Annotated in this window: 106 protein-coding genes, 4 tRNA genes and 2 riboswitches (2 of these 112 only partly in view); of the genes, 38 read left to right on the top strand and 72 right to left on the bottom strand. The window is 61.2% G+C overall.

The window, feature by feature from the left end; translation table 11 throughout:
• From BLT00_RS11570 to BLT00_RS11555, 4 genes are all read right to left on the bottom strand, one after another.
• Positions 1 to 530, bottom strand: partial view of an MFS transporter gene (locus tag BLT00_RS11570; RefSeq protein ID WP_092145330.1) — the start only. Its footprint begins 1,345 nt before the window's first position; only the first 530 of its 1,875 coding nucleotides appear in the window; it begins with the start codon at positions 528 to 530; its stop codon lies beyond the left edge, outside the window.
• 82 nt (positions 531 to 612) lie between these two features.
• A complete protein-coding gene (locus tag BLT00_RS11565) occupies positions 613 to 1,761 on the bottom strand; it encodes a TDT family transporter (RefSeq protein WP_092145328.1) in 1,149 nt (382 codons plus the stop codon).
• Positions 1,762 to 1,865: 104 nt separating this feature from the next.
• Positions 1,866 to 2,177: a cupin domain-containing protein gene (locus BLT00_RS11560; RefSeq protein ID WP_175456223.1), complete on the bottom strand. Its 312-nt coding sequence runs from the start codon at positions 2,175 to 2,177 to the stop codon at positions 1,866 to 1,868.
• 77 nt (positions 2,178 to 2,254) lie between these two features.
• Positions 2,255 to 3,448, bottom strand: a complete 1,194-nt coding sequence (locus tag BLT00_RS11555; RefSeq protein ID WP_092145324.1) for an MFS transporter — start codon at positions 3,446 to 3,448, stop codon at positions 2,255 to 2,257.
• Positions 3,449 to 3,551: 103 nt separating this feature from the next.
• Between BLT00_RS11555 and BLT00_RS11550 the strand changes: the two genes are divergently transcribed.
• Together BLT00_RS11550 and BLT00_RS11545 are read left to right on the top strand one after the other, a co-directional pair.
• Positions 3,552 to 4,091 carry a TetR/AcrR family transcriptional regulator gene (locus BLT00_RS11550; protein WP_092145322.1) on the top strand — a complete coding sequence of 180 codons (540 nt, stop codon included), beginning with the start codon at positions 3,552 to 3,554 and terminating at the stop codon, positions 4,089 to 4,091.
• Between the two features lie 246 nt (positions 4,092 to 4,337).
• Positions 4,338 to 7,808, top strand: a complete 3,471-nt coding sequence (locus BLT00_RS11545; protein ID WP_092145320.1) for a hybrid sensor histidine kinase/response regulator — start codon at positions 4,338 to 4,340, stop codon at positions 7,806 to 7,808.
• Between the two features lie 147 nt (positions 7,809 to 7,955).
• On the opposite strand, the gene rmuC is transcribed toward BLT00_RS11545, so the two are convergent.
• Together rmuC and BLT00_RS11535 are read right to left on the bottom strand one after the other, a co-directional pair.
• Positions 7,956 to 9,341, bottom strand: coding sequence for a DNA recombination protein RmuC (gene rmuC, locus BLT00_RS11540; RefSeq protein ID WP_170846012.1), 1,386 nt, complete (start codon positions 9,339 to 9,341; stop codon positions 7,956 to 7,958).
• A 188-nt stretch (positions 9,342 to 9,529) separates the two neighbouring features.
• Positions 9,530 to 9,853: an SEL1-like repeat protein gene (locus BLT00_RS11535; RefSeq protein ID WP_072348674.1), complete on the bottom strand. Its 324-nt coding sequence runs from the start codon at positions 9,851 to 9,853 to the stop codon at positions 9,530 to 9,532.
• A gap of 996 nt (positions 9,854 to 10,849) precedes the next feature.
• Between BLT00_RS11535 and BLT00_RS11520 the strand changes: the two genes are divergently transcribed.
• The 3 genes from BLT00_RS11520 to BLT00_RS11510 all read left to right on the top strand — a co-directional run bounded on the left by BLT00_RS11520 (position 10,850) and on the right by BLT00_RS11510 (position 13,251).
• Positions 10,850 to 11,074 carry a hypothetical protein gene (locus BLT00_RS11520; RefSeq protein ID WP_003204606.1) on the top strand — a complete coding sequence of 75 codons (225 nt, stop codon included), beginning with the start codon at positions 10,850 to 10,852 and terminating at the stop codon, positions 11,072 to 11,074.
• Positions 11,075 to 11,349: 275 nt separating this feature from the next.
• Positions 11,350 to 11,832, top strand: a complete 483-nt coding sequence (locus BLT00_RS11515; protein ID WP_063324774.1) for a hypothetical protein — start codon at positions 11,350 to 11,352, stop codon at positions 11,830 to 11,832.
• A 144-nt stretch (positions 11,833 to 11,976) separates the two neighbouring features.
• Entirely contained in the window at positions 11,977 to 13,251 is a 1,275-nt protein-coding gene (locus BLT00_RS11510; RefSeq protein ID WP_063324773.1) for an OmpP1/FadL family transporter, read from the top strand.
• Positions 13,252 to 13,339: 88 nt separating this feature from the next.
• Here the strand turns inward: BLT00_RS11510 and BLT00_RS11505 are convergent, their stop codons facing one another.
• The 3 genes from BLT00_RS11505 to BLT00_RS11495 form a co-directional block, all read right to left on the bottom strand.
• A complete protein-coding gene (locus tag BLT00_RS11505) occupies positions 13,340 to 13,891 on the bottom strand; it encodes a glutathione peroxidase (protein WP_092145316.1) in 552 nt (183 codons plus the stop codon).
• 180 nt (positions 13,892 to 14,071) lie between these two features.
• Positions 14,072 to 15,280: an MFS transporter gene (locus BLT00_RS11500; RefSeq protein WP_092145314.1), complete on the bottom strand. Its 1,209-nt coding sequence runs from the start codon at positions 15,278 to 15,280 to the stop codon at positions 14,072 to 14,074.
• A 52-nt stretch (positions 15,281 to 15,332) separates the two neighbouring features.
• Positions 15,333 to 15,737, bottom strand: coding sequence for a MarR family winged helix-turn-helix transcriptional regulator (locus BLT00_RS11495; RefSeq protein ID WP_063324770.1), 405 nt, complete (start codon positions 15,735 to 15,737; stop codon positions 15,333 to 15,335).
• 372 nt (positions 15,738 to 16,109) lie between these two features.
• On the opposite strand from BLT00_RS11495, the gene BLT00_RS11490 reads away from it, so the two are divergent.
• Together BLT00_RS11490 and BLT00_RS11485 are read left to right on the top strand one after the other, a co-directional pair.
• On the top strand, positions 16,110 to 16,385 hold the full coding sequence (locus tag BLT00_RS11490; protein WP_063324769.1) for a response regulator transcription factor: 276 nt from the start codon (positions 16,110 to 16,112) through the stop codon (positions 16,383 to 16,385).
• Positions 16,386 to 16,443: 58 nt separating this feature from the next.
• Positions 16,444 to 17,178, top strand: a complete 735-nt coding sequence (locus tag BLT00_RS11485) for a response regulator (protein ID WP_256572769.1) — start codon at positions 16,444 to 16,446, stop codon at positions 17,176 to 17,178.
• A gap of 44 nt (positions 17,179 to 17,222) precedes the next feature.
• Here BLT00_RS11485 and BLT00_RS11480 read toward each other — a convergent pair whose 3' ends face one another.
• Genes BLT00_RS11480 through cobO form a run of 10 tightly spaced genes read right to left on the bottom strand, consistent with a single transcriptional unit; the run spans position 17,223 to position 26,066 of the window.
• Complete coding sequence (locus BLT00_RS11480; RefSeq protein WP_092145310.1) at positions 17,223 to 17,954, bottom strand: adenosylcobinamide-GDP ribazoletransferase; 732 nt, start codon at positions 17,952 to 17,954, stop codon at positions 17,223 to 17,225.
• Positions 17,955 to 17,956: 2 nt separating this feature from the next.
• Positions 17,957 to 18,532, bottom strand: coding sequence for an alpha-ribazole phosphatase family protein (gene cobC, locus BLT00_RS11475; protein ID WP_092145308.1), 576 nt, complete (start codon positions 18,530 to 18,532; stop codon positions 17,957 to 17,959).
• Positions 18,529 to 19,584, bottom strand: a complete 1,056-nt coding sequence (cobT, locus tag BLT00_RS11470) for a nicotinate-nucleotide--dimethylbenzimidazole phosphoribosyltransferase (RefSeq protein WP_092145306.1) — start codon at positions 19,582 to 19,584, stop codon at positions 18,529 to 18,531. Before cobT ends, cobC begins: the two co-directional genes overlap by 4 nt.
• The gene (gene cobU, locus BLT00_RS11465) at positions 19,581 to 20,102 is read right to left on the bottom strand and encodes a bifunctional adenosylcobinamide kinase/adenosylcobinamide-phosphate guanylyltransferase (protein WP_092145304.1); all 522 of its coding nucleotides are present in this window, start codon (positions 20,100 to 20,102) and stop codon (positions 19,581 to 19,583) included. The genes cobT and cobU overlap by 4 nt, the downstream gene beginning before the upstream one ends.
• A 15-nt stretch (positions 20,103 to 20,117) precedes the next feature.
• The gene (locus tag BLT00_RS11460) at positions 20,118 to 21,593 is read right to left on the bottom strand and encodes a cobyric acid synthase (RefSeq protein ID WP_092145302.1); all 1,476 of its coding nucleotides are present in this window, start codon (positions 21,591 to 21,593) and stop codon (positions 20,118 to 20,120) included.
• A complete protein-coding gene (gene cobD, locus BLT00_RS11455) occupies positions 21,590 to 22,582 on the bottom strand; it encodes a threonine-phosphate decarboxylase CobD (RefSeq protein WP_092145300.1) in 993 nt (330 codons plus the stop codon). The genes BLT00_RS11460 and cobD overlap by 4 nt, the downstream gene beginning before the upstream one ends.
• Positions 22,575 to 23,483, bottom strand: a complete 909-nt coding sequence (cbiB, locus tag BLT00_RS11450) for an adenosylcobinamide-phosphate synthase CbiB (protein ID WP_092145298.1) — start codon at positions 23,481 to 23,483, stop codon at positions 22,575 to 22,577. The genes cobD and cbiB overlap by 8 nt, the downstream gene beginning before the upstream one ends.
• Positions 23,480 to 24,130, bottom strand: coding sequence for a 5,6-dimethylbenzimidazole synthase (bluB, locus tag BLT00_RS11445; RefSeq protein ID WP_092145296.1), 651 nt, complete (start codon positions 24,128 to 24,130; stop codon positions 23,480 to 23,482). Before bluB ends, cbiB begins: the two co-directional genes overlap by 4 nt.
• Complete coding sequence (locus BLT00_RS11440) at positions 24,127 to 25,443, bottom strand: cobyrinic acid a,c-diamide synthase CobB (protein ID WP_092145340.1); 1,317 nt, start codon at positions 25,441 to 25,443, stop codon at positions 24,127 to 24,129. Before BLT00_RS11440 ends, bluB begins: the two co-directional genes overlap by 4 nt.
• Positions 25,444 to 25,454: 11 nt before the next feature.
• On the bottom strand, positions 25,455 to 26,066 hold the full coding sequence (cobO, locus tag BLT00_RS11435; RefSeq protein ID WP_072346504.1) for a cob(I)yrinic acid a,c-diamide adenosyltransferase: 612 nt from the start codon (positions 26,064 to 26,066) through the stop codon (positions 25,455 to 25,457).
• Positions 26,067 to 26,146: 80 nt separating this feature from the next.
• Positions 26,147 to 26,357, bottom strand: a riboswitch (cobalamin riboswitch).
• Between the two features lie 158 nt (positions 26,358 to 26,515).
• Here cobO and BLT00_RS11430 point away from each other — a divergent pair.
• Entirely contained in the window at positions 26,516 to 27,100 is a 585-nt protein-coding gene (locus BLT00_RS11430) for a hypothetical protein (protein WP_092145294.1), read from the top strand.
• Between the two features lie 178 nt (positions 27,101 to 27,278).
• Positions 27,279 to 28,589 (top strand): PQQ-dependent sugar dehydrogenase, encoded by a 1,311-nt coding sequence (locus BLT00_RS11425; protein WP_063324757.1) that lies wholly within the window; start codon positions 27,279 to 27,281, stop codon positions 28,587 to 28,589.
• Between the two features lie 180 nt (positions 28,590 to 28,769).
• On the opposite strand, the gene BLT00_RS11420 is transcribed toward BLT00_RS11425, so the two are convergent.
• The 5 genes from BLT00_RS11420 to BLT00_RS11400 all read right to left on the bottom strand — a co-directional run bounded on the left by BLT00_RS11420 (position 28,770) and on the right by BLT00_RS11400 (position 33,347).
• On the bottom strand, positions 28,770 to 29,303 hold the full coding sequence (locus BLT00_RS11420; protein WP_092145292.1) for a C40 family peptidase: 534 nt from the start codon (positions 29,301 to 29,303) through the stop codon (positions 28,770 to 28,772).
• Positions 29,304 to 29,467: 164 nt separating this feature from the next.
• Positions 29,468 to 30,094: a C40 family peptidase gene (locus BLT00_RS11415; protein ID WP_003204649.1), complete on the bottom strand. Its 627-nt coding sequence runs from the start codon at positions 30,092 to 30,094 to the stop codon at positions 29,468 to 29,470.
• 214 nt (positions 30,095 to 30,308) lie between these two features.
• Entirely contained in the window at positions 30,309 to 31,013 is a 705-nt protein-coding gene (gene hda / locus BLT00_RS11410) for a DnaA regulatory inactivator Hda (RefSeq protein ID WP_003178999.1), read from the bottom strand.
• Positions 31,014 to 31,182: 169 nt separating this feature from the next.
• Positions 31,183 to 32,256 (bottom strand): AI-2E family transporter, encoded by a 1,074-nt coding sequence (locus BLT00_RS11405; protein WP_072346498.1) that lies wholly within the window; start codon positions 32,254 to 32,256, stop codon positions 31,183 to 31,185.
• Positions 32,257 to 32,288: 32 nt separating this feature from the next.
• A complete protein-coding gene (locus BLT00_RS11400) occupies positions 32,289 to 33,347 on the bottom strand; it encodes a DUF2066 domain-containing protein (protein WP_092145290.1) in 1,059 nt (352 codons plus the stop codon).
• 364 nt (positions 33,348 to 33,711) lie between these two features.
• Here BLT00_RS11400 and purM point away from each other — a divergent pair, with 364 nt between their 5' ends.
• The 4 genes from purM to BLT00_RS11380 all read left to right on the top strand — a co-directional run bounded on the left by purM (position 33,712) and on the right by BLT00_RS11380 (position 36,613).
• Positions 33,712 to 34,770, top strand: a complete 1,059-nt coding sequence (gene purM, locus BLT00_RS11395) for a phosphoribosylformylglycinamidine cyclo-ligase (RefSeq protein WP_092145288.1) — start codon at positions 33,712 to 33,714, stop codon at positions 34,768 to 34,770.
• On the top strand, positions 34,770 to 35,420 hold the full coding sequence (gene purN / locus BLT00_RS11390) for a phosphoribosylglycinamide formyltransferase (protein ID WP_003204660.1): 651 nt from the start codon (positions 34,770 to 34,772) through the stop codon (positions 35,418 to 35,420). The genes purM and purN overlap by 1 nt, the downstream gene beginning before the upstream one ends.
• A gap of 8 nt (positions 35,421 to 35,428) precedes the next feature.
• Entirely contained in the window at positions 35,429 to 36,142 is a 714-nt protein-coding gene (locus BLT00_RS11385; protein ID WP_063324753.1) for a DUF3108 domain-containing protein, read from the top strand.
• A 276-nt stretch (positions 36,143 to 36,418) separates the two neighbouring features.
• Positions 36,419 to 36,613, top strand: coding sequence for a hypothetical protein (locus BLT00_RS11380; protein WP_092145286.1), 195 nt, complete (start codon positions 36,419 to 36,421; stop codon positions 36,611 to 36,613).
• 130 nt (positions 36,614 to 36,743) lie between these two features.
• Here BLT00_RS11380 and BLT00_RS11375 read toward each other — a convergent pair whose 3' ends face one another.
• The 6 genes from BLT00_RS11375 to BLT00_RS11350 form a co-directional block, all read right to left on the bottom strand.
• Positions 36,744 to 37,283: a DUF2058 domain-containing protein gene (locus BLT00_RS11375; RefSeq protein WP_053124301.1), complete on the bottom strand. Its 540-nt coding sequence runs from the start codon at positions 37,281 to 37,283 to the stop codon at positions 36,744 to 36,746.
• Between the two features lie 26 nt (positions 37,284 to 37,309).
• Positions 37,310 to 38,143, bottom strand: a complete 834-nt coding sequence (gene mazG / locus BLT00_RS11370; RefSeq protein WP_092145284.1) for a nucleoside triphosphate pyrophosphohydrolase — start codon at positions 38,141 to 38,143, stop codon at positions 37,310 to 37,312.
• 113 nt (positions 38,144 to 38,256) lie between these two features.
• Entirely contained in the window at positions 38,257 to 40,503 is a 2,247-nt protein-coding gene (relA, locus tag BLT00_RS11365; RefSeq protein WP_003204671.1) for a GTP diphosphokinase, read from the bottom strand.
• A gap of 100 nt (positions 40,504 to 40,603) precedes the next feature.
• Complete coding sequence (rlmD, locus tag BLT00_RS11360) at positions 40,604 to 41,974, bottom strand: 23S rRNA (uracil(1939)-C(5))-methyltransferase RlmD (RefSeq protein WP_092145282.1); 1,371 nt, start codon at positions 41,972 to 41,974, stop codon at positions 40,604 to 40,606.
• Positions 41,974 to 42,876, bottom strand: coding sequence for a cysteine synthase CysM (cysM, locus tag BLT00_RS11355; RefSeq protein WP_063324750.1), 903 nt, complete (start codon positions 42,874 to 42,876; stop codon positions 41,974 to 41,976). The genes rlmD and cysM overlap by 1 nt, the downstream gene beginning before the upstream one ends.
• A 295-nt stretch (positions 42,877 to 43,171) precedes the next feature.
• On the bottom strand, positions 43,172 to 43,564 hold the full coding sequence (locus BLT00_RS11350; protein ID WP_072346484.1) for a hypothetical protein: 393 nt from the start codon (positions 43,562 to 43,564) through the stop codon (positions 43,172 to 43,174).
• Positions 43,565 to 43,850: 286 nt separating this feature from the next.
• Here BLT00_RS11350 and BLT00_RS11345 point away from each other — a divergent pair, with 286 nt between their 5' ends.
• The 4 genes from BLT00_RS11345 to BLT00_RS11330 all read left to right on the top strand — a co-directional run bounded on the left by BLT00_RS11345 (position 43,851) and on the right by BLT00_RS11330 (position 48,833).
• Positions 43,851 to 46,601, top strand: a complete 2,751-nt coding sequence (locus BLT00_RS11345; protein ID WP_063325240.1) for a response regulator — start codon at positions 43,851 to 43,853, stop codon at positions 46,599 to 46,601.
• A gap of 66 nt (positions 46,602 to 46,667) precedes the next feature.
• Positions 46,668 to 47,657 carry a 2-hydroxyacid dehydrogenase gene (locus tag BLT00_RS11340; protein ID WP_063324748.1) on the top strand — a complete coding sequence of 330 codons (990 nt, stop codon included), beginning with the start codon at positions 46,668 to 46,670 and terminating at the stop codon, positions 47,655 to 47,657.
• Between the two features lie 337 nt (positions 47,658 to 47,994).
• A complete protein-coding gene (locus BLT00_RS11335) occupies positions 47,995 to 48,429 on the top strand; it encodes a hypothetical protein (protein ID WP_092145280.1) in 435 nt (144 codons plus the stop codon).
• The gene (locus BLT00_RS11330) at positions 48,429 to 48,833 is read left to right on the top strand and encodes an META domain-containing protein (RefSeq protein WP_003204689.1); all 405 of its coding nucleotides are present in this window, start codon (positions 48,429 to 48,431) and stop codon (positions 48,831 to 48,833) included. The genes BLT00_RS11335 and BLT00_RS11330 overlap by 1 nt, the downstream gene beginning before the upstream one ends.
• A 192-nt stretch (positions 48,834 to 49,025) precedes the next feature.
• Here BLT00_RS11330 and BLT00_RS11325 read toward each other — a convergent pair whose 3' ends face one another.
• Complete coding sequence (locus BLT00_RS11325; RefSeq protein ID WP_063324746.1) at positions 49,026 to 49,493, bottom strand: TlpA disulfide reductase family protein; 468 nt, start codon at positions 49,491 to 49,493, stop codon at positions 49,026 to 49,028.
• 114 nt (positions 49,494 to 49,607) lie between these two features.
• Between BLT00_RS11325 and arsC the strand changes: the two genes are divergently transcribed.
• The 3 genes from arsC to BLT00_RS11310 are packed head-to-tail and all read left to right on the top strand — an operon-like array spanning position 49,608 to position 50,981.
• Positions 49,608 to 49,961 (top strand): arsenate reductase (glutaredoxin), encoded by a 354-nt coding sequence (gene arsC / locus BLT00_RS11320; RefSeq protein ID WP_057448610.1) that lies wholly within the window; start codon positions 49,608 to 49,610, stop codon positions 49,959 to 49,961.
• Positions 49,958 to 50,563, top strand: a complete 606-nt coding sequence (gene wrbA, locus BLT00_RS11315; RefSeq protein WP_092145278.1) for an NAD(P)H:quinone oxidoreductase — start codon at positions 49,958 to 49,960, stop codon at positions 50,561 to 50,563. The genes arsC and wrbA overlap by 4 nt, the downstream gene beginning before the upstream one ends.
• On the top strand, positions 50,556 to 50,981 hold the full coding sequence (locus BLT00_RS11310) for a DUF2069 domain-containing protein (protein WP_092145276.1): 426 nt from the start codon (positions 50,556 to 50,558) through the stop codon (positions 50,979 to 50,981). Before wrbA ends, BLT00_RS11310 begins: the two co-directional genes overlap by 8 nt.
• A gap of 87 nt (positions 50,982 to 51,068) precedes the next feature.
• On the opposite strand, the gene BLT00_RS11305 is transcribed toward BLT00_RS11310, so the two are convergent.
• Complete coding sequence (locus BLT00_RS11305) at positions 51,069 to 51,743, bottom strand: DNA-3-methyladenine glycosylase I (protein ID WP_063324744.1); 675 nt, start codon at positions 51,741 to 51,743, stop codon at positions 51,069 to 51,071.
• Positions 51,744 to 51,824: 81 nt separating this feature from the next.
• Entirely contained in the window at positions 51,825 to 52,649 is an 825-nt protein-coding gene (gene ttcA / locus BLT00_RS11300; RefSeq protein WP_063324743.1) for a tRNA 2-thiocytidine(32) synthetase TtcA, read from the bottom strand.
• 416 nt (positions 52,650 to 53,065) lie between these two features.
• On the opposite strand from ttcA, the gene BLT00_RS11295 reads away from it, so the two are divergent.
• Together BLT00_RS11295 and BLT00_RS11290 are read left to right on the top strand one after the other, a co-directional pair.
• Positions 53,066 to 53,668 carry a Yip1 family protein gene (locus BLT00_RS11295; protein ID WP_058542562.1) on the top strand — a complete coding sequence of 201 codons (603 nt, stop codon included), beginning with the start codon at positions 53,066 to 53,068 and terminating at the stop codon, positions 53,666 to 53,668.
• Between the two features lie 172 nt (positions 53,669 to 53,840).
• Positions 53,841 to 54,335, top strand: coding sequence for a SprT family zinc-dependent metalloprotease (locus BLT00_RS11290; RefSeq protein ID WP_003204703.1), 495 nt, complete (start codon positions 53,841 to 53,843; stop codon positions 54,333 to 54,335).
• Positions 54,336 to 54,384: 49 nt separating this feature from the next.
• Here BLT00_RS11290 and BLT00_RS11285 read toward each other — a convergent pair whose 3' ends face one another.
• Both BLT00_RS11285 and BLT00_RS11280 read right to left on the bottom strand, forming a co-directional pair.
• Positions 54,385 to 55,566 (bottom strand): CaiB/BaiF CoA transferase family protein, encoded by a 1,182-nt coding sequence (locus tag BLT00_RS11285; RefSeq protein ID WP_092145274.1) that lies wholly within the window; start codon positions 55,564 to 55,566, stop codon positions 54,385 to 54,387.
• Between the two features lie 303 nt (positions 55,567 to 55,869).
• Positions 55,870 to 57,222, bottom strand: coding sequence for a dicarboxylate/amino acid:cation symporter (locus tag BLT00_RS11280; RefSeq protein ID WP_092145272.1), 1,353 nt, complete (start codon positions 57,220 to 57,222; stop codon positions 55,870 to 55,872).
• Between the two features lie 333 nt (positions 57,223 to 57,555).
• Here BLT00_RS11280 and BLT00_RS11275 point away from each other — a divergent pair, with 333 nt between their 5' ends.
• Positions 57,556 to 58,554 carry an AraC family transcriptional regulator gene (locus BLT00_RS11275; protein WP_092145270.1) on the top strand — a complete coding sequence of 333 codons (999 nt, stop codon included), beginning with the start codon at positions 57,556 to 57,558 and terminating at the stop codon, positions 58,552 to 58,554.
• A gap of 163 nt (positions 58,555 to 58,717) precedes the next feature.
• Here the strand turns inward: BLT00_RS11275 and BLT00_RS11265 are convergent, their stop codons facing one another.
• From BLT00_RS11265 to BLT00_RS11255, 3 genes are all read right to left on the bottom strand, one after another.
• Positions 58,718 to 60,064, bottom strand: a complete 1,347-nt coding sequence (locus tag BLT00_RS11265; RefSeq protein WP_063324739.1) for an ATP-binding protein — start codon at positions 60,062 to 60,064, stop codon at positions 58,718 to 58,720.
• Positions 60,061 to 60,738, bottom strand: coding sequence for a response regulator (locus tag BLT00_RS11260; protein WP_014339772.1), 678 nt, complete (start codon positions 60,736 to 60,738; stop codon positions 60,061 to 60,063). Before BLT00_RS11260 ends, BLT00_RS11265 begins: the two co-directional genes overlap by 4 nt.
• Positions 60,739 to 60,842: 104 nt before the next feature.
• Positions 60,843 to 61,442 carry a hypothetical protein gene (locus tag BLT00_RS11255; RefSeq protein WP_092145266.1) on the bottom strand — a complete coding sequence of 200 codons (600 nt, stop codon included), beginning with the start codon at positions 61,440 to 61,442 and terminating at the stop codon, positions 60,843 to 60,845.
• 147 nt (positions 61,443 to 61,589) lie between these two features.
• Here BLT00_RS11255 and BLT00_RS11250 point away from each other — a divergent pair, with 147 nt between their 5' ends.
• The gene (locus BLT00_RS11250; RefSeq protein WP_092145264.1) at positions 61,590 to 62,381 is read left to right on the top strand and encodes a dienelactone hydrolase family protein; all 792 of its coding nucleotides are present in this window, start codon (positions 61,590 to 61,592) and stop codon (positions 62,379 to 62,381) included.
• 197 nt (positions 62,382 to 62,578) lie between these two features.
• Positions 62,579 to 63,304, top strand: a complete 726-nt coding sequence (locus BLT00_RS11245; RefSeq protein ID WP_218189613.1) for a 4'-phosphopantetheinyl transferase family protein — start codon at positions 62,579 to 62,581, stop codon at positions 63,302 to 63,304.
• 114 nt (positions 63,305 to 63,418) lie between these two features.
• Here BLT00_RS11245 and BLT00_RS11240 read toward each other — a convergent pair whose 3' ends face one another.
• On the bottom strand, positions 63,419 to 65,029 hold the full coding sequence (locus tag BLT00_RS11240; RefSeq protein ID WP_063324735.1) for an ATP-binding protein: 1,611 nt from the start codon (positions 65,027 to 65,029) through the stop codon (positions 63,419 to 63,421).
• Positions 65,026 to 65,748 carry a response regulator gene (locus BLT00_RS11235; RefSeq protein WP_092145260.1) on the bottom strand — a complete coding sequence of 241 codons (723 nt, stop codon included), beginning with the start codon at positions 65,746 to 65,748 and terminating at the stop codon, positions 65,026 to 65,028. The genes BLT00_RS11240 and BLT00_RS11235 overlap by 4 nt, the downstream gene beginning before the upstream one ends.
• Before the next feature lie 875 nt (positions 65,749 to 66,623).
• Here BLT00_RS11235 and BLT00_RS11230 point away from each other — a divergent pair.
• Positions 66,624 to 69,515, top strand: a complete 2,892-nt coding sequence (locus tag BLT00_RS11230; RefSeq protein ID WP_063324733.1) for a ribonucleoside-diphosphate reductase subunit alpha — start codon at positions 66,624 to 66,626, stop codon at positions 69,513 to 69,515.
• Positions 69,516 to 69,877: 362 nt separating this feature from the next.
• Here the strand turns inward: BLT00_RS11230 and flgE are convergent, their stop codons facing one another.
• From flgE to BLT00_RS11200, 6 genes are all read right to left on the bottom strand, one after another.
• Positions 69,878 to 71,203: a flagellar hook protein FlgE gene (gene flgE / locus BLT00_RS11225; protein WP_092145258.1), complete on the bottom strand. Its 1,326-nt coding sequence runs from the start codon at positions 71,201 to 71,203 to the stop codon at positions 69,878 to 69,880.
• Between the two features lie 28 nt (positions 71,204 to 71,231).
• The gene (gene flgD, locus BLT00_RS11220) at positions 71,232 to 71,954 is read right to left on the bottom strand and encodes a flagellar hook assembly protein FlgD (RefSeq protein ID WP_072346450.1); all 723 of its coding nucleotides are present in this window, start codon (positions 71,952 to 71,954) and stop codon (positions 71,232 to 71,234) included.
• Positions 71,955 to 71,969: 15 nt separating this feature from the next.
• Positions 71,970 to 72,413: a flagellar basal body rod protein FlgC gene (gene flgC, locus BLT00_RS11215; protein ID WP_003204730.1), complete on the bottom strand. Its 444-nt coding sequence runs from the start codon at positions 72,411 to 72,413 to the stop codon at positions 71,970 to 71,972.
• Positions 72,414 to 72,416: 3 nt separating this feature from the next.
• Complete coding sequence (flgB, locus tag BLT00_RS11210) at positions 72,417 to 72,824, bottom strand: flagellar basal body rod protein FlgB (protein ID WP_003204732.1); 408 nt, start codon at positions 72,822 to 72,824, stop codon at positions 72,417 to 72,419.
• Positions 72,825 to 73,180: 356 nt separating this feature from the next.
• Complete coding sequence (cheR, locus tag BLT00_RS11205) at positions 73,181 to 74,008, bottom strand: protein-glutamate O-methyltransferase CheR (protein WP_063324730.1); 828 nt, start codon at positions 74,006 to 74,008, stop codon at positions 73,181 to 73,183.
• A gap of 58 nt (positions 74,009 to 74,066) precedes the next feature.
• On the bottom strand, positions 74,067 to 74,993 hold the full coding sequence (locus BLT00_RS11200) for a chemotaxis protein CheV (RefSeq protein WP_003204737.1): 927 nt from the start codon (positions 74,991 to 74,993) through the stop codon (positions 74,067 to 74,069).
• A gap of 78 nt (positions 74,994 to 75,071) precedes the next feature.
• Here BLT00_RS11200 and flgA point away from each other — a divergent pair, with 78 nt between their 5' ends.
• The 4 genes from flgA (at position 75,072) to BLT00_RS11180 (ending at position 77,680) form a co-directional block, all read left to right on the top strand.
• Complete coding sequence (gene flgA / locus BLT00_RS11195; RefSeq protein WP_063324729.1) at positions 75,072 to 75,836, top strand: flagellar basal body P-ring formation chaperone FlgA; 765 nt, start codon at positions 75,072 to 75,074, stop codon at positions 75,834 to 75,836.
• A 172-nt stretch (positions 75,837 to 76,008) separates the two neighbouring features.
• Positions 76,009 to 76,326: a flagellar biosynthesis anti-sigma factor FlgM gene (gene flgM / locus BLT00_RS11190; RefSeq protein ID WP_063324728.1), complete on the top strand. Its 318-nt coding sequence runs from the start codon at positions 76,009 to 76,011 to the stop codon at positions 76,324 to 76,326.
• Between the two features lie 47 nt (positions 76,327 to 76,373).
• Positions 76,374 to 76,841 carry a flagella synthesis protein FlgN gene (locus BLT00_RS11185; protein WP_072346436.1) on the top strand — a complete coding sequence of 156 codons (468 nt, stop codon included), beginning with the start codon at positions 76,374 to 76,376 and terminating at the stop codon, positions 76,839 to 76,841.
• A gap of 92 nt (positions 76,842 to 76,933) precedes the next feature.
• Positions 76,934 to 77,680, top strand: a complete 747-nt coding sequence (locus BLT00_RS11180) for a flagellar brake protein (protein WP_003204744.1) — start codon at positions 76,934 to 76,936, stop codon at positions 77,678 to 77,680.
• A 62-nt stretch (positions 77,681 to 77,742) separates the two neighbouring features.
• On the opposite strand, the gene BLT00_RS11175 is transcribed toward BLT00_RS11180, so the two are convergent.
• From BLT00_RS11175 to BLT00_RS11155, 5 genes are all read right to left on the bottom strand, one after another.
• Complete coding sequence (locus BLT00_RS11175; RefSeq protein WP_063324725.1) at positions 77,743 to 79,110, bottom strand: MFS transporter; 1,368 nt, start codon at positions 79,108 to 79,110, stop codon at positions 77,743 to 77,745.
• A 70-nt stretch (positions 79,111 to 79,180) separates the two neighbouring features.
• The gene (locus BLT00_RS11170) at positions 79,181 to 80,422 is read right to left on the bottom strand and encodes a glutamine synthetase family protein (RefSeq protein WP_175456226.1); all 1,242 of its coding nucleotides are present in this window, start codon (positions 80,420 to 80,422) and stop codon (positions 79,181 to 79,183) included.
• A 333-nt stretch (positions 80,423 to 80,755) separates the two neighbouring features.
• Positions 80,756 to 81,448: a sensor histidine kinase gene (locus tag BLT00_RS11165; RefSeq protein WP_063324723.1), complete on the bottom strand. Its 693-nt coding sequence runs from the start codon at positions 81,446 to 81,448 to the stop codon at positions 80,756 to 80,758.
• Positions 81,441 to 83,048 (bottom strand): tetratricopeptide repeat-containing response regulator, encoded by a 1,608-nt coding sequence (locus BLT00_RS11160; protein WP_063324722.1) that lies wholly within the window; start codon positions 83,046 to 83,048, stop codon positions 81,441 to 81,443. Before BLT00_RS11160 ends, BLT00_RS11165 begins: the two co-directional genes overlap by 8 nt.
• Positions 83,049 to 83,474: 426 nt before the next feature.
• Positions 83,475 to 83,551 (bottom strand) — tRNA-Arg (locus BLT00_RS11155).
• 526 nt (positions 83,552 to 84,077) lie between these two features.
• Here BLT00_RS11155 and BLT00_RS11145 point away from each other — a divergent pair.
• The 3 genes from BLT00_RS11145 to BLT00_RS11135 all read left to right on the top strand — a co-directional run bounded on the left by BLT00_RS11145 (position 84,078) and on the right by BLT00_RS11135 (position 86,070).
• On the top strand, positions 84,078 to 84,404 hold the full coding sequence (locus BLT00_RS11145) for an Arc family DNA-binding protein (protein ID WP_003204761.1): 327 nt from the start codon (positions 84,078 to 84,080) through the stop codon (positions 84,402 to 84,404).
• 210 nt (positions 84,405 to 84,614) lie between these two features.
• Positions 84,615 to 85,382 (top strand): AraC family transcriptional regulator, encoded by a 768-nt coding sequence (locus BLT00_RS11140; protein WP_256572768.1) that lies wholly within the window; start codon positions 84,615 to 84,617, stop codon positions 85,380 to 85,382.
• 79 nt (positions 85,383 to 85,461) lie between these two features.
• Entirely contained in the window at positions 85,462 to 86,070 is a 609-nt protein-coding gene (locus tag BLT00_RS11135) for a LysE family translocator (RefSeq protein ID WP_092145252.1), read from the top strand.
• Between the two features lie 250 nt (positions 86,071 to 86,320).
• Here BLT00_RS11135 and mgtE read toward each other — a convergent pair whose 3' ends face one another.
• Positions 86,321 to 87,763, bottom strand: a complete 1,443-nt coding sequence (gene mgtE / locus BLT00_RS11130; RefSeq protein ID WP_072346428.1) for a magnesium transporter — start codon at positions 87,761 to 87,763, stop codon at positions 86,321 to 86,323.
• 322 nt (positions 87,764 to 88,085) lie between these two features.
• Between mgtE and BLT00_RS11125 the strand changes: the two genes are divergently transcribed.
• Positions 88,086 to 88,592, top strand: a complete 507-nt coding sequence (locus BLT00_RS11125) for a cell envelope protein SmpA (RefSeq protein ID WP_092145250.1) — start codon at positions 88,086 to 88,088, stop codon at positions 88,590 to 88,592.
• A 40-nt stretch (positions 88,593 to 88,632) separates the two neighbouring features.
• On the opposite strand, the gene BLT00_RS11120 is transcribed toward BLT00_RS11125, so the two are convergent.
• The 7 genes from BLT00_RS11120 to ltaE form a co-directional block, all read right to left on the bottom strand.
• Positions 88,633 to 88,709: transfer RNA gene (locus BLT00_RS11120), tRNA-Arg, on the bottom strand.
• Positions 88,710 to 88,781: 72 nt separating this feature from the next.
• Positions 88,782 to 88,858: transfer RNA gene (locus BLT00_RS11115), tRNA-Arg, on the bottom strand.
• A 107-nt stretch (positions 88,859 to 88,965) separates the two neighbouring features.
• Positions 88,966 to 89,056: transfer RNA gene (locus tag BLT00_RS11110), tRNA-Ser, on the bottom strand.
• Positions 89,057 to 89,118: 62 nt separating this feature from the next.
• Entirely contained in the window at positions 89,119 to 89,307 is a 189-nt protein-coding gene (gene csrA, locus BLT00_RS11105) for a carbon storage regulator CsrA (protein ID WP_003178872.1), read from the bottom strand.
• A 186-nt stretch (positions 89,308 to 89,493) separates the two neighbouring features.
• The gene (locus tag BLT00_RS11100) at positions 89,494 to 90,735 is read right to left on the bottom strand and encodes an aspartate kinase (protein WP_014339802.1); all 1,242 of its coding nucleotides are present in this window, start codon (positions 90,733 to 90,735) and stop codon (positions 89,494 to 89,496) included.
• Positions 90,736 to 90,826: 91 nt separating this feature from the next.
• The gene (gene alaS / locus BLT00_RS11095; RefSeq protein ID WP_092145247.1) at positions 90,827 to 93,448 is read right to left on the bottom strand and encodes an alanine--tRNA ligase; all 2,622 of its coding nucleotides are present in this window, start codon (positions 93,446 to 93,448) and stop codon (positions 90,827 to 90,829) included.
• Positions 93,449 to 93,594: 146 nt separating this feature from the next.
• Complete coding sequence (gene ltaE, locus BLT00_RS11090; protein ID WP_092145245.1) at positions 93,595 to 94,599, bottom strand: low-specificity L-threonine aldolase; 1,005 nt, start codon at positions 94,597 to 94,599, stop codon at positions 93,595 to 93,597.
• 271 nt (positions 94,600 to 94,870) lie between these two features.
• Positions 94,871 to 95,039, top strand: a riboswitch (FMN riboswitch).
• A gap of 100 nt (positions 95,040 to 95,139) precedes the next feature.
• On the opposite strand from ltaE, the gene BLT00_RS11085 reads away from it, so the two are divergent.
• Entirely contained in the window at positions 95,140 to 95,649 is a 510-nt protein-coding gene (locus BLT00_RS11085; RefSeq protein ID WP_092145243.1) for a 6,7-dimethyl-8-ribityllumazine synthase, read from the top strand.
• 120 nt (positions 95,650 to 95,769) lie between these two features.
• On the opposite strand, the gene astE is transcribed toward BLT00_RS11085, so the two are convergent.
• The 13 genes from astE to acs all read right to left on the bottom strand — a co-directional run bounded on the left by astE (position 95,770) and on the right by acs (position 111,177).
• A complete protein-coding gene (gene astE / locus BLT00_RS11080; RefSeq protein WP_003204782.1) occupies positions 95,770 to 96,777 on the bottom strand; it encodes a succinylglutamate desuccinylase in 1,008 nt (335 codons plus the stop codon).
• Positions 96,778 to 96,789: 12 nt separating this feature from the next.
• Positions 96,790 to 97,077, bottom strand: coding sequence for a hypothetical protein (locus BLT00_RS11075; RefSeq protein WP_003178862.1), 288 nt, complete (start codon positions 97,075 to 97,077; stop codon positions 96,790 to 96,792).
• A gap of 69 nt (positions 97,078 to 97,146) precedes the next feature.
• On the bottom strand, positions 97,147 to 98,493 hold the full coding sequence (gene astB / locus BLT00_RS11070; RefSeq protein ID WP_092145240.1) for an N-succinylarginine dihydrolase: 1,347 nt from the start codon (positions 98,491 to 98,493) through the stop codon (positions 97,147 to 97,149).
• Positions 98,494 to 98,623: 130 nt separating this feature from the next.
• Positions 98,624 to 100,093 carry a succinylglutamate-semialdehyde dehydrogenase gene (astD, locus tag BLT00_RS11065; RefSeq protein WP_175456225.1) on the bottom strand — a complete coding sequence of 490 codons (1,470 nt, stop codon included), beginning with the start codon at positions 100,091 to 100,093 and terminating at the stop codon, positions 98,624 to 98,626.
• A complete protein-coding gene (astA, locus tag BLT00_RS11060) occupies positions 100,090 to 101,115 on the bottom strand; it encodes an arginine N-succinyltransferase (RefSeq protein ID WP_063324712.1) in 1,026 nt (341 codons plus the stop codon). The genes astD and astA overlap by 4 nt, the downstream gene beginning before the upstream one ends.
• A 54-nt stretch (positions 101,116 to 101,169) precedes the next feature.
• Positions 101,170 to 102,189 carry an arginine/ornithine succinyltransferase subunit alpha gene (gene aruF / locus BLT00_RS11055; RefSeq protein WP_092145236.1) on the bottom strand — a complete coding sequence of 340 codons (1,020 nt, stop codon included), beginning with the start codon at positions 102,187 to 102,189 and terminating at the stop codon, positions 101,170 to 101,172.
• 263 nt (positions 102,190 to 102,452) lie between these two features.
• The gene (locus tag BLT00_RS11050; protein WP_092145234.1) at positions 102,453 to 103,673 is read right to left on the bottom strand and encodes an aspartate aminotransferase family protein; all 1,221 of its coding nucleotides are present in this window, start codon (positions 103,671 to 103,673) and stop codon (positions 102,453 to 102,455) included.
• 407 nt (positions 103,674 to 104,080) lie between these two features.
• The gene (argR, locus tag BLT00_RS11045) at positions 104,081 to 105,061 is read right to left on the bottom strand and encodes a transcriptional regulator ArgR (RefSeq protein WP_092145232.1); all 981 of its coding nucleotides are present in this window, start codon (positions 105,059 to 105,061) and stop codon (positions 104,081 to 104,083) included.
• A gap of 113 nt (positions 105,062 to 105,174) precedes the next feature.
• Positions 105,175 to 105,939: an ABC transporter ATP-binding protein gene (locus BLT00_RS11040; RefSeq protein WP_063324708.1), complete on the bottom strand. Its 765-nt coding sequence runs from the start codon at positions 105,937 to 105,939 to the stop codon at positions 105,175 to 105,177.
• Positions 105,940 to 105,995: 56 nt separating this feature from the next.
• Positions 105,996 to 106,694: an ABC transporter permease gene (locus BLT00_RS11035; RefSeq protein WP_072346411.1), complete on the bottom strand. Its 699-nt coding sequence runs from the start codon at positions 106,692 to 106,694 to the stop codon at positions 105,996 to 105,998.
• A complete protein-coding gene (locus BLT00_RS11030; RefSeq protein ID WP_003204800.1) occupies positions 106,691 to 107,380 on the bottom strand; it encodes an ABC transporter permease in 690 nt (229 codons plus the stop codon). Before BLT00_RS11030 ends, BLT00_RS11035 begins: the two co-directional genes overlap by 4 nt.
• Positions 107,381 to 107,470: 90 nt before the next feature.
• Complete coding sequence (locus BLT00_RS11025) at positions 107,471 to 108,244, bottom strand: ABC transporter substrate-binding protein (RefSeq protein WP_047701101.1); 774 nt, start codon at positions 108,242 to 108,244, stop codon at positions 107,471 to 107,473.
• Between the two features lie 977 nt (positions 108,245 to 109,221).
• On the bottom strand, positions 109,222 to 111,177 hold the full coding sequence (acs, locus tag BLT00_RS11020; protein WP_092145230.1) for an acetate--CoA ligase: 1,956 nt from the start codon (positions 111,175 to 111,177) through the stop codon (positions 109,222 to 109,224).
• Positions 111,178 to 111,623: 446 nt separating this feature from the next.
• Between acs and BLT00_RS11015 the strand changes: the two genes are divergently transcribed.
• The 3 genes from BLT00_RS11015 to BLT00_RS11005 all read left to right on the top strand — a co-directional run.
• Entirely contained in the window at positions 111,624 to 111,887 is a 264-nt protein-coding gene (locus tag BLT00_RS11015; protein WP_003204807.1) for a DUF2790 domain-containing protein, read from the top strand.
• A gap of 31 nt (positions 111,888 to 111,918) precedes the next feature.
• Positions 111,919 to 112,134 carry a hypothetical protein gene (locus BLT00_RS11010; protein ID WP_063324704.1) on the top strand — a complete coding sequence of 72 codons (216 nt, stop codon included), beginning with the start codon at positions 111,919 to 111,921 and terminating at the stop codon, positions 112,132 to 112,134.
• A 490-nt stretch (positions 112,135 to 112,624) separates the two neighbouring features.
• Positions 112,625 to 112,821, top strand: the 5' end (the start) of a protein-coding gene (locus BLT00_RS11005) for a ribonucleotide-diphosphate reductase subunit beta (RefSeq protein ID WP_063324703.1). Its footprint extends 1,051 nt past the window's final position; only the first 197 of its 1,248 coding nucleotides appear in the window; the start codon lies at positions 112,625 to 112,627; its stop codon lies beyond the right edge, outside the window.

The raw sequence follows: 112,821 nt of genomic DNA, 5'->3' as shown, positions 1-112,821 counted from the left end.
ACCACGGGTGCGTAATGCGCCGAGGACATCATGATCCCGGCGCCTATGGTGCCGGCCAGGATCGCCAGGAAGGTGCCCATTTCCACCAGGCCATTGCCGCCGACCAACTCTTCCTCACGCAAGGCCTGGGGCAGGATCGAGTACTTCACCGGGCCGAACAACGCCGAATGCGTGCCCATGGCGAATAACGCCACCAGCATCAGCGATAAGTGATCGAACAGAAACCCTACTGCACCCACCGCCATGATGACGATTTCGCCGAGCTTGATCAGACGAATCAACGCGTCCTTGGCGAATTTTTCCCCGAACTGCCCCGCCAGCGCCGAGAACAGAAAGAACGGCAGGATAAACAGCAGCGCGCAGAGGTTGACCCAAATCGAGCGGTCCCCCTCGATGGTCAATTTGTAGAGGATGGCGAGGATCAGCGACTGCTTGAAAATGTTGTCGTTGAACGCGCCCAAGGACTGCGTGATGAAGAACGGCAGGAAACGCCGCGTGCGAAGCAAGGTGAACTGCGAAGGGTGACTCATCTTCCATGTTCCTACAGTGGCGTGGACGCTTATTGGAATGAACGTTTTTCGATCCAGGCCACACATTACCTGTCTTTAGCGATTATTTCGCCAGCCCTGCAATGCAGGGCGACACAAACAACTCACCGTGCCAGGCGCCCTGCACCGTACGCCGTCCGACGATCAGCCACATCACCACCAGCATCGCCACCAGCACAGCCCCGAACACGCTGAAAAAACCCAGGCTCAGCAGCTCCGAAAGCTTCAACGTGGTCAACGCGTACACGCCCAGGGGAAAGGTAAAGCCCCACCAGCCGAGGTTGAAGGGAATGCCTGCGCGCAAGTAGCGCGCGGTGATCAGCAGCGCCATCAACATCCACCACAACCCCAGCCCCCACAGCGTGATACCGGCTATCAGGCCCAACCCGGCGGCGATTTCGCCCACGCCGGACAGGCCATTGGCGGCAAAAATCAGTGGGGCATCGTTGCCCAACAGCAACATGCCCAGGGCGCCAGTGCCGATCGGGCCGAGGGCCAGCCAGCTCGAGGCGGCCATGTTTTCGTGAGGCAGTTTGTGCAGCGCCATGCGCAACAGCAAAATCGTCAGGATGCTGAACGCCACCGGCAGGGAAAAGGCCCAGAGCACGTAGCTGGTCACCAGCATGACCAGTTGCCCATGAGCGTCGGCCAGATGCGGCGCCATCAGCCCGCCACTGGCCGCCGCGACTTCGGCGGCCACCACCGGCAAGAGCCACACGGCGGTCATCTGGTCGATGCGGTGTTCCTGGCGGGTGAACATCAAGAATGGGATCAGCACACCACAGGCCAGCGACATGGCCACGTCGATCCACCATAACGCTTCGGCCAACGGCACCACACCGTTGCCCCAGCGCGGCAGCCCGAATACCAAAAAGCCGTTGATGATGGTCGCCAGCCCCATGGGAATGGTGCCGAAGAACATCGAAACCGTGGAGTGGCCGAAGATCCGCCGCGCCTCGTCGAAGAACAACAGCCAACGAGCCGTGTACAAGCCGGCGAACACCACGAACAACAGGATGTTGAACAACCACAACCCTTCACCGAGTAAGCGCAGGCCCGGTACGTTTCCGGGCCATTGCGCCAAAGCCAACGCCAGCACACCGGTGCCCATCACCACGGCAAACCAGTTAGGCGTGAATTGGCGAACAGCCTCCAGCGGCCTGGGCAAATGGCTCAATGGACGCAAGCGGTTTTTTGCAGCGCAGCATGTCATGGCGAACTCCTGTCCTCGGATGAGGGTGGAGCCATGCTAGAGCCGGATCGAATATCTATATAACGGGTAATTTCTCTATCCGTTATCGGTTTCACAGATAACTATCAGACACTGCCCTCGGTCTCGATCACCAGGATTCTCGCTTCGCCCAACGGCCTGGCCACATGTTCAGTGCCCACCGAGGCGTAGAAAATGTCCCCGGCCTCCAGCAAGGTCTCCTTTTCGACACCCTCTTCCCGATAGCACATCCGCACTTGCCCATCGAGCACCACAAAGACTTCCTCGCCGTCATTGACGTGCCATTTATACGGTTGATCGGTCCAGTGCAGGCGCGTGGTGATGCCATTCATGTTGGCGATATCCAGCGCCGCCCAGGCGCGGTCCCCGATGAAGGATTTGCTGCGGATAATTTTCAAAAGCAATCGACCAAAATAAATGCAGAGGCGTCCAGGCTAGCGCAAAACCGCCAAGGCGGCGCTTGCATTCAACACTTTCAAGGTCGAACCCCGTCGCCCAATGGTTTTACAGATTGACGCAGCAGCCCCAGCAAGGCGCCCGCCGACAACACGATCAGCACCGCGCCATAGCCATCGGTGGTCGGAATCAACCCGAACACCCGTGTCAGGTTCCCGGCCAACAGCGATGGAAGACTGAAGGCCAGGTAACTGAGGACATAGAACGCCGACATCAAGCCGGCCCGCTCGTGGGGCAAGGCCAGCGGCATGATGCTGCGCAGTGCCCCCAGGAACCCGGCGCCGAAACCACTGCCAGTGACCAATGTGCCGACAAAGAACAACGGCAAGCTGGCGCCGTGCACCGCGAGCAACACCAGCGCCAGGCCAATCACCAACAAGCTGGCGGCCAGACGCAGCATCTTGTCTGCCCCCTGGTTGCGCAGCGTATAAATGGACAGCGCGCCGGTAAGCGTCAACACCGCCACCAGCGCGCCGCCAATCAGGTTGGACGTCGATCCCGTCGCGGCCCGCACCAGCGAAGGTGCCAGGGACAGATAAAAGCCGCCCACCGCCCAGGCCGCCAGGTTCAGCGGCAGGATCAACCACAAGGCGCGCCGCGCCTGGATTGGCACATGCAAGGTCGGACGCAGTGACTGCCAGGCGCCAGGCTGCGGACTGACGCTCTCCGCCAGGCGCCAGATATAAACAGCCTGGAGCAGGAACAACCCGAGCAGGATCCAGTACGTCAGTTGCAAAGGCCGCGGCGCGAATTCCGCCAGCAGGCCGCAACCGAGCGCCCCGCACGCCATGCCCAACAGCGGTGCGACACTGGTGATCAATGGGCCTTGGCGACGGTCGAAATCCAGCAAGGCAGCCCCCAGCACGCTGGTGGCCATGCCGGTGGCAAATCCCTGGATCAATCGGGCACTGATCAACCAGGCAACGTTGTCGGCGCTGATGAACAGCAGCATCGCCAGCATATTGAGCAACAGCGCCACGAAAATCACCGGTTTGCGGCCCAAGTAATCCGACAACGAACCCACCGTCAGCAAAGCCGCCAGCAGACTGAAGGCGTACACACCGAAAATCAGCGTCAGGACGGCCGGGGAAAATTGCAATTGTTCCTGGTAGAGGTGGTACAACGGCGTCGGCGCACTGGACGCGGCGAGAAAACCGAGCAAGGTGAGCGCCAGGAATATCAGGCTGGCGCGGGTCGAAGCTGGACGGGACATGGGCACGCTCCACAGGAGTATTCGCAAAAGCTAATTTTTTGCTTTTGCGGAGTGTGCTACCCGCATGCGCTTAAAGCAAATTCTTTGTGTTAAGGTCTGACGCATGGCGATTAAAGAAGGTTTACGCCCAGGCGGTAGAAGCGCCCGGGTCCAAGAGTCGATTCATTCGGCGGTCCGCGACCTGCTGCAAGAGCAGGACCGCGCGACCCTGACCGTGCCGCAAATCGCTGCGCGCGCTGGCGTGACGCCGTCCACCATCTACCGGCGCTGGGGTGATCTGCCGGCGCTGCTGGCCGACGTCGCCATCGCTCGTTTGCGCCCCGACAGCGACCCCGCCAACACCGGCAGCCTGCGCGGCGACCTGCTCGCCTGGGCCGAACAGTACCTGGACGAAATGAGTTCCGAGCCCGGTCGCAACATGATGCGCGACATCCAGGCCTGCGCCACTGCGGGGTATTGCGTGGGGATCATCAGCCGTCAGTTGCAGATCATTCTGGATCGCTATCCCGATGAGCCCAATCCAGGCGTCGAACGGCTGATCAATGTGATCGTGGCGCCGACGGTGTTTCGCATCCTCTTTGCTAGCGCGCCGCTGGGGGTCGAGGAGTTGCATCGGTTGGTGAATATTGCGTTGGGTCAGTAAGGCCGCCTTCGCGAGCAGGCTCGCTCATTTGATCTGGGTGAACCATGGATTTGTATTCACCCCAGGTCCCTTGTGGGAGCGAGCCTGCCCGCGATGAGGCCCGTCCAAACACCTCATCGCCCCGTGTTTACCGCAACCCGCGACACCCCACCACGCCTCGACCTTGGTCGACACTGACGAACCCGAGCGGGCATGCGAGACTGTCCTGCCGGGCTCAAGTCCCGGTGTCTTTGTTGGGGAGTTTCCATGTCGTTGTCCAGCGGGCTGATCGCCGTTGTCGCCCTGGCCTATATGGCCATCATGTTCGCCATCGCCTTCTACGGCGACCGGCGCAGCACGCCGCTGCCGCCACGGGTGCGCGCCTGGGTCTACAGCCTGTCGCTGGCGGTGTACTGCACCAGTTGGACGTTCTTCGGCGCCGTGGGCCAGGCTGCTGAGCAGCTTTGGTCGTTCCTGCCGATCTACCTCGGGCCGATCCTGCTGCTGGTGCTGGCGCCGTGGGTTCTGCAGAAAATGGTGATGATCAGCAAACAGGAGAACATCACCTCCATCGCCGACTTCATCGCCGCTCGCTACGGCAAGTCCCAATCCCTGGCAGTGGTGGTCGCACTGATCTGCCTGGTGGGCGTGTTGCCGTACATCGCCTTGCAGCTCAAGGGCATCGTGCTCGGGGTGAACCTGTTGATCGGTGCCGGCGCCGATGCCATGGGCACCCGCGCCCAGGACACCGCGCTGATCGTCTCGCTGATCCTGGCGCTGTTTACCATCGTATTCGGTACGCGCAACCTGGACGCTACCGAACACCACCGTGGCATGGTGCTGGCGATTGCCTTCGAATCCCTGGTCAAGCTGTTCGCCTTCCTGGCGGTAGGCGCGTTCGTGACATACGGCCTGTACGACGGCTTCGACGACCTGTTCAACCAGGCCATGCTCGCCCCACGGCTGGAGCAATACTGGAAAGAAACCATCAACTGGCCGTCCATGGTGGTGCAGACCGGGGTGGCGATGATGGCGATCATCTGTTTGCCGCGGCAGTTTCACGTGACCGTGGTGGAGAACATCGAGCCCCAGGATTTGCGCCTGGCCAAGTGGGTATTCCCCGCCTACCTGGCCCTGGCCGCGCTGTTCGTGGTGCCCATCGCCCTCGCCGGGCAAATGATGCTGCCCAGTTCGGTACTGCCGGATTCGTTCGTCATCAGCCTGCCACTGGCCCAGGCCCACCCGGCTCTGGCGGTGCTGGCCTTCATTGGCGGCGCCTCGGCGGCTACCGGCATGGTGATCGTGGCCAGCGTGGCGTTGTCCACCATGGTTTCCAACGACATGTTGTTACCGTGGCTGCTGCGCCGCAACAACGCCGAGCGGCCCTTCGAAGTGTTCCGCCAGTGGATGCTCTCGGTGCGGCGGGTGAGCATCGTCGTGATCCTGCTGCTGGCCTACGTCAGCTACCGGCTGCTGGGTTCGACGGCGAGCCTGGCGACTATCGGCCAGATCGCCTTCGCCGCCGTGACCCAACTGGCCCCGGCCATGCTCGGCGCGCTGTACTGGAAACAGGCGAACCGCCGCGGTGTGTTCGCCGGCCTCGCCATGGGGATTTTCCTGTGGTTCTACACCCTGGTGATGCCGATCGCCGCTCACAGCCTTGGTTGGTCGCTCACTAGCTTCCCCGGCCTGGCCTGGTTGCACGGCAATCCATTGAACCTGCCGATTACCCCTCTGACTCAAGGGGTGGTCCTGTCCCTGGCCGGTAACTTCACGCTGTTTGCCTGGGTGTCCGTGCTGTCGCGCACACGCGTGTCGGAACACTGGCAGGCCGGACGTTTCATCGGCCAGGAAATCAGCGCCCGCCCCAACCCCCGCTCAATGCTGGCGGTGCACATCGAAGACCTGTTGCAGCTGGCCGCGCGCTTCGTCGGCGAGGAACGGGCGCGGCAGAGTTTCATTCGCTTTGCCTACCGCCAGGGCAAAGGCTTCAACCCGACCCAGAATGCCGACAGCGAATGGATCGCCCACACCGAACGCCTGCTGGCCGGTGTACTCGGGGCCTCTTCGACAAGGGCTGTGGTAAAGGCCGCCATTGAAGGTCGGGAGATGCAGCTCGAAGACGTCGTCCGGATCGCAGACGAAGCCTCGGAAGTGCTGCAGTTCAACCGCGCGCTGTTGCAAGGCGCCATCGAGAACATCAGCCAGGGCATCAGCGTGGTCGACCAGTCCCTCAGGCTGGTGGCCTGGAATCGTCGCTACCTGGAACTGTTCAAGTATCCGGACGGCTTGATCAGCGTTGGCCGGCCCATTGCCGATATCATCCGCTACAACGCCGAACGTGGCCTCTGTGGCCCAGGCGAAGCCGAAGTGCACGTTGCCCGACGCCTGCACTGGATGCGCCAGGGCCGCGCCCATACCTCTGAACGACTGTTTCCCAACGGTCGGGTGATCGAGCTGATCGGCAACCCGATGCCCGGTGGCGGTTTCGTCATGAGTTTCACCGACATCACCGCCTTCCGTGAGGCCGCACAAGCGCTGACCGAAGCCAACGAGGGGTTGGAGCAACGGGTGGCCGAACGCACCCGAGAATTGTCACAGCTGAACCTGGCCCTGACCGAAGCCAAGAGCACCGCCGAAGCGGCCTATCAATCCAAGACCCGGTTCCTGGCGGCGGTCAGCCACGACCTGATGCAACCGCTCAACGCCGCGCGACTGTTCTCTGCCGCGCTGTCCCACCAACACGAAGGCTTGCCGGAGGAAGCCCGACAACTGGTGCATCACCTGGACAGCTCACTGCGCTCGGCCGAAGACCTGATCACCGACCTGCTGGACATCTCCCGCCTGGAAAACGGCAAGATCAACCCCGAGCGCAAGCCATTCGTCCTCAACGAACTGTTCGATACCCTTGGCGCCGAGTTCACCGCGCTGGCCCAGGAACAAGGCCTGAAATTCAGGGTGCGCGGTTCGCGGTTACGGGTCGACAGTGACATCAAGTTGCTGCGCCGGGTTTTGCAGAACTTCCTGACCAATGCCTTCCGCTACGCCAAGGGGCCGGTGCTGCTGGGCGTGCGACGGCGCAATGGGGAGTTGTGCCTGGAAGTCTGGGACCGTGGACCCGGCATCGCCGAAGACAAACAGCAGGTCATCTTCGAAGAATTCAAACGCCTGGACAGCCACCAGACCCGCGCCGAAAAAGGCCTCGGCCTGGGCCTGGCGATCGCCGACGGCTTGTGCCGCGTGCTCGGCCATACCTTGCGCGTGCGTTCCTGGCCGGGGCGCGGCAGTGTGTTCAGCGTCAGCGTACCGCTGGCCAGCACCCAGGCCGTCGCCCCCAGCCCGGTGGCCGAACTCAACGGTCACTTACCCAGCGGCGCGCAAGTGCTGTGTGTCGATAACGAAGACAGCATCCTGATCGGCATGGACAGCCTGCTGACCCGTTGGGGTTGCCAGGTCTGGACCGCGCGTAACCGGGAAGAATGCGAGCGCTGGCTTGCCCAGGGCGGACGACCGCAACTGGCCTTGGTGGACTTTCACCTGGACGATGGCGAGACCGGCACCGAGCTGATGGCCTGGCTGCGCACGCGCATGGGCGAACCGATCCCGGGCGTGGTGATCAGCGCCGACGGCCGGCCCGAAATGATTGCCCAGGTGCATGCGGCGGGCCTGGATTACCTGGCCAAACCGGTGAAGCCGGCGGCACTACGGGCGTTGTTGAGTCGGCATTTGCCGTTGTAGGGAACTCGGGGGATATAGGTGGCCCCTGTGGCGAGGGAGCTTGCTCCCGCTTGAGTGCGCAGCACTCACAAAAAGGGGGGCTGCTGCGCAGCCCAGCGGGAGCAAGCTCCCTCGCCACAGGGGTTTGCATCAAGCTTAAGGGTTTCATTAATCCTGGGTTTTTGCCGTTTCTTCAGGCAACTCAGGCAGCCCATCCGCATCGGTCATCGCCCGTTCGAGCAAATCGGCGGGCAAACTCTTGCTCGCCCGGGCACCGAGGAGCTTGAGCTGTTCACTGCGACTGATCAGGTTGCCGCGCCCTTCGGTCAGTTTGTTGCGTGCTGCGCTGTAGGCCTTGTCCAGTTGCTGCAGGCGACTGCCGATCTCGTCCAGGTCCTGGATGAACAGCACGAACTTGTCATACAGCCACCCCGCTCGCTCGGCGATTTCCCGAGCGTTCTGGCTCTGGCGTTCCTGCTTCCACAAGCTGTCGATCACCCGCAATGTCGCCAGCAGCGTGGTCGGGCTGACAATCACGATATTGCGATCGAAGGCTTCCTGGAACAGGTTCGGCTCGGCTTGCAGGGCGGCGGAAAACGCCGCTTCGATCGGCACGAACAGCAACACGAAATCCAGGCTGTGCAGACCGTCCAGGCGTTTGTAATCCTTGCCGGCCAAGCCTTTGACGTGGGCGCGCAACGACGCCACATGTTGCTTGAGGGCGTGTTGGCCAATGGCGTCGTCCTCGGCGGCCACGTACTGCTGATAGGCCGTGAGGCTGACCTTGGAATCGACCACCACTTGCTTGTCGCCGGGCAGGTAAATCAACACGTCTGGTTGGAAACGCTCGCCGTCCGGGCCCTTGAGGCTGACTTGGGTCTGATATTCACGGCCCTTCTCCAGGCCGGCATGTTCGAGTACCCGCTCCAGGATCAACTCGCCCCAGTTACCCTGGGTTTTCTGGCCTTTGAGGGCACGGGTGAGGTTGGTGGCTTCATCGCTCAGGCGCAGGTTCAACTGCTGCAGCCGCTCCAGCTCCTTGCCCAGGGAGAAACGTTCCCGGGCCTCGGCCTGATAACTTTCTTCGACACGTTTTTCGAAGGACTGGATGCGCTCCTTCAGCGGATCGAGCAACTGGCCCAGGCGCTGTTGGCTGGTTTCGGCGAAACGCTGCTCACGCTCATCGAAGATTTTTCCGGCGAGCTCGGCGAACTGTGCCCGCAACTCGTCGCGCGAACCTTGCAGATCATCCAGACGTTGCTGATGGCTTTCCTGCTGCTCGCGCAGTTCGGCATGCAACGACGCCGCCTGGGCATCGAGCCGCCGCAGTTCCGCTTCCTTGTTGGCGCGCTCAAGGTTCCAGGCGTGGGCCGCATCCCGGGCGTTGTCGCGCTCGATCTGCAACAACTCCACTTCACGACAGGCTGCGGCAAGCTCGGCTTGCTTGGCGGCGTTCGCCTGGCTCAGGTCGCTGATCTCATCGCGGCAGGCATCAAGCTGGGCATTGAGGCCATCGTGGGCCATGTGAGCCGTGGCCAGGCGCTCTTCCAGCAGGGCCAGTTCGGTCTGCGCCGCGGCGGCCTGGCGTTGCAGGTGCCAGGCCAGTGCCAGCAACGGCACCGCAGCGCCCGCCAGGCCAAACAACAGGCTGGTCAAATCCATAGCCATGACAATTCCTGCCGATCAAATAAAGCCCGAAGGTTAACCAAGCGGCCGGGGGTTGCCCAGCTCGGTCTTCGTTTTCAGCCTTCGATTTCACCGAGGGCCCGGCGGGCTCGATCATCGCCGGCACGCGCAGCTTGGCGCAGCAGGTCCTGGCCGATACGGCGATCCCGGGCGTTGCCGCATTCACGGCACATCAATTGACCGAGGCGACTTTGCGCGGCCACCACGCCTTCACGGGCCGGTTGCTTGAGTAACCGGCCGGCCAAGTGCTTGACGCTGGGGCTATCTCCCAGTCGTGGGCTATCGAGCAGCCACTCAGCCACCCGCATCGAAATACGCTTGGGTGGGGTAACACCAGGGGGTGTGGAGGTAACAGGATTTGATACGGAGCGAAACTTCATAAAACACTGTGGGATAGATCGGAAGGCGCGCCACTCTACTCCTTTTTTCGTACGGGTAAAGCCGAAAAAAACCGGCACGCCCGTGCTAGAGCAAGCGCTTGGGACAATCCACAGAAGCTGTGGATAACTCAGTGGACAACCCCCCCTGAACTCGCGCAAAGCCCTGTGGAACGGGGCCTGCGCTCAAACTGACGATTTTTTCACCAGTAAAAAAAAGCGATGTTTTTCATTGACTTAAATTTTGGATGCAGGCACCCACCCCGGATTGTTTCGACATGACAGTACAGTGACAAGTGGTGCAGCGAGTGTGCACAAGTAACAGCCGAATGGGTTATAACGCTGCGCTTTTTTTGTATGTTTGGCAGCAGAACCTGGGGATAACCTTGATGCCCTACCCAGCGCAACAGTGGCTTGGATGCACCGCAGTCCTCGGGATCCTGTGCTATGTCGGTGGCGAGGGAGCCGTGTCCATCCTGTCCCCGGTACAGACAGCATGGTTTGGCCTTTCTCTTATGGCCCATTTGAATATTTTTTAGCCAACGCCCTTCCCTTCACGAGTTCGATCCGTTAGTATCCGCGGCGTTAGTACCAAGCTGAAAGTCAATTCCGGGTCGAACACATCTCCAAGGTCAGCCATCCTTCAAAGGACGCCTCACCGAAAAAAGGAGACCGGCCCCCTCGATGGTTTCCAGGTAAACCTTGCGTCAACACAGCCTTTGATCGAATGCAAAGGGTGTTGCCAGGCTCCTTACTCTGACCGAACCAACCTGCAAAATTGATCAGGATCTTCACCCCGGGCCCAGAACCTTTGCCCTCGATGTGTTGCCTGCCCTCCTAAGTACCTACCTGCCAGCCCAAGCGCGCACTTCATATAGCGCTCAAACTGGCTGCTTTGTTCCAGTCGGGTTCTTCGTTCGACCAATGGTGGTCGACGTTACTGGAACGTTTTAACGTTGCACGGTTCTTAACCGTGTCATTTGCAGGAACACCCATAACATGTCCACTCAAATCCACGCACAGGATGCTATCCGCACCCTAACCAACGCTTTTGCCCCGATGAACTGCCTGATCATGGCCGCTCGCAAAGGCTGCTTCAGCTTCACCCTGGTCAACGAACACGGCATCGCCCGTCACAGCGAACGCCTGTACCCCGATCAGTACTCCAGCGCCGAGCCGCTGCAGGCCGTGATCGAGCGTACTCGTCAGGCACTGGTTGCCTGAGACGCCAGAAAGGCTGAAACCCCAAAGGCCCCGCCCAAAAGCGGGGTTTTTTATTGCCCGGAATTCCTCGATTAAGCGAAACGGCGTAAGTACCAAGGGATATAACAGTTATAACCGTTCGTTGAAGATGTTTTAAAAACAGTCCTTTACAACGCAAATATGACACTAAACTTCAAGTCAAGCGGCATGATCCGCTTCCGGCGGGGCCTGGACCGATCCACCGCTGCCAAGCCCACACTCTTCAGGCTCCGCCCATTTCACACTTCGAGGGTTTTATGGGTATCGCTGCCAGCGAACTGTGTCGATATGTGATCCGCCCGACGCTCCTCTACCTTGAGCGTCACAGTGCAACGGCGGAATCCTTGTTGTTGGGTATTGCCGCCAGCCAGTCCGCCCTGGGTTCAGCCCTGCATGATCGCCGCGGGCATGGCCTGTATCGCATTACCGAGCCCCGACACCAGGCACTCTGGGACCATTACCTGGCGCTGGACCCAGAACGTGCCAGCCTGGTACGCGGCCTGGCCAGCCAGCACGCCTTTCTCAGCGGTCCGCACCTGGAATTGACCGTCAACCTGCGCTATGCCACTGCCATTGCCTGGCTGCTGGTGGAGGAACAGAACACTCCGCTTCCCGAAGCCGATGACCTGCTTGGCATGGCCCGCATCTGGCGACAAACCTTCCACCCCCAAGGGCGCCTGCGAGATTTCACCTGCGCCTGGCGAAGCTGTGTTTCATCACTGAATCAGGTCGCTTGCTGATGGGAAATTTGGAAACTTCCTGCAACGGTCGCGAATCTGGTCGGATTGTCCTACAAAACCCCTCTAAATCAAGCGATACGGGCTATAGCGCTTGCACGAAAATGTTGGTAATTTTCGCCCCGGTGATCATCAGGAGTTCTAACAATGAAAAAAATCATGCTCAAAACCACCCTCGGCCTTGCCGTCACCTTGGCATCCACCCAACTTTTCGCCAGTGGCTTTGCCTTGAACGAACAAAGCATCAGTGGCATGGGCACTGGTTTCGCAGGTCGTTCTTCCATTGCCGATGACGCCAGCACCGTTTTTGGCAACCCTGCCGGCATGTCGCGCCTCAAGCGCCAGCAAGTCACCGGTGGCTTCGCCGCCATTGATGCCTCCACCGATATCAACGATGCCAGCGGCACCCAGTCCGGCACCAACAAGGGTGACATGGTCCCGCTGACCGGCGTTCCGATGGGCTATTACGTCAAGCCTATCGATGATCAGTGGGCTTTCGGCCTGGGTGTCTACGCACCGTTTGGCTTGATCACCGATTATGAAAACGGCTTCCAGGGTCGGAGTTTCGGCAGCAAGAGCGAAGTGAAAGTCGTCACTTTCCAGCCAACCGTCAGCTATGCCTTCAACGACAAGGTATCGATCGGTTTCGGCCCGACCATCAACCGTATTTCCGGCTCCCTGGAATCGCAGTTGGGCGTACCGGGCCTGCCCGAGGCCGGCGTAGAGATCAAGGGTGACGACATTGGCTACGGCTATAATGTCGGCGTGCTGGTCCAGGCAACCGACACCACTCGTGTCGGCTTGACCTACCATTCCAAGGTCAAGTACAAGCTTGAAGGCCACACTGAAGTGAACCCGGGCGCCGGGATGCCTGCCTTCCTGCTTACCGACGGTCGCTACGACGCTTCGCTGGACATCACCACGCCTGAGTCGGTGGACTTTTCGGTCACTCAACAAATCAATGATGCCTGGACCGTCTATGCCGGTAGCACTTGGACTCGTTGGAGCCGCCTGAAAGAAATCACGGTGGAAAACGAAGGCACCAGCAGCGGCGGTGGTTTACTGAACCCGTCTCTCGGCACCATCACCGAAGAACAAAACTGGCACGACACCTGGGCCTACGCCATCGGGACTTCCTACCAGTTGAACAAACAGTGGGTACTGCGTACCGGCCTGTCTTTCGACCAGGCGCCCACCAACAACGCCGACCGCTCGCCACGCATCCCTACTGGCGACCGGACCATCTTCAGCCTCGGTGCCGGCTGGAGCCCAACCGACGATCTGACCATTGACGTGGCGTATTCCTACCTCAAGGAAGAAAAAGTCAAAGTCAGTGGCAGCAATGCTCTCAACCAATCCTACAACGCTGAATACGAAAACAGCGCCAACGGGTTTGGTGTCGGTGCAACCTACCGCTTCTGATGGTGCACGGCGAAGCTGAACGCCTCGCCGCTGAAACGAAAAAAGCCCCGCACTCTGCAAAGAGCCGGGGCTTTTTCGCGGCTGGCGGTCAGGGTTTCGAAGCGATGGCAGCTTCTACAGCCTTGATCAACTCAGGATCATCGGGCTTGGTCCGGCTGGAAAAACTGGCGATGACCTTGCCCTGTCGGTCCACGACGTATTTGTAGAAATTCCACTTCGGCGCACCGGACTGTTCGGCCAAGTGCCTGAACAACGGGATGGCATCCGCGCCGCGCACCGGTTGTGGTTCGGTCATGGTGAAGGTCACGCCGTAATTGACGTAGCAGACCTTGGCGGTTTCAGCGCCGTCCTTGGACTCCTGCTTGAAGTCATTGGACGGCACACCCAGCACTTGCAGCCCTTGGTCCTTGTAGCGCTGGTTGAGCGCCTCAAGACCTTTGAATTGCGGGGCGAACCCACAGAAGCTGGCAGTGTTGACCACCACCAGCGGCTTGCCGGCGAAGCGCTGGCACAGATCGATGGTTTCCTTGGCCCGTAGCTTGGGCAACGAACCCTCCAGCAACGGTGGGCAACCAGCGGCCCAGACTTGCCCGGTCACAGCCAGCAACAGGGTGGGAACAGCAAACCAGCGCATCAACATGTCGATTTTCCTTAAAAGCACGTCAGACCAAGACGTTACTCGCAGCGTCCGACGCCGTCCATTGTCAGCAGTTGCCCATGCCCAACTGCATCAAGGCCAATCCGCCCTGATGCCAGCCCCACCAGGCGAACGCCAGCAGCAGGCCGGCACCGGCAGCGATCAACCACGGACCGATGCGACTCATGCTGCGCCTGCCTGGACTTGCAGGCGCGCCACCGGACGTTCACGTACTGGCCAGTTCAACGCCGCCGCCAACAGGCTGAGCAGGATCGACACCTGCCAGATCAAGTCGTAGCTGCCGGTGCGGTCGTACACCACCCCGCCCAACCAACCACCGAGGAACGAACCCAATTGGTGGAACAGGAACACGATCCCACCCAACATCGAGAGATTTCGTACACCAAACAAGGTCGCTACCGTGCCGTTGGTCAACGGTACCGTCGACAGCCACAGCAAGCCCATCGCCATGCCGAACAGGTACGCCGTGGTGGTGGTCACGGGCAGCCACAGGAACAAGCCGATCACCACCGCCCGCACCAGGTACAACCCGGTCAGCAGGCGTGGCTTGGACATGCGCCCGCCCAGCCAGCCGGCCGTGTAGGTGCCGAAGATATTGAACAACCCGACCAGGGCCAGCACGGTGGTGCCGACGCTGGCTGGCAGATGTTGGTCCACCAGATACGCCGGCAAATGCACGCCGATGAACACCACCTGGAAACCGCAAACGAAAAAACCAATCGCCAGCAGCCAGAACCCCGAATGGCTGCACGCCTCACGCAAGGCTTCGCCCAGGGTTTGCTCATGGCCGGCGACCGGCAACGGCGCGTCCTTGAGCATGCTCACCAGCGGCACGATCAACGCCACCAGCAACCCCAGCGCCAACAACGCCGCCGACCAACCGAGCCAGCCGATCAGCCCCAGCGTACCGGGCAGCATGGCGAACTGGCCGAAGGAACCGGCGGCACTGGCGATACCCATGCCCATGCTGCGTTTTTCCGGCGGCACGGCCCGCCCGACCACACCCAGAATCACCGAGAACGACGTGCCCGACAGGCCGATACCAATCAAAAGACCCGCGCTCAACGACAAGGACCATGGCGAATCAGCCATGCCCATGAACACCAGGCCCAGCGCGTACAGCACACCGCCGATCAGCACCACTTTCGCCGCACCGAAGCGGTCGGCCAGCGCCCCGGTGAACGGCTGCGCCAAGCCCCAGATCAGGTTCTGCAAGGCAATGGCAAAGGCGAACACCTCACGGCCCCAGCCGAACTCGGCACTCATGGGCGCCAGGAACAGGCCGAAGCCATGCCGTACGCCCAGGGACAACGCCAGGATCAGCGCGCTGCCCACCAGGACCCAACCACAGGTACGCCACATCGATGTCATTCTTGTTCTCCGGTCGCGGGTATATACCCACTTATCATCGAACGAACCGGCTTCACGCCAGTTCATCCAGCAAGGCCAGCAAGGTCGCACGCTTTTCGGCGCCCAGCTTATCAATCAGTTTCTGCTGCGCCGCTTCCCAGGCCGGCAACGCCGCCGCCAACCGGGCCTGCCCCGTCTCAGTGAGCACGACGATGCGGTTACGCAGGTCTTCCCCCTCGGCCAGCGCCACCAGCCCTTCGCCTTCCAGCACACGCAGATTACGACCCAGAGTGCTGCGGTCCAGGCCCATGGCTTCGGCCAGGGAAGAAATACTCGGCTGGTCCAGGCGCGCCAGGTTACTCAACAAAGAATACTGGGCAACGTTGATCCCGAAGCCGTCGAGGGCGCCGTCGTAATACCTGCTGACGCCACGCGCGGCGCGACGCAGGTTGATGCACAAGCATTGGGAAGGAAGCATGGTGCGTGTATATACCCGGGGTTGATTGAATGCAAATTTAAATGGCGATTTTCACTTATGCCATGTTCCCTAGCCTCGCTTTCTCCTGGTTTTTTGCTTGGTCAGGACAAACGGAATCGTCAACCAGACGGAAATAAATCCCACAAAATCAGGCGCTTTGGCTGACAGCCTTTTCAACCATTACTCATTAGAGTCCCCCACCTGTAATGTCTGACAGGTTTCAGGTGCTTTGAATCAAGCTATAAACGAAACCGTGCTTTCAGCCCTGCCTGCAGGCTTGAAGACGGGTTGTGCGAACCATGCCATCAAGAAGTGGGAAGATTCCGCCACCCCCACGCCATCAAATAATGATGATGAATGGGAGTTTCAGTCATGTACCACAGCACCGCGATTTCTGGACGTTCGGCGCCATACCAGGACCATTACCACTCCACGGAAAAAAAACCTGCTCAAGCGATCCGACTCACCAATCGGGAGAAGGAATTCCTGCAGTGGAGCGAGGCTGGCAAATCTTCTTGGGAGATTGCCGTCATCGTTGATTGCAGCGAGGCCAACGTCAATTATCACTTCAACAACATTCGCCGAAAATTCGGCGTCAGTTCGCGTCATCTCGCGGGAAAAATCGCGCGCGAACGAGGCTTGATCTGAGCGCTCCGACGGCTTGTCAGCAGCGGTCGGGATGTACTTGACCCCTGTAGAGGCAGCAATGAATCTGAACCACACGCCCGAATGCCGCGACATTTTCGGCCTCAGCACCTGTGACGATACGCGAGTGTCGCACAGGCCTTCTTCGGACAACCCTATACGCATCATCCTTGCCGATGATCACCCCGTCGTGCTGACGGGTATCGAAATGGTCCTGGCGGGGGCTGGGTTTTCAGTGGTTGCCAAGGCTCGCAACGCCGATGAACTGCTCCAGCACTTGGAGCGCACCCCCTGCGACCTGGTCATCTGCGACTATTCGATGCCCGATGGGCAGTTCCCGGACGGCCTGGCCCTGATGGGCTATTTGAAACGCCACTACCGCGCCTGCCCCCTGATCGTGATCACCATGCTACGCAATCCGTCCGTGTTGCAGGCCTTGCTCAATACCGGCGTGAACGGCTTGTTCGATAAACGCAGTCCTTTGATGGAACTGAAACAGGCCATCCTCGGTGTCACTCAGGGGCGGCAGTATGCATGCCCGGCTTTTCTTGAGCTTCTGCGAGGGCAAACCTTGGCCGCCACGCACTCGGACGCCAACCGGGTGAGCCTTTCCGAACGGGAGCTGGAGGTGGTGAGGCTGTTCGTGCACGGGATGTCGGGCAGACAGATTGCAGCCCAGCTCAATCGCAGTGAAAAAACTATCAGCCGACAAAAACGCACCGCCATGGACAAGTTGGGGCTTGGGCATGACGGTGGATTGATGGAGTTTGCTCGGGTGAGTGGGTTAAAGGGTTGACCCCTCAAATCCCGAAACGGCCCACCATCGCGTTTCCCGTCAACTCAGACCCACCCCAACCCCACCAACACCGCTATTTCAAGCAACTCCAGCAACGCCCCGGCTGTATCCCCGGTGCAGCCCCCGAGCCTGCGCAGCATCATCCGCCGCAAGCCAACGAACACCGCGAAAGCAACGGCCAATGCCCAAACGCCGGGCCACCCCGCCACCAGCACACAGCCCAACGCACACACCAACAACACCCATCCACCCGCGCGCCGGGGCAGATGATCGGCAAGCGCTTGACCCAACCCGCCGGCGCGCACGTAAGGTGTGCTGAGAAACAGGCCAAGCAACGCCGCACGCCCCAGCACCGGCACGATGATCAAGGCCAACGCTTGCCCCTGCTCGATCAACGCCAGCAGCGCGGCGAACTTGAGCAGCAGCACCAACACCAAGGTGATCACCGCAATGGGTCCGCTGCGCGGATCCTTCATGATCAGCAGCGTGCGTTCGCGGTCACCAAAACCGCCCAGCCAGGCGTCGGCGCTGTCGGCCAGGCCGTCGAGGTGCAGGCCTGCGCTGAGCAACACCCAGGCCGTCAGCAACAGCGCGGCGTGGAGTAGCGACGGTGCACCCAGCAGCAGTGCATTGAGCAGCCACAGCAAAGCACCGAACACCAGCCCCACCAATGGATAGAACAGCAGCGAACGCCCCAGTTGTTCGGGCTCGGGCATGCCAGGCAGGCGCACCGGCAGGCTGCTGAGAAATTGCAGGGCGATCCAGAAAGGCAACATGGTCAATCCGCCTCTTCGAGCACTGGACCTGCCGACACGGTCAGGGAGAACAGTGCGCCATGGGCGACTTCGACGTTGAGCAATTGCTCCCTTGGCAAGCCGCGGGCCTGGGCCAGCAGCAGGCGCATCACGCCGCCGTGGCTGACCAGCAAGACCCGCTGACCGGCATAAGCCGCGTGCAAGCGTTTGACCGCTGCCAGGACGCGGCTGGAAAACGCCAGCACCGGCTCGCCTTCGGGGGGCGTAAAGGCATAGGGATCGGCCCAGAACTGGCCCAGTGCTTCGGCGTCGGCGTCCATCAACGCCGCTGCGCTACGACCTTCCCAAGCGCCGAAATGCAGCTCTTGCAGGTCCTTGTCCAAGTGCACCGGCACGCCGAGTCGGGCGCCGAGTTGTTCGGCGAAACGGGCGCAACGCTGCAACGGCGAACTGACCAGCCGATCCCAGGGCCCGCCGTCTATGACTGCCGCGTACATTTGTTCCCAGCCCTTGGCAGTCAAGGCATCATCGAGGCTGCCGCGCAAGCCGCCACCCAATTCGGTTTCGCCGTGGCGCAGCAGGTCCAGGCGCAAGGTCATGCCGGGCGATCCGCCACGGCCGCTTCGGCAAACGTCGCCATCTGCCCGTGCAAGTCACAGGCCAGGCGCAACAGTGGCACCGCCAACGCCGCGCCACTGCCCTCGCCCAGGCGCAGGCCAAGGTCCAGCAGCGGTTCGGCGCCGAGGGTTTCCAGCACGTGGCGATGGCCCGGCTCGGCGCCGCGATGGCCGAACAGCAACCATGGCCGGCATCCGGGATTGACGCGTACCGCCACCAGAGCCGCGACACTGCAGATGAACCCGTCCACCAGCACGGCGACGCCTTGCTGGGCACAGGCCAGGTACGCGCCGGCCAACGCGGCGATTTCAAAACCGCCGAGGTTGAACAGGGTCTGCAACGGGTCGTCGCGTTGGGCTGCGTGCAGCGCCTGGGCCCGTTCGATCACTTGGGCCTTGTGGCTGACACCCGCCGCGTCCAGCCCGGTGCCCGGGCCGACCAGATGCGCCACCGGGCAATCGAGCAAGGCACAGGCCAGGGCGCTGGCTGCCGTGGTGTTGCCGATGCCCATCTCGCCGCCGATGAACAAGTGCGTCCCGGCCGCAACGGCACGCAGCACACTGTCGCGGCCGGCTTGCAGGGCTTGCTCACCCTGGGCCACGGTCATCGCCGGGCCATGGAGGAAATTCGCCGTGCCAGGGCCGACGCGCAGATGCCGCACGCCGGGCAGGTCCAGCGCAGGCGTCACGGTGCCCAGGTCCACCACTTCCAGCGAAGCGCCCAGTTGCCGCGCCAGGACGCTGATGGCCGCGCCGCCGCTGACGAAGTTGAGCAGCATCTGCCCGGTCACCTCCTGGGGAAAGGCTGAGACGCCCTCCGCCACCACGCCATGATCGCCGGCAAAAATCGCGATCCAGACGTGATCCAGGCTCGGCTTGACCTGCCCTTGCAGCCCCGCCAGTTGCACCGCCACCGACTCCAGCCGCCCGAGGGAGCCAGCCGGTTTGGTCAGTTGTTGCTGACGGGCCGTGGCCTGTTCCAGGGCCTGGGTATCGAAGGGCTTGCACGGGTCCAGCCACCAGCGGTGATTCATAACGCAGTACCTTTGAGAGTCAGGGGCAGGCCGGCGACGGTCAGCACGACGCGCTGACACCGTTCGGCCAAGGCTTGATGCAGCCAACCGGCTTCATCGACATAACGGCGAGTCAACTCGCCCAGGGGCACGACACCCATGCCGGTCTCGTTGCTGACAAAAATGATCTCCCCGGGCAGCGCGGCGAGGCAGTCCAGCAGCGCTTCCCGCTCGGTGTTCAGCCGCTCGGGGTCGTCGAGCATCAGCAGGTTGGTCAGCCACAGGGTCAGGCAATCCACCAGCAGGCATTGTCCGGGGGCGGCGTTTTCTTGCAGCACCCGGGCCAGGGCCAAGGGTTCTTCCACCAGCGCCCATTCGGCCGGGCGACGGGCTCGGTGTTGGGCGACCCGTGCGTTCATCTCGCCGTCCAGGGGTTGGCTGGTGGCGATGTAGGTCACTGGCCAGCCTGTTTCGACCGCGAGTTTTTCCGCCAGGCGGCTTTTGCCGGAGCGGGCGCCGCCGAGGATGAGTTGGAGCATGATGTTTTTTACCTTTCAGATGGCGGTGTTGCTGCCGGCCTCAAATCCACAGAGTTCACGCAACAACCCAGTGTCCAAATGCCGCTCCACCAGATCCGCCAGCCGCTCGATGTCCCGTTCGCGCAAGCCGTGGTAATCCACCGTCTGCACATCCTGCAACCCGGCCCAACGCAACAACGCGCTGCAGGCCTGGGGAGACTCGAACAGCCCATGCAGGTAGGTGCCGAAAATCTGCCCATCGAGACTTTGCGCGCCGTCGCAACGACCGTCTTCCAAGTACACCGCTGCGTGTTCCAGTGCCGGGCCGGTGGTTACCCCGGCGTGAATCTCATAGCCGCTGACTTCAGCCTCTTCCAAGGCCAATCGCCCGCGGACATTGCGCAATTGTTTCTCATGTTCCAGCGTCGTTTCGAGATCCAGCAAACCCAACCCGGCACTGGAGCCCGCCGCGCCTTCCAGCCCCAGCGGGTCGTGGACCTGCTGGCCGAGCATCTGCAAGCCGCCGCAAATGCCCAACAGCTTGCCGCCATAGCGCAGGTGCCGTTGGAGCGCGCTTTCCCAGCCGTTGGCACGCAGGTAGGCCAGGTCGCTGCGCACGCTTTTCGAACCGGGCAGGATGATCAGGTCGGCCGGCGGGATGGGCTGGCCCGGGCCGATGAATTGCAGGTCGACCTGTGGGTGCAGGCGCAACGGATCGAAATCGGTGTGGTTGCTGATGCGCGGCAACACCGGCACCACCACCTTGAGCAGCTGTTCGACCTTATTGGCCTGGCGCTGGTCGAGGCCGTCCTCGGCTTCCAGGTGCAGGTCCATCACGTAGGGCAGCACGCCCACCACCGGTTTACCAGTGCGCGCCTCCAGCCAATCCAGACCCGGTTGCAACAAGGCGATGTCGCCGCGAAAACGGTTGATGACGAAACCCTTGACCCGCGCCTGCTCACTGGGCGACAGCAATTCCAGGGTGCCGACGAGATGGGCGAACACCCCGCCGCGATTGATGTCGGCGATCAGCAGCACCGGGCAGTCCACCGCTTCGGCAAAGCCCATGTTGGCAATGTCGCCAGCACGCAGGTTGATCTCCGCTGGCGAGCCCGCGCCCTCCACCATCACTACCGGATAGGTCGCGCTCAAGCGCGCGTGGGAGGCCAGCACCGCTTGCATCGCGATGGCTTTGTAATCGTGATAGGCCACGGCATTCATGGTGGTCACGGCGCGACCGTGGATGATCACCTGGGCGCCGGTGTCGCTGTTGGGCTTGAGCAGCACCGGGTTCATGTCGGTGTGCGGTTCGAGGCCGGCGGCCTGGGCCTGCACCGCCTGGGCGCGGCCGATTTCACCGCCGTCAGCGGTCACGGCGCTGTTGAGCGCCATGTTCTGCGGCTTGAACGGCACCACGCTGACACCCTGGCGGCGGACCCAGCGGCACAACGCCGTGACCAAGGTACTTTTGCCGGCATCGGACGTGGTGCCTTGCACCATCACAGTGGTCATCGAATGTCCTTGGTGTAGGCCTCGAAGGCCTGTTCGAGGCGCAGGAATTCGCTGTCGTCGGCTGGCAGTCCGAAGCGCAGGCTGCTGGTGTTGGTAAACAAGCGCAGGAGAATGCCGCGATGGGCCATGAAATCATGAAGCCCCAGGGCGTGTTCGGTGACCAGCCATTGGAACAACCCGCAGCCGCCCTGCGGCTTGAAGCCGTGGCGTTCGAGCATCAGCGCCAGGCGTTGGCTGGTGGCTTCGCAGCGTTGGCGCTGGTAGGCGTGGGCATCAGTGTCCAGCAAGCACGCCTGCCCCAGCACGCGGGTCGGCCCGCTGACCACCCACGGCCCGACCTGTTCGGCGAGCAACTTGAGCAAGCGGCGCTCGGCCAGTACAAACCCCAGGCGAACCCCGGCCAGGCCAAAGAACTTGCCAAACGAGCGCAGCACGATCAACCCGACCAGATGGGTGTGCGCCGCCAGGCTCAGCGCCGGCGTGACGTCCATGAAGGCTTCATCCACCACCAGCCAGCCACCGCGCTGGGCCAGGCGCCCATGCCAGTCCAGCAAGCGCTCGGGTGCAAGGCTCAGGCCCGTGGGATTGTTCGGATTGACCACCACCAGCACGTCGAGGCTGTCGAGAAAAAAATCCACCTCCGACTCCAGCACTTCGCGCACGATGTAGCCGCTGCGGCGCCAGGCTTCGGCGTGCTCGGCGTAACACGGCGACAAGACACCGACCTTGCCGGCCCGGCGCAGGCGCGGCAACAGCTGGATGGCCATTTGCGAACCGGCCACCGGCAACACATCCAACGCACCGTAGTAGTCGCAGGCGGCCTGTTCCAGGCCGTCATCGGTTTCCGGCAGGCGCGCCCAGGCCCGCAGGGGAATCGCCGGAACCTCGAACGGCCAAGGCGCCAGGCCGCTGGACAAATCCAGCCAGTCAGCCTCGGCGATGCCGTATTGCCGGGCTGCGTTACGCAGGCGTCCACCGTGCTCAAGCATAAAACTCAGCTCCCAGGCAGAGAATCAGCAGCCATAACCATACGCCGCGCTGGACCAATTGCCAGCCGCGATCGATGGAATCCGCGCTCGCCGGCACGCCTTCGCCGAGCGGCGGACGTTGGTGCAGTTCACCGTGATAAATCGCCGCCCCGCCCAACTCCACACCCAGCGCACCGGCACCGGCGGCCATGACCGGCCCGGCGTTGGGGCTGTCCCAGGTCGGGCCCTGGCTGCGCCAGCACTTGAGCGCCAGGCGGGTCTTGCCGAGCAGCGCGTAGGTCAACGCCACCAGGCGCGCCGGAATGTAGTTGAGCACATCGTCAATCTTTGCCGCCGCCCAGCCGAAGCGCTCGAAACGCTCGTTGCGATAGCCCCACATGGCATCGAGGGTATTGCTCAGGCGGTACAACACCACACCGGGCGCGCCGGCCACGGCGAACCAGAACAGCGCGGCGAACACCGCGTCGCTGCCGTTCTCCAGCACCGACTCGGTGGCGGCGCGGGCCACGGCGGTTTCGTCCAGCTCGCGGGTTTCGCGGCTGACCAGGTAGCCGACACGCAGGCGCGCTTCGTCCAGATCGCCACTGCGCAGCGCCTGGGCCACCGGTTCGACATGTTCGCCGAGGCTGCGCAGGCCGAGGGCGCAGTACAGCGCGAGGATCTCCACCAGCCAGCCAACCATGGGCGCCCAAGACAGGGCCGTGGCGAGCAAGGTCAACGGCACCACGGCGATGATCCACGCCGTCACCCCATGGCTGCGCCAGCCGCGCCCACCGGAGTTGAAACGTTGTTCGATCCGCGAGGCAAAACCGCCGAACGCCACCAGCGGATGCCCGCGCCGGGGCTCGCCCAGCAGCGCGTCCAGCGCCACCGCGGCGACCGTGAGCAAGGCCACACTCATGGGCGCACGCCCCACTGGTTTTCATAGAGCAGTTCATTCAGCGAACGCGGTTGCGCCCAGCCTTCCAGGGCGAGCATCGGCGCCGGGTAAAAAGCCTCGACCGGACCCAGGCAGAGTATCGCCAACGGCTTGGCGCCCGCTGGCAGGCCCAGCAGATCGGCCAGGGCCTGGGGATCGAACAACGACACCCAGCCCATCCCCAAGCCTTCGGCGCGGGCCGCCAGCCACAGGTTCTGGATCGCGCAGGACAGCGAGGCCAGGTCCATTTCCGGCAAGGTCCGGCGACCGAAGATGTGCCGCTCGCGATCCTCCATCAACGCCGCCACCAGCACCTCGGCGCAGTCGTTGATGCCTTCGACCTTGAGCTTCATGAATTCATCGCTGCGCTCGCCGAGGGCCTCGGCGGTGCGGATGCGTTCTTCTTCCACCAACTGCTGGATGTTCCCGCGCAAGGCGCGGTCACTGATGCGGATAAACCGCCAAGGTTGCATCAGGCCGACGCTGGGCGCCTGGTGCGCGGCTTCCAGCAGCCGGCGCAGCAAGGCCGGTTCAACCGTGCCACCGCTGAAGTGGCGCATGTCACGGCGCTCGGCGATGGCGCGGTAGATTGCGTCGCGTTCAGCCTGGGAGAAAGCGTTGTCGGTCATGGCCTTTTCGCGGCCTCAAGGTCAGGCGCAAACAGCGCGGCAATCGCCCTCGGATTCGACGGAAAATAAAAATGAACATAGGAAGCCGTCATCCGCCCTTGCCGAAACACCGCTTCTGCTCCACGCCCGCCGTTGGGGCTATGGCCACGGGCAATCGGTTCAAGTTCGGTGCTGGTCAGCGAATGATGATAGGTATGCCCACGCAAGATGCCTTCCGGCAAGTCCACCGATTGCAGCGCCAGGGCCGCCAGACGCTTTTGCATCTGCGCATCCCCCGCCAGCAAACCCAGTAGTTCGGCGGACACGCCTTCAACGTCGGTCAATGAGTCCAGCAAATACAACATGCCGCCGCATTCGGCGAGCAACGGTTTGCCGGCTGCATGGTGGGCACGGATCGCCGCCAGCATCGGCGTGTTCCGGGCCAACGCAACGTGGTGCAGCTCTGGATAACCGCCGGGCAGATACAGGCTGTCCGCCTCGGGCAGTTCGGTGTCATGGATCGGCGAAAAGAAGCTCAACTGCGCGCCCATGGCCCGCAACAGATCCAGGCTCGCGCCATAGGTGAAGGCAAACGCTTCGTCCCGGGCCACGGCGATGCGCACACCGTCGAGCCATGGCTGCGGGTCGATCACCTCAGGCGCGGCGAACTCCACCGCCGGCGGCAGCGCCACTTCGCAACTGCCGGCCAAGGCCTCTGCTGCCGCGTCGAGGCGCAGGTCGAGGTCATTCAACTCGCTGGCCTGGACCAGCCCGAGGTGGCGGCTGGGCAACTCGATGCCGGTTTCCCGGGACAGCGCGCCGTACCAGCGCAGGCCTTCGGTCAGGCTGCCTTCGAGCAACTGCGCGTGGCGCAAGGTGCCAACGCGGTTGGCCAAGACCCCGGCGAACGGCAAGTCCGGCTGATACCGGGCCAGGCCCAGGGCCAGGGCGCCGAAGGTCTGGGCCATGGCCGTGCCATCGATCACCGCCAGCACCGGTACACCAAAATGTCGCGCCAGGTCGGCGCTGGACGGGGTGCCGTCGAACAACCCCATCACCCCTTCGATCAGGATCAGGTCTGCTTCGGCGGCGGCTTCCCACAACAACCGACGACTTTCCTGCTCGCCGACCATCCACATGTCCAACTGATAGACCGGCGCGCCGCTGGCCCGCTCGAGAATCATCGGATCGAGAAAGTCCGGGCCACACTTGAAGACGCGCACCTTGCGCCCCTGGTTGCGATGCAAACGGGCCAGGGCGGCGGTGACGGTGGTCTTGCCTTGCCCCGAAGCCGGAGCGGCGATCAGCACCGCCGGGCAATGGCGACTCGTCATGGACGTGTCACTCACAGCTCGACGCCTTTCTGCGCCTTGATGCCGGCCTGGAACGCGTGCTTGACCATGCCCATCTCGGTGACGGTGTCGGCCAGCTCGATCATTTCCGGCTTGGCGCCACGACCGGTCACCACCACGTGTTGCATCGGCGGGCGGGCCTGGAGATCGCTGAGGACCTGATCGAGGTCGAGGTAACCGTGCTTGAGGGCGATATTGAGTTCATCGAGCACCACCAGGCCAACGGAAGGATCGCCGAGCAACTGGCGCGATACCGCCCAGGCCGCTTCGGCGGCGGCGATGTCGCGCTGGCGGTCCTGGGTTTCCCAGGTGAAGCCTTCGCCCATGACATGAAAACGCACCTGCTCCGGGAAGCGGCGGAAAAACAATTCTTCGCCCGTGCTGTTGCGCCCCTTGATGAACTGCACCACACCACACTGCATGCCGTGGCCCATGGCCCGGGCGAGCATGCCGAACGCCGAACTGCTCTTGCCCTTGCCGTTGCCGGTCAGCACCAGCAGCAGGCCACACTCGTTCGGCGAGTTGGCGATGCGCTCGTCGATCACGGCTTTCTTGCGCAGCATGCGCGCCAGGTGGCGTTCGTCGCGATCCGGGGTGTCGGTCATGGGGGAGCTCTCCGTTGGGCTTGGATAACGGCGGGCGGGCACAAAAAAAGACGGCAACAAGCCTGGCATCGCCCACCGTGATGCCGTTGGATGAATCAGGCCGGTCTCCGGGCTCATGAGCGGCGTGATGCCGGGCTGCGCGCCTTCCCATGTCCATGGACACAGTGGCCTGTAGGCAACCTTGACTCATTTACCGTTGCGGGGGCAGCGCCGGGTTCGTGTGCACTCACCGGCTTCCCTGTTTCACTCTGTCGGCCACGGCCACAGAGCACCTGAAACAAGCGGCGAAGGTTAGAGGGTTGGGGGTGGAGCGTCAATTAAAGCCGCCACGGGTCCAGCGCTGTTTATTGGCCGGGATCAATGGAATGACGTCAATCTTGTGTCACGCTGAGGGAAGTGATATCAAAGCGGCATCACGACCCGATATCACAAGAACAAGAGGGCAATGTATGCAAGGCATGATCATCAGCAATCCAAAACTGGAATTCCTGCGTCCGGTGCTGGAACGTTGGTTTGACTGTATCGACCGCTACAACGCCGTGCGCGGCGATAACGACACGCCTTACTGGTTCGATGAACGGGCCAACCTGGGCCTGCTGTCGGCCGCGGCCTGGATGGCCGAGATGGTCACGCTGCAGGATGCCCCGACCCGCAAACAGAATGAAGAAGGCGAACGCAATGTCAGCGCCGATCTGTTTATCGCCAGTACCGAGGAGCGCACCTTCATCCAGGCCACCCAACGCTGGCCCAAGGTCAGCAACCTGAACCTGACCCAGCCCCTGCAGGAAGCCGCCAGCGATGCCAAGCGCATCAGCTATGCCAGCGACCTGAAGCTGGGTTGCCTGTTCGTCTCGCCGCAAAAAGCCCAGCAGAGCGCCACGCCCGAAGAACTGCAGGACATGATCGACGACCTGCAAAAGGAAAACACCTGCGCCGTGGCCTGGTATTTCCCCTACGCCTACCGCAAGTTGCGCAATGAAGCCGGCTTCTATCACCCCGGCATCGCCGTCCTGTTCAAACAGGCCCACGGCTGACTCATTCAAGAACTGTGGGAGCTTGCTCGCGATAGCGGTACGCCTGGCAACATCTATCTTGACTGTCACGCCGTCATCGCGAGCAAGCTCGCTCCCACAGGGTTTCGCGTGCAGTTTGAACCATCCGTGCGTCTACGCTTCTCTATGAATAACTCCATGCATTCATAGGGAAGCCAGCATGCTCAAGCCACCCCATCTCCTGATCGTCGCCCTTGCCGCCGGGCTTGTCGCTTGTGGCGAGTCGTCCACCCTGCAAGTGTCCGACGGCACCGGTCCCGCGCCGAAGCTGCCTGAACCGAACAAGACCCTGGTGCCTACCGTCAACATCGCCGAAGCCGTCGGCTGGGCCAGCGGCGCCAAACCCACCCCGGCCCCAGGCCTGCAAGTGGTCGCCTTCGCCGAAGGGCTGGACCATCCGCGCTGGCTCTATGTGTTGCCCAATGGCGATGTGCTGGTGGCCGAAACCAACGCCCCACCCAAACCGGACGATTCCAAGGGCATCCGCGGCTGGGTGATGAAAAAGGTCATGGGCCGCGCCGGTGCCGGCGTGCCCAGCCCCAATCGCATCACGCTGCTGCGCGACGCCAATCATGACGGCGTCGCCGAAACCCGCACGGTGTTCCTGGAAAATCTCAACTCGCCGTTCGGCATGACCCTGGTGGGCAATGACCTGTACGTGGCCGACACCGACCGGCTGATCCGCTTCCCCTATAAGGACGGTGACACGCAGATCAAGGCGCAACCGACCAAGGTCGTCGATTTGCCGGGCGGCACGCTCAATCATCACTGGACCAAAAACGTCATCGCCAGCCGGGACGGCAGCAAGCTGTACGTCACCACCGGTTCGAACAGCAACGTCGCGGAAAACGGCATGGAGGCCGAAGAAGGTCGCGCCGCCATCTGGGAAGTGGACCGAGCCAGCGGCAATCACCGCATATTTGCCTCGGGCCTGCGCAACCCCAACGGCCTGGCCTGGGAACCCCGCAGCGGTGCCCTGTGGACGGCCGTGAACGAGCGGGATGAAATCGGCAGCGACCTGGTGCCGGACTACATCACTTCGGTCAAGGACGGCGCGTTCTATGGCTGGCCCTACAGCTACTATGGGCAGCACGTCGATGTGCGGGTCGAACCGCAGAATCCGGCCCTGGTGGCCAAGGCCATCGCCCCGGATTACGCCGTCGGCCCTCACACCGCATCGCTAGGCCTGACCTTCGCCGAAGGCAGCCGCTTGCCTGCACCCTTCACCGAAGGGGCGTTCATCGGGCAGCACGGGTCCTGGAACCGTAAGCCCCACAGTGGTTATAAAGTGATTTTTGTACCGTTCACTGGCGGCAAGCCCGTGGGACAACCCGTGGATGTGCTCACCGGTTTCCTGAACGCCGACGAAAAAGCCCAGGGCCGGCCGGTGGGCGTGGTGATCGATCAACAGGGTGGGTTGCTGGTGGCTGATGATGTGGGGAACAAGGTTTGGCGGGTGTCGGGTAAATAACCCACCACCAAGACTTGTGAAGGAACCCTGTTTGGTCCGGGGACATGGTGAACCCCGTGGCGAGGGAGCTTGCTCCCGCTGGGCTGCGAAGCAGCCCCTGCTTCTGGCGGTTGCTGCGCAACCGAGCGGGAGCAAGCTCCCTCGCCACAAAAGCTTTCTAGCACTGCAAACGTTGAAGGGTCAGGGATTGCGCGCCAAATGCTCCGGCTGCAGCACCCGCTTGGCGCCCAGGTAAGCCTTCTGCCAATAGGCCTTGGACAAGCTGTCGAGCTTGACCGTGCCACCGGTGGCCGGTGCATGGACGAAACGGCCCTCCCCCACATAGATCCCGGCATGGCTGACCTGGGAGCCGCCGTTGGTGGCGAAGAAAATCAAATCACCTGTCTGCAACGCCTCCTTGCCCACATCCGGGGCGCGCATGCCGATCATTTCCCGCGTGGAACGTGGCAGGGAAATACCCGCCGCATCGCGGTAGACGTAACCAATCAAGCCGCTGCAATCGAAACCCGAATCCGGCGTATTACCGCCCCAGCGATACGGCGTCCCCACCAAACCCAATGCCCGGAACAGCACATCTTCGGCGGCAGGGGAAAAGGTTTGTGAGGGGGCAAAGACCACCGGAGCCCGCACGGGAGCTGGCGGTGGAGTGCGGCTGGCGCAAGCGCTGAGCAGCGCGGCGAGGAACATGAGAGCGAGACGGGCCGACGTCGACATATGCAGAACAATCCTGATCTGGATGCGGCTTTTCTGCCGTGGGCATGAAAACAAATCCGCCTGCGGAGTACGCAGGCGGATTGCCATCAAACAATGATCAGGATTCTAGCGGCTATACGACAAACTTCAAGTAAGACTTTAAGTTTGCCTTACAAACTGTGTGCTTACTTGCGGGCAGTGACCACAGTCGGCGCCATGGCGAGGGCGCGCTTGGCTTCGATGAAGGTCTTGCTCCAGTAGCTGTCGCCCAGGCTGTCGATCCGCACGCCACCGCTGCGGCGGCTGCTGGAATGGATGAACTGGTTGTCGCCCAGGTAGATACCGGCATGGCTGACGCGACCGCGACGACCGTTGGTGCTGAAGAACAGCAGGTCACCGGGCTCCAGTTGGTTGCGAGCCACCAGTGGGGCGTTCACGTTGATCATTTCGCGGGTGGAGCGCGGCAGGTTCATGCCGGCCTCTTCGCGGAACAGATAACCGATGAAACCGCTGCAATCGAAGCCAGCTTCAGAGGTGCCGCCAAAACGGTAGCGGGTACCGATCAACGACATCCCACGTTCCAGGATGCTGTCAGCCAATACTGGAAGCTGGTAAGGCTTGCTGCCGGCGAAGGCTGCGAGCTCTTTGTCGGAGGCCATTTCTTCCTGGAACGCAACGGAGGAAGACTGGGCGGTAACAGAGTTCTTGACCTGTGGTTGTTGCTCTTGCTGGGACACTGGGGAGTGGGCAGCGCAACCAAACAACAGGGTAACGAGTGCGAGAGGCACGAGGGGTGCGAAGCGATTTAGCATGGGCACGACCGTGGCTGAAGTAGTAAAGATGGCGAGACTATGCCTTCTATCAACCTCATTTGCAAATTCAATCGATGCAAATGTGACTTCTCGGTTTTACACTTACATCTAAGCGCTTAAGCCCGACCTGAGCGGGTTACAGCCCTACAGCCCAGTAAAACCGCGGGCTTCACCGGGTCCAGAAGAGGCTTTAAGCCATCATCGGGCGACAGCTTTACCAGCCCAAAGTTTCTTTCAAAAAAGGAATGGTCAGCTTGCGCTGGGCCTGAAGGGAGGCCTGGTCGAGGCGTTCGAGCAGTTCGAACAACGCGCTCATGCTGCGGGTGCCACGGGTGAGGATGAAATGCCCGACTTCGTCGGTCAGGTGCAGGCCACGCCGGGACGCGCGCAGCTGCAAGGCACGAAGTTTGTCTTCGTCGGAAAGCGGACGCATCTGGAAAATCAGCGCCAGGGTGAGACGGGACTTGAGGTCCGCCAGCTTCACCGGCAGCTCCCGTGGCGATGTCGACGCGGCGATCAACAAGCGCCGACCGCTGTCGCGCAACCGATTGAACAGATGAAACAGCGCCTCCTCCCAATCAGCCTTGCCGGCCACGGCCTGGAGATCGTCCAGGCAGACCAGTTCGTACTGCTCAAGGTTGTCGAGGATCTCAACACCGCGGTCAAGCAATTCGGCCAACGGCAGGTACACCGCAGGTTCGCCCAATTGTTCGAACCGCAGGCACGCGGCCTGCAACAGATGCGTGCGCCCTACCCCGTCCTTGCCCCACAGGTAGATCAGGCTTTCGGTCCAGCCGGCGTCGGCTTCGCAAAGCCGCTCGACATAGCCGAGTGCAGCGGCATTGGCGCCTGGGTAGTAATTGATAAAGGTGGCGTCATCACGCAGACGCACACCTAGGGGCAGCTGAATCGGTTTCATGCTGACTGAACAGTTCCAAAGGAACCGTTAGTGGCCTCTGTGTAAAGTTCGCAAAGTTTATACCCGTGACACGGACCGCACAATGCGCCGGACCACGAGCAAAATCAAAGGTTTGCAGCGGCAAGAGGACAGAGCGTCGGTTTCCCTGACGCTCCGCCAACGATTTGCCCTACAGGTCGGGGTCTTCAGCGCCGCTATAAATGTCCGAATCCTTGTACAAATCATGCATATGGCGCACCAGCACCATGATCACCGCCGCCACCGGCAGCGCCAACAGAATCCCGGTGAAGCCGAACAACTCTCCCCCAGCCAGGATCGCGAAGATCACCGCTACCGGATGCAGGCCAATACGATCGCCCACCAGCAGCGGCGTCAGCACCATGCCCTCCAGCGCCTGACCGACCATGAACACCGCGACGATGCCCACCATCGGGTACAGGTCGCCGCCGAACTGGAACAATCCGGCGATCAATGCCGCGCCAATACCAATCACAAAACCCATGTACGGCACGATGGCGGCCAGGCCGGCGATCAGGCCGATCAACAGGCCCAGTTCCAGCCCTACCAGCATCAGCCCTGCGGCATAGATGAAACCCAGGGCCACCATCACCAGCAGTTGCCCGCGCACGAACGCCCCCAGCACTTCGTGGCATTCGAAGGTCAAGGTCATGATGCGTTCTTCACGGTGACGCGGCAGCAGGCTGCGGATCTTGGCCATCATCAAGTCCCAATCCCGCAACAGATAAAAGGCCACCACCGGAATCAGCACCAGGTTCGCCAGCCAGCCGATCAACGCCAGGCCCGAGGCCGTGGCCTGGCTCAACACCACGCCAACGATGTCGGTGGTCTGGCCCATGTGCTCGCTGATGGCCGCCTTGACCTTGTCGAACTTCCAGAAACCGTCCGCCAACCCCAGCTTCGATTGCACCCACGGCATCGCGCTGTGCTGCAACCAATCGAGCATCTGCGGCGCCAACTCGTACAGGCGCAACAGTTGCTTGGCGAGCATCGGTATCAGCACCAGCAACAACGCGCTCACAATCAAGGTGAACAGTGCAAATACCGCCACCACGCCCCATGTGCGCGACAGGCCGAGTTTTTCCAGGCGATCCACCACCGGATCGAACAGATAGGCCAGCAGCAGCGCAACCAGGAACGGCGTCAGGATCGGATGCAGCAAATAGATAAGGGCGAACAGCAGGGCAACCCCACCCAACCAGAACCAACGCCGCGTATCGCCCATGAACCACTCCTAGCTATATAAAGAAAGAAAACCTACCAGCGGAACCGCAGATTGGCTGCCGGCGCCGGCACAGGTGCTGCAACCGGGGCCGAGCCATCGGCGGCGGGAGGCGCCACTGGCGCTGGCGCGACGGCCTCGCCGGGCGGAATTTCCTGAAGTTTCGCCAGGGCCAGTTGCGCCTTCAACTGCTCGGCGCTGCCGTTGACTCGATAGACGATCCGATCACCCTCGACCTGCTGCAACTGCCCACCAAATGGTTCGAGCAAACGCCCAAGCGCCGCATACCGCTCAAGGTTCATGCCCTGCACCTCCAGCAACTGTTCAGTCGCCACGCCCGGCTTGGCGACGAAGCGCGGCGCCAGGCGCTGGTTCACCGCCAACATCACCGCGTCAGCCAATGCGGCCGGATCGGCGCCCTGGGCCGTACCCTGCTCACGCTGATCGCCCAGCCACAGGCGCCAGGCCCCATTCCACTGCCCGCCCTCCTCCTTGGCGTGGACCGCCAGCAAGGCGTCTGTCGCGTAGCGCTCCGAGGCATCGCGCAAAGGCGCCGGGTCGCTGCCTTCCAGGTTTGGTGCGGTGGCAACGATCTGCTCGCTCAAGTCCGCCAGCGGCAGGTGCAACGCCAGCCCCCGATGCTGGGCGGCACGCCGCAATGGCGTGGCGCTGGCCTGGCCATCGCCCACCAGGCTGGAGCCCTCGGCTGAGTCGTTCAGCCACCAACTCAGGATCGATGGCCGGTTCGCACTCCACAGTGACAAGCCTGCCGAGCGCAATGCCCGGTCGGTACTCGCCGGGTCGAAGTCCACCTTGAGGCTTTCCGGCGGGCCGGCGTCGTAGCCATATTGAAGAATGATCTGTTGCGGGTCCTTGCGGATCGCCGCCAGGCCAGGATTCTGGGCAGCCTTGGCGTCGCCGGTCAGGCGCAGCACCAACGTGTCCAGCGCACGCAGAGTCGCCTGGTTACGCTCTTCCGGGGTCTGGCTGCTGACCGGCTCGAGCACTTGATACAGGCCATTGACGGTTTCGGCATGGCTCGCCAGGCTGATCAGCGCCAGGCAGCCCATAGACAAGAATTTGAACAAACGCATGGAAGATTCCCGGACATAACGGCTGGAACAGGCCGTGTAAAGAAGATTGAGCATGGCTGTGACCACAACACCCGGCAAAACATTCACACGCCCGATGGAAGTTTCGCATGGTCATCACCATAGCCGGTTACCGCTACACCTTATACAGACGCGCTACGCAGTACCAATATAAGAAATATCGGTTTTTTTCCGTGGATATGTCCCTGCCCGTCGGCGCGAGGATGGCCGCTGCCCCTCAAGCCTGATAAAATCGCGCGCCTTCGCAGACCGGCAATGGCTGGGCTCCCGGAATAATTCGTACAACGGTTATTCAATGGTCCCGGCGTCGGTCGTTACCCAGAAATCCCCCCTAAAGGCCTGGATCATGAGCAAGCAACCCTCCCTGAGCTACAAGGACGCCGGTGTAGACATCGACGCCGGTGAAGCATTGGTCGAACGCATCAAGAGCGTCGCCAAGCGCACTGCGCGTCCGGAAGTCATGGGCGGCCTGGGCGGTTTCGGCGCCCTCTGCGAGATCCCGGCCGGCTACAAGCAACCGGTCCTGGTCTCGGGCACCGACGGTGTCGGCACCAAGCTGCGCCTGGCCCTGAACCTGAACAAGCACGACAGCATCGGCATCGACCTGGTGGCCATGTGCGTGAACGACCTGGTGGTCTGCGGCGCCGAGCCGCTGTTCTTCCTCGACTACTACGCCACCGGCAAACTGAACGTCGACACCGCCGCCCAGGTGGTGACCGGCATCGGCGCCGGCTGTGAATTGGCCGGCTGCTCCCTGGTCGGCGGCGAAACCGCTGAAATGCCTGGCATGTATGAAGGCGAAGACTACGATCTGGCCGGCTTCTGCGTCGGCGTCGTGGAAAAGGCCGAGATCATCGACGGCTCGAAAGTCGCCGCTGGCGATGCCCTGCTCGCCCTGCCGTCCTCCGGCCCGCACTCCAACGGCTACTCGCTGATCCGCAAGATCATCGAAGTCTCGGGTGCCGACATCGAAAACACCCAGCTCGCCGGCAAGCCACTGGCCGACCTGCTGATGGCCCCGACCCGCATCTACGTCAAGCCGCTGCTCAAGCTGATCAAGGACACCGGCGCCGTCAAGGCCATGGCCCACATCACCGGTGGTGGCCTGCTGGACAACATCCCGCGCGTGCTGCCAAAAGGCGCCCAGGCCGTGGTCGACGTGGCGAGCTGGACCCGCCCGGCGGTGTTCGACTGGCTGCAAGAGAAAGGCAATGTCGATGAAACCGAAATGCACCGCGTGCTGAACTGCGGCGTGGGCATGGTCATCTGCGTGGCCCAGGAGCACGTCGAGACCGCCCTGAACGTATTGCGTGAAGCTGGCGAGCAGCCTTGGGTCATCGGCCAGATCGCTACCGCGGCCGAAGGCGCTGCACAGGTCGAGCTGAAAAACCTTAAGGCGCATTGATGTCCGCAACCTGTGACGTGGTGGTGCTGCTGTCCGGCACCGGCAGTAATTTGCAGGCCCTGATCGACAGCACCCGGACCGGCGACAGCCCGGTCCGTATCCGCGCGGTAATCTCCAACCGCGCCGATGCCTATGGCCTGCAACGCGCCAAGGACGCGGGGATCGACACCCGCGTCCTGGATCACAAGGCGTTCGAGGGCCGCGAAGCCTTCGACGCCGCGTTGATCGAACAGATCGACACCTTCAATCCGCAACTGGTGGTCCTCGCTGGCTTCATGCGCATCCTCAGCGCCGGCTTCGTGCGTCACTACCAGGGCCGCCTGTTCAATATCCATCCTTCGCTGCTACCCAAATACAAAGGGTTACACACTCACCAGCGGGCGCTGGAGGCCGGAGACACGGAGCATGGCTGCTCGGTGCACTTTGTCACCGAGGAACTCGATGGCGGACCACTGGTCGTACAGGCAGTAATACCGGTAGAGTTGCACGACACGCCGCAAAGCCTGGCGCAACGGGTTCACGCCCGCGAGCACCAGATCTACCCGATGGCCGTGCGTTGGTTTGCCGAAGGAAGGCTGACCCTCGACGATCGCGGAGCCTCACTGGACGGCCAGTTGCTCGCCGCCAGCGGCCATTTGATTCGATACTAGGAGATTTTATGCGTCGCGCCCTGCTCTTCGCTTGCGCTCTGCTTGCCCTGCCCCTGGCACAGGCTGCGGAACTACAACCGTTCTCCGCCAGCTATACCGCCGACTGGAAACAATTGCCCATGAGCGGCACCGCCGAGCGCAGCCTGACCAAGGAAGCCAACGGCACCTGGAAGCTGAGCTTCAAGGCTTCGATGATGATCGCCAGCCTGACCGAAGAAAGCACCCTGACCCTGGACAAGGACACGCTGCTGCCACAGTCCTACCACTTCGAACGCGGTGGCCTGGGCAAAGCCAAGAAGGCCGACCTGGACTTCGATTGGAACACCAAGATGGTCACCGGCACCGATCGCGGCGACGCGGTCAAGCTGCCGCTCAACCGTGGCATGGTCGATAAATCCACCTATCAACTGGCCCTGCAGCACGACGTGGCGGCCGGCAAGAAAAGCATGAGCTATCAGGTCGTCGATGATGGCGAGATCGATACTTATGACTTCCGCGTGCTGGGCTCGGAAAAAGTCGACACCAAGGCCGGCCAGATCGACGCGATCAAGGTCGAGCGCGTGCGCGACCCGACACAAAGCAAGCGCATCACCGTGCTCTGGTTCGCCAAGGACTGGGACTACCTGCTGGTGCGCCTGCAACAGGTCGAGACCGACGGCAAGGAGTACAACATCATGCTCCTGGACGGCACGGTCAACGGCAAGGCTGTGAAAGGCAGCTGATCGACGCAAACATCAGGAAGCCCCGCCATGCGGGGCTTTTTATTGCCTGGATTTCAAGCTCCCACAGGATTTGTATTCATGGAGGATTGCGACATGAAATCTTCTTCATGAAAAACACCTGCGACCGAATGCCGCGCACCACTTGGCCTGCAGGATTATGGCGCTTTCCATGAAAACTTCTTAACGAACCGGGGCATTTACTTAGCACGCTATCCAAATCTATAACAAAGTCCTGCACACGCCTTGCTGCAGATAACAGAGATTGGAGCTTGCAAGATGACTGTGAAAGTAACTGAACGCGATGACGCCCATATGTCCCACGAAGGCATTGCCGCCGGTATCCGGATCTGGGATGTGCATCAACAGGATTTGCTGGTGGGGATGTTCCACTCGGAGACGGATGCCCATAGCTACAAGGCTGAGCTGGAGCGCGAGGAACGGCTGCGCTCGCGAGAAATGACGGAATCCTGAACGACACGGGGACCCTGTGGCGAGGGAGCTTGCTCCCGCTGGGCTGCATAGCAGCCCTTTCTTGTGAGCGCCTCGCACTCAAGCGGGAGCAAGCTCCCTCGCCACGGATCGTTTTTTCAGGTTGCCGGCGTTACCACATCAAATCATCCGGAATCTGATACGCCGCGTACGGATCATCGGCATCCACTTCTTCGGTCTGGGTGTTGAGCTGGACGATGCGCTTGGGATCGCGTTCCTGGATCTTCAGGGCCGCCTCGCGCGGGATCACTTCGTAACCGCCGGCATGGTGGACGATCGCCAACGAGCCGCTGCTCAGCTTGTTGCGCATCAGGGTGTTGACCGAGATGCGCTTGACCTTCTTGTCGTCGACGAAGTTGTAGTAATCCTCGGTGGTCAGCTTCGGCAGGCGCGAGACTTCGATCAATTGCTTGATCTGCGCGGCCCGGGCCTTCTGCTCGACCTTTTCCTGCTGCTGCCGGTTGAGTTCCTGGTCGCGCTTGACCTTCTCGGCCATGGCCTCTTGGGCCGCACGCTGCTGGGAATCATCCAGTTCGATCTGGCCTTTGTGGGCCAGGCGCTGCTGCTTCTGTTTCTCTTTGCCGACCTGCTTGGCCTGCTTTTGGTTGACCAGCCCTGCTTTGAGCAACTGGTCGCGAAGGGAAAGGCTCATGGTGCTTACTCACTTAGGCAACGGCCTCAGCCACAGCTGGGCAAATTCTTTTCCTGACGTTTGGCTTCGCCCCACAAGGCGTCCAACTCTTCGAGGGTGCAATCTTCCATGGGACGGTGGGTGTCGCGCAATGCCTGTTCGATAAATCGGAACCGTCGTTCGAACTTCCCGTTGGCGCCACGCAGGGCGGTTTCCGGGTCGACCTTGAGGTGGCGAGCCAGGTTCACCACGCTGAACAGCAAGTCACCGATCTCGTCGCTGATAGCCACCGGATCGTTGCCGGCCATGGCTTCAAGCACTTCGTCCAGCTCCTCCCGGACCTTGTCGAGCACCGGCAACGGGCCTGGCCAGTCGAAACCGACCTGCGCCGCACGCTTTTGCAACTTCGCCGAACGGGACAACGCTGGCAAGGCCGTTGGCACATCGTCGAGCAACGACAACTGCTCGGGCGCGGCGGCTTTCTCGGCCCGCTCCTCTGCCTTGATCTCTTCCCAGCGCTGCTTGACCTGCTCTTCACTCAGGCGCGGGATGTCCACTGGCGCGTAAAGGTCACTGGTAGGAAACACATGGGGATGACGACGGATCAGCTTGCGGGTGATGCTGTCGACCACCCCGGCGAATTCGAAACGGTTTTCTTCCCGGGCCAGTTGGCTGTAATACACCACTTGGAACAACAAGTCGCCCAACTCGCCCTGCAAATGATCGAAGTCGCCGCGCTCGATGGCATCGGCCACTTCGTAGGCTTCTTCAAGCGTATGAGGAACGATGGTCGCGTAGGTTTGCTGGATGTCCCACGGGCAGCCGTACTGCGGGTCCCGCAGGCGATTCATCAGGTGGAGCAGGTCTTCGAGGCTATACATCAATCCATCTCATCACAAAATAACCCTGTGGGAGCGGGCTTGCTCGCGATGGCGGCCGGTCAGTGATGGACCGCTATCGCGAGCAAGCTCGCTCCCACATGTTTGGACTGCGCTTAACCTGGCGTCCGGTTACGCCGGGTCTCGATGATGTTCGGCAACTGGGAAATCCGCCCCAGCAACCGCCCCAGCGCATCCAGCCCTGGGATCTCGATGGTCAGCGACATCAGCGCGGTGTTGTCTTCCTTGTTCGAACGGGTGTTGACCGCCAGCACGTTGATCCGCTCGTTCAGCAACACCTGGGACACGTCACGCAGCAGGCCGGAGCGGTCGTAGGCGCGGATGACGATGTCCACCGGGTAGGTGAGCACCGGTACCGGGCCCCAACTGACCTGGATGATCCGCTCCGGCTCGCGACCGGCCAGTTGCAGCACCGAGGCACAGTCCTGGCGGTGAATGCTCACGCCACGGCCCTGGGTGATGTAGCCGACGATCGCGTCCCCCGGCAACGGCTGGCAGCAGCCGGCCATCTGGGTCATCAGGTTGCCCACGCCCTGGATCTGAATATCGCCGCGCTTGCCTGGCTTGTAACCGGTGGCCTTGCGTGGGATCAGTTCCAGTTGCTCGTTGCCGCGTTCCGGCTCCACCAGTTGCTGGGCCAGGTTGACCAGTTGCGCCAGGCGCAGATCGCCGGCGCCGAGGGCGGCGAACATGTCTTCGGCGGTTTTCATGTTGGCTTTTTCGGCCAGCTTGTCGAAATCCACCTGCGGCAGGCCCAGGCGACCGAGTTCGCGCTCGAGCAGGGTCTTGCCAGCGGCGACGTTCTGGTCGCGGGCCTGCAACTTGAACCAGTGGACGATTTTCGCCCGCGCCCGCGACGTGGTGATGTAGCCCAGGTTCGGGTTCAGCCAGTCGCGGCTCGGCGTACCGTGCTTGCTGGTGATGATCTCGACCTGTTCACCGGTCTGCAGACTGTAGTTGAGCGGTACGATCCGCCCGTTGATCTTGGCGCCACGGCAGTTGTGGCCGATCTCGGTGTGGACCCGGTAGGCAAAGTCCAGCGGCGTCGCGCCCTTGGGCAGGTCGATGGCATGGCCGTCGGGGGTGAAGATATAGACCCGGTCCGGCTCGATATCGACCCGCAGCTGTTCGGCCAGGCCGCCGATGTCACCCAATTCCTCGTGCCACTCCAGCACCTGACGCAGCCAGGAGATCTTCTCTTCGTAGTGATTGGAGCCGGACTTGACGTCGGTGCCCTTGTATTTCCAGTGGGCGCAGACGCCCAGCTCGGCCTCTTCGTGCATGGCGTGGGTGCGGATCTGCACTTCCAGCACCTTGCCTTCGGGGCCGATCACTGCGGTGTGCAGCGAGCGATAGCCGTTTTCCTTGGGGTTGGCGATGTAGTCGTCGAACTCCTTCGGAATGTGCCGCCACAAGGTATGGACGATCCCCAGCGCGGTGTAGCAGTCGCGCATTTCCGGGACCAGGACGCGAACGGCGCGAACGTCGTAGATCTGGCTGAATTCCAGGCCCTTGCGCTGCATTTTTCGCCAGATCGAGTAGATGTGCTTGGCCCGGCCACTGATGTCGGCTACCACGCCGGTTGCCTGCAACTCTTCGCGCAACTGGGTCATCACATCGGTGATGAAACGCTCGCGATCCAGGCGCCGCTCATGCAACAGCTTGGCGATCTGTTTGTATTGATCCGGCTCCAGGTAGCGGAAGGACAGGTCCTCCAGCTCCCACTTGATGTGACCGATGCCGAGACGGTGGGCCAGGGGGGCATAGATGTCGAACACCTCCCGGGCGACGCGATTGCGTTTTTCGTCATCGGCAGACTTCACGGCGCGGATGGCGCAGGTACGTTCGGCCAGCTTGATCAGCGCGACGCGCACGTCGTCAACCATCGCCACCAGCATCTTGCGCAGGTTTTCCACCTGGCCCTGGGTGCCCAGCACCATGGACTGGCGCGGGCTGAGGCTGGCGCTGATGGCGGCCATGCGCAGCACGCCATCGATCAGCTTGGCGACCACCGTGCCGAAGCGCTGGCTGACCACCGGTAGCTGGATCTGGCCTTCGCGCACGCCGCGGTACAACACCGCCGCCACCAGGGAGTCCTGGTCGAGCTTGAGGTCAGCAAGAATTTCGGCGATCTCCAGGCCCGTCTGGAAACTCGAGGTGCCTTCGGACCACAGGTTCTTCGCTGCGTTATGTTGCTGCTCCGCCTCACGAGCGAACTCGCAGGCGGCCTTCAAGGCTTCGCGATCCAGAGCCATGTCGACGCTGACCGCATGATCGAGCCAAGCCTCGAGATTGATACTGCCGTCGGTGTTGATCGGCTGGTGTGCTCTCACCTGTACCATCTTTACTTACCTTCCCTACGACGCAGATTCAATGCGTCAACTTCGCTGACCTTCATGCCCGTGTTTACGCCCAGGGCTGTGGCGAGTTGGCACGAACGGGTCAGTCGGACAAGCCATCCTGGCTCGCTTCAAATAACGCCATGGCCTCGACATGCGCCGTTTGAGGAAACATATCGAGAATCCCGGCACGTTTTAACCGGTAGCCCTGCTTGATCAGTTCGACCGTATCCCGGGCCAAAGTTGCCGGGTTGCACGATACATAGACCAACCGTTTGGCACCCAGGGACGACAGTTTGCGCACCACCTCGAAAGCACCGTCACGGGGTGGGTCCAAGAGTACCGCAGAAAAGCCTTCGCCGATCCATTGGGCATCAGCCAGAGGCTGGGATAAATCGGCCTGAAAAAAGGCCGTGTTATTCAAATTGTTACTGACGGCATTGGCCGCCGCACGATCCACCATGGTCTGCACGCCTTCGACAGCCACCACCTGGCGCACGCTTTGGGCCAGCGGCAAGGCAAAGTTGCCCAGGCCGCAGAACAGATCCAGCACCCGTTCCTCGGCTCGCGGTGCCAGCCATTGCAGGGCCTGGGCGATCATCGCCTCGTTGACCCCGGCGTTCACCTGGATGAAATCCCCCGGTCGGTAAGCCAGCTCAAGGTCCCAGGCATCCAGGCGAAACCCGAGAGCTTGCCCGGGCTCGACCGGTTGCGGCTCACCTTCACCGTGCAACCACAACTGGGCTTCATGGAACGCGCAGAAGTCCTTGAGGATCGTCAGGTCGGCCTCCGACAGCGGCGCCATGTGGCGCAGCAATACCGCGAGGGACGAACCGGCGAACAATTCCACATGCCCCAACGCCTGGGGTTTGCTCAAGCGACGCAGCATCTCCGGCAGGCGGCTCATGATCGGCTGCAAGGGCTGTACCAGCACCGGGCAATCACCGATGGCGACGATGTCCTGGCTGCCGACGGCGCGGAAACCGACTTCGAGTTTTTTCGCCTTCTGGTCCCAACGCACCGCCACGCGGGCGCGACGCCGGTAACCGAATTCCGGCCCGCTCAAGGGCGCGGCCCATTCCTCTGGCACCACCCCGGCCACCCGCGACAACTGCTCGGCGAGCATGCGCTGTTTCAGGGCGAGTTGTTCGTCATGGGGCAAATGTTGGACGCTGCAACCGCCGCAGCGACCAGCATGGACGCACGGCGCCGCACGTCGCAGTTCACTGGGCAGGAACACGCGCTCGGTACGGGCCTCGACCACTTTGCCATGGGCACCGAGCACCCGCGCCTCGACTTCTTCGCCGGCCAGGGCGCCTATGACAAACCAGGTGCGCCCTTCAATAAAGGCGATGCCCCGACCGTCGTTGGCCAGGCGCTCGATGGTCAGGCGCTGCTTCTTGCCGGTGGGCACTTGCGGGGCCCGGCTTCCGCCGCTGGGCTGGAAGCGCAGGCCTCTCTCTTGCTTGGCCATCAGTTGGGCGCGTCGAAAATGCCGGTCGACAGGTAACGGTCGCCACGGTCGCAGATGATCGCGACGATCACCGCATTTTCAACTTCCTTGGACAGGCGCAGCATCCCCGCCACGGCACCGCCCGAAGACACGCCGCAGAAGATGCCCTCCTCGCGCGCCAGGCGACGGGTGGTGTCCTCGGCTTCGCTCTGGGCCATGTCGATGATGCGATCCACGCGGTCGGCCTGGTAGATCTTCGGCAGATATTCCTCGGGCCAGCGACGAATGCCGGGGATGGCCGAGCCTTCCATCGGTTGCAGGCCAATGATCTGCACGTTCGGGTTCTGTTCTTTCAGGTAGCGCGAGGTGCCCATGATGGTGCCGGTGGTGCCCATCGAGCTGACGAAATGGGTGATGGTGCCGTCGGTCTGGCGCCAGATCTCAGGGCCGGTGGAGGTGTAGTGGGCCTCTGGATTGTCGCCGTTGGCGAACTGGTCCAGCACTTTGCCACGCCCCTCGGCCTGCATGCGCTCGGCCAGGTCCCGGGCGCCTTCCATGCCCTGCTCCTGAGTCACCAGGATCAATTCGGCACCGTAGGCTGTCATCGCTGCCTTGCGCTCGGCGCTGGAATTGTCGGGCATGATCAGGATCATCTTGTAGCCCTTGATCGCCGCCGCCATCGCCAGGGCAATACCGGTGTTGCCGGAGGTCGCCTCGATCAGCGTGTCGCCAGGCCGGATCTGCCCGCGCAATTCGCCACGGGTGATCATCGACAGCGCCGGCCGGTCCTTGACCGAACCCGCCGGGTTATTCCCTTCGAGCTTGAGCAAAAGCGTATTAGTGGTCACGCCGGGCAAGCGTTGCAAACGGACCAGCGGAGTGTTGCCGACGCAATCGGCGATGGTTGGGTACTGCAGAGTCATGGCGTATTCGCAATCCGGACTGCGGGGGCGCCTATCATACCGGCAAACCTGGCGCGGCCATATCACGCAAAGTAAGGGGGTTATGGCTTATGGGAATAAGCGAGCCAAGATGTGACGAGTGAGCTTGCTTCCGCCTGCCGGCGTAGCGGCCTCAAGCTATTTTCTGAGTGGCAGGGGCGAGGAGGCTGCACATCGGCTGAAACTCATCGCTAACGTCGCGGACATGAACAGTGAACGAAGTCTGATGGGGGGACCTTACACATGGAGGCGCCCCCCCTACCCTCAACATCCAAACCTATACCCTCTGGACGTCAAATATCCCATCGACTTTTTGGTGATCCGAGGTCTTCACATCAAAATGACCTCTGTACTTGCTTTTCGTCTCGATGGTGTCAAGGGTCAAGGCTCCGGTTGCCGCCTCCCCCTGGAAACCGTAGAACGACATATATATCCAGATACCATGTTCCTTGATCTCATAGGTACCAGGTGCTGTCAGTGAGCTGAACTGCACGATGACAATACCCTCCCCTATGAGCCCCACAATGGAGTGACCGGGTTGATCCAGGATATGAACATCCTCGGTTTTCGTAACCTGTCCATTAAGCGAGATAGTTATTGAGCCTTTCGCATCAAGTCGGGGTGCAATCTTTACAGCTTTCAATCTTTCTTCTGCATGCTTGGTATTCATGTTGTTCTCCCGTTGTTTCTATGCAGTTCAACGAGACCGAGCTTAAACAGAAGAACAAAAACAACACCTGTTAACGTTGACAGGCCCGACCGAAGGTCCGATGGGCGAGTCTGAGCGGACACAGGCCCGGAGGTTGCTTGCCAGGTCATTACAGGACTGGCAGTACGGATGCGCGGGCAGGCATGATTTTTACGAAGATCGCCCGCCCGCAAATCGCTACACTGCGCAGGTATTGCGTGCTGGATGCGCGCACCGCTCAATCAGACGCTGGATGCAGGAGACAAGTGTGCTCAAGAAACTGGGAATCAAAGGCCGCGTGCTGTTGCTGACCCTGTTGCCAACCAGCCTGATGGCGCTGGTCCTGGGCGGCTATTTCACCTGGATGCAGCAATCGGAGCTGCATGCCCAGTTGTTGCAACGCGGTGAAATGATCGCCGAACAACTTGCGCCGCTGGTCGCCCCAGCCATGAGCCGCCAGGACATCGATCTACTGGAGCGCATCGCCACCCAGTCCCTCGAACAGGCGGACGTGCGCGCCGTCACCTTCCTCGCCCCCGACCGCGTACCACTGGCCCACGCCGGCCCGACCATGCTCAACCGGGCGCCGGAGGGCAACAGCACGCAGCTACTGCAACGCACTGGCAACGACGCCACGCGCTACTTGCTGCCGGTATTCGGCAAGCACCGCAACCTGGCGGGGGAACTGATTCCCGAAGAAGCCGACCGCCTGTTGGGCTGGGTCGAGTTGGAGTTGTCCCACAGCGGTATGTTGCTGCGCGGCTATCGCAGCCTGTTCGCCAGCCTGCTGCTGATCGCCGCTGGCCTGTGCCTGACCGGCTTGCTGGCCCTGCGCATGGGCCGCACGATTAACCGCCCACTGAGCCAGATCAAGCAGGCCGTGGCACAACTCAAGGACGGTCACCTGGAAACCCGCCTGCCGCCGCTGGGCAGCCAGGAGCTGGACGAATTGGCCTCGGGCATCAACCGCATGGCCAGTACCTTGCAGAACGCCCAGGAAGAATTGCAGCACAGCATCGACCAGGCCACCGAGGACGTGCGCCAGAACCTGGAAACCATCGAGATCCAGAACATCGAGCTGGACCTGGCTCGCAAGGAAGCCCTGGAAGCGAGCCGGATCAAATCCGAGTTCCTGGCGAACATGAGCCATGAAATCCGCACGCCGCTCAACGGTATCCTCGGCTTTACCCACCTGTTGCAGAAAAGCGAACTGACCCCACGCCAGCTCGACTACCTGGGTACCATTGAAAAATCCGCCGACAGCCTGCTGGGGATCATCAACGAGATCCTCGACTTTTCGAAGATCGAGGCCGGCAAGCTGGTACTCGACAGCATTCCGTTCAACTTGCGCGACCTGCTGCAGGACACCCTGACCATCCTCGCCCCGGCCGCCCACGCCAAGCAGTTGGAACTGGTGAGCCTAGTCTACCGGGACACACCGCTGTCGCTGGTGGGCGATCCACTGCGCCTCAAGCAGATCCTCACCAACCTGGTGAGCAACGCCATCAAGTTCACCCGCGAGGGCACCATCGTCGCCCGGGCCATGCTCGAAGACGAGCACGAAGACAGCGTGCAGTTGCGCATCAGCATCCAGGACACCGGCATCGGCCTGTCCAACCAGGATGTGCGGGCGCTGTTCCAGGCGTTCAGCCAGGCTGACAACTCGCTGTCGCGGCAACCGGGGGGCACCGGCTTGGGCCTGGTGATTTCCAAGCGCCTGGTGGAACAGATGGGCGGGGAAATCGGCGTCGACAGCACACCGGGCGAAGGCTCGGAGTTCTGGATCAGCCTGCGCCTGCCCAAGACCCGTGACGATGCCGAGGACCTGCCCGGCCCACCGTTGCTGGGCCGGCGTGTAGCGGTGCTGGAGAATCACGAACTGGCCCGCCAGGCCTTGCAGCACCAGCTTGAAGACTGTGGCCTGCAAGTGACGCCGTTCAACACCCTGGAAAGCTTGACCAACGGTATCACCATCGCCCATCAGACCGATCAGGCGATCGACCTGGCCGTGCTGGGCATCACCAGCAACGACATGCCACCGGAGCGCCTCAACCAACACATCTGGGACCTTGAGCACCTGGGCTGCAAAGTACTCGTGCTGTGCCCCACCACCGAACAGACCCTGTATCACCTCTCGGTGCCCAACCCTCACAGCCAGCTCCAGGCCAAGCCGGCCTGCACCCGCAAGTTGCGCCGCGCGCTTTCCGACCTGGTCAACCCGCGCCCGACCCGCAGCGACCCCCACGAACCGGTTTCCAGCCGCGCCCCGAAAGTGCTGTGCGTGGACGACAACCCGGCCAACCTGCTGCTGGTGCAGACCCTGCTCGAAGACATGGGCGCCAAGGTGCTGGCTGTGGAAAGCGGTTATGCGGCGGTCAAGGCCGTGCAGAAGGAAACCTTCGACCTGGTCTTGATGGACGTGCAGATGCCCGGCATGGACGGTCGCCAGAGCACCGAGGCGGTCCGCCAGTGGGAAAGCGAGCGGCACTGCACACCGCTGCCGATCGTCGCCCTCACCGCCCACGCCATGGCCAACGAAAAGCGCGCCCTGCTGCAAAGTGGCATGGATGATTACCTGACCAAACCCATCAGCGAGCGGCAACTGGCCCAGGTGGTGCTCAAATGGACTGGCCTGGCCCTGCGCAACCAGTCACCGGAGCGCAGCGGCGATGCCCCGGGCGGCAGCGAACTGTTGGTGCTCGATCACGAAGAAGGCCTTCGCCTGGCCGCCGGCAAGGCTGACCTGGCGGCGGACATGCTGGCGATGCTGCTGGCCTCCCTGGAAGCCGACCGCGAAGCGATCCGCCAGGCCATCGAGGCCAACGATCACAACGCACTGATCGAACGCGTCCACCGCCTGCACGGCGCCACCCGCTACTGCGGCGTACCGCAATTGCGGGCGGCCTGCCAGCGCAGCGAAACCCTGCTCAAGCAACAGGATCCCAAGGCCGCCGACGCCCTGGAAGAATTGGAGCGGGCCATCAACCGCCTGGCCAGCGAGGCGCGTATCAGCGCCTGATCCAGGGCAATGGCGACCGGAGCGATGGCGGTTAAGCTGGGTCTATTCCAATGCCAGGAGGCCGCCATGCGCGTGATTTTTTTCAGCAGCCAGACCTACGACCGCGACAGTTTCACCAAGGCCCCGACGCCCGCAGGCCTTCAATTGCAATTCCAGCCCGCCCGCCTGAACCTCGACACCGTGGCCCTGGCCGAACGGCATGAAGTGGTGTGTGCCTTCATCAACGATGACCTCAGCGCCCCGGTGCTGGAGCAACTGGCCGAAGGCGGCACGCGGCTGATTGCCCTGCGCTCGGCCGGCTACAACCACGTCGACCTGCTCGCCGCCCAGCGCCTGGGCTTGAGCATCGTCCGGGTGCCGGCCTACTCGCCCCATGCCGTGGCCGAACATGCCGTGGCATTGATCATGGCCCTCAATCGCTGCCTGCACCGCGCTTACAACCGCACCCGGGACGGCAATTTCAGCCTTCATGGGCTGACCGGGTTCGATCTGGTGGGCAAGACCGTTGGCGTGATCGGCACCGGGCAGATCGGCGCGACGTTCGCACGGATCATGGCAGGCTTCGGCTGCCAGTTGCTGGCCTATGACCCCTACCCCAACCCGCAGGTCGAAGCCTTGGGCGCCCGCTACCTGCCCTTGGCCGAGCTGCTCGCGCAGGCGCAGATCATCAGCCTGCATTGCCCGCTCAATGAACAAAGCCGACACCTGATCAATGCCCAATCGCTTGCTGCGATGCAACGCGGCGCCATGCTGATCAATACCGGGCGTGGCGGCCTGGTGGACACACCGGCCTTGATCGAGGCGTTGAAAAGCGGCCAGCTGGGCTATCTGGGCCTGGATGTCTACGAGGAAGAAGCCCAGCTGTTTTTCAAGGACCGCTCCGACCTGCCCTTGCAGGACGACGTGCTGGCCCGGCTGTTGACCTTCCCCAACGTGATCGTCACCGCTCACCAGGCGTTCCTGACCCATGAAGCCTTGGCGGCGATTGCCATGACCACCCTGGACAACATCGCCGCCTGGGCAGCCGGCACGCCGCAAAACCTGGTGGATGGCTGATCCGCTCTAGCCAGCCCCCCCCTGTAGGAGCTCGCTCACACAGGGACTTTGGTCGAGCTCCAATTTCGGCTTCACACAAACCCAATGTGGCGAGGGAGCTTGCTCCCGCTGGCCTGCGAAGCAGGCCTCTGCATTTTTTCAGCCGGACCGCATGATCCGGTTGGCGACTGCTGCGCAGCCGAGCGGGAGCAAGCTCCCTCGCCACGGGTTGTGGGTTGTCTGGGCTGACGCCATCGCGAGCTTGCTCCCACAGGGATGGAGTTTCGTCGGTCAGATCCCTTATGGAGCATCCAAAGCCATGCCCCGTGCTAGCATGTCGCGCCTATTTGGAGGACCCATGGCCGAACACGATTTCCGCTACACCCTGATGAACCCGCAGCACACCTTGACCGAAGTCCGCGCACTGGCGCCGGGCCGCTACCAGGTCACCGGCAATGGCGGTTCGATCCAGGCCAATGATGTGTTGCTCGTCACGCTCAAGGGCAGCAAGGACTTGTCCATGCGCCTGACCGTGGACACCGTGCGGCACCTGCTCAAGCCCATGGGCCAATGGACCGCCATGACCACCGGCCCGGTGTTCGGTGAACTGGCGATCCACACCTGGCAGGTCAACTGCGACAGCTGCGCCAAGGAACTGAGCTTCGAATTCGCCGTCGATGCCAAGCTCGGCGTCAAGGCCGAAAAACCGGCCGCCTCCGCACGGATCGCCGAACTGGGCTGGATCACAGTGGGTGAAAAACACCTGTGCCCGAAATGCCAGGAAACCGCCTGATGAAACGTTTGGCCCTGTCCGCGTTGATCGGCATGAGCCTGATGGGCTGTGCCGCTGAACCTGTACAGCTGCAACATAACCGCAGCTACATCCTGGAGTGGATCGGTGAACGGCCATTGATGGACTACAGCCACCTGACCATCACCCTTGGGGATGACGGTCGCGCCTATGGCAATGGCGGCTGCAACCACTGGTTCGCGCCCTATACCCTGGAAGGCCACCGTTTGAGCTTCGGCAAGATCGGCAGCACGCGCAAACTCTGCGCCCCGGCGGTGATGGAGCAAGAAACGCGCTTCTTGCAGGCCTTGGAAAAGGTCGAGCGCTGGGACATCTCGCCCATCGAGCAAATACGCTTCTGGCCGGCCCAGGGCAAGCCGCTGCGGTGGTGGTTGGAAGAGGGCTGAGGCCTCCAGACACACCCGGTTGGACCAGGGACATGGTTAACCCTGTGGCGAGGGAGCTTGCTCCCGCTGGGCTGCGAAGCGGCCCCCGGATGCACCTGTCACTTTGACGTTTCAGGCGGAATGCAGGGGCCTGCTGCGCAGTCCAGCGGGAGCAAGCTCCCTCGCCACACAAGCCCTCAGCCATGACAGGGGTTATTTGAACGCCTGCAACGCTTCAAGCTTGGCCATCACCCCCGCCGCCGTCTGCTCCCCCAGCAACTGCTCGCGCACCTTGCCCTTGTTGTCGATGATGTACGTCACCGGTAGCCCTTCGCTGCGAGGAAGGTCGAAGATCTCGGCCGGATCCCGGGCCAGCACCGTGAAGCGAATCCCCATCTTGTCGCTGGCGCTCTTGAGTTCTTCGCCCTGCACCTGGTCGAAGTTGACCCCGAATACACCGACGTTGCGCCCCTTGAGCTGTTCGGCCAAGGCATTGAATTCCGGGATTTCGGTACGGCATGGCGCGCACCATTCGGCCCAGTAGTTGAGCACCACCCATTGTTTGTCCAGCCGCTGCGAGGCAATTGCCTGGCCGTTCTGGTCCACGCCGTAGTCGTTCCCGCAGCCGGCGAGCAACAAAATGCCGATAAATGTCAGTGCCGCCGTCAATCGCCTTGCCATGTGCCAATCCTTGTCTGAATGTGAACGCTGCTGCGACCCGTCGCCTCTCTCAGGTGCTAGGGGCTTCGCGGCACAGTAGAATAGCCGCCACCTTACGCAAGATGCGACCCACTCATGACCGATCTGACGCTTTATCACAACCCGCGCTGCTCGAAATCCCGCGGTGCGCTGGAACTGTTGGAGGCCCGTGGCCTGACGCCCACCGTGGTCCGCTACCTGGAAACCCCGCTCGACGCCGCGCACCTGGAGCGTCTGCTGGGCAAGCTCGGCATCACCGCCCGGCAATTGCTGCGCACCGGCGAGGACGAGTACAAAGACTTGAACCTGGCCGACGAAAGCCTGAGCCAGGCCCAGTTGATCGCAGCCATCGCCGCCCACCCGAAACTCATGGAACGGCCGATTCTGGAAGCCGGAGAAAAGGCCGTGATCGGCCGTCCGCCGGAGAAGATCCTGGAGATCCTGCCGTGACCACGCCGTACATCCTGGTGTTGTATTACAGCCGCAGTGGCGCCACCAACGAAATGGCCCGGCAGATCGCCCGTGGTGTCGAGCAGGCCGGGCTGGAAGCCAGGTTGCGTACGGTGCCGGCCATTTCCGCCGAGTGCGAAGCGGTTTCGCCAGACATCCCAGAACAAGGCCCGCTCTACGCCAGCCTCGATGACCTGAAGAACTGCGCTGGCCTGGCCTTGGGCAGCCCGACCCGTTTCGGCAACATGGCCGCGCCGCTCAAGTACTTTCTCGACGGCACCAGCAACCTGTGGCTGACCGGCGCGCTGGTGGGCAAACCGGCCGGGGTGTTCACCTCCACCGCGAGCCTGCACGGTGGTCAGGAAACCACCCTGCTGTCGATGATGCTGCCACTGCTGCACCACGGCATGCTGATCACCGGCCTGCCCTACAGCGAATCGGCCCTGATCGACACCCTGGGCGGTGGCACGCCCTACGGCCCGAGCCATCACGCCGGGGCCGACGGTAAAAGCGGCTTGAACGAACATGAGGTTGCCCTGTGCCGCGCCTTGGGTTTGCGCCTGGCGAAAACCGCCCTGTTGCTGGAGAACGGCCGTGGCTAAGAAGCCGAAGATCCTGCCTTCGATCCAATGGCTGGAACCGCGCGTACGCATCGCCCGCGCCCTCAGCCTGCTGTGTTTTTTCGTCCTGGTGGGGCTGCTCAGCGCCTATTACCTGCTGATCGCCGACCTGCACGGCGCGCGGCCCTGGGTGATTCTGCTGATCGAACTGGTGCCGCTGCTGATACTCGCGCCCGGCATGCTCAGCGGCAGCGCCCGCGGACACTCGTGGATGTGCTTCGTGGTGAACCTGTATTTCATCAAGGGCGCACTGGCAGCCTATGACCCGAACCGGCAACTGTTCGGCGTGCTGGAAATGGCGGCGAGCGTGGCGGTGTTCTGCTCGGCGTTGTTGTATGTGCGGTGGCGGTTTCAGTTGAATCGACGGTTGGCGGGCGAGGGAGATGTCTCCGTCGCCTGATACACCGCTATCGCGAGCAAGCTCGCACACAGGGTGCCATCGAGTCCCTGTGGGAGCGAGCTTGCTCGCGATGGCCGCAACGCGGTCTCAATGATTCACGGTATACGCCAGCATCATCGATATCTGGCTCATGGGCCTTCCCCCGCTCTCTTCATGCCACTGGTTGAAGGCATTCTGCACCGTCGCCAGGTCCCGCTGGCTGGTGGGGACTTTGTCGATGATGTCCTGGGCATTGAGCGCGGCCACCACGTCATAACTGGGCACGAAGGTGTCCTTGCCCATCATCCGCAAAAAGCGCGGCGCCGACAGGCCGCCCAGTTGATGGCCGCGTTTTTTCAGGTACGTCCACAGGCCGACGATGTCGGTCACTGGCCAGTCGGCGACCAGTGCGGCGAAGCTGCCCTTTTCGTGGGCCACGTCCAATATCAGTTGCGCGTTGCGCGGTACGCTCTTGAGCTTGCCCAGATGGCGGATGATCCGCGCGTCCTGCATCAACCGCTCCAGGTGCTCGGCGCTCATCAGCACGACTTTCTCCGGATCGAACTTGAAGAACACCTCTTCGAACGCCGGCCACTTGGCGTCCACCAGGCTGTGCTTGAGCCCGGCGCGGAACACCCGCAGCGCCATGGTCGAAAGGTAGCGGTCGTCGCCGATCTTGCGCAGTTGCGCCGGGGTCTTGGGAACCGGCAGGTGGGCTTCCAGTTCAGCCGCCGAACCGAAGCGGTTCAGACAATACTCGTGCAGCCACTTGTAATCGCGCATGCCCTCTCCTGGGGTCGGAAATGAAAACGGCGCCAGTGGCCCTTATAGCCATTGGCGCCGTGAATAGAGCGGTTGGCGCCGTCAGAGGTTCACCACGTTGACGAACCGCGGCGTGGCGTTTTCGTCGATGCGCAGGTTGGTGAAGTCGAACAGGTTGCGGTCCGCCAGTTGCGACGGAATGACGTTCTGCAAGCCGCGGAAAATGCTCTCGGTACGGCCCGGCGTCTTGCGCTCCCACTCCTGGAGCATTTCCTTGACCACCTGACGTTGCAGGTTTTCCTGGGAGCCGCACAGGTTGCAGGGGATGATCGGGAATTGCTTGAAATCCGAATAGGCCTGGATGTCTTTCTCGCTGCAATAGGCCAATGGCCGGATCACCACGTTGCGCCCGTCATCGGCTCGCAGCTTGGGCGGCATGGCCTTGAGCGAGCCGTTGTAGAACATGTTCAGGAAAAAGGTCTCGACGATGTCGTCGCGATGGTGCCCCAGGGCCATCTTGGTTGCGCCGATCTCGTCGGCGAAGGTGTAGAGCGTTCCGCGCCGCAGGCGTGAGCACAGCGAACAGGTGGTCTTGCCTTCGGGAATCAGTTCCTTGACCACCGAATAGGTGTCTTTCTCGACGATGTGATATTCCACACCCAGCGATTCAAGGTAGGCCGGCAGCACATGCTCGGGGAACCCGGGCTGCTTCTGGTCCATGTTTACCGCGACGATGTCGAACTTGATCGGCGCAACCTTCTGCAGATGCATCAGCACATCGAGCAAGGTGTAGCTGTCCTTGCCGCCGGACAGGCAGACCATGACCTTGTCACCGTCCTCGATCATGTTGAAATCGGCGACCGCCTCACCGGCCAGGCGGCGCAGGCGCTTTTGCAGTTTGTTCTGGTTGACCGTAAGAGTGCCCATGACGCGAAATCCGTGAGGTGTGACGAAAGGGCGGCATTTTACGCAAAAAACCTCCCGTATGGCACCGCCCCCCTGTGGCGAGGGAGCTTGCTCCCGCTGGGGTGCGAAGCAGCCCCGAAAATGTATGTATCACCGCGGTGCCGGACAGAACGCAGGGGCCTGCTGCGCAGTCCAGCGGGAGCAAGCTCCCTCGCCACATGAATCTCTTCGCCTGAGAATTACGCACACAGATCAAGCCGCGATTAACCGGCTCCTTTACAGCGCGATTTGCTCTAAGCCCCCCATCCCCCTTGGGGTGACTCCTTTCTATACTGCGACATAAGGTCGCACACACTTACAGACCTTTACTTACCCGGCCATTTGGCCCGTAGGCGCTCCGTTGGGGGGCGATGGCAATAACAAAGGAGTGACTGACTATGATCCATCATGTCGTGGGGCTCTTTACCCACCCTGATCAAGAATGGAAAGAAATCCGTGGCGATCAGGAGGAAAGCATCAGCCACATGTACCTCACCCATACGCTGATCCTGGCGGCCATTCCCGCGGTATCGGCGTTCATCGGCACCACGCAGGTGGGATGGGTCATCGGCAATCGTGCACCGGTCATGCTTACCCAGGAAAGTGCGCTGTGGATGACCGTCATGTCGTACCTGGCCATGTTGGGCGGTGTGGCAGTGATGGGCGCCTTCATCCACTGGATGGCCCGAACCTATGACGCCAACCCGAGCCTGGCCCGTTGCGTCGCGTTCGCCACCTACACCGCGACACCGTTGTTCATCGGCGGCCTGGCGGCGCTCTACCCGCACATGTGGCTGGGGATGATCGTCGGCACGGCGGCGATCTGCTACACGGTCTACCTGCTGTATGTGGGCTTGCCGACGTTCATGAACATTCCCCAGGACGAAGGTTTTCTGTTTTCCAGTTCGGTGCTTGCCGTAGGCCTGGTGGTGCTGGTAGCCATCATGGCGTTCACGGTGATTGTCTGGGGGCTCGGCGTCGGCCCGGTCTATACCAATTGAAGGATTGAAACGGTCCCGATAGTACCCTCCAATAAAAACAGGATCTGCCGACACAGGCCGCCGCAAGGCGGCCTTCCTGTGTTTGAGCCGCTCGACACGACCGCTGGGCGCCTGGACGATTCGCAACGGCCGACGCTTGCGGCATACTCGGGCTTCTGGAGACCCGTAAAGCATGCTCGAGCAACTCAATACCCGCGTCGAAGAGTGTTACCAACAAGCCGAATCCTTTTTCAAACGTCCTTTCAAACGCCCAGTGGTCAGCTTCAAATTGCGTGGCCAGAAGGCCGGCGTTGCACACCTGCATGAGAATCTGCTGCGCTTCAATCCACAGTTGTACCGGGAAAACGCCGAAGACTTCCTCAAGCAGACCGTCGCCCATGAAGTCGCGCACCTGATCGCCCATCAACTGTTTGGCGAACGCATCCAGCCCCATGGCGAAGAATGGCAACTGATCATGCGTGGGGTGTACGAACTGCCGCCCAACCGCTGCCACACCTACGAAATCAAACGCCGCAGCGTGACCCGCTACATCTACAAATGCCCCTGCGACGGCAGCGACTTCCCGTTCTCGGCCCAGCGCCACAGCCTGGTGCGCCAGGGGCGGCGGTATTTGTGCCGAAGCTGTCGCAATACCTTGGTGTTCAGTGGAGAAACCCGGGTGGAATAGCAGGCTTTTGTGGTGTCTGGGCTGGCCCGCGAAGAGGCCCTAAAGGGCACTACAAAATCACCTTGGCATCCCGCAATTGAGCGATCCGCTGCGCACTGAACCCCAACTCCCCCAACACCTGATCCGTATGCGCCCCCAATCCCGCGCCAATATGCCGAGGCTCAGGCAACCCTCCGGAAAATCTCAACGGACAAGCCATCTGCGCCTGGCTTGAACCATCGCCCCGGGGCACCTGTGTCACCAGCGCCCGAGCCTGTAACTGCGGATGCCGAACAGCTTCCTCCAGGCTCAGGACCGGCTCGACGCAGGCATCGATCCCGGCAAACAGGCTGCACAGCTCGGCAAAATCGCGTTTTTCAAACTCGGCTTGCAGCGCCTGCTTAAGAGCGTGCTGTTGTTCAGGCTTGGGCGACAACCCGAGGGCCGCCAGTTCCGGCCGTCCCAAGGCCTCGCACAACGCCTGCATGAACACCGGTTCCAGGCTACCCACCGACATCCAGCGACCATCGCGGGTGCGGTAATAGTCATAGAAGCTGCCGCCGTTGAGCATCTGTTTTTCCCGCCCCGGCTCGACACCGCAGGCCAGGTAACCGGCACCGGCCATGGCGTTGAGGCTGAACACACAGTCGGTCATGCTCACGTCAAGATGCTGCCCCTGACCGGTTTGCTGGCGGGCGATGACCGCCGCCAACAGCCCGATCACCCCATGCAACGAACCTCCGGCGATGTCCGCCGCCTGGATCCCCAGCGGCAACGGACCGCTGTCGGCGCGGCCGGTGTGGCTGGCCAGCCCCGCCAGGGCCAGGTAATTGATGTCGTGACCGGCGCGGTCCTTGTAGGGCCCGGTCTGGCCGTAGCCGGTGATCGACACATAGATCAGCCGCGGATTGATGGCTTTCAAGGCTTCGTATCCCAGGCCCAACCGCTCCATCACGCCGGGGCGGAACTGTTCCAGCAGGATGTCGTAGTCCTCCAGCAATTGCGTGACCACCGCTAACGCTTCCGGTTGTTTGAGGTCCAGGGCCAGGCTGCGTTTGTTACGGTTGAGGTAGGCGTGGCTGGCCGAGGTGCCCTGATCATGGGGCGGCAGCACCCGCAGCAGGTCCTGGCGGGTCGGCGACTCGATGCGCAACACCTCGGCCCCCATGTCTGCCAGCAACAGCGAGGCAAACGGGCCGGGCAGCAGGGTCGAGAAATCCAGAACCTTGAGCGATGCCAGTGGGCCTTGCATAGCGATCTCCGGTGGGTGATGGCTAAAGACTAGGCAGGGGTTGGTGGTAGGGCAATCACCGCAGGTGCCAGTCTGGATGACCATTGCGCTCAGCGTGAGAGCTCTTGTGGCGAGGGAGCTTGCTCCCGCTGGGCTGCGCAGCAGCCCCCCGCCATTTGTCTGAAGCACCGCGGTGGCAGATACATCTTAGGGTCGCTTCGCAACCCAGCGGGAGCAAGCTCCCTCGCCACAGAAGCCTCCTCGACGGAAGAGTTCTTCCAATAAAAAACCCGCCGAAGCGGGTTTTTCATTACAGCCTGAAGATTACTTCACAGTGCCTGGAGCAGAGGACTCAGCCGCTGCAATCTGCGCCGCCGCGATCTGCTCGTCATCTTCACGGACATCGGCGATACCACGACCACCGGAAGCCAGCTCGGTCTGCAACTGGTCTTCGTCCAGTTCCTTGACCCACTTGGCAACCACGATCGTGGCAACGGCGTTGCCCACCAGGTTGGTCAGGGCGCGAGCTTCGGACATGAAGCGGTCGATACCCAGAATCAGTGCCAGACCGGCCACCGGCAAGGTGCCCACGGCCGACAGGGTGGCCGCCAGCACGATGAAGCCGCTACCGGTTACGCCAGCCGCACCTTTGGACGACAACAGCAGCACCAACAGCAGGGTGATCTGGTGAGTCAGGTCCATCGGGGTATCGGTGGCCTGGGCGATGAACACCGCGGCCATGGTCAGGTAGATCGACGTACCGTCGAGGTTGAACGAGTAGCCAGTCGGGATCACCAGGCCTACGACCGACTTCTTGGCACCCAGGCGCTCCATCTTGATCAGCATGCGTGGCAGGGCCGATTCCGACGAGGAAGTGCCCAGCACGATCAGCAGTTCTTCACGGATGTAGCGGATCAGCTTGACGACGCTGAAGCCGTGGGCGCGGCAGATGGCGCCCAGTACTACCAGCACGAACACCACGCAGGTGATATAGAAGCAGATCATCAGCTGGCCCAGTTGCACCAGCGAACCGACACCGTAGGCGCCGATGGTGAAGGCCATGGCACCGAACGCACCGATCGGCGCCAGCTTCATGATCATGTTGATGATGATGAACATCACATGGGCGAAGCGATCGATGAAGTCCAGTACCGGCTTGCCGTAGGCACCCAGGCGATGCAGGGCGAAGCCGAAGAGCACCGAGAACATCAGTACTTGCAGGATGTCGCCGTTGGCGAACGCGCCGACGATGGTGTTCGGGATCACGTTGAGAATGAAGGCAATGATGCTCTGGTCTTTACTGGCGCTGATGAAACCGGCGATCTTGCTGGTGTCCAGAGTCGATACGTCAATGTGCATGCCGGCGCCCGGCTGCACGACGTTGACCACCACCAGACCGATCAGCAGGGCGATGGTGGAGACAATTTCAAAGTACAGCAGCGCATAGCCGCCGGTCTTGCCGACCGATTTCATGTTCTGCATACCGCCGATGCCGCTGACGACGGTACAGAAAATGATGGGGGCGATGACCATTTTGATCAGTTTGATGAACCCGTCACCGAACGGCTTGAGGGCAACACCAGTCTGCGGGTAGAAGTGGCCGAGCAAAATGCCGATGGCAATGGCTACGATCACTTGGAAATACAAGGATTTGTACAGTGGCTGACGAGTCGTCATGGCAAACCTTCCTCAAGAGTCCCGTTTGACGACTTCCACCTGTCGTCCACGGCACCTCAATTGCGAACCCTCCTGCACTGGAGGGATTTGTTTTTTGTCGGCTGCACGCGGCAGACCTGTGTGCTGTATCGCAAGGCTCGTGCCATTTTTCAGAAAACCCCTACAAACGCTGTCGCAGAAGGGTTCTGGAATTATTCACGAGTTAAACACGGCCGTGGAATGTGGCGGATTTCCGCCCACGGGGTGTTTATCACTCCGGGATTTGGCGGATATCCGCCTTGTCGGGCCGCAGTGCCCTGCTACCATCGCCCGCTTAACGGACGGATTCCAGCCATGCGCCAACGCACGATCGCCAGCCACTTCGCCCGCGCAGCCTTGGGCGGCGCGCGCCGGCAAGGCTTCGACTATGTTCCTGTGCTGCAACAGCTGGGCATCAGCCCAGAGCTGTTGGATGAGCCGCGCGCGCGGATTGCGCCCGAGCAGTTCGCGCGCCTGTTGCAGGCGCTGTGGCTGGCATTGGGGGACGAATACCTGGGATTCGGTAGGGCTGCGAGTAAACCCGGGACGTTTGCCATGATGTGTCACGCGTTGATCCACTGTCGGACCCTGGGCAAGGCCCTTCAACGCGGCTTGCTGTTCTACAGCCTGTTCCCCGACGCGCCGAGCCTGACCCTGGAAGCCGAAGGCGAGCGAGTGCGGCTGGTGCTGGACGATTCGACGCTGTGGGACCCGGATCATTTTCTGACTGAAAGCTTGCTGGTAGTCTGGCATCGCCTGGCCAGTTGGCTGATCGGCCAGCGTATCGGCCTGGAACAGGCGACTTTCGGCTACACCAAACCCGCCCACGGTGCCGAATACGACTTACTTTTTTCCTGTCCACTGGTGTTCGAAGCGCGCAGCAGCAGCCTGTTGTTCCACAGCCGTTACCTGGACATGCCACTGCTGCAGGACGAACGCACCCTCAAGCATTTCCTCGAACGCTCCCCCGCCGACCTGCTGTCGCGCCCGGACGATGGCCATAGCCTGAGCAGCCAACTGCGCCGCCTGCTCAGCCGCGACACCGCCCGCTGGCCCGACCTGGACACCGTCGCCGGCCATCTGCACATCAGCCCGCAGACCTTGCGCCGGCATTTGCGTGAAGAAGGCACCAGCTTCCAGGAACTCAAGGATCAGCTGCGGCGGGATATCGCCATCTACCACTTGGGGCGGGCGGACCTGTCGTTGCAGCAGATTGCCGAGCAGTTGGGTTTCTCAGAGCCATCGGCGTTTCACCGGGCGTTCAAGAAGTGGACGGGGCTGACGCCGGGGGCTTATCGGGAGCAGGAGAATTGAGTGGTGACATCCAAATCCTGTGGGGAGCCCGCCGGCCCCTGTGGCGAGGGAGCTTGCTCCCGCTCGAGTGCGCAGCGCTCGCAAGTTCTTGGGGCCGCTTCGCAGCCCAGCGGGAGCAAGCTCCCTCGCCACAAAGGCCGGCAACCCCACCGAAGTATTCCAGTCAAACCACCGGAAAATGAATCCGGAACGCCGCCCCGCCCAGCTCTGAATCCCCCAGGGTCAACTTGGCGCCGTAGCTCTCGATGATGTCTTCCACCACCGCCAGTCCGATCCCCTGCCCCGGATGCTGGCGATCCAGTCGCTCGCCCCGCTGGAGAATCCGCGCACGTTGATCCGGTGGCACACCCGGCCCGTCGTCCTCGACACTCAACTCCGTACCGCCAAGGGTCTGGTGCACGCTGACGCGCACCTCGCCCAGGCACAGCCGATAGGCGTTTTCCAGCAGGTTGCCGAGCATCTCCAGCAAGGCGCCCTGTTCGATCGGCACCTGGCAGTGCTCCGGCAGATCGAAACTGACATTGACTCGTTTGTCGCGATAGACCTTGTCCAGGGTGTCACACAGGCTTTGCAACACCGGGCGCAAGCGCACCTGATGGCGCACCAGCCCGCTTTTGCGCAGGCTGGCGCGCTGCAACTGGTAGCCGATCTGCTGGCTCATGCGCTCGATCTGGGTTTGCAGCACCCAAGCCTGTCCACGGTCCTCCGGGCGTCGGGCCATGTCCTCGCTGACGCCCTGCAACACCGCCAACGGGGTCTTCAAGCTGTGGGCCAGGTCATCGAGGGAATCGCGATAACGGCTGCGTTGCTCCCGCTCGCTGTACAGCAGGCGGTTGAGGGAGCCGGTCAGGCGCAACAGTTCCCGGGGATGCTCGGTACTGAGGCTTTCCCGGGCCCCGCTTTCGATTTCGTCCAGTTCCTGGCTCAGGCGCCGCAGCGCCCGCAGGCCCCAGGTCAGGCCGATCCACAACAGCGCCAGCAACACCAACAGGGCCGCGCCAAAGCCCAAGTACAGATTGTCCCGCAGGCCCTGCAGGGTCACCTCATAGTCGCGCACCGGTTGCAAGGTAACGATGCTGAACGCCGCGCTCTGGCCGCCGAGCAGCTTGATCTCGACGTCATAGACAAAAAACTCCTGGCCGTCGTTCTCGCGAATGCGCGCGAACTGGTTGCCCTGGCCGTCATAGCGTGGCGTGTAATTGATGTTTTCTTCCTGGGTCGCCTTCGAGCGCCAGACCAACCGCCCCTCGCGATCGTAGATGTAGCCCAGCAGGCGGGCATCGGCGAGGTTGAAGCGCTCATCGGGCAACTGCGCCGGCATCCTCAAGCGGTTGTTTTCCACTCGGGCGGCGGAAATCAGCGTGGTCACGTCCGAAGCCAGGCGTTGCTCGATGGATTCCTGCAGCGCCAGGCTGAACGCGCCTTGCATGGCCGGCAACAAGGCCAGCATGAACAGCACCGCCAGGGTCATGGCGGCCAGCATCAACCGCAGGCGAAGCGAACGAATCACTGGCAGCGCTCGTTGAACAGGTAGCCCAGGCCGCGCACGGTATCGATCGGCTTGAAGCCCGCCGGCGCTTCCAGCTTACGGCGCAGGCGCCCGACCAGCACTTCGATGACATTGGGATCACGCTCGTCGTCATCGGGGTAAAGCTGCTCCATCAAGCGGTCCTTGGCCACCACCTGCTGGTGATGGCGCATGAGGTATTCGAGGATGCGGTACTCGTAGGCAGTCAACGCCAGCGGCTCCTCATCGAGGGACGCCTGCTTGCGGTTAAGGTCGAGCAGCAACGGACCGGCGACGATGGTCGATTGGGTAAAACCACTGGAGCGGCGCAACAGGGCGTTCAGCCGGGCCTCCAGCTCTTCGAACTGAAACGGCTTGACCACGTAGTCGTCGGCGCCGGCGGCCAGGCCTTCGACCTTGTCCTGCCAGTTGCCGCGGGCGGTGAGGATCAGGATCGGAAACGTCTTGTCCTGCGAGCGCAGCCGGCGGATCAGCTCCAGCCCGCTGATGCCCGGCAAGCCCAGGTCGATCACCGCCAGGTCATGGTTGAATTCCCGAACCTGGTACAAGGCCTCTTCGGCATTGGCCACGGCCTGCACCACATGGCCGCTGTCGGTGAGACGGGTTTGCAGGTGGTGACGCAACAGCGCTTCGTCTTCGACGACCAGTAATTTCATGGAGCCTCTCCCAGGCAAATCAAACAATCCAGTGCGGCGCACTTCAACGAAAGGCGCCGGATCGTCTTCGACCGATCCGGCTGGATACGCTCACCATCAACCGCTTAGAACGTGTAGTTGGCGGACAGGTAGGTCTGGGCGCTGCTGGTCAGGTCCAACGAGCCAACCTTATCGCCACCGTGCGGGCTCATCTCGGTGCTGGCGTTGCTGCGCAGGTAACGGTAACCCAGTTCAACCGAGGTGTTCTGCGAAATTTGTTGCAGCACGCCCCCTTGCAAGCCCACTGCGTAGCCAATGTCGCTGTCGCGGCTGAAGCCGGGAGAATCCTGGGTCAGCTTGGTCAGGCCCGCCGTGCCGCCACCGAACAGCTTGGTGCTGCTGGTGACCGGATAGAACACATCGTAGCTGCCCAGCAGGTTTTCCTGGCGCAGCTTGATGCCGTTGTGGGTGCCCGAGACGTTGTCGTAGGTGGCGTAGTAGCGGCCCTGGTCGTTTTGCTTGCCCAGTCGCAGGCCATACGTGGTGTCCTTGCCGATGACGCCGTCGGCGTTCGGGTTGTTCAGGGCGCTGTCCAAGGCGCTGGATTTCTTCACCTTGTCGCTGGTCTGGCCGAGGGTCAGGCTGGCGAAGTTGTCATCGGCGTGGGCCAGGGCGCTGGCGCCCAGCACGGTGAAAGCCAACAGCAGTTTTTTCATAGCAGTCATGATCAAGTTCCTTTGCAACGTGGGTGAACTGTGAAGTCGCCGTCACCTTAACCAGCGATACCTGAACCCCCCTTGAACGTTCTCTGAACCTTCGCTGAATGAATCGGCTAGAGTGTCCTGTCTCAGCACTTTTTAAGGAGATCCATCATGCGCAGGCTGCTTGCTGTTGTACTTCTGGCCATTAGCGGCGTGAGCCAAGCCGCCATCCAGACCCAGGAGCTCCCCTACACCAGTGCCGACGGCACCAAGCTGATCGGCTATTACGCGTATGACGACACCGTCAAGGGCCCGCGCCCGGGCGTGGTGGTGGTGCATGAATGGTGGGGGTTGAACGACTACGCCAAGCGCCGTGCCCGTGACCTCGCCGGCCTGGGCTATAGCGCCCTGGCCATCGACATGTACGGCGACGGCAAGAACACCGAGCACCCCAAGGACGCCATGGCCTTCATGCAGGCGGCGCTCAAGGACGGCAAGGCCGCCAGCGCACGCTTCCAGGCGGGGTTGGACCTGCTGAAAAAACAACCCCAGACCGATCCGGATAAACTCGCTGCCATCGGCTACTGCTTCGGCGGCAAGGTGGTACTCGATGCGGCGCGCCAGGGTGTGCCGCTGGCCGGCGTGGTGAGCTTCCACGGTGCGCTGGTGACCAACACCCCGGCAACACCTGGCAGCGTCAAGGCCAAGGTGCTGGTCGAGCATGGCGCCCTGGACAGCATGGTCACCCAGGACAACGTCACCGCGTTCAAGAGCGAGATGGACAAGGCCGGCGCCGACTATAAATTCGTCAGCCTCGAAGGCGCCAAGCACGGCTTCAGCAACCCCGATGCCGACCGTTTGAGCCACGGCGAACATGGCGGGCCGGACATTGGCTACAACAAGGAAGCCGATGAGAAATCGTGGGCGGATATGCAGAAGTTCTTCAAGAAAGTTTTTGACTGAGAGCATTTCTTCCAGCTGAAAAAATGATGCTTCTGTGGCGAGGGAGCTTGCTCCCGCTCGGTTGCGCAGCGACCGCAGAATCTTAGGGCTGCTTCGCAGCCCAGCGGGAGCAAGCTCCCTCGCCACAAAAGCCTGTCCCTGCGCCATACGCACGCCCCCACTACCCAGCCTCCCGTCAACCCGGCAAAATGCCGGGCATGAAGACACTCCCCACCCTGCCCGCCTGTTGCTCGCCTCTGGATGAACACTGGCTTTTGCCTGATGCGCTGCCCGATACGGTGCTGCTGAGCACCCGCTTCGACCCGTTGCTGCTGGTAGGCACCGACTTCCCCGACAGCGCCATCGAACCACCGGCGAGCATCCAGCGATCGGTGGCCAAGCGTCAGGCTGAATTCCTGGCCGGGCGGATCTGCGCCCGGGCGGCATTGCAGCGACTCGACGGCCTGGCCTGCGTGCCGGCTATCGGTGAAGACCGCGCCCCCGTGTGGCCGGCCCATGTCAGCGGCTCGATCACCCACAGCACGGGCCGGGCCGCGGCCATCGTCGCGAAAAAAGACCACTGGCAAGGCTTGGGCATGGACGTGGAAAACCTGCTCGACCCCGAGCGCGCCGAGCGCCTGGCCGGTGAAATCCTCACCTCGCCGGAGCTGCTGCGCATGGCAACGCTTGCGCATGACGACCGCGCCTTGCTGGTCACCCTGACCTTTTCAGTGAAGGAAAGCTTGTTCAAGGCGCTGTATCCCATCGTCAGGCAGCGCTTTTATTTCGAGCATGCCGAAGTGCTGGAATGGACACACGACGGACAGGTGCGACTGCGGTTGCTGACGGACCTGTCGGCCGAGTGGCGTCATGGCAGCGAACTGCAGGCGCAGTTCGGGGTGAAGGATGGGCAGCTATTGAGCCTGGTGGGGATCAAAGCCTGAGAGTTGTGGGTTTGGGAGGGCCTCATCGCGAGCAAGCTCGCTCCCACAGGTCGAGCGCGCGCCAATGTGGAAGCGAGCTTGCTCGTGATGAGGCCAGTACAGGCAGCCCACACATCAAGACCTGTCCTGATGCCTCGGCCAACTCAGGCTGAAACAGGCGCCACCCAGGCTCTTGCTCTTGCCGATCAACGCCCGACCGTCATGCCAGTGGATAATCCGCCGCACGATCGACAGCCCCAGCCCATGGCCGCCCGACGCCCGGGCGCGGCTGTCATCCAGGCGCAGGAAGGGCTTGAAGATCCGCTCCCATGCCGCCTCCGGCACACCAGGCCCGTCGTCCTCCACATCCACCCGACAGCGCAACTGGCCCACCTGATAGCTGACGGTGACCCGGGAACTGGCGTGACGCATGGCGTTGCCCACCAGGTTCTGCAGGGCCCGATGCAGAAAGCGAGGCTCGGCCTCGACCCAGGCGCCGTCGCAATCGACGGCCGACAGGCATAGACCGCGCTCGACCGTGATCCCGGCCCGCAACGGCCCCAATTCATCGATCACTTGATTGACCAGCGCATCCAGGTCCACCCGCTGGAAGTTCAGGGCCGGTGAACCCTGTTCCAGCCGCGCATAGGTGAGCATTTCGTCCACCAGCCGATCCAGGTCTTCGATGTCGTGGTCCATGCCCGCCAGGTATTTGTCCCGGGCCTGGGGCGTGGTGGCGCTGCCGAGCATTTCCAGGCCGAAGCGCAGGCGCGCCACCGGGGTACGCAATTCGTGGGACACCGCCCGCACCAGCTCGCGCTGGATGGCCAACAATTGCTGCAAGTGCTCGGCCATGCCGTTGAACGCAGCGGCCAGCCGCCCAACCGAGTCGGCACCTCGGGCCGGTACCCGGGTTTCCAGGCTGCCCTGGGCGATCTGGGTGGCGGCCGACTCCAGGCCGCGCAAGCGCCGCTCCAACTGGCGCACCAACAGGTAGACGATCAAGCCGATCAGGCTCAAGCCCAGCGCCGCGATCAGCACCAGCCATTGCGGCGGATAAGGGTTCATCTGGTACAGCGGACCAATCTCCAGCACCCACGGCGTGCCGACCATGCCGGCGAAGACCCGGATGGAGTCGCCGCCCTTGCCCAACGCCATCACCGTATCGCCCTCGGACACACGACGGCGCTGGTCTTCATCCATGTCCGCCTGCTCGGCGGTCATGAGTCGCAGATCGAAACCAAAACCTTTTTCCTGCGCCAGTTGCGCCAGCCGCTTGGGTTGTTCGGCCACCGGGGAACGCACCAGCTCGTCGGCCAACAGATAGATGGTCGCGCGGGCCAGTTGCTCACTGATCTGCTGGACTTCACCCACCAGCATCAACTGTTCGCCATCGCTGACCAGCCGGTAGACCTTCGCCGCATGGGGTCCGGTCTGCTCCACCAATGCCTGGCCACGCAGTACGCGGGTGCGCTGGCCGAGGTCGAGGTCGGTCTGGGCAAAGGTCTGCAACGCCAGGGGAATGCCCAGCAGGCGCTCCCATACCAGCAACGCCCGCCGCCGCTCGGTGTCGTTCATCGGCCGCAGGTTGTCGGCCATCAACGAAAACGTACCGTGGGCCAGGCGCTCGCGGTATTGCTCGCTGCGGGTCTGGTTGAGCAGGTGCAGGGCCAGTACGCCGAGGACCGCCACCAGCACCAGTGCGGCACACATGCCGCCATAAATACGCAGGAAGATCGAGTTCACGGTGTCGGGTCTACGCAGGCTTCAGGAACGAACAGGTAGCCTTTGCTGCGAATGGTCTTGATCAGCCGTGGATGGTCCGGGTCATCGCCGATCTTGGGGCGGATACGCGAAATGCGCACGTCGATGGAACGGTCCTGGCCGTCATAACCGATGCCGCGCAAAGCGGTGAAGATTTCTTCCCGGGACAGGATGCGCCCGGCATTGGACACCAGCAGCCACAGCAGGTCGAATTCGGCGCTGGTCAGCTCGATACCGTTGCCCTGCAACCAGGCTTCGCGCAGGGCGTCGTCGACCACCAGCGGGCCGAATTGCAGGCGTCGCTGCTTCTGCGCGACGCTCGGCTCCGGTTCGCTGCGCCGCAGCAGGGCCTGGATACGCGCCAAGAGCAAACGCGGGCGAACCGGCTTGCAGACATAATCATCGGCGCCCAGGTCCAGGCCCTGGATCTGATCGGTGTCGTCGGTGCGGGCGGTGAGCATGAGGATCGGCCCGTCATAATGCCCGCGCACCTTGCGACAGATGCTCAGGCCGTCTTCGCCGGGCAGCATCAGGTCGAGGACCACCAGGTCCGGCTGCTCAGCAATGATCCGCGCCGCCGCCACCGCGCCGTCGCCTTCGATGGCGACACGCAACCCGTTGCTTTCGAGGTACTCCCGGGTCAGCTCGGCCAGACGCTGGTCATCCTCGACGATCAATACCTGCCAGGCTTCTTGTTCCATGGGGGCCTCGTTTTGTTATGAAAATAAAGGACCGGATGGCCACAACCCTTGCAGAAGGATCACTACCCCGTGGCGAGGGAGCTTGCTCCCGCTGGGCTGCGAAGCGGCCCCTGTTTTTTGCGATTGCTGCGCAATCGAGCGGGAGCAATCTCTGGCCACAACAGTGTTCACTCCAGAGATTCGAATACAGCCTCCTCTTTTTGTCATATCAAAGGAGGATAAACATGCCAGCACACCGGTCGATTGTATAAACGTCGCCCCCCTAGAAAACAAGCGGACAAATGCGTTCGGTCGAAGCAGGTTTTATGTGGTAACGTCCGCGCCCGCAAAAAACCATCGGGCAGTTTTCAGACCGTTGAAACCGATGAAAAAAGGTCCACTCCAGCTAGGTCGCGGCCTACAGAGCAGTTCCACGTTTCGCACACAAATTACGCACAGGCTTATCCACAGGTAGCACGTTGCATACCCCCCAAAAACGCATTATCTTGTAGCCCGCCGCGCAAAAAACCCTACATGTAGGGTTTCAGGCCAAAAACCAAACACAAGTCGGGCAGAGAATTCAAGCGCTTTTCTTGCTTCTGTCCAGCTGAAACACCGTATTTCCCCAAGCCCAGACCGCCCCTGCGGATGGCAACTGTTTCAAGGTCGAAAACGACCGAAACGGTACGGGTGTTGCAGTCAATTGCTGCCACCCCGGCAACCCGGTTTCGAGCCCCGCTCGCAACCTGAGAACTTCGGATGGAAGCGGCATTAAACGCCTGCTTCCTACTGTCCCGAAGTTGTTATGCCCGGCGCCAGTCGGTTGTAGTGCTTCAGGACGGAACGGTGGGCACCGTGATGGTGCCCAAACAAACATAGAGAACGTGGAGACACCCATGCACACCGACACAACTCGCGAGAACCCGCAGGGCACCGCGCCGCTGGCCGCCGATTCGAACCCGGATCTGTCCGCCACCGCGCCGGGCCAACTGCGTGTGATCAAGCGTAACGGCACTGTCGTTCCTTACACCGATGACAAGATCACCGTCGCCATCACCAAAGCGTTCCTCGCAGTTGAAGGTGGCACCGCTGCCGCTTCGTCGCGAATCCACGACACCGTGGCCCGCCTGACCGAACAGGTCACCGCGACCTTCAAGCGTCGCATGCCCTCGGGCGGCACCATCCACATCGAAGAAATCCAGGACCAGGTCGAACTGGCCCTGATGCGTGCCGGCGAGCAGAAAGTGGCGCGCGACTACGTGATCTACCGTGACTCCCGCGCCAAGGAACGTGCGACCCGCTCCCCGGCCGACGCACCGGTCCAGGCCCACCCTTCGATCCGCATCGCCCGCGCCGACGGCAGCCTGGCGCCGCTGGACATGGGCCGCCTGAACACCATCGTCACCGAGGCCTGCGAAGGCCTGGAAGAAGTCGATGGCGACCTGATCCAGCGCGAAACCCTGAAGAACCTCTATGACGGCGTTGCACTCAAGGACGTCAACACGGCCCTGGTGATGACCGCGCGGACCCTGGTGGAACGCGAGCCGAACTACTCCTTCGTGACCGCCCGCCTGCTGATGGACACCCTGCGTGCCGAAGGCCTGAGCTTCCTGGAAGTCGCCGAGAGCGCGACCCACCACGAAATGGTCGACCTGTACGCCAAGGCGCTGCCAGCTTATGTTGCCAAGGGTATCGAGTTCGAATTGCTGAACCCGGTCCTGGCCGAATTCGATCTGGAAAAACTCGGCAAGGCGATCAACCACGAGCGCGACCAGCAGTTCACCTACCTGGGCCTGCAAACCCTGTATGACCGTTACTTCATCCACAAGGATGGCGTGCGTTTCGAACTGCCACAGATCTTCTTCATGCGCGTGGCCATGGGCCTGGCGATCGAAGAGAAGCAGCGCGAAGACCGTGCGATCGAGTTCTACAACCTGTTGTCGTCCTTCGACTACATGGCCTCGACCCCGACCCTGTTCAACGCCGGTACCCTGCGTCCACAGCTGTCGAGCTGCTACCTGACCACCGTTCCGGATGACCTGTCGGGCATCTACGGCGCGATCCACGACAACGCCATGCTGTCGAAATTCGCCGGTGGCCTGGGCAACGACTGGACCCCGGTTCGCGCATTGGGCTCGTACATCAAGGGCACCAACGGCAAATCCCAGGGCGTGGTGCCGTTCCTCAAAGTGGTCAACGACACCGCCGTCGCGGTCAACCAGGGCGGCAAGCGCAAGGGCGCGGTCTGTGCCTACCTGGAAACCTGGCACATGGACATCGAAGAGTTCATCGAGCTGCGCAAGAACACCGGTGATGACCGTCGTCGTACCCACGACATGAACACCGCCAACTGGATCCCTGACCTGTTCATGAAGCGTGTCTTCGACGACGGCAAGTGGACCCTGTTCTCGCCATCCGAAGTGCCGGACCTGCACGACCTGACCGGCAAGGCTTTCGAAGAGCGCTACGAGTACTACGAAGCCCTGACCGAGTACAACAAGATCAAGCTGTTCAAAGTCGTCCAGGCCAAAGACCTGTGGCGCAAGATGCTCTCGATGCTGTTCGAAACCGGCCACCCATGGCTGACCTTCAAGGACCCGTGCAACCTGCGCAGCCCGCAGCAGCACGTGGGCGTGGTCCACAGCTCGAACCTGTGCACCGAGATCACCCTGAACACCAACAAGGATGAGATCGCGGTCTGCAACCTGGGCTCGATCAACCTGCCGAACCATATCGTCGACGGCAAGCTGGACACCGCCAAGCTGCAACGCACCGTGAACACTGCCGTGCGCATGCTCGACAACGTGATCGACATCAACTACTACTCGGTGCCACAGGCGAAGAACTCCAACTTCAAGCACCGTCCGGTCGGCCTGGGCATCATGGGCTTCCAGGACGCACTGTACCTGCAGCACATCCCGTACGGTTCCGATGCCGCGGTCGAATTCGCCGACAAGTCCATGGAAGCGGTCAGCTACTACGCAATCCAGGCTTCCTGCGACCTGGCCGACGAGCGTGGCGCCTACGAGACGTTCCAGGGTTCGCTGTGGTCCCAGGGCATTCTGCCGCTGGACTCGCAACAGATCCTGATCGCCCAGCGCGGCCAGAAGTACATCGACGTTGACCTGAACGAATCCCTGGACTGGGCACCGGTTCGCGCCCGTGTGCAGAAAGGCATCCGTAACTCCAACATCATGGCCATCGCACCGACCGCGACCATCGCCAACATTACCGGCGTGTCGCAGTCGATCGAACCGACCTACCAGAACCTGTATGTGAAATCGAACCTGTCGGGCGAGTTCACCGTGATCAACCCGTACCTGGTTCGCGACCTCAAGGCCCGCGGCCTCTGGGACTCGGTCATGATCAACGACCTGAAGTACTACGACGGTTCGGTGCAGCAGATCGAACGCATCCCGCAAGAGCTCAAAGCGCTCTACGCCACCGCGTTCGAAGTGGACACCAAGTGGATCGTCGACGCCGCCAGCCGTCGCCAGAAGTGGATCGATCAGGCTCAATCGCTGAACCTGTACATCGCCGGCGCTTCGGGCAAGAAGCTGGACGTGACCTACCGCATGGCTTGGTACCGTGGTCTGAAAACCACTTACTACCTCCGTGCCCTGGCCGCGACCAGCACCGAGAAGTCGACCATCAACACCGGCAAGCTGAACGCTGTTTCCAGCGGCGGCAACCACGGTGACGATTCGGTCCTGGCGGCTCCAGCAGGCCCTGCGCCAGTGCCAAAGGCCTGCGCGATCGACGAGCCGGATTGCGAAGCTTGCCAATAAGCTGAGTGGGTGGGCGTGTAAAGGCGCCGACTGAAGAAGCCCCCGATAGACCGCTGGTTTATCGGGGGTTTTCTTTTGCCTTGGAAACGACGTCGCCTGGGCTGCCCTCATCCATATTCAAGGTGACATTCATTGTGGCGAGGGGATTTATCCCCGCTGGGGCGCGGAGCGGCCCTGAATGCCAGCGACCCGGTGGGTCAGGCAGGTCGTATTGACAGCTTGTGGAGGGGGCTGCTGCGCAGCCCAGCGGGGATAAATCCCCTCGCCACAAAGGGAAACCTAGCATGAGGACGGGCTCTAGCGGGCATGAAAAAGCCCCTCTTGCGAGGGGCTCCGTGTGCAGCGTCAAGCAACCATCGACATCAAGCCATCTGGATGATGGTCTGCATGATGGTGCTCTGGGTGGAGATGGTCTTGGCGTTCGCCTGGTAGTTGCTCTGGGCCTTGATCAGCTCGACCAGTTCGTTGGTCAGGTTGACGTTGGACTCTTCCAGGGAGTTGGAGACGATCGAGCCCAAAGTGCCGGTTTCCGGGGCATCGTAGCCCGGGATGCCCGAGGCGAAGGTTTCTTTCCAGCTGGTGCCGCCTACCGGCTGCAGGCCTTGCTCGTTGGTGAAGCTGGCGAGTGCGAGCTGGCCGATCGGCTTGGTCTGGTTGTTGCTGAAGTTGGCCAGCAATACGCCGCTGCCGTCGATGGTCAGGTTGGTGATCTGGCCGGTGGCGTAGCCGTTCTGGGCTGGAATCGAGCGGGCGGTGTCGGCGTTGAATTGGGTGGTGTTGGCCATGGAGATCGTAATAGTCGACGAGCCCGCGCCATTAGCAGTCCATGTACCATTAGTCACAGTGCCTGGGACCCAGCCAACCAGATTCAGATCATTGCTGATGGTTGGCGCAGGTGTCGGAACAGTCGGCGGAACGGTCGGCGGAACCGGAGTGCTGACCTGGGTTAGTCTGCCGTTCGAGTCGAACGTCATTGTGGAAGGAACCGGAGCGTTCGGAGCAACCGGCGCGCTGCCATTGAGGTTACGACCATCGATCAAGGTATAGACGTTCCAGGTATTACCGGCAGTCTTGACCATGTACTGGTCCATGGAGTGCTGGTTGCCCTGGGTATCATAGACCGGGGTAGTGAATTGCTTGGTGAATGTGGCCGTGTCGGTCGGGTTGAACGCAACGGTGATCGGCGTCGCCGTGGAGTTCAGGTTGATCGTCGAAGAAACCAGGCTGGTGGCTTGCGGCGGCAGGTTCGAAGTGTCGATGCGCAGGTCGGTCAGGATCCCGTTCTGGATCTTGCCGTTGGCATCCACGCCATAGCCTTGCAGGCGCGAAGTGCCGTCACTGTTGGTGATGTAGCCTTCCTTGTCGGTCTTGAAGGTACCGGCACGGGTGTAGCTCAGGGAGCCGTCGTTGCTCAGGACAAAGAAGCCCTGGCCCTGGATACCCATGTCCAGCACGTTGCCGGTGTTGTTGACATCCCCCTGGCCGAACTGCTGGGAAACGTTGGCCAGGCGCACGCCGTTGCCGACGGTCTTGCTGCCCGAACCCAGCTTGGTGGCCGAGTAGACGTCTTCGAATTCCGCGCGGGACGATTTGAAACCGGTGGTCGCCACGTTGGCGATGTTGTTGCCGGTCACGTCCAGCTGTTTGTTGGCTGCATAGAGACCGCTAAGGCCGATGTTAAAAGACATGTTGACTCCTTTTGCCGGTTAGTCGGCTCTACATACCAATAGTTTGTACTTTGGACAGGGCAATGCTGCCCAGCCCGGCCAGGTTGAGCATCAGCTCACCGCCCGTCTGGCTGATCGTCACGCTGCTGACCGTGGCCGGCAGGTTGGTGATCAACGACGTGGCCTTGCCGTCGATGGTGGTCGAGGCCGCGAAGGTGTAAGTGCCCGATTCAACGACCGTGCCCGCATCGTTCTTGCCGTCCCAGATGAACGCGGAATTGCCGGCGTTCTGGCTGCCCAAGTCGATGGTGCGAACGGTCTTGCCGTCCTTGTCCACGATCTTGACCGCGACGGAGGACACCGAGGTTGGCACCACCACCGTACCGTTGAGGCTCTTGGAGGTATCGACCACAGCCTTGTCGCCTGGAGCAATGACCGAGCGACCGACCAGTGACGAGGCCTGCAGGGCCTGGGACGAGTTGTAGTTGCCGGCGATGCCGCTGACGGTCTCGTTGAGGGTGGTGATGCCTTCCAGGCTGCTGAACTGCGCCAATTGGGCCACAAACTCACCGTTGTCCTGGGGCTCCAGCGGGTTCTGGTTCTTCAGCTGGGTAACGAGCAGTTGCAGGAACGCATCCTTGCCCAGTTCCTTCTTGCCGGTCGCCGCACCTGTCATTGCCCCGAGGGTATCGGAGGTGTTGTTGGTCTTGACCGAGGAATTGGCCAGAATCTCGTTCAGGCTCAAACCGCTGGTAGTGTTGGTAACGCTCATGTGACTCGCCCCTTATCACTGACCGAGGGTCAGGACCTTCTGCATCATGGTTTTGGCGGTGTTCATCATTTCGGCGTTGGTCTGGAACGAACGACTGGCGGAAATCATGTCGGCCATTTCTTCGACAACGTTGACGTTCGGGTAGTAGACATAACCCTTGGCATCAGCGGCCGGATGGTTCGGCTCATAACGGGCTTCGAGGTTGCTCTGGTCTTCGACCACGCCAAGCACCTGTACGCCCTGCCCGGCCGCGTCCTGCTCCTGGAACAGCGAGTCGCTGCCGCCGGACTGGCCGCCCTGGAACATGGTGGCGAATACCGGGTGGCGGGCGCGGTAGGTCTGGTCGATGCTCGACGAAACGGTCTCGGCGTTGGCGATGTTACTGGCGACGGTGTTCAGGCGAGTGGTCTGGGCACTCATGGCACTGCCGGCAATGTTGAATACGCTAGCAATCGACATGGCTTACTCTCCACGCAGGGCCGATACCAGCCCTTTGAATTTGCTGTTGAGCAGGGTGAAGCTGGCCTGGAAGTTCACGGAGTTTTCCGCGTAGTTGGACTGTTCCAGTTGAGCGTCCACGGTGTTCTGGTCGATCGACGGCTGCATCGGCGTGCGATACATCAACGACTCGTCGCCATTACCCAGGCCTTCGGCTTCGATATGACGGCTGTTGGTCATGTTCAAGGCGAAGTGGCCGTTCTTGGTCTTCTCGTTCTGCTCGGCGAGCACTTTGGAAAAGTCCAGGTCCCGAGCCTTGTAGTTCGGGGTATCGGCGTTGGCGATGTTGTTGGCCAGGACTTCGGCACGCTGGGCGCGAAAGCTCAGGGCCTGTTCGTGGATACCGAGCGCTTTATCGAAGCTGATGCTCATGTCGGAAACCTTTGGGTGACCAGAATGTACGTACGTTGGCTATAGCAAGCGGCGTGCCACTTTCCAAAGCCCCGTAAACCGGGGCTTTGCGGGCATCGGCAAGGCGGCAATGCCAGAAAAGCGGCAACTGGCTTCCGCAAGCTGCCGCTTTTCTGCCGCTTCTCAAGGGCAATGGCATTCAAACTGTGGGAGCGGGCTTGCTCGCGAAAGCGGTGTGACAGCGACATTTATCTCGACTGACCGCCGCATTCGCGAGCAAGCCCGCTCCCACAGGGATAATGGTGATAGGGAGGAATGAGCGGGCATAAAAAAACGGGAGCCCGTGGGGACTCCCGTTTTTTGTCAACCCAAGCCAATCACTTCGCCTGGTAAATGATCCCCGGGCTGCACTGGACCATCTGGTAATGATCCGGCAAACCGTTCAACGCCTCGGAGGCGCCGAGGAACAGGTAGCCGCCCGGCTTGAGCGTGCCGTGGATGCGCAGCAGGATGTCTTTCTTCACTTCGGCGGAGAAGTAGATCAGTACGTTGCGGCAGAACACGATGTCGAACTTGCCCAGGCTGGCATAGCTGTCCAGCAGGTTGAACGAGCGGAACTCCACCCGGCTCTTGATCGGCGCCTTGACCACCCACTTGCCCGGCCCTTTCGGGTCGAAGTAGCGTTGCAGGCGGTCCGGCGACAAACCACGGCCGATGGCCAGGCTGTCGTACTCGCCAGTCTTGCAGTTATTGAGCATGGTCCCGGACAGGTCGGTGGCGACGATCTGCACGCCGCCTTTCAACTGGCCGAGGTTGGAGCGTTCGAACTCATCGATGGACATCGACAGCGAATAGGGTTCCTGCCCCGACGAGCAGGCCGCCGACCAGATCCGCAGGCGCTGGCCCGGGCTGGCCTTGATGGCAGCCGGCAGCACTTTGTTCTTCAGCACTTCGAACGGATAGGTGTCGCGAAACCACAGGGTTTCGTTGGTAGTCATCGCGTCCACCACCATCTCGCGCAAACCACTGCGCGGTTGGGTCTGGATACGCTGCACAAGCTCGCCCAATGACTTGAGGCCCTGTTGCTCCATCAATTTATTGAGACGGCTCGACACCAGGTATTGCTTGTTTTCACCAAGCAAGATGCCACAGGCTTTTTCCAGGAAGACCCGGAACTGTTCGAAATCCAAATTACCCGTAGACAAGATACCGCCTCTTTCATCGTGTTGACTTGCCGGGCGCACAACGCGCCCGACCTTTACTTTATTCTGCTGCCTTGATCCGCTCGACGACCCGGGACGCCAGGTCATCGGGACGGAATTTCGCCAGGAAATCGTCGGCACCGACCTTCTTGACCATCGCCTGGTTGAAAACCCCGGACAACGAAGTATGCAAGATGATGTGCAGCTTTTGCATGCGCGGATCGCTGCGGATTTCAGAAGTCAGGGTGTACCCGTCCATCTCCGGCATTTCAATGTCGGAGATCATCATCAGGAACTCTTCCTCAGGCTTCTTGCCCTCGTCGACCAGTTTGCGCAGGTAATCCAGCGCCTGTCGCCCGTCGTTCAACGCCACCACCTCGACGCCAACCGTTTGCAGACAACGGGTCACCTGCTTGCGGGCCACCGAAGAGTCATCGACGGTCAACACCCGCAGCGAAATCGCCTTGTGCTGGGTTTCGGCATCCACCACCCCCACGGAGATCGCTTCCGGCGTGGGCGCTACTTCGGCGAGGATTTTTTCCACGTCGATGATTTCCACCAACTGGTTATCGACCCGGGTCACTGCCGTGAGGTAGTGATCGCGGCCGGTCCCCTTGGGCGGTGGATGGATCTCTTCCCAGTTCATGTTGACGATGCGCTCCACCGAGCGGACCAGGAACCCCTGGGTCTTGGTGTTGTACTCGGTGATGATCACAAACGGATTGCTCTGGTCCAGCAGCCGACCGGAACCGGTCGCCATCGCCAGGTCGAGAATCGGGATGGTCGCTCCCCGAATATTGGCCACACCGCACACGACGGGGCTGGACTTGGGCATCAGGGTCAGCTTGGGGCATTGCAGCACCTCGCGGACCTTGAATACGTTGATCCCATACATTTGTTGGCCGTCGAGACGGAACAACAACAGCTCCAGGCGATTCTGACCGACCAGCTGAGTGCGCTGGTTCACCGAATCCATTACTCCCGCCATGCCCTGACTCCTACCTAACGCTAATGTGTCCGACGCGCATTCATCACTAAACGGCACGGGGCTTGCTATTGAACCGGCATGAACGCACAAACGACATTTTCTCGACGCCTGACCACTCACTGCCGCCACTGGCTCGGTGCACTGCTGGCTGTCTGCCTGTTCACTTCGGGCGGTCCTGCCCTTGCTGCTGTTCCGGTTACCTTGCCTGATCTCCTTATCGGCGTCACTCAGGGCTTTCTTGAATTCACCGTAGAAGACTATCTGGCTACCAGTCAAACCGAAGGTCGCTACGAAATCGAAGTCAACCAACTCGACCCGCGCCTGCGCATGCCAATGTGCGACAAGGAATTGACTGCTTCGCTGGAAAGTCCCGCTCGCCCTCTGGGCCGCGTCACGGTGAAGGTTCGTTGCGACAGCGCCGCGCCCTGGACGGTGTTCGTGCCCGCTCAAGTGCGCCTGTTTCGGGAAATTGTCACCACCACGCGTCCGCTCAAGCGGGCCGGGATCGTCGAGCCCCAGGACGTGATGCTGCGTGAACGGGACATCAGCCAGATCACCCAGGGCTTCCTGACCTCCGTCGATCAGGCCATCGGGCAGAAACTTGTCCGACCAATGGTCGCCGATCAGGTCGTGACGCTGGTGCACCTGGAGCAGGCCGAAGTGGTCCGCAAGGGCGACCAGGTGGTCATCACCGCCCGCAGCGGCTCCCTGGCCGTGCGGATGCCCGGCGAAGCCCTGTCCAACGGCGGCATGCGTGAACAGATACGGGTAAAAAACCTCAATTCCCAGCGCGTCATCAAGGCGCAAGTGATGGCTCCAGGCCAAGTGGAAGTGGCGATGTAATGACCCGGTAGAGGAGGTAGAAAGCTGGCGCTTGATCCCGGTGTTCCCTAGACTGTGCCTTACGCAAAGGCAAGCGCAGACGTGCGCACGTTCATTGAATAAATGAGCCTAAAGTTTTTTTGGGAATGGCCGAAAACATGGCAAGCGTCCAAATACCCAGAGGTTTTTTACCATGGTCATCGATTTCAATCGTTTAAACAGCTCTTCACCGCTGACAGGCACTACGCGTACCAGCGCTACCAAGGAAACCGCCGAAGCCGGCAAATCCGCGCCGCTGTCTACACCAGCCGACCAAGTCAGCAATGGGGAGTCGGTACACCTCAGCAATGAGGCTCAGCAGTTGCAGAAGGTCACTGACAAGCTGCGCGATCAACCTGTCGTCGACAACGCCCGCGTGGCCGAGTTGAAAGCAGCAATCGCCGATGGCAGCTACAAAGTCGACAGCAACCGCGTAGCCAGCAAACTGCTCAACTTCGAAGCCCAGCGCTAGGCCGCCGCCTGCGCCAGGCTTTTGGACGCTAAGACCCAAGGCCAGCCATGCACGACACTCATTTATTGCAATTGATCATCGACGACTTCGTTCCAGCGCAACAGCTACTGGAATTGTTGCAGGCCGAATCCGTGGCACTGCACGGTCGTGACATGCCTCTGCTGGAGAATATCCTGGCGCAGAAACAGGCATTGATCATCTTGCTTGACCAGCATGGCCGCAAACGCAGCGAGATCCTCGCCAGCCTCAACCTGCCTGCCAGCCATGACGGCCTCGAGCAACTGGCCAGCCAGTCGACGATCGGCGATCAGCTGCGCTCCCAGAGCAAAGTACTCAACGACCTGCTCGCCCAATGCCAGGCAACCAACGCCCGCAACGGCCAGTCGATCCTGATGCAGCAGGCCGCCACCGCCAACCAGTTGCGCATTCTCAACGGTGGCGAGATCCCGACGCTGTATGACGCTAGCGGTTCAACGGCCAGAATGGTCAAGCACCGCCCGCTCAGCCAGGCATGAAACGAACAATGCCTTCGCTCTATCAACGCGCGATACATGCTGGCAAAATGCCGGCCATTCGTAGTCGTATTTTGCCTGGAGATTGACTCACCGTGTTCAATGCATCAAACGCGGATGATGCTCCGCAGCCCCCCAAGGTCCTCACCACGCCCCTGGAAATCTCCGGCAACCTGCGGATGCTGCAAGAGAGCCACGACCCACTGATCATCACCTTCCACGAACGTAGCCAGCGCTTCCAGAGCTATCTGGTCAACGTCGATCGCGAGACCAACTCCATCGCCCTGGATGAAATGATCCCCCGGGACGGCGAGCGTTTCCTGCTGGCTGGCGAGCCGTTTCGTGTCGAGGGTTTTCATGACGGCGTGCGTATCGCCTGGGATGGCAAGGGTCCACTGACCATCGATGAATCCAGCGACGGTCGCTGCTATCGCGGCGCCCTGCCCGACGAAGTGGTCTACCACCAACGTCGCAACGCCTTCCGCGCCGCCCTGAAACTGGCACAACTGGTAAGCGTTGAACTGGGCGGCGACAAGCTCAAGTCCCCCGTAGATGGCAAGTTGCTGGACATCTCCGCCACCGGTTGCAAATTGCGCTTTGACGGCGACATCACGGAGCGTCTGCAATTGGGCCAGGTGTATGAGCGTTTCATCGCGGCCCTGCCTTTTGGCAACATGACCGCGCCAGTCGAGCTGCGTTACCTGCATTTCGAAGAAAGGATCAACACCACGTTCGCCGGTGTACGCTTCCATAACATCAGTGGCTTGGTGCAACGGCAGGTCGAGCGGTTCGTCTACCAGCTCCAACGAGAAGCCCGGCGCTTCGATAAAGACGACCTCTGATTTTTCGAGGCATGAAAAACGGGCAGTCCCTTACGGCGACTGCCCGTTTTTTTATGCCTGCTTCAAGGCCTGGCCTGGGTAAAACTCGGTGTCTCGGGCGCCTCGGTTTCAGTTTCAGCCTCGGCCGCAGCCTCAGTGGCCGGCTCGGGCTCCACGTCCGGATTGGCCGGCGCCTGCATCTGCTCCTGCACCACCTGCTCATCCACCCGCGGATCAAGACACGCCACCAAAGGCGAACTCGACATGCTGTCCGGCATCGCCACGTGATGCAGCGGTGCGTCATCGACCTGATGCAGGTTGGTCACCGCTTTCGGTCGGATCCGCCACACCAGTACCAAGGCGAAGAAAGCGAAAAAGCCGTAGAGCATCTGGCTGCCGAACATTTTCATCAGCACGCCGGCCACCAGCGGCCCGATGCTGGCTCCCACGCCGTAGGTCACCAGCAGCATCGCGGTCAGGGACACCCTTCGATCAGCTTCGACGTGGTCGTTGGAGAACGCTACCGCCAGCGGATACAGGCAGAACTGCACCAGCGAACAGAAGAACCCCGCGACGAACAGCACCTCCAGCGGCACCGTCGGAAGAATCGCCAATGGCAGCGCACAGATCGTCAGGACCAGCGCAAAGCAGCGGATCAGCAGCGCCCGGTCATATCGATCGGACAGCCAGCCCAGGGGCCACTGCACCAGCAGTCCGGCGAAGATGCAGCTACCCATGAACAGACCGACCTGCTCGGTCGACAGACCCTGCTGAGAGGCATACAGCGGCGCCAGACCATAGAACGAGCCGACGATCAATCCGGAGCCCAGCACCGTACTCAATGACTGTGGCACACGCTTGATGAAGAAGCGCGGCTCCATGGGCGCCGGATGCAGCGCCGCCGGGTGAATCCGCCGGGTCAGTGTCACCGGCACCAGGCACAAGGCGAAGCACAGCGCCACCAGCATCAACAGCTCAGGCCCCAGGGCCGGGTGCATGACCAGGATCAACTGCCCCAGCACCAACCCCAGGTACGAGGCGATCATATAGCCACTGAACACCACCCCACGCTGCTTGGCATCGGCTTGCTCGTTGAGCCAGCTCTCGATGACCATGTACTGGCACATCATCCCGAGGCCGACAATCATCCGCAGCACGACCCAGGCCGGCAGCCAGTCCACCAAGCCATGGCCCAGCACGGCCGCCCCGACAATCCCGGCGCAGGCCGAATAGGCGCGGATGTGCCCGACGCGGGCGATCAGCCGATGGCCGATCTTGCCCCCCAGCACCAGGCCGAAATAGTTGGCGGCCATCAGCGCACCGACCCAGAGACTGTCCACATGGTCGGCGGCCAGGCGCAAGGCCAGGTAAGTACTCAAGAGGCCCGAGCCGATCAACATCATCAGCGAAGCGAAATAAAGCGCTCGAAAAGGTTTCCAGATTTGGCGCATCGGCGTTCCGAGCGGCTCCTTGAGGTGAGTAAGGGCTACCTGTTGAAGATAGCCCGAATGCGACGGTTCGTTATGCCTGGGCCGCGAGGACACGTCGCTCCCAAGGCGTGATTTCATCGAAGAAGCTGGTCAGCTCCAGGGTCTTGGAGGCGATGTAGCCTTCGATGAACTCCGTACCAAACAGTTCCTTCGCCAGATGACTACGCTTCAGACGCTCCAAGGCGGCATGCAAGGTACATGGCAGCGACAGATTATCCGGCACTTCGAATTCACCCTGGATCGCCGCGCTCGGCTCCAGCCGATGTTCAATCCCATACAGCCCGGCGGCCAGGCTGGCGGCAATCGCCAGGTAGGGGTTGGCATCGGCTCCCGGCAAGCGGTTCTCGACCCGCCGGGCCACCGGCGAGCTGGCAGGAATCCGCAACCCGGCCGAACGGTTGTCATGGGACCAGCAGGCATTGTTCGGCGAGGCGAACGGGTGGCACAGGCGCTGGTAGGAATTCACGTTCGGCGCGAACAACGCGGTGAAATCCGCCAGGCACGCCTGTTGCCCACCGATGAAATGTCGGAAAGTCGCCGTCGGCTCGCCCGCTTCGTCGCTGAAGACGTTGCGGCCGCTGTCCGCCTCGACGACGCTCTGGTGGATGTGCATCGAACTGCCCGGTGTGTGGGCCAGAGGCTTGGCCATGCAGACCACGGTCAGGCCGTGCTTGAGGGCCACTTCCTTGAGCAGGTGCTTGAACAGGAACGTCTGGTCGGCCAGCAACAGCGGATCGCCGTGCAGCAGATTGATCTCGAACTGGCTTACGCCCATTTCATGCATGAAGGTGTCACGAGGCAGGCCCAGCGCCGCCATGCAGGCATAGACTTCACTGAAGAACGGGCGCAGGCCATTGTTGGAGCTGACGCTGAACGCCGAATGGCCGTCTTCGCGACGCCCATCCAGGCCCATCGGCGGCTGGAACGGCTGGGTCGGGTCCGGGTGGGGGGCGAACACGAAGAATTCCAGTTCGGTCGCCACCACCGGCGCCAGGCCAAGGGCGGCATAGCGCGCGACAACGGCCTTGAGCTGGCCGCGCGTCGAGAGCCGGGAGCTTTCACCGGTCAACTCGTCGGCATCGCAGATCGCCAGGGCACGGGGCTGCTGGCTCCAAGGCAGGCGATGAATCTGTTTCGGATCGGCCACCAGCGCCAGGTCGCCGTCGTCGCTGCCGTAGAAACGCGACGGCGGATAACCGCCCATGATGCATTGCAGCAGCACGCCCCGCGCCAACTGCAACCGCCGGCCTTCGAGGAAACCCTCAGCGGTCATTACCTTGCCCCGCGGCACGCCATTCAAATCCGGCGTGACACATTCAATCTCATCAATGCCCGTCAGTCGCTGCGCGAGTGAACGCTGGCCATCGGTCGTCATGACGCAATCCTTGTTATGTGCGAGCCGCGAACGGCAACCCGTACAAAATAGGCTTCGGCTGTTCGGAATATCAAGCACCCGGAGGCAATTAAAATTTACGCAATACGCGTGTGGGAGCGAGCTTGGTCGCGATGGCATCGGCTCAGTCAATATTGAGCTGACTGATACACCGCTATCGCGAGCAAGCTCGCTCCCACAGAGGATTTGTGCTGTTTTTTAAAAAGCGCACGCTCAGGGCAGGTAAAGCCGGAACACCCCACCACCCAACACACCGCCATTGGCAATCTCGGTACGCCCGCTCACGCCGCCGCGCTGGTGCAGCCTGGCGATCCGCGCGGCGAAGTACAGACCCAGCCCGGTGCTGCCGCTGCTGTGGTTGATGCCTTGCACGTACTCGGCCTGACGCTCGATCATCTCAGGCGGGTAACCTTCGCCGTCGTCATTGAGGGTCAGCACCAGTTGCCCAGCCTCGTCGCTCACACTGATCAGCAGCGCCTGGCGCGCATGGCGAATGGCATTATTGATGCAATTGTCGAGCACCGAAGCAATCAGTTCACGGTCGAAAAAACCCAAGGGGCTGAGCGGATCGACTTCATAGGTGACCATGATCCCGCGACTGCGGAACACGTCCTGATGGCCGGCCAGTTGCGCCTCGATGAAGTCATCCAGCTCATGGTAGGCCGGGTGCAGCGGCAACTGGTTGACACCGAGCTTGTACAGCCCCAGCAGTTGCACCAGCAAACCATTGAGATGGGCGAATTCGAACTCGATGACGCCTTGCTCCGAGGTCTGGCGCTCGGCGTCGGGCAAGCGCTCGAGCCATTGCGTATGCGTCTGCATGAGCAAGGTCAGGGAGTTCTTCATGTCGTGCACGGTCGATGCGATCACCGTGGAAAAATCGAGGACCTGTTCGCTGTCATTCATCGCCAAATGCCTTGCTTCGCAGTTTTTGATAGCGCGCAAAACGCGCATCGGTGTCGGGCATCATGCCCACCAGTTTCAGGCAGGCGCGACACTCCTGCAGCAGTTCCGACTCCACGCTGGTGTCGGTGCCATGCAGCAGCGATTGCGCCATGTTCAGGGCAATACTGATGTTCTTCGGTTGCATCTTCAGGGCGCGGCGGAACAGCTCCCGCGCCTCCGGCAACGCGCCGGTCTTGTAGACCCGCACGCCTTCGCGGTTCAGCTCGGCGGCGGCATTGCCTTGATTGAGAATGTTCGGATCGTCGGTCAGCTTGGCGATGCCTTGCATCACCGTCGGGTCATCACCGTAGATTTCCGCGCAGTTCTTGAGCATCGACTCGCCGGCGCTGGCCTGGCCAAGCATTTGTAACTGCTTGGCCACCAGCAACGCGGCCTCGGCGCTCATGAATTGCTCCATGCCATCGAGGCGCTGCAAAGCCTGTTCGGTGAGCTTCTCGGCGGTTTCGGCATCGTTGAGCAACAGGCTGGTGGCCTTCATCAGCCGCGCCCGGACCTGCAACCCCGGGTCGTTGAGGTTCTCCTTCGCCACGGCACTGAGCGTGGTGTTGATCTCCAGCCGGGTGCGGGTATCGAGGCCTTTTTCGCTGCCCTTGCTGATCAGCGCATGGGCCAGGCCGAGGTTGCTTTCCGGATCCTTGAAGCGCGACTGCGCGCCCTGCCCGACCGCCTGGCGATAAGCCCGGGAAGCCGTGTCGTAGTCTTCGTTGGTCATCGCCAACTTGCCCAGCAACGACTGACGGCGCACCGCCAGCGGCGACAGGCGCACCGCCTCTTCCAGCACATGCTGCGCCTGCTTGGTGTCACCTTCGGCCATCAACACTTCGGCCATGCCATCGTACAACGCCGGCATCATTGGAAAGACTTTCAGGGCCTTTTCATAAACGGCCTTGGCCTGCCCCACCTGGCCGCGCTTGAACATCAACTTGCCCAGCCCCGCGTAGGCCCACGGCAACGGGCGATCCGCGAGGATGGAGTTGTACAGACGCTCCAGGGCCTCGTTCTGATTCAGGTCGCGCAACGCATCGGCCCGATAACGCAGGCACAACGGCCCGTAGCGCGGGTCCTGCTTGCACAACGCGATGCAGGCATTGAGCACGTCCATCGGCTTGCCACGATCGAGGGCTTGCAGGATCGGCTTGAGCAGGGTCTTGCGCTGCTCGAGCCGCTCCAGCCGCTGGGCCAGGCCGGAGCGGTTGAACGGTTTGGTCAGGTACGCATCGGGCTCATGCTCCAAGGCACTGAGCACCATCGCCTGGCTGGTCTCGGCGGTCACCATGAGAAACACACTTTCATGGCTGATCAGCTTCTCGACCATCAGGTCTTCCAGCACCTGCTGGCCATTCTTGCGCCCGTCGCCCAGGTGATAGTCCTGCAAGATGAAGTCATAACGCTTCTGCGAGCACATGCGCAGCGCCACTTCACCGGTGTCGGCGGTGTCCACGTCCTTGACGCCCAGCTCACGCAGCATGGACCGGATCGAACTGCGGAAATCCGAGAAATCATCGACGATCAGAAAACTTTTTTGGTGGTACGCCAGCATCGAGGATGTCCAGGCAAGTAAAAAAATAACCCAATGGCATAACAACGAAACGCCGTGTCACAAGCCCGAGGCGCGCAGATGATAGCCACCAGCCAGCAACGTTCAAGGGATTTCAGCAATCGCTTGGCCTGGCTGTGTCGTGACGCACATTGCGAGCCAAAACGCAGGAGACAACCGGGCTCATCGGGTTATCGGCAGGAAATGGCGTTCCGTTAAGGGGAAGCTGTAGGGAAAACCGAGTGCAGAAAATCAGACCGTGGCGAGAAAGCTTGCTCCCGCTGGGCCGCGCAGCGGACCCGTTTTTTGACGGCTGCTGCGCAACCGAGCGGGAGCAAGCTCCCTCGCCACAAAGAATGCATTAAGAAGTGGGGACCAGGAAAAAAAAACGAGAGCCGGGCAAAAAATTCGCTAAATCTTTGATTAATATGGTGTCCCAGGGCAGGTTCGAACTGCCAACCTTCCCCTTAGGAGGGGGATGCTCTATCCAATTGAGCTACTGAGACACGAGTCGACCACAAGAGATGCGGTGCGCAGGACGGCGTGCATGTTAACGACCTGCCCTGCGTTTGTCATGTCGCCCATGGCTTTTTAAGTGTAGGCAAATAGTACTCCCCTGTAAGGCTGGCAGATTCTGGACGCCGAGCGCGGGCCGCCATTCATCTGTCCTGGCTCGCTCATCCTAGTAAATCGGCCATTTGCCACTATCCTGTACAAGACAGGGATGGCACAGGTTTTTGTCCATTTCCGTTATCCGCCAGACGGTATGGCACATAGACACAATTCGACGGTCACAAATGCGAACCTGTTGTTTTTTACCAACCAGTCCGCATTTTTTGATGAAGGATACTGGCAGAACGCCTTTACCCCGATCAGAATTTGTCACAGAATTGGCGCCAATGATCTGGCAATTTTGAGGCATGATGCGGGCCTCTTAACAATTCAGGTTGAACATTTGGCAATGGAGCTTGTCCTATCGACATCCTGCGGCCAATCCCGAGAACCGCTCCCCTGAACTAACCGGTTAAATATATGCGCCCATTGAAACAGGCAATTTATTCCAGCCGTACGGCTGACAAGTTCGTCGTACGTCTGCCAGACGGAATGCGGGAACGCATTGCCGAAGTGGCTCGCAATCATCACCGCAGCATGAACTCTGAAATCATCGCGCGTCTTGAGCAAAGCCTTATTCAGGAAGGCGCGTTGGGTGAAGAGTTGAGCATGCGCCTGGACAGTCCAGAGCTATCATTGCATGAGCGCGAACTGCTTCAACGCTTCCGACAACTCTCCCATCGCCAGCAGAACGCCCTCGTTTCGCTGATTGCCCATGACGCAGAAATGGCCGCAGACGCGACCTGATAGCCCAAAAATACTCAAGCCAGCCTCGTGCTGGCTTTTTTTTGCCTGGCGTTTGGCCTCAGCCTGCTTTTCAAGCACTCATAGAGCCATCGAACCAACGCCACTGCTGATCCATGGCAGTGATGCTAAATTGATCCTCTAAAAAGTACGGGCATGGAGGCCTGCATGACAGGTCACGCATTCAAGATCCAAAGAATTCCAGGACTGGGCGTGGAAATCGTCGAGGCCGATTCAGATCGAACGTTCGTCCGGCATATGCACGAACATTTTGGCATTGGCTTGCTTGTGCGCGGGGCGCAACGTTCAGCCAGCGGCCGAGGCCAGGTAGAAGCGACGGCTGGCGACCTTATATCGGTCAACCCCGCCGAAGTGCATGACGGCGCGCCCATCGGAAACGGAACGCGTCGTTGGCAGATGCTGTATTTCGACCCGCTGCTGATTGCGCAGGCATTCAAGGATATGCAGAACGATGGAGGCATCTGTGCCCAGGAATTCGCTTATCCGGTGCTGCAAAGCCCCCGTGCGGCAGAGTTGTTCCGCACGTTGTATCAAGCCCTCGCGCAAGCCGAGGAATTTGGCGCTCACCTGAAGATCGAAGAAACGCTCGTGCTTTTGCTCGAACATTTGCTGGATCGCTCCATGCCGATATCGTGTTTGCCGAAGGTCGCGGCAAACCGTGCAAAAGCCTTGATCGACGACGATCCGCAGTCGTCCATGTCGCTTGCCCTGCTCGCCAGGGAGGCCGATTTAAGCCGCTTTCAATTGGTACGCGCCTTCACCCGCCTGACCGGTTTGACACCCCACGCCTATCTGCTGCAACGACGCATCCACCGAGCACGACAACTGATCGCTGCAGGCATGCCGCTGGCCGATGCGTCCCTGGCCAGCGGTTTCGCCGATCAGAGCCATATGACTCGATGCTTCGTGCGCAGCTTTGGATTCTCACCGGGCATGTACGCCCGCCAAGGACACCCGTAGCAACCTGCAATTTCGTTCAAGACGCCCCTCCTCACAGCAGGCAGGCTGGAGACTTCACAACTGCCAAGGTCGGCGTCGCATGAACCTCGAATTTTTTATCACTTCCCTGATCGTGGCGGCCTCGCCTGGCACTGGCGTGGTCTATACAGTGGCAGCCGGCCTGGCCCGGGGCTGGCGCGCAAGCGTGATAGCGGCATTGAGTTGTACCCTGGGGATCGTGCCGCACATGCTGGCAGCCATCACGGGCCTCGCTGCACTGCTGCACACAAGCCCACTGGCCTTCGAGATCATCAAGTACCTTGGCGTCGCTTACCTGCTGTGGATGGCATGGAGCACGCTCCAGAGCCATGGGGCATTGCATATTGATCCGCACAAGACCCCACGTTCGAACGGCGCGGTGATTTTTTCGGGCATCTTGGTCAATCTGCTGAATCCAAAACTGTCGATTTTTTTCCTGGCCTTTCTACCGCAATTTCTCGCGCCAGGAGAAACGGATGCCATGTGGCGCATGTTGCAACTGAGCTTCATCTTCATGGCGATCACCTTTGTCGTCTTCGTCATCTATGGCGTGCTCTGCGCATCGATGCGCCGCCATGTTCTGGAGCGTCCATCCGTGTTGCAGTGGATACGCCGGCTATTCTCGGCAGCCTTTGTGCTACTGGCTGCACGACTGGCGTTGATGCAGTGATGCGCAGGGGATTTTGCGTGATGAAAAAACCGCCAAACAGACTCGCGAAGGCGATGTGTCAATGTGCTCGCGATAGCGGTGCTGCAGTTGCATAGGGGCTGGACCTGCCTGCTGCTCGTGTCTTTGGTTCTTGACGCCCCGCAAACCAAAAGAAACGCAAAAAAAACGGCGCCTCCCATTTCTGAAGGAAGCGCCGTTTTTTCTATGTGGACAGTATTACGCCAAACAGGCGGTTTTTTCGATGAGCGACTCAGAGCAGGAAAATCGTCGCCAACCCCAGGAAAATGAAGAACCCGCCGCTGTCGGTCACCGCGGTAATCATGACACTGGCACCCATGGCAGGATCGCGCCCCATGCGGGCCAGGGTCATGGGGATCAAGACCCCCATCAATGCCGCCAGCAGCAGGTTGAGCGTCATTGCGGCCGTCATGACCACCCCCAGCGACCAACTGCCATAAAGCAGGTAAGCCACCACACCAATCACTCCCCCCCAAATCACGCCGTTGATCAAGGAAACCGCGAGTTCCTTGCGCATCAATCGCGAGGTATTGCCGGTGCTGACCTGGTCCAGTGCCATGGCACGGACGATCATGGTGATGGTCTGGTTACCGGAGTTGCCACCGATACCGGCGACAATAGGCATCAGCGCCGCGAGCGCCACCAGTTTCTCGATGGAGCCTTCGAACAGGCCGATGACCCGGGAAGCGACAAACGCCGTGATCAGGTTGATCGCCAGCCAGGCCCAGCGGTTACGCAGGGACTTCCAGACCGAGGCGAAGATGTCTTCTTCTTCGCGCAGACCGGCCATGTTGAGGACTTCGCTTTCGCTTTCCTCACGAATCAAGTCGACCATTTCATCGATGGTCAGACGGCCGATCAGCTTGCCGTTCTTGTCGACCACCGGTGCAGAAATCAAGTCATAACGTTCGAACGCCTGGGCCGCATCGTAGGCGTCTTCGTCCGGATGGAAACTCACCGGATCGCTGGCCATGACCTCGGCCACCTGCTTTTCCGGGTCGTTGACGAGCAAACGCTTGATGGGCAGCACGCCCTTGAGCACGCCGTCGTAGTCGACCACAAACAGTTTGTCAGTATGCCCCGGCAGTTCCTTGAGGCGACGCAGGTAGCGCAAGACCACTTCAAGGCTGACATCCTCGCGGATCGTCACCATCTCGAAGTCCATCAGCGCACCGACCTGCTCCTCGTCATAGGACAACGCCGAGCGCACACGCTCGCGCTGCTGGCCATCGAGGGCTTCCATCAGTTCGTGGACAACGTCCCGCGGCAGTTCGGGCGCAAGGTCGGCGAGTTCGTCGGCGTCCATTTCCTTGGCCGCCGCCAGCAACTCGTGATCATCCATGTCGGCGATCAGGGTTTCCCGAACCGAGTCCGACACTTCGAGCAGGATGTCACCGTCGCGATCAGCCTTGACCAACTGCCAGACCGTCAGACGCTCTTCCAGTGGCAAGGCTTCAAGAATGTAGGCAACGTCGGCGGAGTGCAGGTCATCGAGCTTGCGTTGCAGCTCGACGAGATTCTGCCGGTGGACCAGGTTCTCGACCCGGTCATGATGCGGGCCTTCCTGGCGATGCGTCAGGTCTTCGACGACCCGCTGGCGCTGCAGCAGCTCAACGACTTGAGCGAGACGATCCTGAAGGCTTTCCTGCGTTTTTTTTACTTCTACTTGGGTCATAGGCGAACTCCACTCCCAGCAGTGGAGCACGCCGGAAGCATCAATCAGTTAATTCATGATTGGCAAAACTTAATATTGAGTAACTACTGGGTAAGTCCATGGATATATTCCAAAGCCCCGGCGGGGCTGACGGGCGCAATCATACACCGCTTGACGCTTTAAAACGCTAAAAAATCATGGCAAGAACAAGCGCTTGCGAGACAAACCTGAACACAGGCTGAACCTGTTCCTTTACGACGACTTATCCGGAAAAGAAAACACACGCCGCGGCAGAAATGCGGCGACTACTCTTCTCTTCTGCACCGTCAAGGAGGAGGACCGGATGCACCTCAACCACTGCCTGTTCCTGCTCGCCTGCTTGCCTTTATGGGCTGCCGGGCAGACCGTGCATCGCTGCGAAAACATCGCAGGGCACGTGACATTCACCACCCTGAGCTGCGGCCCGGGAGAAGCTCTGTCACTACAACAGATCCATCCGTATCGCCCAGGTTCGATCGAACCGACAATCAAACCGACGACCGAGGCGATGCTGCCTGAAGCGGAGCGCGGACAAACATCCAGCAACAAAACCACGCGCAAGGAACCGACCGTGATTGGCCAGTTCCAGGACCGCTGCGGGAACCTCATCGACGCCAGGCGACGCCGCGACGCCATCCTGGGCCGACGCATCATCGCCGGCATGAGCCAGCAGGACGTCGAGAGCGCCCTGGGCAAGCCAGACTCGATCAAAGTTCGGAATTCGAGCACGCGCTATACCTACAAGGCGAAGAAAGGCCGCAGCGCAGAGGTCGTGTTCGATGAGAGGGGATGCGTGAAAGGCAAATCGTAGACAGCAAAAAGCCCGCGTTAAACGCGGGCTTTTTGGTGTTTGGTGCACTCGACAGGATTCGAACCTGTGACCGCTCGGTTCGTAGCCGAGTACTCTATCCAGCTGAGCTACGAGTGCAAGTTGTGGTTTTATACCAGATCACAACTGGTTGAAGCCAAGTTATTTGCATTGCTGCAAACAACTCTTAAATGGTGCACTCGACAGGATTCGAACCTGTGACCGCTCGGTTCGTAGCCGAGTACTCTATCCAGCTGAGCTACGAGTGCATTTGTTGCCGCGCATTATAGGTCGTCAATTCCTTTTGTAAAGCGCTTTTTTCAGTAATTTCAATCACTTACTGAGCAAGCCAGGTTTTGACGCACTAAACGAATAATGGCGGAGAACGGGGGATTCGAACCCCCGACACCCTTTTGAGGTGTACTCCCTTAGCAGGGGAGCGCCTTCGGCCACTCGGCCAGCTCTCCGCAACACGGGGCGTATATTAACCACCTTCATCCCCGTTTGCAAACATAAAAATCGATAAAAATTAATGGCTTGGTTCGTCGTCCTTCTCTTTCTTGATACGCAGGTAAATTTCCTCGCGGTGTACAGCAACCTCTTTCGGGGCATTGACGCCGATACGCACTTGGTTTCCTTTGACGCCGAGCACGGTCACGGTGATTTCGCCATCGCCAATAATCAGGCTTTCTGCACACCGACGGGTCAGAATCAGCATACCTTTCTCCTCACGCAATTCACTTAAGGGACAACAGTCTGCAAAAAAAAGGCATTGGACCTACAACCGAAACGGTCGAAGCCTACAGGCCTAGTATTGACCAGCGCGGGCAAAAGAACAGTTTTGGGACGCGCCATTCAGAAAAACAGAGGGCGCGGTCCAGCCGCGCCCTCCAGACAACGCTTTTTACTCGCCCGGCTGGGCAGCAGCGTCGAGTTCGAAAGCCGTGTGCAGGGCGCGCACGGCCAGTTCCAGGTACTTCTCTTCGATCACCACGGAAACCTTGATTTCCGAGGTAGAGATCATCTGGATGTTGATGCTTTCCTTGGCCAGGGATTCGAACATGCGGCTGGCCACGCCTGCGTGGGAACGCATGCCGACACCGACGATCGAGACCTTGGCGATCTTGGTATCACCCACCACTTCCCGGGCACCGATCTCGCCAGCGGTCTTTTTCAGGATCGCTTCGGCAGACTGGTAGTCGTTGCGGTGCACGGTGAAGGTGAAGTCAGTGGTGTTATCGTGCGAGACGTTCTGCACGATCATGTCGACTTCGATGTTCGCGGCACTGATCGGGCCGAGAATCTTGAACGCCACGCCGGGGGTGTCTGGCACGCCACGGATGGTCAGCTTGGCCTCATCGCGGTTGAAAGCGATGCCGGAAATGATCGGCTGTTCCATGGATTCCTCTTCATCAATAGTAATGAGGGTGCCCGGACCCTCTTTGAAGCTGTGCAGAACGCGCAGCGGAACGTTGTACTTGCCTGCGAATTCGACCGCCCGGATCTGCAACACCTTCGAACCGAGGCTGGCCATTTCCAGCATTTCTTCGAACGTGATCTTGTCCAGCCGCTGGGCCACAGGCACCACCCGTGGGTCAGTGGTGTAGACACCGTCCACATCGGTGTAGATCTGGCATTCGTCAGCCTTGAGGGCCGCTGCCAGCGCAACCCCGGTGGTGTCGGAACCGCCACGGCCGAGGGTGGTGATATTGCCCTGCTCGTCCACGCCCTGGAAACCGGCGACAACCACGACACGGCCAGCCTTCAGGTCGCCGCGAATCTTCTGGTCGTCGATCTGCAGGATACGCGCTTTGTTGTGCGCGCTGTCCGTCAGGATACGCACCTGGTTGCCGGTGTAGGACACCGCTGGCACGCCACGCTTGATCAGCGCCATGGCCAGCAAGGCGATGGTCACCTGCTCGCCAGTGGAAACGATCACGTCCAGCTCACGGGGAACCGGTTGCTGGTCGCCGCTGATTTGCTTGGCCAGATCGATCAGACGGTTGGTCTCGCCGCTCATTGCCGACAGCACAACCACCAGGTCATCGCCCGCTTCACGGAATTTCTTAACCTTGTCGGCGACTTGTTCGATTCTCTCGACAGTGCCGACCGAGGTGCCTCCAAATTTCTGTACGATCAAAGCCATTTCAAAGCCGCCTCTGCCCATGAAGGGCGCCCAATAAATCACTCAAACAGCGGCCGGGCTCGTCACTAGACCACGAGCCCACGACGCTGCCTTAAATACCCTGCTCTACGAATGCAACGGTCTGGGCCAGTGCCGCGTCCAGGGCGCCGACGTCGGTACCACCGCCTTGCGCCATGTCCGGACGACCACCGCCCTTGCCGCCCACTGCCGCAGCGGCTTGCTTCATCAAATCACCGGCTTTGAGTTGGCCAGTCAGGTCTTTGGTCACGCCTGCGACGAGAACGACCTTTTCCTCATGGACACTGCCGAGCAGGATCACTGCGCGGCCGAGTTTGTTTTTCAGTTGATCGACCAGCGCCAGCAGTGCCTTGCCATCCTGGCCGTCCAGACGCACGGCCAGCACCTTCACGCCCTTGACGTCCACGGCCTGGGCCGACAGATCGTCGCCCGCGGCGCTGGCGGCCTTGGCCTGCAACTGCTCGAGTTGCTTTTCCAGCAGGCGGTTGCGCTCCAGCACAGCCGACAGCTTGTCGATCAGGTTGTCGCGGCTGCCCTTGATCAGGGTTGCCGCTTCCTTGAGTTGTTCTTCAGCCGCGTTGAGGTACGCCAGGGCTGCGGCGCCGGTGACCGCTTCGATCCGGCGCACACCGGATGCCACGCCACCTTCGCTGATGATTTTCATCAGGCCGATGTCGCCGGTGCGGTTGGCGTGGATACCGCCGCACAGTTCAACGGAGAAATCGCCCATGCTCAGTACGCGCACGCTGTCGCCGTACTTCTCGCCGAACAACGCCATCGCGCCCTTGCGCTTGGCGGTCTCGATGTCGGTTTCTTCGGTTTCCACCGGGGAGTTCTTGCGAATCTCGGCGTTGACGATTTCTTCCAGCGCCTTGAGCTGCTCAGGCTTGATGGCCTCGAAATGGCTGAAGTCAAAGCGCAGGCGCTGACTGTCCACCAACGAACCCTTCTGCTGGACATGCTCGCCCAGCACCTGGCGCAACGCCGCGTGCAGCAAGTGCGTAGCGGAGTGATTCAGCGACGTGGCATGCCGAACGTCGGCGTCGACATGGGCGGCCACCGGGGCGGCGATCATCAGGCTGCCCGACGCCAGCACGCCGTGGTGCAGGAACGCACCGCCGGTCTTGGTGGTGTCACGCACGTCGAAACGCGAGCTGCCGGCCTGCAGGTAACCGCTGTCGCCGATCTGGCCGCCGGATTCGGCGTAGAACGGAGTCTTGTCCAGCACGATCACGCCTTCCTGGCCTTCGCTCAGGATGTCGACCGATTGCCCATCCTTATAGATGGCGACGATCTTGGCCGAGCCGGTGGTGCCCGCATAACCGGTGAACTCGGTGGCCACGTCTACCTTGACCAGGCTGTTGTAGTCCATGCCAAAGGAGCTGGCGGAACGCGCGCGCACCCGCTGGGCTTCCATCTCGCGCTCGAAACCTTCCTCGTCGAGGGTCAGGTTGCGTTCGCGGGCGATGTCGCCGGTCAGGTCCATCGGGAAGCCATAGGTGTCGTACAGCTTGAACACCACGTCGCCCGGGACCACGTTGCCCTTGAGCTCGGCCAGGTCCTGCTCGAGGATCTTCAGGCCTTGCTCCAGGGTCTTGGCGAATTGCTCTTCTTCAGCCTTGAGCACGCGCTCGATATGCGCTTGCTGGGACTTGAGTTCCGGGAAAGCGTCGCCCATCTCGGCCGCCAATGCCGCAACGATCTGATAGAAGAAGCTGCCCTTGGCGCCCAGCTTGTTGCCGTGACGGCAGGCGCGGCGGATGATCCGGCGCAGCACATAGCCACGACCTTCGTTGGAAGGCAGCACACCGTCGGCAATCAGGAAGCCGCAGGAACGGATGTGGTCGGCGACCACTTTGAGCGAGGCCTGGTTGTCATTGGTGCAACCGATAGCCTGGGCCGACGCGCTCAGCAAGCTCTGGAACAGGTCGATTTCGTAGTTGGAGTGAACGTGCTGCAGCACCGCACTGATCCGCTCCAGGCCCATGCCGGTGTCGACCGACGGCGCTGGCAGCGGATGCAACACGCCATCGGCGGTGCGGTTGAACTGCATGAACACGTTGTTCCAGATCTCGATGTAGCGGTCGCCGTCTTCTTCCGGCGAGCCGGGTGGGCCGCCCCAGATGTCGGCGCCGTGATCGTAGAAAATCTCGGTGCACGGACCGCACGGGCCGGTGTCGCCCATGGTCCAGAAGTTATCGGAGGCGTAAGGCGCACCTTTGTTGTCGCCGATACGCACCATGCGCTCGGCCGGGACACCGACCTGTTTGGTCCAGATGTCATAGGCTTCGTCATCGGTGGCGTAGACCGTGACCCAGAGCTTCTCCTTGGGCAGGTTCAGCCACTTGTCGGAGGTCAGGAAGGTCCAGGCGAAGGTGATGGCGTCGCGCTTGAAATAGTCACCGAAGCTAAAGTTACCCAGCATTTCGAAGAAGGTGTGGTGACGAGCGGTATAACCGACGTTTTCCAGGTCGTTGTGCTTGCCGCCGGCACGCACGCACTTCTGGCTGCTCACCGCACGGGTGTAGGCACGTTTTTCCTGGCCCAGGAAGCAGTCCTTGAACTGGTTCATCCCCGCGTTGGTGAACAGCAGGGTCGGGTCGTTGCCCGGAATCAAAGAGCTGGAGGCTACTCGGGTGTGGCCTTGCTCTTCGAAGAAGCGAAGGAAGGCTTCACGGATTTCTGCGCTTTTCATTAGGTTCTTCCACGGAGGCTGCGGCCAAAGGCCTGTGCAAAACGTCAACAGACGAAGCAACGGCAAAGGGCCGCATTATATCGGCCCTGCGCGTGGGGTACAGCGTGTTTATGCGATAGAAACTGTCAATTGGCCCGGTTGACGGGTCAGTGGCGGGAAAATTCGACGAAAGTGGCGACCACCTGGTCGATTTGCGCCGCGCTCACGTCCATGTGCGTCACCATTCGCAGGCGTGGCGCAGCGCTGAGCTTGACGCCCCGTTCATCGGCAAATGCCTTGATCGCCTCGGCCCGCTCGCCCATTTGCACGTAGACCATGTTGGTCTGCACCGGCTCGACCTCGTAACCCGCCGCTCGCAAGCCCTCGGCGAGCCGCTGGGCATTGGCGTGGTCATCGGCCAGGCGCTGGACCTGATGTTCCAGGGCGTACAGCCCCGCCGCCGCGAGAATCCCGGCCTGGCGCATGCCGCCGCCAACCATCTTGCGCAGCCGACGGGCCTTGCCGATCAGCTCGACGCTGCCGCACAGGACCGAGCCCACCGGCGCGCCGAGGCCCTTGGACAAGCACACCGACACCGAATCGAAATGCTGCGTGATCTGCCGGGCGTCGACATTCAGCTTGACCGCGGCGTTGTACAGCCGCGCCCCGTCCAAATGCAGGGCCAGGCCATGTTCCTGGGTGAAACGCCGGGCCCGGGCCAGGTATTCCAGTGGCAGCACCTTGCCCTGCATGGTGTTTTCCAGGGCCAGCAGGCGGGTGCGGGCAAAGTGGAAGTCATCGGGCTTGATCGCCGCGGCCACTTGCGCCAAGTCCAGGGAACCGTCCGCCTGCACCTCGAGGGGCTGAGGCTGGATCGAACCCAGCACCGCCGCCCCGCCACCTTCGTATTTGTAGGTGTGGGCCTGCTGGCCGACGATGTATTCGTCGCCGCGCTCGCAGTGGGCCATCAACCCCAACAGGTTGCTCATGGTCCCCGTGGGCACGAACAACGCTGCGGCAAACCCCAGGCGTGCGGCCAGTTCGGCTTCGAGGCGATTGACGGTCGGGTCTTCCCCGTACACATCGTCACCAGTAGGCGCGCTGGCCATGGCATCCAGCATGCCGGCGCTGGGTTGGGTGACCGTGTCGCTACGAAGATCGATAACACTCATGAATCTGGCCTCGGGCTCAAGTGGAGGGAAATCCCTTTCGAAGGGCAATTACTGCGGGCATGGCGACGATTAATCAAGACCGACTGGAGGAATATTCCGTGGCGAGGGAGCTTGCTCCCGCTCGGGTGCGAAGCAGCCGCAAAATCTTGGGGCCGCTTCGCAGCCCAGCGGGAGCAAGCTCCCTCGCCACAGTGTTCTCGGGACATCCAGGTCATGCGTTGCGCTGAAATATGTGTTAAAAATCCCCAGCCGCCCCAAACCATGGCGGCAAAAACGTTCTCAGGGCGGGGTGTAATTCCCCACCGGCGGTAATTGCACGCAACGTGCATAGCCCGCGAGCGCTTGGTGGTGCACCGCTTTTTGAGGTGTAGCGACAAGGTCAGCAGACCCGGTGTGATTCCGGGGCCGACGGTCATAGTCCGGATGAAGAGAGAACGGGATTGATACCCAAGGGCCGACTGCGACTGTCCGTGCGCGGCGTACCCTCGAATCCCCTTCGATTCATGACGCCCTGTTTTTCACACAAACAGGAACCAGAACATGCAACCCACTGCAATCGACAGCAAAAGCAAAAGTCATCCGGGCGAGCGCGTCGCGTTCATCCAGGCCTGCTGGCACAAGGAAATCGTCGACCAGAGCCGTAAAGGCTTCGTCGCCGAAATGATCATCCAGGGTTACCAGGAAAGCGATATCGACTTCTTCGAAGTCGGTGGCGCCTTCGAGATTCCGCTGCACGCCAAGCTGCTGGCCAAGTCAGGCCGCTACGCCGGCATCGTCGCCGCCGGCCTGGTGGTGGACGGTGGCATCTACCGTCACGAATTCGTCGCCCAATCGGTGATCAGCGGCCTGATGCAGGTCCAGCTGGAAACCGAAGTGCCGGTGTTCTCGGTCGTGCTCACGCCGCATCACTTCCATGCCGGGGAAGAACATCAGAAGTTCTTCTTCGAGCATTTCGTGCACAAGGGCCAGGAAGCGGCGAAGACCTGCGCCGATACGTTGCACAAGACCCGGGCGTTGCGCCGTAGTGAGCAGCGAGCGGTAGCGAGCTAAAGGCCGCTAAAAACCTGTGGGAGCGAGCTTGCTCGCGATAGCGGTGGTTCAGCCTGCATCGATGTTGACTGATACATTGCTATCGCGAGCAAGCTCGCTCCCACAATAGTTCCGCGGGTTTTAGATCAGGTTTTCGTCGGTCGCCGGCACAATCAGGATGCCAGCCCGCAAGCCATTCTTGACCTTGGGGTTCGGAAAGATGATCCGGGCGCCCTCTTCTTCGATCACCCAGCGGGTCTGGGCAATGTCTTCGGCCAGCACGTAGCCTTTGCCCAATTCCGAGAAGTTCTCGATGTCCGCCGGCAGGTTCAGGCGGAAACTGTCGCTGTGCTTGATGATTTCCCGGGCCACGCTGAACAGCTGCAGGCCATCGAGCCCTTCATCCAGCTCCGGCTCGTTACCCTCGATGATCTGTTGCAGGCGGGTTTCCAGCAGACTGACGTTGACCCCGTCGTTCTGTCCGAATGGCCGGGCCTTGCCCAGTTCCAGGGTGAAGGACTCGGCACCGAGCTGGTCGTAGGTGTAGGCGCTGAACACAATGGACGGCTTGTTCTGCAGCAACACCGCCTCCATGCCCCCGGCACGCAGGCGTGCCAGTTCACGGCGTGAATGCTGGCGACCTTCTTTCCACGGGTAGAGGGCGAACTGCTCGATCTTCGAGCCGCGGATGGCGGTGTGCAGGTCGTAATGCAAGCGACTGCGTTCTGGCCGGCTGAAGAAACTGGCGGCCAGGCGCTCCAGCTCGCAGGCCCGTAGCGCCTCAGGACCGCCGCTCAGCTCATGGCGGCCATTGAACAGGCGGTTGACGTCCTGTTCGACGAAACGCTCACCGCGCCGTATGGCCTCGGGGTTGCCGAACAGGAACAGAATGCGCGCCCGCGGCTTCAAATGGCCACGGGCGATGTCGTGCAGCAAGCGGTCGAGCAGCTCGATCGGCGCGGTTTCGTTGCCGTGGATACCGGCCGACAGCAGCAGGTCCAGACCGTTATCCCGGGCTTCGGGCGGCTTGACCTCCAGCGCGCCCTCGCTCAACCAGCGCATCCGTACGCCTTCGACAGTCAGTTGAGTCTTCTCCGCCGGTTCACGGCCGGCGAGGGTCAGTTCAAGCAGTTTGCCGAGGGCGAGCATAGCGCGGTTTCCTTAATGGTCGTGGCCGCAATCCGGGCCATGGACATGGTCATCGTCGCCGACGTCCGCCGGTTCCATTTCCAGTTGCAGGCTGACCAGGTTGGTCGCCAATGGACGCAACAACAGGTTGGCGTATTCCTCGTCCCCTTCCTCGACATCGACGCCGATCAGCAACTGACCACGGCCATCCTGCTGGATCCACAACTCCTTGCCTTGCCACATCACCGCTACGCGGGTGCAGGAGGTTTCCAGTTGGGTGCCGTCGGTGTCTTCAAGGATCAGCTGCAAGGTATCGCTCATGTCTTTACATTCTCGTCTGGGGATAAGGCAACGCGCCCTGCTTTGACTGTAGTCAGGTCGCGCGCGCTTTCAATTGATCTGGAAAGGATAAACCGAGCCAAGTTTAAGGATTTGTGTCAGTTCATCCAGTGCCCCACGGCATTCGAGCAGCAACTGGGGGTCTGCCAGATCGTTTTCGGTCATGCGGTCGCGGTAGTGCCGCTCGACCCATTGGGTCAGCGAATCGTACAGCGGCGCGGTCATGATAACCCCTGGGTTGACGGCCGCCAGCTCGGTTTCGTTGAGGGCCACGCGTAACCTCAGGCAAGCCGGGCCACCACCGTTCTGCATGCTTTGCTTGAGGTCGAAGACCTTCACTTCGCGAATCACCCCGCCTGCGCCCGTCAGGCCTTGCAGGTATTGCCAGACGCGCTCGTTGCCACGGCACTCTTCCGGCACGATCAACAGCATCGAGCCGTCGGGACGCGACAGCAACTGGCTATTGAACAGGTAGGAACGCACCGCATCATCCACCGTCACCGCCGAACGCGGCACGCACACCGACTGAAATTTCCCACCGACTTTGGCGAGTTTGCTGCTCAGCTCGGCCAACATCTTGTCGGTCTCGAGAAACGCGTCCTCGTGATAGAACAGCACTTCGCCATTGCCCACCGCGATCACGTCGTTGTGGAACACACCCTGGTCGATCACCGATGGGTTCTGTTGAGCGTACACCACGCCCTCCTCCCTCAGCCCGTGCAGGCGGGCAACAGCCTGGGAAGCTTCCAGGGTCTGGCGCGCCGGGTATTTCTGCGGCGCGGGATAGCGGGTGTCAAAAGCGCTGCGACCGAACACAAAGAACTCGACACCGGCCTCACCGTAGGCGCGGCAGAAACGGGTGTGGTTGGCCGCGCCTTCATCGCCGAACTGCGCCACCGCTGGCAACGCGGCGTGGTGGGTGAAGTGTTGCTGGTTGGCGAACATCGCCCCCAGCACACGACTGGTGGTCGGATGTTCGATGCTGCGGTGGTATTTGCAATTCAGGTTGGCGGCGGTGAAATGCACGCGACCATCAGCGGTGTCGGCACTCGGGCTGACGGTGGCGGCGTTGGCCACCCACATGCTGGAGGCCGAGCAACTGGCGACCAGCAGCGGCATCGCTTCTTTCGCCGCCTGCTGGATGACCTGGGCATCGCTGCCGGCAAAGCCCAACCGGCGCAGGGCCGCCACGTCCGGGCGCTCCTGCGGCGCCAGCACACCTTGCTGGAAACCCATGTCCATCAGCGCTTTCATTTTCGCCAGGCCCTGCAACGCCGCTTCCTTGGGGTTGGAGGACTGCTGGCTATTGCTCTGGGAGGCGACGTTGCCGTACGAGAGCCCGCCGTAGTTATGGGTCGGCCCCACTAGACCGTCAAAGTTGACTTCATAGGATTTCATCAGCGAGGCTCCACGAGAATCTGTTTTTATAGGCATCAATTACAACCGCGTCGCGGCTATCGCGAGCAAGCTCGCTCCCACAAAGGACTGCACAACCCCCTGTGGGAGCGAGCTTGTTCGCGATCGGGGTTCACACCATTCTCACGCCGGGGGTCAGGGCAGCCGGCATGACAAGGCTCGGGGTTTCCAGGGAAGCCACCGGGTACGCGCAATAATCAGCCGCGTAATAAGCACTGGCGCGATGGTTGCCCGAAGCGCCGACACCGCCGAACGGTGCGCTGCTGGCAGCCCCCGTCAGTTGCTTGTTCCAGTTGACGATACCGGCACGGCTCTCCAGCCAGAACTGCTGGTAACGCGCTTCGGAGTCCGACAGCAAACCGGCGGCCAGGCCATATTGAGTATTGTTGGCCTCGGCGATCGCCGCTGGGAAATCCGTGTAGCGAATCACCTGCAGCAACGGCCCGAACAGCTCCTCGTCAGGACGCTCGGCCACCGCCGTCACGTCGAGGATACCCGGCGTCAGCAATGCGGCCTGGGCCTGGGGTTGGGTCATGGCCAACAGCGGCACGGCGCCCAGGCCCAACAAATGGTTCTGCGCGTCCATCAGCGCCTTCGCCGCGCCCAGGGAAATCACCGACCCCATGAAGGGTGCCGGTTGCTGGTCGAAAGCACCGACTTCAAGGGTCGAGCTGACGGCCACCAGGCGCGCCAGCAAGGCATCGCCCCAGGCCCCTTCCGGCACCAGCAGGCGGCGCGCACAGGTGCAGCGCTGCCCGGCGGAAATGAAAGCGGACTGGATAATGGTGTAGACCGCAGCATCGACGTCGGCCACCTCATCCACCACCAGCGGGTTGTTGCCGCCCATTTCCAGCGCGAGGATCTTGTCCGGACGTCCGGAAAACTGTTGGTGCAACAGATTGCCGGTACGGCTGGAGCCGGTGAAGAACAACCCGTCGATGCCTGGGTTCGCCGCCAGGGCGATACCGGTTTCCCGCGCGCCTTGCAGCAGGTTCAGTACGCCCGCCGGCAGACCAGCCTCGACCCAGCACTTGACCGTCAGCTCGGCGACTTTCGGCGTAAGCTCGCTCGGCTTGAACAGCACGCTGTTGCCGGCCAGCAGCGCTGGCACGATGTGGCCATTGGGCAAGTGACCGGGGAAGTTGTAGGGGCCGAACACCGCCACCACGCCATGGGGCTTGTGGCGCAGCACGGCGGTGGCGTCGCCCAGGGGGCCGCTCTTCTCACCGGTCCGCTCGCGGTAGCTCTGCACCGAAATGGCAATTTTATTGACCATGGTGGTGACTTCGGTCGCCGCTTCCCACAACGGTTTTCCGGTTTCTTCACCGATGCACTGGGCCAGTTCGTCAGCATGGCTTTTCAGGCTCGCGGCAAAGGCTTCCAGTACCTGGATCCGCTCATCCAGCGTGCGCCGAGCCCAGCCCGGAAACGCCTGGCGCGCGGCCTGCACCGCCGACTCCACCTGCGCAGCCGTGGCGCCCTTGCCCGACCACAGCACCTGCTGGGTCACCGGGTTCAACGACTCAAAAACGTCACCTTGGCCTTCCAGCCAACTTCCTGCGATGTACAGCGAATTCATTATTTCGACTCCCGAGCAGCAGACAACGCGACGGCACGCACCTGATCGCCGGCATTGAGTTGAAGACGTTTGGCAGTCAGCGGATCGACCACCAGGGTGCCCGCAGCCAGGCGCGCCGGTGCCGCCGTGATGCGGCAGTCCTCGCGCTTACGGTTATGAATGATGAACGGCGTGGCGTCATCACCCGGCGTACCGATGGCCAGCACCAGCGCCTGGCTGTCACGAATCGCGCGGATCTTGCCGGTTTCGCACTCCACCGCCGGGCCGGCGTCGAAGATGTCGACGTAACCCTGGTAACTGAAGCCTTCGCTCTTGAGCATCGACAATGCCGGTTCGGTGTCCGGATGAACCTGGCCGATCACGGCCCGGGCATCTTCGGACAAGAAACAGGTGTACAACGGGAACTTGGGCATCAGCTCGGCGATGAAGGCCTTGTTGCCCACGCCGGTGAGGTAATCGGCCTGGCTGAATTCCATCTTGAAGAAGTGTCGGCCCAGGCTTTCCCAGAACGGTGAACGCCCCTTGTCGTCGGACATGCCGCGCATCTCGGCGATGATCTTGTTGCCGAACAGCTGTGGGAATTCGGCAATGAACAACAGCCGCGCCTTGGCCAGCATGCGGCCATTGAGACCACTGCGGAAATCGGCATGCAGGAACAGCGAGCACAGCTCGGAATTGCCGGTCAGGTCGTTGGCCAGGAACAAGGTCGGGATTTCCCGATAGATGTTCAATTCCTGGGAAGCGCTGACCGTCAGGCCGACCCGGAAGTTGTACCAGGGCTCACGCAACCCCACGGCACCGGCGATGGCGGAAATGCCCACCACGCGACCGTCATCGTCTTCGAGCACGAACAGGTAGTCCGCGTCACCGCGCCCGGCTTCGCCGCGAAAGGTCTTCTCGGCCCAGCCGACCCGATGGGCCAGGCGCTCTTCGTTGGCCGGCAAGGTGGTCAGGCCGGTACCCGTGCTGCGGGCCAGGGCGATCAGAGCGGGTAAATCGCTGCTGCGTACGGGACGAACGATCATGCTATCTCCTCAAACGGGTCGCTTGCGCCCCCCGCGAAACTCAGCTGTAAAGCGTTATACGGCTACCAGGCGCACGCTGGCGCCTTCGCCGACGCCCAAGGCTTCGGCCGCTTCCATGTCCAGCGTCACAGGCTTGCCCGGCGCGTAATCGAGCTCGAGCAGCACGGCGCGGTAATCCTGCAACTGGGCATTGGCCACCAGGTACTGGCGGCCGGCACCCTTGACCGGTTCGCCGATCTTGACCGGCACCACGCGGCTCTGGGCGATCGAGCGGATGCCCGAGACACGAGCATGCAAGGTCGGGCCACCGTCGAAGATGTCGATGTAGTGATCGGTCTCGAAACCCTCGCGCATCAGGATGTCGAAGGTGATCTGCGCCCGCGGATGGACCTGGCCCATGGCTTCCTGGGCGGCGTCCGGCAACAGCGGCACGTAGATCGGGTAATGGGGCATCAATTCGGCGAGGAAGGTGCGACTTTTCAGCCCGCACAAGCGCTCGGCGGCGGCGTAGTTGAGGTCGAAGAAGTTGCGACCGATGGCGTCCCAGAATGGCGAGTCGCCATTCTCATCGCTGTAGCCGACGATCTCGGTCACCACCGAATCGGCAAACCGTTCCGGGTGGCTGGCGACGAACAGCAGGCGCCCGCGGGAATTGAGTTCCGACCATGGCGAACCCACCAGCTCCGGCACCACGTAGAAACTGGTCAGCAGGCTGTTGCCAGTCAGGTCGTGGCACTGGGAGAGCACGTGGATCTTGTTGTGGATCTTCAGCTCACGGGAGGCGTGAACGAAAGTCTCGTTGCGAAAGCTGTAGAACGGTTCGGAATAACCGGCCGAAGCGACGATGGCCGAACAGCCCACCAGCTTGCCGGTCGTGGTGTCTTCAAGGACGAAGAAATAGCTTTCTTCACCGTTGAAGCTGACTTCGGCGGCAAACGAGGCTTCGCTCGCGGCGATCTTGTCGCTCAGGCGTTCCACGTCATCCGGCAAGGAAGTGACACCGATCGGACTGTCCGCAGCCAGACGCTGTACCTCGCCCAGATCAGCCATTTGCGCGGGGCGCATCACCAGCATGGTGTCACTCCTTAACTTGAAATAAACGGTTCGACCATCAGGGTCGATACACAGAAAAAACTAAACGAACACGCGAGTCCGCATTGCATCTGCGGCGGTCTTCGATTTTTCAGCCGCTGCAAGACTCCTGTGGGAGCGAGCTTGCTCCGGGCGGCGATCCGACGACAGCGGTGTGCCAGTCAACATCGATGCTGGCTGGTCCGACGCCATCGTCGGATCGCCGCCCGGAGCAAGGTCGCCCCCACAAGGGGTCCGACTCAACCTTAGGCTTGGGTCAACTTCGCCACGGCCCGCTCGAAGCGGTCCAGGCCGGCATCGATATCGGCGTCTTCCACCACCAGGCTCGGGGCGAAGCGAATCACGTCCGGGCCGGCTTGCAGGATCATCAGGCCTTCCTGTTCGGCGGCGTTGAAGATGTCCTTGGCCTTGCCTTTCCAGGCGTCGTTCAGCACGCAGCCGATCAGCAGGCCCAAACCGCGCACCTGGGTAAACAGGCCGTACTTCTCGCCGATCTGCTCCAGGCGCGCCTTGAACTTGGCGTGCTTGGTTTTGACACCACCGAGCACCTCAGGGGTATTGACCACATCGATCACCGCTTCGGCCACCGCGCAGGCCAGCGGGTTGCCGCCGTAAGTGGTGCCGTGGGTGCCGACCACTAGGTGCTTGGCCAGCGCTTCGGTGGTGAGCATCGCCGCGATCGGGAAACCACCACCCAGGCTCTTGGCGCTGGTGAGGATGTCCGGGACCACGCCGTAATGCATGTAGGCGAACAGGTGGCCGCTGCGGCCCATGCCGGTCTGCACTTCGTCGAACACCAACAGCGCGTCGTGGGCATCGCACAAGTCGCGGGCACCTTGCAGGTAGGCCTGCTCGGCCGGCAGCACCCCGCCCTCGCCCTGGATCGGCTCCAGCACCACGGCGCAGGTCTTATCCGAAATGGCGGCTTTCAAAGCGGCCAGGTCGTTGTAGGGAACGTGGGTGATGCCAGTAATTTTAGGACCGAAGCCGTCGGAGTACTTCGACTGCCCGCCGACGTTGACGGTGAACAAGGTACGACCGTGGAAGCTATTGAGTGCGGCGATGATTTCGTACTTCTCGCTGCCGAAACGATCGAACGCGACACGACGGGCCAGCTTGAAGGCGGCCTCGTTGGCTTCGGCGCCCGAATTGCAGAAGAACGCGCGCTCGGCAAAGGTTGCGTTGACCAACTTATGGGCCAGGCGCAGGGCCGGCTCGTTGGTGAATACGTTGGACACGTGCCACAACTTGTTGGCCTGTTCGGTCAGTGCGCCGACCAGCGCCGGGTGGGCGTGGCCCAGTACGTTGACTGCAATACCGCCAGCAAAGTCGATCAACTCACGACCGGATTGGTCCCATACGCGGGAACCGGCACCACGCACAGGGATGAAGGCAGCAGGTGCATAGTTGGGAACCATAACCTGGTCGAAATCGGCGCGTTGTACCGCGGCTTGCTCAACGGACATCGGAGTCTCCTGATGAGGAACACCCGCCTGGAACTGGCGGGCTTGGTAAGGATTGTAAGGACAGTTTTCAGCCCGGCCTTGCCGCCAAGCGACAACTTCTTATAGCGCCAACCCACGTTTTTCGCGGGTTTACGGCAATGCGACAAATAGCGTCGCAAAGGCGCAGTTTAAACGTTGCCAAGGGATTTGAGGCACCTGCATCCATATTTCCCTGGCCAGCCACAACTGGAGCTTGAGAGGCGTTATCTGTGGCGAGGGAGCTTGCTCCCGCTGGGGCGCGCAGCGTCCCCCAGAAAAACCCCCGATCAATCTGAGGTACCGGGGTTACCATTTGGGTCCGCTTCGCGGCCCAGCGGGAGCAAGCTCCCTCGCCACAGGAAGTTGTCTTACCCCAGGAGCCTTATGCCCTAGCCCCGCTCGGACGGCACCGACGACAGTTCGAACGGGCTGCTGCTGCGCCGCTGGTTGCGGTCTTCCCGCGGTGTGGCGCCGAAGAAGTTGCGGTAGGCGCTGGAGAAGTGCGGCCCCGAGGAAAAACCGCAGGACAGGCCGATCTGGATGATGGATTTGCTGGTCTGCATCAGCATCTGCCGGGCCTTGTTCAGGCGCAGTTCCAGGTAATACTGACTGGGCACGCGATTGAGGTATTGCTTGAAGATCCGCTCCAACTGTCGACGGGATACACAGACATGCTGGGCGATCTCGTCGGTGGTCAGCGGCTCCTCGATGTTGGCTTCCATCAACAGCACTGCCTGGGTGAGCTTTGGATGGCTGGAGCCAAGACGGTTCTGCAACGGGATGCGCTGACGCTCGCCGCCCTCGCGAATGCGCTCGACCACCAACTCTTCCGACACCGCACCGGCCAGTTCCGCGCCGTGATCGCGAGCCAGCACCGCCAGCAACAGGTCGAGCACCGACATGCCGCCGCAAGCGCTCAGGCGATCGCGATCCCAGTCAAACAGATGGCTAGTGGCGATGACCTTGGGGAAGCGCTCGGAGAAATCGTCCTGCCAGCGCCAATGCACGGCGGCACGGTAACCGTCGAGCAAACCCAGTTGGGCCAGGGGATAGACACCGGCAGACAAACCACCAATCACACAACCGGCACGCACCAGTTGCTTGAGGGCGCTGCTCAGGGATGAGGCCAGCGCAGCCGGCGGCTCATCGGCCAGCAGGAAAAGCTTCTGCAAGCCTTCGAGCCTGCCAGCCCAGGGCTCGCCCGGCAGTTGCCAGGCGCCGTCGACCGGTGGTTCGGCCTGCAAGAACGACAGTTCATAGACCACATCCGGATGCACCCGCTGAGCAACACGCAAGGCCTCCTCGGCCAGCGCCAGCGTCAAGGCTTTAGTGCTGGGCCAAATCAGGAAACCTATTCGATGGGCAGTCATGGCGGGCGATCCGAAGCGAAAACAGTGTTAAAGCCAAAAGCGGCTGCAACCAAATTAGACCATCTGGCGCGCGGTGCGCAGCATGACCCAAATCAGGTGCGTAACGGGAGCGATTACTTGAGGCTGCCCGAAAGAAATTGTTGCAAGCGCTCGGATTGCGGATTGACCAGCACTTCGCGCGGGTTGCCGCTTTCTTCGACGATGCCCTTGTGCAAGAACACCAGTTGGTTCGACACTTCACGGGCAAAGCCCATTTCGTGGGTCACCACCACCATCGTCCGGCCTTCCAGGGCCAGGCCCTGCATCACCTTGAGCACATCGCCTACCAGTTCCGGGTCGAGGGCCGAGGTCGGCTCGTCGAACAGCATCACCTCCGGCTCCATCGCCAGCGCACGGGCGATCGCCACACGCTGCTGCTCGCCGCCGGACATGTGGCCCGGGTAGGCGTCCTTGCGATGGGCCACGCCGACCTTGTTCAGGTAGTGCTCAGCTTTCTCCCGCGCTTGAGCCTTGGTCACGCCCAGCACATGCACCGGCGCTTCCATGATGTTTTCCAGCGCGGTCATGTGGGACCACAGGTTGAAATGCTGGAACACCATCGACAGCCGCGAACGCATGCGCTGCAGTTGCTTGGGGTCTGCAGCCTTCAACGCGCCGTCCTTGCCGGCGACCAGCTTCAACTCTTCGTTGTTGAGCAGGATCTTGCCAGCATGGGGTTGCTCAAGCAGGTTGATGCAACGCAGGAAAGTACTCTTGCCGGAGCCACTGGAGCCGATGATGCTGATCACATCGCCGGCGGCGGCTTTCAGGGACACGCCCTTGAGCACTTCGTGACTGCCATAGCGTTTATGCAGGTCTTGGACTTCAAGCTTGTACATGCGGTCGGTTCTCACAAAACGTCAGTCGTTGAGCAGTCGATCGGATCGATGCGTTATCAGTGCTTGCGCGGGGCCAGGTAACCCAGCCAGCGGCGCTCGGCCAGCTTGAACAGGCGCACCAGGATGAAAGTCAGGCACAGGTAGAAAACGCCGGCCGTGATGTAGGCTTCGAACGGCAAGTAGTACTGCGCATTCACCGTACGCGCGGCGCCGGTGATGTCGATCAGGGTCACGATGGATGCAAGGCTAGTGGTCTGCAACATCATGATCACTTCGTTGCTGTATTGCGGCAGCGCCCGACGCAAGGCCGATGGCAGCAGGATCCGGCGATACAGCTTGTAGCGCGACATGCCCATGGCCTTGGCCGCTTCGATCTCACCATTGGACGTGGCCCGCAGGCTGCCGGCGATGATTTCGGCGGTGTAGGCGCTGGTGTTGATGGCGAACGCCAGGCACGCACAGAAGGTCGCACTGGACAGCCACGGCCAGAGGAAGCTTTCGCGAACGATCGCGAACTGCGCCAGCCCGTAGTAGATCAGGAACAGTTGCACCAGCATCGGCGTGCCGCGGATCACGTAGGTGTAGAGCCAGGCCGTCATGTTGACGACCGGCTGCTTGGACACCCGCATCAGCCCCAGGGGCAACGCCGCCAGCAGGCCGAAGAACAGCGACAGGGCCAGCAACTTCAGAGTGGTCAACAAGCCACTGAAATACAGCGGCAAGGCTTCATAGATGACGTTGTAGTCGAAGATCATAGATCAGCCGCCCTTACGCCTACCGAGTAGCGCTTCTCAAGGTGACGCAATGCCAGTAACGAGACACTGGTGATCACCAGGTACATCGCCGCCACTGCGAGGAAGAAGGTGAAAGGCTCGCGCGTGGCATCTGCCGCCTGCTTGGCCTTGAACATCATGTCTTGCAGGCCCACCACCGAAATCAGCGCGGTGGCCTTGGTCAGCACCAACCAGTTGTTGGTGAAGCCCGGGATCGCCAGGCGAATCATCTGCGGCACCAGCACCCGGAAAAACACCTGGAACCCGTTCATGCCGTACGCCATGCCCGCCTCGGCCTGCCCCTTGGGGATCGCCATGAAGGCACCGCGGAAGGTTTCCGACAGGTAGGCACCGAAGATGAACCCCAGCGTACCGATACCGGCCGCCAGCGGGTTCAGGTCGATGTAATCGTCGTAGCCGAGCATCGGCGCCACGCGGTTGAGCAAGTCCTGGCCGCCGTAGAAAATCAGCAGGATCAGCACCAGATCGGGAATACCGCGAATGACCGTGGCATACAGGTCGCCCAGCCACGCCAGCCAGCGCACCGGAGAGAGGCGCAACGCAACGCCGATCAACCCCAGGACGATGGCCAGGGCCATGGACGACAAGGCGAGCTCAAGCGTCAACCATGCGCCATCGAGGATGACAGCCCCGTAGCCTTTCAACATGATTCAGGTCCTCGAAAGTGGGATGAAAAAATGGCGCAAACCGCAGAGATCCTGTTGCTTGCGCCATTTCGCACGAGTGGCGGGACGTCGTTACTTGCCGTAGATGTCGAAAGCGAAGTATTTGTCCTGGATTTGCTTGTACTTGCCGTTCTCGCGAATGGCCGCGATCGCGCCATTGATCTTGTCCTTCAACGCGTCGCCCTTGCGCACCGCGATGCCGACGCCGTCGCCGAAGTACTTGACGTCGGTAAAGGCCGGGCCGACGAACGCGAAGCCCTTGCCGGCATCGGTCTTGAGGAAGCCGTCATCCAACAGCGTAGCGTCTGCCACGGTGCCGTCGAGACGACCAGCGGACACGTCCAGGTAGATCTCGTTCTGCGAACCGTATGGCTTGATCTCGGCACCCAGCGGGGCCAGGACTTCACGGGCGAAACGCTCGTGGATCGAACCACGCTGCACGCCGATATTCTTGCCCTTGAGCTCGGTCAGACCGTCGCTGACCTGGGTACCGGCCTTCATCACCAGACGAGCCGGGGTGTTGTAGTACTTGTTGGTGAAATCAACCGACTTCTTGCGATCTTCGGTGATCGACATGGACGACAGGATCGCGTCGATCTTGCGAACCTTGAGCGCCGGGATCAGACCGTCGAACTCTTGCTCGACCCACACGCACTTGACCTTCATCTCTTCGCACAGCGCATTGCCGATGTCGTAGTCGAAACCGACGATGCTGCCATCCGGAGCTTTAGAAGCGAACGGAGGGTAAGCCGCTTCGATACCAATCTTCAGGGGTTTCTCATCAGCGAAGGTTGGCAGGGACAGCACGGACAGTGCCAGGGCGCCAAGCAGCACAAGTTTCTTCATCTTGGGACTCCATCGGTAAAGGGCAAAAACGGCAGAGTGAGCAACAGCCCAATATGCGAATGGGTGAAACGAACTTTGGTGCTGCGTCCTAGGAAGCTCACGATTTATTCAACACGAGCCACGACGAGCGAGTGATCGGCATTCTAACGACAGGCCCGAAGCCGATATTTCTTCAATGCGACAACAAATTACAGAAGCACCGAGAAAGCTGTTCGAGCGCATTGACAGCCCCGCAAATTCATGCAAGAGCAAAAGAAGGGAAACCGATCTATGCTGCAAATAGCGGGCCCATTATTCGCAAACCCTTCTAATCCGGCAAGCACAGCGTGTCGGCTTATTTTTGGAGACGCCCGGAAGCGCCCTGTATCGGGGCTTGGCGTTTCACATCGCCCCGTTGTGGCGCCTTTGGTTACACATTTCGAAACACCGGTAACGTTCGGAAGCGTCTGACGACGAAGATCGATATTTATTCGCAGACCATGCCGGCCAAACACAAAACCCCGTGGCGAGGGAGCTTGCTCCCGCTGGGCTGCGCAGCAGCCCCAAAGCCAGGCTCCGCAGTCGTTCGAACACCCAACCTGTGGCGAGGGAGCTTGCTCCCGCTGGGCTGCGCAGCAGCCCCAAAGCCATGCACCGCAGTCGTTCGAACACCCAACCTGTGGCGAGGGAGCTTGCTCCCGCTGGGCTGCGCAGCAGCCCCAAAGCCAGGCACCGCAGTCGTTCGAACACCCAACCCGTGGCGAGGGAGCTTGCTCCCGCAGGGCTGAAGCAGCCCCAAAGCCAGGCACCGCGGTCGTTCGGTCATACCGCATGGGCCGGTTTACGACTGCTGCGCAGCCGAGCGGGAGCAAGCTCCCTCGCCACAAGAGCACCCAGCCGTGAAATAGGTGTAAACCTTATTCAGGACCAGACAGGCCCCATAAAAAAGCCCCGCCAGGCAAATGCCAGGCGGGGCTGCTTGAGGTCACAAACCGCCGTCAGGCGACGTTCATGGTCTTGTGCGTCTCGATCAGATGCGCCACCACGCTCGGGTCGGCCAGGGTGGAGATATCACCCAACCCGTCGTACTCCGCCGTGGCGATCTTGCGCAGGATGCGGCGCATGATCTTGCCAGAGCGGGTTTTTGGCAGCCCCGGCGCCCACTGGATCACATCCGGCGAAGCAATCGGACCGATCTCCTTGCGCACCCAGTTCTTCAGTTCCAGGCGCAGGGCCTCGCTGGTTTCTTCGCCGGCATTGAGGGTGACATAGACGTAGATGCCCTGCCCCTTGATGTCGTGCGGCACACCGACCACCGCCGCTTCGGCGACTTTCGGGTGGGCGACCATGGCGCTCTCGATCTCGGCCGTGCCCATACGGTGGCCGGACACGTTGAGCACGTCATCCACCCGACCGGTGATCCAGTAGTAGCCATCCTCGTCGCGACGCGCACCGTCGCCGGTGAAATACATGCCGCTGAAAGTCTTGAAGTAGGTGTCGACAAAACGATCATGGTCGCCGTACAGCGTACGCGCCTGGCCTGGCCACGAATCGAGGATCACCAGGTTGCCTTCGGCCGCGCCTTCGATCAGGTTGCCGAGGTTGTCCACCAACGCCGGCACCACACCGAAGAACGGACGCGTGGCCGAACCTGGCTTCAATGCCGTGGCGCCTGGCAGTGGGCTGATCAGCACGCCACCGGTTTCGGTCTGCCACCAGGTGTCGACGATCGGGCAACGCTCCTTGCCGACATTCTTGTAGTACCAGTCCCAGGCTTCCGGGTTGATCGGCTCGCCGACCGAACCCAACAGGCGCAGGCTGCTGCCGTCGGCACCTTCGACGGCGGCAGTACCCGAGGCCATCATCGCGCGGATAGCGGTCGGCGCGGTGTAGAGGATGTTGACCTTGTGCTTGTCGACAACCTTGGCCACTCGGGTGATGTCCGGGTAGTTCGGCACGCCTTCGAACAGCAGTGTGGTCGCGCCATTGGCCAGCGGGCCGTAGACGATATAGCTGTGGCCAGTGACCCAGCCGACGTCGGCGGTGCACCAGTAGACGTCACCGGGCTTGTAGTCGAACACGCGCTCATGGGTCAGCGCCGCGTACAGCAAGTAGCCGGCCGTGGTGTGCTGCACGCCCTTGGGCTTGCCGGTGGAACCGGAGGTGTAGAGGATGAACAGCGCTTCTTCGGCGCCCATTTCCTTCGGCGCGCAAACGGTGCCGGCCACTTTCATCAGGTCTTCGTACCAGATGTCGCGGTGCTGGTTCCACTTGATGCCACCACCGGTGCGCTTGCACACGATGACCTTCTGGATGCTGCTGGTTTCCGGGTTGGTCAACGCGTCATCGACGTTGGCCTTGAGCGGGATCTTCTTGCCGGCGCGAACGCCCTCGTCGGCGGTGATCACCACTTTGGACTTGCAGTCGATGATCCGACCGGCCAGTGCTTCCGGCGAGAAGCCGCCGAAAACGACCGAGTGGATCGCTCCGATCCGGGCACAAGCCAGCATGGCGACCACGGCCTCGGGGATCATCGGCATGTAGATCGTCACCACGTCGCCGCGATGCACGTCCTGGCCGCGCAGGGCGTTGGCGAACTTGCAGACTTCTTCATGCAGTTCGCGATAGGTGATGTTGCGGCTCTCGGCAGGGTCATCGCCCTCCCAGATAATCGCCACCTGATCGCCGCGCTCGGCCAGGTGACGGTCGAGGCAGTTGTAGGAAACGTTCAGGGTGCCGTCGGCGAACCACTTGATGTCGACATGGTGATCGTCGAAGGACGTCTGCTTCACCGTGGTGAAAGGCTTGATCCAATCGAGGCGCTTGGCCTGCTCGCGCCAGAAGCCGTCCGGGTTGACCACCGACTGCTGGTACATGGCCTTGTAGGTCGCCTCGTCAGTCAGCGTATTGGCCGCAACCTCGGGACGAACGGGATACACAGAAGCCGCACTCATCTTTCTTACCTCGGTGAATAGTTGTTTTTGTATGATCCCGTTGTAGCCCGGGGCGGGCCTATAGAACCATTCGACGATGGTAGTAACAAGTCCCTACAAAATGTCGGTACTAACGTGCAACTCCCTCCCGCCAGGCTTTTCCCTGTGCAGCAGCCGAGCCTGTGGGAGCCGAGCCTGCTCGCGATGGCGGTAGCCCATCCAACATAGATACAGCAGACAATCCCCCCCACCTGCAGCGATTATTACCAGATCAACCAACAGTGTTTATCAAAACCGAGTCTTTTTGTGCCCCGCCCCACTCCCTAAAATTCATCTCGCCAACCGGCAAACACGATTAACGCAACACAGCCCCCACGAAGGCCGTTAATCCAACTTCCAATACTTGCTCCACACGCAACCCCAAAAAGGTTGCGTGACCCCACTCGACCTCAAGAAAGGTGAATCAGATGAAAGCTTTATGGGTTCTGGTCCTCGGCAGCCTTTGCGCCACCGCGATGGCAGACGAGCTCCCGACCGACGCTGCACAGCAAAAACCGGCCATTGAGGAGTACACCTACTCCACCCACCTGGACATCGCCAAAGTCATTTCCATGAGCGAAATCCCGAACGTCTGCGAAGTGGTCCCGGCGAAGATGGAATACGACGATTCCAAGGGCCAGCGCCACATCCTGCGCTACAGCGTCATGGGCAACGGCTGCTCCAACGGCTGATCAACCTTTAAACCAATCGGGAGCAACCACCATGAAAACCCCACTGATCCTCGTCCTGACCCTGTCCGTACTGGCCGGCAACACCTTCGCCGCCGACGGATTTGATCGCACCGGTTCTGCGGTCGCTGAAGACGGCTACGACCGCACCGGTTCTGCTACCGTCGCGCAAGACGGCTACGACCGTACCGGCTCCGCTACCGTCGCGGAAGATGGCTACGATCAAACCGGTTCGGCCCGTATCGGCTGATCATTACTGGCATTTTCCACGGCCCGATTTCGATCGGGCCTGGTTGTGTCTGAAAGCGCCGAAAACCCTCCACAAACACAACATGTAGTGCAAAACCGTAAAAAACGCTCATTTTTTGATCAAAAAAACCCGCCCCGCGACCCATGCAAAAAAAATCTTCAGCAGCCAAAGCCTTGTAAACCCTCGCTCCCACGCGGATATGCCCCCCGCCACCTCCTTCGTGGGCGATTTCGCCGCAGCACGTAGGTAAAAAAGTCCTTATAATGCCGCCTTAAACGGGCCTGCAATATTCCCTTACAGGGGATCAAGCCAGCCTGAAGCCCCCGCAGAGGCTTATCGCCTCCTCGCGTACACAGCCGCTTCAGAATGACCCGTACATTTTTCTGTTTATTGCCTGCGTCAGCTGCTGCAACAAACGATTTTTCCAAGATCCACCGCGGCCAGTAGGCCTTCATTGGGCATCTGGCCCTCACGCAGGAGACGACACGTCATGCTGAGCTGGGACGAATTCGACAAAGAAGACGGCGAAGTCGCTGTAAAAGGCGCCAACGCCGGCCACGCTTCTGAAGCCAACATGGACCGCCTCGACAGCGCCGGCGGTGCCGCCGCCCTCGAAGCCCGGGCCGTGACGGCCAACGACTCGGCCGCGATCATTCGCGCCAAGGCCGCCCTCGACAAACTCGACAT

Source organism: Pseudomonas sp. NFACC51 (assembly GCF_900103575.1).
Taxonomy (GTDB): Bacteria; Pseudomonadota; Gammaproteobacteria; order Pseudomonadales; family Pseudomonadaceae; genus Aquipseudomonas; species Aquipseudomonas fluorescens_Q.
This window is presented reverse-complemented; position numbering and strand designations above follow the sequence as displayed.

Bases quoted from the DNA above. Each gene is read 5' to 3' on its own strand.
- BLT00_RS11565 (WP_092145328.1), bottom strand. From the start codon at position 1,761: ATGACATGCTGCGCTGCAAAAAACCGCTTGCGTCCATTGAGCCATTTG.
- BLT00_RS11555 (WP_092145324.1), bottom strand. From the start codon at position 3,448: ATGTCCCGTCCAGCTTCGACCCGCGCCAGCCTGATATTCCTGGCGCTC.
- BLT00_RS11550 (WP_092145322.1), top strand. From the start codon at position 3,552: ATGGCGATTAAAGAAGGTTTACGCCCAGGCGGTAGAAGCGCCCGGGTC.
- BLT00_RS11545 (WP_092145320.1), top strand. From the start codon at position 4,338: ATGTCGTTGTCCAGCGGGCTGATCGCCGTTGTCGCCCTGGCCTATATG.
- BLT00_RS11535 (WP_072348674.1), bottom strand. From the start codon at position 9,853: ATGAAGTTTCGCTCCGTATCAAATCCTGTTACCTCCACACCCCCTGGT.
- BLT00_RS11520 (WP_003204606.1), top strand. From the start codon at position 10,850: ATGTCCACTCAAATCCACGCACAGGATGCTATCCGCACCCTAACCAAC.
- BLT00_RS11515 (WP_063324774.1), top strand. From the start codon at position 11,350: ATGGGTATCGCTGCCAGCGAACTGTGTCGATATGTGATCCGCCCGACG.
- BLT00_RS11510 (WP_063324773.1), top strand. From the start codon at position 11,977: ATGAAAAAAATCATGCTCAAAACCACCCTCGGCCTTGCCGTCACCTTG.
- BLT00_RS11505 (WP_092145316.1), bottom strand. From the start codon at position 13,891: ATGTTGATGCGCTGGTTTGCTGTTCCCACCCTGTTGCTGGCTGTGACC.
- BLT00_RS11500 (WP_092145314.1), bottom strand. From the start codon at position 15,280: ATGACATCGATGTGGCGTACCTGTGGTTGGGTCCTGGTGGGCAGCGCG.
- BLT00_RS11495 (WP_063324770.1), bottom strand. From the start codon at position 15,737: ATGCTTCCTTCCCAATGCTTGTGCATCAACCTGCGTCGCGCCGCGCGT.
- BLT00_RS11490 (WP_063324769.1), top strand. From the start codon at position 16,110: ATGTACCACAGCACCGCGATTTCTGGACGTTCGGCGCCATACCAGGAC.
- BLT00_RS11485 (WP_256572769.1), top strand. From the start codon at position 16,444: ATGAATCTGAACCACACGCCCGAATGCCGCGACATTTTCGGCCTCAGC.
- BLT00_RS11480 (WP_092145310.1), bottom strand. From the start codon at position 17,954: ATGTTGCCTTTCTGGATCGCCCTGCAATTTCTCAGCAGCCTGCCGGTG.
- cobC (WP_092145308.1), bottom strand. From the start codon at position 18,532: ATGACCTTGCGCCTGGACCTGCTGCGCCACGGCGAAACCGAATTGGGT.
- cobT (WP_092145306.1), bottom strand. From the start codon at position 19,584: ATGAATCACCGCTGGTGGCTGGACCCGTGCAAGCCCTTCGATACCCAG.
- cobU (WP_092145304.1), bottom strand. From the start codon at position 20,102: ATGCTCCAACTCATCCTCGGCGGCGCCCGCTCCGGCAAAAGCCGCCTG.
- BLT00_RS11460 (WP_092145302.1), bottom strand. From the start codon at position 21,593: ATGACCACTGTGATGGTGCAAGGCACCACGTCCGATGCCGGCAAAAGT.
- cobD (WP_092145300.1), bottom strand. From the start codon at position 22,582: ATGCTTGAGCACGGTGGACGCCTGCGTAACGCAGCCCGGCAATACGGC.
- cbiB (WP_092145298.1), bottom strand. From the start codon at position 23,483: ATGAGTGTGGCCTTGCTCACGGTCGCCGCGGTGGCGCTGGACGCGCTG.
- bluB (WP_092145296.1), bottom strand. From the start codon at position 24,130: ATGACCGACAACGCTTTCTCCCAGGCTGAACGCGACGCAATCTACCGC.
- BLT00_RS11440 (WP_092145340.1), bottom strand. From the start codon at position 25,443: ATGACGAGTCGCCATTGCCCGGCGGTGCTGATCGCCGCTCCGGCTTCG.
- cobO (WP_072346504.1), bottom strand. From the start codon at position 26,066: ATGACCGACACCCCGGATCGCGACGAACGCCACCTGGCGCGCATGCTG.
- BLT00_RS11430 (WP_092145294.1), top strand. From the start codon at position 26,516: ATGCAAGGCATGATCATCAGCAATCCAAAACTGGAATTCCTGCGTCCG.
- BLT00_RS11425 (WP_063324757.1), top strand. From the start codon at position 27,279: ATGCTCAAGCCACCCCATCTCCTGATCGTCGCCCTTGCCGCCGGGCTT.
- BLT00_RS11420 (WP_092145292.1), bottom strand. From the start codon at position 29,303: ATGTCGACGTCGGCCCGTCTCGCTCTCATGTTCCTCGCCGCGCTGCTC.
- BLT00_RS11415 (WP_003204649.1), bottom strand. From the start codon at position 30,094: ATGCTAAATCGCTTCGCACCCCTCGTGCCTCTCGCACTCGTTACCCTG.
- hda (WP_003178999.1), bottom strand. From the start codon at position 31,013: ATGAAACCGATTCAGCTGCCCCTAGGTGTGCGTCTGCGTGATGACGCC.
- BLT00_RS11405 (WP_072346498.1), bottom strand. From the start codon at position 32,256: ATGGGCGATACGCGGCGTTGGTTCTGGTTGGGTGGGGTTGCCCTGCTG.
- BLT00_RS11400 (WP_092145290.1), bottom strand. From the start codon at position 33,347: ATGCGTTTGTTCAAATTCTTGTCTATGGGCTGCCTGGCGCTGATCAGC.
- purM (WP_092145288.1), top strand. From the start codon at position 33,712: ATGAGCAAGCAACCCTCCCTGAGCTACAAGGACGCCGGTGTAGACATC.
- purN (WP_003204660.1), top strand. From the start codon at position 34,770: ATGTCCGCAACCTGTGACGTGGTGGTGCTGCTGTCCGGCACCGGCAGT.
- BLT00_RS11385 (WP_063324753.1), top strand. From the start codon at position 35,429: ATGCGTCGCGCCCTGCTCTTCGCTTGCGCTCTGCTTGCCCTGCCCCTG.
- BLT00_RS11380 (WP_092145286.1), top strand. From the start codon at position 36,419: ATGACTGTGAAAGTAACTGAACGCGATGACGCCCATATGTCCCACGAA.
- BLT00_RS11375 (WP_053124301.1), bottom strand. From the start codon at position 37,283: ATGAGCCTTTCCCTTCGCGACCAGTTGCTCAAAGCAGGGCTGGTCAAC.
- mazG (WP_092145284.1), bottom strand. From the start codon at position 38,143: ATGTATAGCCTCGAAGACCTGCTCCACCTGATGAATCGCCTGCGGGAC.
- relA (WP_003204671.1), bottom strand. From the start codon at position 40,503: ATGGTACAGGTGAGAGCACACCAGCCGATCAACACCGACGGCAGTATC.
- rlmD (WP_092145282.1), bottom strand. From the start codon at position 41,974: ATGGCCAAGCAAGAGAGAGGCCTGCGCTTCCAGCCCAGCGGCGGAAGC.
- cysM (WP_063324750.1), bottom strand. From the start codon at position 42,876: ATGACTCTGCAGTACCCAACCATCGCCGATTGCGTCGGCAACACTCCG.
- BLT00_RS11350 (WP_072346484.1), bottom strand. From the start codon at position 43,564: ATGAATACCAAGCATGCAGAAGAAAGATTGAAAGCTGTAAAGATTGCA.
- BLT00_RS11340 (WP_063324748.1), top strand. From the start codon at position 46,668: ATGCGCGTGATTTTTTTCAGCAGCCAGACCTACGACCGCGACAGTTTC.
- BLT00_RS11335 (WP_092145280.1), top strand. From the start codon at position 47,995: ATGGCCGAACACGATTTCCGCTACACCCTGATGAACCCGCAGCACACC.
- BLT00_RS11330 (WP_003204689.1), top strand. From the start codon at position 48,429: ATGAAACGTTTGGCCCTGTCCGCGTTGATCGGCATGAGCCTGATGGGC.
- BLT00_RS11325 (WP_063324746.1), bottom strand. From the start codon at position 49,493: ATGGCAAGGCGATTGACGGCGGCACTGACATTTATCGGCATTTTGTTG.
- arsC (WP_057448610.1), top strand. From the start codon at position 49,608: ATGACCGATCTGACGCTTTATCACAACCCGCGCTGCTCGAAATCCCGC.
- BLT00_RS11305 (WP_063324744.1), bottom strand. From the start codon at position 51,743: ATGCGCGATTACAAGTGGCTGCACGAGTATTGTCTGAACCGCTTCGGT.
- ttcA (WP_063324743.1), bottom strand. From the start codon at position 52,649: ATGGGCACTCTTACGGTCAACCAGAACAAACTGCAAAAGCGCCTGCGC.
- BLT00_RS11295 (WP_058542562.1), top strand. From the start codon at position 53,066: ATGATCCATCATGTCGTGGGGCTCTTTACCCACCCTGATCAAGAATGG.
- BLT00_RS11290 (WP_003204703.1), top strand. From the start codon at position 53,841: ATGCTCGAGCAACTCAATACCCGCGTCGAAGAGTGTTACCAACAAGCC.
- BLT00_RS11285 (WP_092145274.1), bottom strand. From the start codon at position 55,566: ATGCAAGGCCCACTGGCATCGCTCAAGGTTCTGGATTTCTCGACCCTG.
- BLT00_RS11280 (WP_092145272.1), bottom strand. From the start codon at position 57,222: ATGACGACTCGTCAGCCACTGTACAAATCCTTGTATTTCCAAGTGATC.
- BLT00_RS11275 (WP_092145270.1), top strand. From the start codon at position 57,556: ATGCGCCAACGCACGATCGCCAGCCACTTCGCCCGCGCAGCCTTGGGC.
- BLT00_RS11260 (WP_014339772.1), bottom strand. From the start codon at position 60,738: ATGAAATTACTGGTCGTCGAAGACGAAGCGCTGTTGCGTCACCACCTG.
- BLT00_RS11255 (WP_092145266.1), bottom strand. From the start codon at position 61,442: ATGACTGCTATGAAAAAACTGCTGTTGGCTTTCACCGTGCTGGGCGCC.
- BLT00_RS11250 (WP_092145264.1), top strand. From the start codon at position 61,590: ATGCGCAGGCTGCTTGCTGTTGTACTTCTGGCCATTAGCGGCGTGAGC.
- BLT00_RS11245 (WP_218189613.1), top strand. From the start codon at position 62,579: ATGAAGACACTCCCCACCCTGCCCGCCTGTTGCTCGCCTCTGGATGAA.
- BLT00_RS11235 (WP_092145260.1), bottom strand. From the start codon at position 65,748: ATGGAACAAGAAGCCTGGCAGGTATTGATCGTCGAGGATGACCAGCGT.
- BLT00_RS11230 (WP_063324733.1), top strand. From the start codon at position 66,624: ATGCACACCGACACAACTCGCGAGAACCCGCAGGGCACCGCGCCGCTG.
- flgE (WP_092145258.1), bottom strand. From the start codon at position 71,203: ATGTCTTTTAACATCGGCCTTAGCGGTCTCTATGCAGCCAACAAACAG.
- flgD (WP_072346450.1), bottom strand. From the start codon at position 71,954: ATGAGCGTTACCAACACTACCAGCGGTTTGAGCCTGAACGAGATTCTG.
- flgC (WP_003204730.1), bottom strand. From the start codon at position 72,413: ATGTCGATTGCTAGCGTATTCAACATTGCCGGCAGTGCCATGAGTGCC.
- flgB (WP_003204732.1), bottom strand. From the start codon at position 72,824: ATGAGCATCAGCTTCGATAAAGCGCTCGGTATCCACGAACAGGCCCTG.
- BLT00_RS11200 (WP_003204737.1), bottom strand. From the start codon at position 74,993: ATGGCGGGAGTAATGGATTCGGTGAACCAGCGCACTCAGCTGGTCGGT.
- flgA (WP_063324729.1), top strand. From the start codon at position 75,072: ATGAACGCACAAACGACATTTTCTCGACGCCTGACCACTCACTGCCGC.
- flgM (WP_063324728.1), top strand. From the start codon at position 76,009: ATGGTCATCGATTTCAATCGTTTAAACAGCTCTTCACCGCTGACAGGC.
- BLT00_RS11185 (WP_072346436.1), top strand. From the start codon at position 76,374: ATGCACGACACTCATTTATTGCAATTGATCATCGACGACTTCGTTCCA.
- BLT00_RS11175 (WP_063324725.1), bottom strand. From the start codon at position 79,110: ATGCGCCAAATCTGGAAACCTTTTCGAGCGCTTTATTTCGCTTCGCTG.
- BLT00_RS11170 (WP_175456226.1), bottom strand. From the start codon at position 80,422: ATGACCGCTGAGGGTTTCCTCGAAGGCCGGCGGTTGCAGTTGGCGCGG.
- BLT00_RS11165 (WP_063324723.1), bottom strand. From the start codon at position 81,448: ATGAATGACAGCGAACAGGTCCTCGATTTTTCCACGGTGATCGCATCG.
- BLT00_RS11160 (WP_063324722.1), bottom strand. From the start codon at position 83,048: ATGCTGGCGTACCACCAAAAAAGTTTTCTGATCGTCGATGATTTCTCG.
- BLT00_RS11145 (WP_003204761.1), top strand. From the start codon at position 84,078: ATGCGCCCATTGAAACAGGCAATTTATTCCAGCCGTACGGCTGACAAG.
- BLT00_RS11135 (WP_092145252.1), top strand. From the start codon at position 85,462: ATGAACCTCGAATTTTTTATCACTTCCCTGATCGTGGCGGCCTCGCCT.
- mgtE (WP_072346428.1), bottom strand. From the start codon at position 87,763: ATGACCCAAGTAGAAGTAAAAAAAACGCAGGAAAGCCTTCAGGATCGT.
- BLT00_RS11125 (WP_092145250.1), top strand. From the start codon at position 88,086: ATGCACCTCAACCACTGCCTGTTCCTGCTCGCCTGCTTGCCTTTATGG.
- csrA (WP_003178872.1), bottom strand. From the start codon at position 89,307: ATGCTGATTCTGACCCGTCGGTGTGCAGAAAGCCTGATTATTGGCGAT.
- BLT00_RS11100 (WP_014339802.1), bottom strand. From the start codon at position 90,735: ATGGCTTTGATCGTACAGAAATTTGGAGGCACCTCGGTCGGCACTGTC.
- alaS (WP_092145247.1), bottom strand. From the start codon at position 93,448: ATGAAAAGCGCAGAAATCCGTGAAGCCTTCCTTCGCTTCTTCGAAGAG.
- ltaE (WP_092145245.1), bottom strand. From the start codon at position 94,599: ATGAGTGTTATCGATCTTCGTAGCGACACGGTCACCCAACCCAGCGCC.
- BLT00_RS11085 (WP_092145243.1), top strand. From the start codon at position 95,140: ATGCAACCCACTGCAATCGACAGCAAAAGCAAAAGTCATCCGGGCGAG.
- astE (WP_003204782.1), bottom strand. From the start codon at position 96,777: ATGCTCGCCCTCGGCAAACTGCTTGAACTGACCCTCGCCGGCCGTGAA.
- BLT00_RS11075 (WP_003178862.1), bottom strand. From the start codon at position 97,077: ATGAGCGATACCTTGCAGCTGATCCTTGAAGACACCGACGGCACCCAA.
- astB (WP_092145240.1), bottom strand. From the start codon at position 98,493: ATGAAATCCTATGAAGTCAACTTTGACGGTCTAGTGGGGCCGACCCAT.
- astA (WP_063324712.1), bottom strand. From the start codon at position 101,115: ATGATCGTTCGTCCCGTACGCAGCAGCGATTTACCCGCTCTGATCGCC.
- aruF (WP_092145236.1), bottom strand. From the start codon at position 102,189: ATGCTGGTGATGCGCCCCGCGCAAATGGCTGATCTGGGCGAGGTACAG.
- BLT00_RS11050 (WP_092145234.1), bottom strand. From the start codon at position 103,673: ATGTCCGTTGAGCAAGCCGCGGTACAACGCGCCGATTTCGACCAGGTT.
- argR (WP_092145232.1), bottom strand. From the start codon at position 105,061: ATGACTGCCCATCGAATAGGTTTCCTGATTTGGCCCAGCACTAAAGCC.
- BLT00_RS11040 (WP_063324708.1), bottom strand. From the start codon at position 105,939: ATGTACAAGCTTGAAGTCCAAGACCTGCATAAACGCTATGGCAGTCAC.
- BLT00_RS11035 (WP_072346411.1), bottom strand. From the start codon at position 106,694: ATGATCTTCGACTACAACGTCATCTATGAAGCCTTGCCGCTGTATTTC.
- BLT00_RS11030 (WP_003204800.1), bottom strand. From the start codon at position 107,380: ATGTTGAAAGGCTACGGGGCTGTCATCCTCGATGGCGCATGGTTGACG.
- BLT00_RS11025 (WP_047701101.1), bottom strand. From the start codon at position 108,244: ATGAAGAAACTTGTGCTGCTTGGCGCCCTGGCACTGTCCGTGCTGTCC.
- acs (WP_092145230.1), bottom strand. From the start codon at position 111,177: ATGAGTGCGGCTTCTGTGTATCCCGTTCGTCCCGAGGTTGCGGCCAAT.
- BLT00_RS11015 (WP_003204807.1), top strand. From the start codon at position 111,624: ATGAAAGCTTTATGGGTTCTGGTCCTCGGCAGCCTTTGCGCCACCGCG.
- BLT00_RS11010 (WP_063324704.1), top strand. From the start codon at position 111,919: ATGAAAACCCCACTGATCCTCGTCCTGACCCTGTCCGTACTGGCCGGC.